Origin of the sequence: Roseovarius sp. 217, assembly GCF_000152845.1 — a bacterium.
Lineage (GTDB): Bacteria > Pseudomonadota > Alphaproteobacteria > Rhodobacterales > Rhodobacteraceae > Roseovarius.
Genome location: NZ_CH902584.1, coordinates 2,737,073 through 2,852,415, shown reverse-complemented (window position 1 = coordinate 2,852,415; position 115,343 = coordinate 2,737,073). Strand labels below are relative to the sequence as shown.

Here is a 115,343-nt window from a genome sequence, read left to right as displayed (position 1 = left end):
CACCTCTGCCGCCTGTGGACCTCCAGCCACCGGCGGCAGAGGCAAAACCGGCCAAGCCCCTTACGCGTCCTCCAGCCGCGTTTCCACCTGCGACGACCGCTCCAGCGTCCGATGCACCGGGCATCTATCCGCGATCTCCAGCAATTTCGCACGCTGATCCTCGCTGAGATCCCCCTCCAGCCGAATGACCCGCGTGAACTTGTCCACCTTGGCATCGGCACGGGCATCGGCATCCTGCGCATGCACCTTGTCGTGACACACATCGACACTCACATGATCCAGAATCCAGCCTTTGCGCCGCGCATACATCCGGATCGTCATCGAGGTGCAGGCCCCCAACCCCGCCGCCAGAAACCCATACGGCGACATGCCGCGATCCGTGCCCCCATAGGCAATCGGCTCATCGGCATAGGCATGATGCGTCGGGCCGGAATTGATGTCCTGCAAAAACCCGTCGCTCTCTGCCTCGCTGACCCGCACCACGCCTTCCGGTGCGCCGGGCGGCGGCGCGGGCACGCGCATATCCAGATACCGCAAGGCCCAGGCGGCAATGACCCCCGCTGCATAGTCGGCATCCTCTGCACGGGTGATCAGATGATCCGCCTCATCCAACGTGACGAAACTCTTGGGATGTTTCGCCGCCTTGAATATCTCGGCGGCATTCTCGATCCCAACGGTCTCGTCGCGCGGCGCATGCAGTACCAATAGCGCCTTGTGCAACGCCGCGATCTTGGGGCCAAGCACCTCGGCCCGCACATCCTCGACAAAACCGCGCCCGATCCGGATATCCCGACCCCCAAGCCGGACGTCGGCCACGCCCTCCGCCTCGATCCGCTCCAGCGCTGCGCCGAAATTTTGCGTCACATGTCCGGGGTCAAACGGCGCGCCGATGGTCACCACCGCCCGCGCACTCCTGATCTTCCCAGCCGCCGCTAGGACGGCGGCCCCGCCCAGACTATGCCCGATCAGCACCCCCGGCGCCATGCCGCGTGCCGCGAGCGCCGCCGCCGCGCGCTCCAGATCCTCGACATTCGACCTGAACGAGGTGTTCTCGAACTCGCCCCCCGAATGCCCGAGCCCGGTGAAATCGAACCGCAGCACCGCGATCCCCGCCCCCGCCAGCCGCGCCGCGATCCGCCGCGCGGCGGGAATATCCTTGGAACAGGTGAAACAATGCGCAAAGAGCGCCGTCGCCAGATGCGGCCCCTCCGGCAGATCGAGCCGCGCCACTAGATCATGGCCGCCATGGCCAGCGAATGTCAGGCGTTCGGTGGGCATGTCGCCTCCTTTCTTCTGTCACCCTCAACCCTAGGCAGATGCGGCAGGCATCGCCACCCTGACCGGTCCGCTGTCACGCGAAGGTGAGCTATTCACGCATTTGCCTAAAACCCTGCCTATTCTCTGGGCTTTACCCCAGCCAAAACCCACCACTCCTTAACCGCTCCGCGCGATCCTGAGACAGGGATTACGGGAGAGTGGCAGATGAATTGGCAGATTGAAACTCTGGGCGACGTGCGGCGCTTCGTGGCGCTGATCTGCCTGACGGTACTGGCGGGCGGCGCGCTCTTGCGCGGCCTTGTCCTGCCGCCCGATCTCGCGGCACGCACGCTCATGCCCGGCGCGCTCATGGCGCTCATGCTCGCGGCCCCGCTTGCCTATGCGATCGGCCAACGCCTGCAGGCCGCCCACCACCGCGCCACGCAGCTGGAACATGCGCTGCACCATGACCCGCTCACCGGCGTGCGCAGCCGCAGCAGCCTCTTTGCCACCGCGCCCGCCTGTCCCGACCGCCCCAGCGCCGTGATCCTCGCCGATATCGACCATTTCAAGGGCTTCAATGACCGCCACGGCCATGCCGCGGGCGATCTCGCTCTGCGCCAATTCGCGGCGATCCTCACCGGCAATTGCCGCGCCATCGACCTTGTCGCGCGCCTCGGCGGCGAAGAATTCGTGATCGTGATGCAGAACACGAGCCTTGCCGATGGTCACGCCGCCGCCCGCCGCCTCGCCCACCGCACCCGGCAAAGCCCGGTGTTTCTGGGCACACGGAGCCTGACCCTTACCGCCAGCTTTGGCGTGGCGCTTCTGCCCCCCGGCGGCACACTCGACACCGCATTGCAACAGGCCGACCGCGCCCTCTATCGCGCCAAGCACGACGGGCGCAATCGCGCCTATCTTTACGATCCGACCCTCGATGCCCTGCCAGCAGGTCTGAGCATCGCGCTGGCCCAAACCCATCAAGAAACGTCATGAATAACCCATCATAAATTCGTTTTATGAATTGTTATGCTCCGCCTATCTTGGGTCCAGTCATCCCGGACAGAAAGGATCGGATCATGTCCCAAGACCTTTGCCCCACCTACGCGCCTGCGCGCAGCCCCAAGGCCCCGTCAGCCGCCCCCATCGCCGTCATCCTGCTTGCGGCCTTGGTCATTGCGGCACTGGCCCCCGCACCACAGGCGCCAACGGCCCATACCCAGCCCCCGGTATCCGAGGACTGGCACGGCAATGTCATGCGCTCTCATTGGGCAGGCGGGGAACAGCCCCGCTAAGCGGCCCCCATCAACGCCGCATCGAGCGGATAGCGCGTCAGGTTCTCATAGCCATCCTCGGTGATGAGAACCTGATCCTCCAGCTTGATCGAGAAATCATTGCCGACCTCACTCACCAGCGCCTCGACACAGAGCACCATACCCGGCTCCAGCGCATAGTCGAACGCGCCCGCCACGGCCTTGTCCGCATAGGCCACCAGCGGCCACTCATCACACAGCCCCACGCCATGCATCATGCAGCCGTATTTCTGCGCCTGATATTTCTCCTCCAGCCGGTGACAGCCCGCGATCAACTCAGGGATCGTCACACCGGGGCGCAGCATCGCCATATTCGCCTGAATATGCTCCTGAGCATGCTGCATCGCGGCGACCATATCGGGGCGCGGGCGCGCGTCACCAATCCACCAGGTGCGGCTGATATCGACGCAAATCCCATAGCTGCCGATCAAATCGGTATCAAAGGCCACGATCTCGTTATTTTGCACGATCCGCGGTCCGCATTCCTGAAACCACGGGTTCGTGCGTGGCCCGCTGCTCAGCAACCGGGTTTCGATCCATTCACCACCGCGCCGGATATTCTCGGCATGCAGCACCGCCCAGATGTCATCCTCGCTGACCCCGCCACCGGGCACAGCAGTCCGCGCAAACCGTTCCATCTCCGCCACCGCCGCCTCGCAGGCATGGCTGGCACAGCGCATGGCGCGGATCTCATCCGGTCCTTTGATGGCGCGGGTCTTTTCCGTGACCTCCTCGCCCTCCATGATCTCCAGCCCCTGCGCCTCCAGCGCGCGCAGCCCGTGCAGCATCACCTTGTCCACCGCCAGCCGCCGATTGCCGGGGCTATGCTCCGCCAAGAGCGCCGCCACGTCGCGAGCAAAGACATCGGCGGCCACATCCACTTTGTCGCCCCGGTCGAAATAGAACAGATCCGCCCCCGACCGCGCCTCGCGCACCAGCGGATTGAACCGCGACAGAAACGGCGAGTTCTTGTAGTCCCAGATCACCATATAGCCGTCGGCACAGAGCAGCACGGCCCGAAACGGGTTATGCGTGTTCCACAGCTGCATATTGGTGCTGTCGGTCGCATAGCGGATATTGAGCGGATCAAACATCAAGAGCCCGCCATAATCCCGCGCCACAATCGCTGCCGTTAGCCGCTCCCAGCGAAACTGCCGCATCGTCGGCAGGTCCGGCAATTCCAACCCCGCCGCCGCCCATTCCCCATAGGCCAGGTGCGTGGGCCCGATTTCCACCCGGTCGGCATCATTGGGCGTGCCATCGCCCAGCATCATGCCCCGGCTCGGGTCGATCTTGCGGGTGTCGCGGTAATGTCTGTTCATCGGCAAGTCCTCCGATGCCCAGACTGTGACCGGCCCTCCGGCTTGGCGCGCTCAGCCGCGACATCGCCTTCGGTCGCTTTTGGCGCTTGGACGTGTGACGGCGTTCAATCCCCCTCGCATGGCTCGATCCTTTCAGCCTGACATGCGCCCAGACTGCCCGCCAAAGGTTAAGATCAGGTTGCCGCGCGGTACGAATGCGGCGCGGCCCGTCGCGTCGCCATCTTGCGTACAAAACCCGCGTACAAAACGTACATCCTGTACCCTCAGCTCCCCCGAACCGTGTCGATCATCACCTGCACATTGTCCGGGTCCGCATCGGGCGTGATCCCGTGACCAAGGTTGAAAATATGCGGCCCCTTGCGGAACGCATCGACAATCGCGCGGGTCTCGCGCACCAGCGCATCGCCACCCGTAACCATATGGGAAGACTTGAGATTCCCTTGAACGCAGCCATCCTTTTGCACGTTCTCCGCCGCCCAGGCGGCACTGACGGAATCATCCACCGCCACACAATCCGCTCCGGTTTTTGCGTGAAATCCCATGTAGTTATCCCCCGCTTCTCGGGGAAAGGCGATGATCGGAATGCCCGGATGCCGCGCCTTCAACTCGGAAATGATACGCTTGGCCGGGGCGACCGCGTAGTTTTCGAAATCGTCACCTTTCAGCGATCCGGCCCAGCTGTCAAAGAGCTTGATCACCTCCGCCCCGGCCTCGATCTGCGCCGAGAGATACTCGATCGTTCCCGCCGTCAGCCGGTCGATGATCCCTTCGAAAACCTCTTTGTTTTCAGCCTTGAGCGCATGCGCCGGCCCCTGATCCGGGGTGCCGCGCCCGGCGATCATATAGGTCGCCACCGTCCAGGGCGCACCCGCGAATCCAATCAGCGTTGTGTCCTTGGGCAAGGCCCCAGCAAGGTTGCGCACGGTCTGATATACGGGATTTAAGACCTCGTGAATTTCATCCACGGGTTTCAGTTTTTCCAGCCCCGCCCGGTCCGTAATTGTCGAGAGCCGCGGCCCTTCCCCCGTCACAAACCACAAATCCGCCCCAAGCGCCTGCGGCAAAAGCAGAATATCGGCAAAGAGAATCGCCGCGTCAAACCCGTATCTGCGGATCGGTTGCAATGTAACTTCGGTCGCCAAGTCACTGTTATAACACAAAGAAAGGAAATCCCCTGCCTGCTCTCGTGTCGCCCGATACTCCGGCAAATAGCGCCCCGCCTGCCGCATCATCCAGATCGGCGGTGTGGGCAGGGTTTCCCCAGCAAGGGCTCTCAGAATAGTCTTTTGCGCGGGCATCATGTCCTCCGTTTTGACTGTGGTCGCCTTGACACCCCAAGATGTCAAGCGTCAGGCGCTTGCCACGTCGCTTTGTCACGTCTAAACCTGCGGTATGACACGCAATTTACCCACCCCGTCCCACCCGCTCAAGATCGGCACCCGCGGATCACCCTTGGCACTGGCCCAGGCCTTTGAGACGCGCGCACGTCTGGGCGCGGCCTTTGACTTGCCCGAAGAAGTCTTTGAAATCGTTGTCATAAAGACAACCGGCGATCAGATCATTGACCGTCCGCTCAAGGAAATCGGTGGCAAGGGTCTGTTTACCCGAGAGATCGAACAGGCGCTCCTGACCGGCGAAATCGACATTGCCGTCCACTCGATGAAGGACATGCCCGTCCTGCAACCCGAGGGTCTGCTCCTCGACACCTACCTGCCACGCGAAGACGTGCGTGACGCCTTCGTCTCGCCCTTGGTCGGGTCACTCGCCGACCTGCCCGCCGGGGCCCTTGTCGGCACCTCCTCCTTGCGGCGCAAGGCGCAAGTGCTGGTCGCGTACCCGCATCTCCAAGTGGTCGAATTTCGCGGTAACGTCCAGACAAGATTAAAGAAATTGGCTGACGGAGTGGCAACCTGCACCTTCCTCGCGATGGCCGGGCTCAACCGTCTTGGCCGATCCGAGGTGGCCACCGGCGCCATTGACCCCGAGGTGATGCTGCCCGCCGTGGCCCAGGGTGCCATCGGCATCGAACGCCGCGCCGATGACACCCGTGCCGCCGAAATGCTGGCCGCAATTCACCATAAGGAAACTGGACAACGCCTTGTTTCTGAACGCGCTTTTCTCGCCGCCCTCGATGGCTCCTGCGAGACGCCGATTGCCGGTCTGGCCGAACTCAACGGCAATACGCTGCGTCTGCGTGGCGAAATTCTGCGCCCAGACGGTAGCGAGAGCCTGACGGACGATCAATCCGCTCCGATCGAAGACGGCGCCGACCTTGGTCGCGCCATGGCCGCCAAACTGCTCGCACAGGCAGGTCCGGGATTCTTTGATTGGCGCAGCTAACCTATTGACCCGGGATTAGTTTTCCAGGGTTCATGATCCCATTCGGGTCCAAAGCCGCCTTGATCGCGCGCATCATTGCGAGGGCGGCTGCGTCCTTGTGCGCCGCCATTGCGGGCAGTTTCGACAAGCCGATGCCATGTTCCGCCGAAAAACTGCCGCCAAGCGCGATCACTTCGCGCTCCACCGCCTCTTGCACCGCCCGACAGAGCACCGGATCATCCCGCGAGGGCCAGCCGACATAGTGCAGATTGCCATCCCCGAGATGCGCGACGCCGGTGTTTTCTATTTCTGGATCAATCGCTTGGCTCACGCTTTGAATGCGCGCGATCAGCTCTTCCATCTGGTCTGTCGCCACCGCGATGTCATTCTCAACCACCGGCTTGCGCACCCGCAGGATCTGCGCCGAGGCCTCGCGCCGCGCCCAAATCTCAGCCCGCTGCGCCTCGCTCCGGGCGACAGTCGCATCGAGAATCAGCCCCTCCTCGTATAACCCCGCCAGAACCGCCTCCAGATGAGCACAGAGCGGCACCTCGCCCGCCTCATCCGGCGTCACATCGCGCGGCGCCCGCGCTCCGAGCTCGACCAAGATATTGACATCATGGGATTTTTCAAACGGGGGGCGCATCTCGGGAAACCGCTGCAACAACGCCGCCATGAATGTGCGCGGCATGTATTCAAAGGCCTCCACTGCGCCACCTGTCTCATCCTGCAATCGGTTCAGCAGGCTTAGGGCCGCCCCAACCGACGGCACAGCCACCATCGCCGTGGCATAGACCCTTGGTCGCGGAAAAAGCTTGAGCGCCGCCGCCGTGATGATCCCGAGCGTGCCTTCGGCCCCGATCATCAGATGGCGAAGATCATAACCGGAGTTGTTCTTGTGCAGTGCACTCATCAAATTCATCACGTCTCCGGTCGGCGTCACAACCTCCAGCCCCAGACACAGATCGCGCGTGTTGCCATAGCGCAGGACATTCGAGCCCCCCGCGTTGGTCGAGAGCACGCCCCCCACCATAGCCGAACCGCGCGCCCCGAAACTGAGCGGAAAGATCAGGTCCTGAACCGCCGCCGCCTCGTGCAGACGGGACAGGATCACCCCCGCCTCAACGATTGCCACCCGCGCTTCGGCCCGAATTTCGCGGATGGCAGACATCCGGTCGAGCGACAGCATCAGCGCCCCTTCCGCCATGGTTCCCTTGACCAGATTGGTGTTTCCCGAAACCGGTATGATTGGCAATCGCCGCACATTGGCCAGTCGAACAATCGCAGCCACTTCGCTCGTTGTTGCAGGCCGCACAACGGCCAAAGGCTGCCAGCGGATCAACCCTGACCAATCCTGCGACCATGGCGCGGCATCCCCTCCGGTCACGACATAGTCGGACCCGATGATCCGGCCAATCTCATCAAGAATTGCGTTGTCAGGGCCCATCATGCCCCGGATCATGGGACAAAGCACGCGGCACCACAAGACCAGTCATAACTGGCATTTTCGCCCTTGACGCACGCCACTTGCTGTCATACCTACCGCCACGGTCTGGCGGAGTAGCTCAGTTGGTTAGAGCAGCGGAATCATAATCCGCGTGTCGGGGGTTCGAGTCCCTCCTCCGCTACCATTACACCCCAAATCGCGTTGACACATTGCCAGAGGTCCTTAGGGTCAAGCACGTGGTTCAGTCTTCCCGAAATCTCGACCCGAGCGCCGGCCTTGAGGAGAAAGTCCCGCGAGACTGTCACAGCATCGCCCCGGATCGCGCACGGCTTTGGCCGCCTCGGTGTCGCCCGCACGAATGCCGTCACCCAGGCGACCAAAGAATTCTGCATTTAACCTGAGGCATATCCAGTACCTGTGATGACCCAAGGCGCGATCAGCAAGCCATTCACGAAATCGGCTTGTTCGATTTGCGGGTTCGCAAGGTCGATGGTGTAGGCAGACATGGTATCGCCCTCGCCATCGACAGACCATCCAGATTTGATGACCGTTTGGCCTCATTTTGCATGAAAGCCCGCCACGTCGGTCGCGCCCGCCCTGTGCTATGTGAGATTGAATGACCGGCGACCCAGTCCCCTCCAATCATAGAGCGCCAATAGAACACGCATCAGACTCGAAGACCGGCAGAGGTGTCATCCCGCCTGCCGGTCCAAAGGTCACATTCAGTCAGACGTTGACCGACCCTTTTTTCAAGAACACATAGAGCATCCCACCTAGGACCGCGCCAATGATCCAGTTGTAACCGGACAGAAACCCGAACCAGGGAACCCAAACCGTTGACACCGAAAACACAGCGGCCAGACCAAAGGCCGTGACTGCCGTGCGGTTCCAGCCATTCTGGTAATGATAGCGCCCGCCCTGCATGTCGTAGAGGTCGTCAAGGTCGAGATGGCCTTTGCGGTGGACATAGTAATCCACGATCATGATGCCAAAAATCGGGGCCAGCGTGGCGCCAAGCGTGTTGACGAAACCGCTGATCCCAAATTCGCTGATGAAACTGGTCCAGAGTCCGCCGATGATGAGGGCGAAAAACGAAGTAATCAGCCCAGCCTGACGAAAGCTGATCTTGCCGGGCGCAAGGTTGGCGATGCCGTTCACCGCCGGGATGAAATTGGCGACAAGGTTGATGCCAACAGTCGCAGCAAAGAAGGTGATTGCGGCGATGATGCCCAACAGTACCGAGTCGGTACGCTCGACAATCTCACTCGGGTTGGTGATTTCCTCGCCAAAGACCACCGCCGCCCCCGCCGTGGTCAAAAGCGCCAAGGCCGAGAAAAGGATCATGTTGAAAGGCAAGCCGGTGAGGTTGCCCAAAAGCATGGTCGGCTTGTCCTTGGCATAGCGGGAAAAGTCGCTGAAGTTGATCATCACGGCGGCGAAATAGGCCACCATGGTGCCGACGATGGCGACAAAGCCGTTGAATTCGCTGGCAAAGGTCGCGTCGGGATTGGCAAAGATCGTGCCTGCGGCGGACAAAAGCTGTCCGTCAGAGCGTTGCCAGAGCACGATAACAAGACCGATCATCACGAGATAGACAAACGGTCCGGCGATGTTGAGAAAGGTCTCGACCCAGTTCATGCCGCGCCAGAAGATCACGATATGAAAGGCCCAGACGATGAAGAACGACAGCCAGTCGATGCCGGTGAGGCCCAAGATTTCCGCGCCGCCGCTGGCGCCGGTGATCGAACGGATCAGAAGGGCCACCGCTGTCGAGGCGAAATAGACCTGCACGCCGTACCAGAACACCGCCACGGTCGCACGCAGGATCGCGGGCAGTTTGGCACCGCTGGTGCCAAGGCTGGCGCGGGCCAGCACCGGGTAGGGGATGCCGTATCTCTCGCCAGCGGCCCCAGAGAGATTGACCATCCACATGGTAAAGAGCCCCGCCGCGATGAGGGCGGCAAAGGCGGTCCAGCCACTGACCCCGTAAGAGATGAAGAGCGAGGCCACGAGCGAATAGCCAAAGAGCGACTGCACGTCATTGGCCCAAACGTTAAAGATGGCGAACCATCCCCATGTTTTCTCATTCGCGCCGACTGGATTGAGGGTGTTGCCCTCCGGGTCCATCGTATTGCCTGTGGGCACATGCCCTTGTTCGATTGTTGTCATTTTTTCCTCCCTGACCGATCGAGTTCTGGATTTTCTCTGATGTTTCATCTGGCCCGAAATACTTCGGGGGTCCGGGGGCAGCGCCCCCGCATCACAACGCCATATGCCGGTTCACATCCTTGTAGAGGAGATAGCGGAACGGTCCCGGACCGCCCGCATAACAGGCCTGCGGGCAGAAGGCGCGCAGCCACATGAAATCGCCGGCCTCGACTTCAACCCAATCCTGATTGAGCCGGTAGACCGCCTTGCCCTCCAGAACATACAGCCCGTGTTCCATCACATGCGTCTCGGCAAAGGGAATCACCGCGCCGGGCTGAAAGGTCACGACAGTGACATGCATATCGTGGCGCAGGTCGGCCGGGTCCATGAACCGTGTCGTGGCCCATCCCCCATCGGTGTCGGGCATCGGCACCGGGGCGATGTCGTTTTCGTTCACGACCATCACCGGGGGATGATCGAGACCGGAAACCGCTTGATAAGCCTTGCGAATCCAGTGGAATTTGACGGGCCTGTCGGAGGTATTGCGCAGCGTCCAGGCGATGCCCGGCGGGATATAGGCAAAGCCGCCCTCGGTCATCTCATACGCCTGCCCGTCCAATGTCAGCCGCAGCGCGCCTTCGACAATGAAAAGTGTGGCTTCGACACCCGCTTCGGTCTCGGGGTAATCCGAGCCGCCGCCCGGCTGCACCTCGGCGATATATTGCGAGAAGGTTTCGGCAAAGCCGGAAAGCGGTCGCGCCAGCACCCAGAACCGCGCCTTGTCCCAGAAGGGCAGATAGCTGGTCACGATATCGCTCATGGTGCCACGCGGGATCACGGCATAGGCCTCGGTAAAGACGGCGCGGCCAGTCAAAAGCTGGGTCTGCGGCGGCAGGCCGCCCTCGGGGGCATAATAGCGGCGCTTGGTCATGGGCGCGGTCCTTCTATGGTCAGAGGCTGGTCGAAGCGGACTTCTTCAAGATTGTCGCCGGGCCCGATCCGGTCGATCACGGCATAGCGCCCCGCACACCCGATGGGGGCCAGAACGCCGTGCCAGACGCTGCGCAGAAGGTTGATCCCCTGCCCCGGCTGGCTGAGAAAAGCACGCACTTCGCTAGGTCGCCCACCGTCATCCGCCGCCACGCAGATCAGCATCGGCACACCGTCGAGCGGGATAAACGCCTGAGAGCCCAACGGGTGCCGCTCCATCAGGTCGAGCGCATAGGGCAGATGCCGGGCCTCGGCATCGAAAAGACTGATCCCGGCGCGGCCGTCGACAAATTCAAGCCGCGCACGGTCGTGAAACCGCCCGCATAGCCCCGCGTTGATCATCCGGTCAGGCGTGCCCGCCACCTCGAGCACATCGCCGTAAGGGGCAAAGGCGGCGGCGGTCAGCGGTTGGGCCATGAGGCACGCGGCGGTCATGGCAAAAGTGCCTGCAACCGGGGCAGGGTTTGCGCCTCAAACGCGGCGCAGGTCAGCTCGCCGCGCTCTGCCGGCGTCGCCTGTCGCAACACCCGGACAAAGGCGCTCAGCAGCCCCACTGCGCTGTCATGTGCCGGGCCAAACTCTATCTGCCATGCACGATCCGCGATCCATGGCGCGGGCAGCAGCGGGCCGAACAGCTCGACAAATCGCCCGCGCTCCATCTGGCTGGGTCGTTCCCGGCGGGTATGCGGATGGGTGGCCGCCCAATGCTCGGCAATGTCGATCCGGCGCGGGCACCAGACGCCCGCGTGGCGCTGCACATGGTCGACAAATCGGCGCAGGCCCGCGATCTTGCCAGGTCGGCCGATGAGGCGGCAATGCAAGCCCACGGTCATCATCTTGGGCGCGCCCGCCTGCCCTTCAGCATAGAGCGTGTCGAAGGTATTGGTGAGGTAGGTCTCAAAATCTGTGCCCGTCACCCAACCCGGCGAGGCGGCAAAACGCATGTCGTTACATTCGAGCGTGTACGGGATCATCAACTGATCACGCGAGCCGAATTCCCGCCAATGCGGCAGGTCATCGTCGTAGCAGTCGGAAATGTAATCAAAGCCGCCTTCTTCGGCGACAAGGCGCACGGTATTGGCGCTGCACCGCCCCGTATACCAGCCGCGCGGGCGGGTGCCCGTGACCTCGGTATGCAGGCGCACCGCCTCGGCGATGGCGGCGCGTTCCTCGAACTCGGGCATGTCCTTGTGCTCGACCCATTTCAGGCCATGGCTGGCGATTTCCCAGCCTGCCTCTTGCATGGCGGCCACCTGTTCGGGGCTGCGCGCGAGGGCTGAGGCGACGCCGTAAATCGTCAGCGGTATCGCCATCCCGGTGAACAGACGGTGCAGCCGCCAAAACCCGGCGCGCGCCCCGTAGTCATAGACCGACTCCATGTTCCAATGACGTTGTCCAGGCCAAGGCGTGGCCCCCGGAATATCCGACAGAAACGCCTCTGACGCGGCATCGCCGTGCAAGAGACAGTTCTCGCCGCCCTCCTCATAGTTGAGCACGAATTGCACCGCGATGCGCGCCCCGCCGGGCCATTTCGGATCGGGCGTTTGGGGGCCGTAGCCGCGCAAATCTCGGGGATAGCGGATCATGTCATCAACTCCGGAGATCGTGGTTTGGAAAGAAACGCAAGGACAGGGGGCGATTGGCCCCCTGCCCCTGTCTGAAGCGCCTCAGCGGTCGAGAAACCGGCGCGCGGCGGGCAGGTGCCGCATCAGCAGGTAATAGGTGACACCCGCCGGGATCAGGCTGGCATACCAAGAGACGCCCGAGAAGGTCAGCGCCGCGACCACACCCACCGCCATGGCGATGAGGGCGGCGGGGTTGTAGCCCGCATAATCACCGCTCTCATCATAGAGTTTCTCAAGATCAAGCGTCTGGCGGCGCAGGACATAGTAATCCACCACGAGGATCGCAAAGATCGGCCCCAAGAAGGCGCTGTAGGTCTGGATGAAGAGATTGAGACCGGCGGCGGATTCATTCTTGACCAATTCCCAAGGAAAGGTGCCAAAAGCCAGCAGCCCAACCACAACGGCAGAGGTCTTGTAGCTGAGTTTGAACACATCCATCAGCGCATAGGCGGGCGGCACGACGTTGTTGAGAATATTGGTCGTGACCTGCGCAAAGGCGATGAAAAGCAGCGTGACGACGAGCAGCAGCTTGTTGTCGACCGCGTTCGAAAAGACGCGGATGGGGTCAACCTCGCCTGTTGCACTCGAAACCATGAGGCCGATCAACCCCATGAAGAGTGTCGCGGGCAGGATCGAGTTGGCATAGATCACCACTTGGCGCACCCGCCCGACATCCTGCCGCAATTCTCGGCTGTAGTCCGAGACGTTGAGCATCATCGTGGCGTAAATGCCGAGAAAGAGCATGGTCGCCCCCCAGAACGGCGCGCCCCATGTGCCTTCGACATTGATCAGATTGGTGCTGATTTCATCGCCATATTTGCCGATGACAGAGGTGAACATGTAAATCAGTGCGCCGATTATGAAGACGGAGCCGATATTCTCGAGCCATTTGATGCCGTGAAAGCCCAGAACCGAGAGCATGATTTGCAGCGCCTGAAACCCGACAAAGAACACAACGATATTGGAATAGCCAAACAGCGTCTCGCTCACCAGATTGAGCGCGCCCGCACCGATCCAGCTCTGAAACCCGAACCAGACGAGCGCCGGGACCGAGCGCACCAGTGCCGGGATGCGTGAGCCGGAAAAGCCGAAGGCGGATCGCACCTGCACCATCATCGGGATGCCATATTTATGCCCCGGCGCCCCGTTGATCATCAGCGCAAGGCCGATCACGGTGCAGCCGATGGCGATGGCCAGAAACACCTGCACCAGATTGAGCGTGCCCACGAGGCCAGAGCCGATGGTAAAGGTGCCGATGGAAACGCAGCCGCCAAGCCAGGCAAAGAGATAGGACCAAGGGTCCATGATCCGCGTTTTCTGCGGGGCCAGCGATTCCTCGCCAATGCCTTTATGTTCGATCACCTCGGGCATGTGCCCGTCATGCTGCAAAACACCCCGGTTTGTATCTGAAATTGTCATGTCTCTCCTCCCTGAGATGCATTATTTCGGGTTTGGTGGCGCGTAGGCGCCGATCTTGCTGGTCTTGATGCCGGCCCCTACCAAGGCCTCGGCGAATTTTGTGGCGACGGTGACACCGTCGATCACGGGGATTCCAGTTTCTTCTGTCAGCCATGCGGCAAGGTCCGCCATGCCGGCACAACCAAGAACCACGGCCTCGCAACGATCCTCCTCGATCGCCTTGAGGATTTCGGCGCGCACCAGTTGGCGCGCGTTCGATCCGGGTTCTTCCAGGGCCAGCACCGGGATCGCCGCCGACCGCACGCGGCGGCATTGGTGATCCAAACCGTAGCGTCGCACCAGGTCTTCGATGATCGGGATCGAGCGCGGCAGGGTCGTGACCACGCTGAAGGAGGTGGCGACCATGCTCGCGGCCTTGACCGCCGCCTCGCAGATGCCAATCACGGGCCCGCTGGCAATTTCGCGGCAGGCCCCGATGCCAGGGTCGTCGAAACAGGCCACGACAATCGCGTCGGCATGCTGCGCCTCGGCTTGACGGACCTGATCGAGCAGGCGCGGCACGGCCATCGCCTCGTCGTAATGGCCTTCGATGCTGGCAGGGGCGCCTACGCCCGAGCGCGCCTCGATCACGACACCGGCAGCTGTGACGGCCCGCGCGGAGGCCGCAATCTTGTCCGTCATGCTCGTGGTCGAATTCGGGTTGATGACAAAAATTTTCATAGGCTCCTCCACTTGAATTAAAACTTGATTAACATAAATTGTTAACAATTAAAACAAACAATTTTTCCGGTCGATTTTGTTGTCTGAAAATGTAAGTTTTCCCGTAATCAAGGAATGGAGCGCCGTATGTCAGACACCCCGGAAAATGTGCTGGTCGAACATGTGCTGGATGCCATCTCGGATCAGCGGCTTCGGGCTGGAACGAAACTGGGAGAACAGGCGCTGAGCGACCTTTTTTCCTGTAATCGCGCACATGTACGCCGGGCACTTGCAATTCTTGCGGCCTATCACGTAGTCGATCTGATCCCCAACCGAGGGGCGTTTGTATCCACCCCTTCTGAGGACGAGGCACGCGACCTGTTTCAGGCGCGGCGCGCTATCGAGGTCACGATCATCCGCAATGTGGTGCGCCGCGCCGACGAGGCCGATATTGCCAATCTGCGCGCGCATCTCGCGACTGAGGATGAGATCCGGCAGCAGAATGACCGCTCGAAGGCGATTCGCGCCTCACGCGACTTTCACATGTTGCTGGCCCGGATCGGGCGAAATTCCGTCTTGGAACATTACCTAGCGGAACTGACCATGCGCACGTCGCTCATCATCGGGCTTTATGGCTCTAAATCCGCAAGTCTCTGCTCGGACGATGAACATGTAAGGATCGTCCAGAGCGTCGCCGACCGTGACGCGGTCACAGCACAAGAGATGGTCGATTACCACCTGCGCCATATCGAAGGCGAAATCGAATTCGGCGACGAAGCCCCAAAGGTCGGGCCACTCTCGATGATCTTTCCATCCTCCCGTACCGGGCGCTGAGGCAAAGGCCTGACGTCTGGCCAAGCGATGGACCTTTGGGCAAGGAGAAGCGCATGCACCGACTAGTGTCACCGGCAGAGCCCCCCTCCGCCTGCTGCAATCAAGAACGAATTACAGCGTCCGCTACCTTCCTCGGGACAAGCACAGCCAAGGTCAGTGATCTCCCGCTTACCGTCTTCCAAAAGAGCCGGCCATTGCCTCAGAGCTTGCCGTGCGATCCATCACACAGAGGTGCTGTGTCACTGTGCTTGCACCCACAGAAGAACACACGTTTACTCGTGGTAGCCACATATTTGACAGGCGCGATGCCTGTGTCCTTGTGGCTACCGTCACAGAACGGCTGCTTGCTGCTCTGGCCACATGCACACCAGAAATAGGTTTTCCCATCTTCAACCTCTACGGGATACGGAGCCTTTTGCGCGATGATCGGTTTGGTCATGAAATGCCTGTCCTCCTGAGATCCTTCAGCAGAGATAAACCGAAACGGTCCCGAGTGAAGACATGATCGCTCATCCCGCATGTGCCGCTTGGCTCATGTCTCCCGCAAGAGGCCTGTTCGAGCGGTTCAAACACCCGCTCTACTGGTCCGATATGTATCTCAAGCGCTCACTCCTTGCGCGACACATCTTGGAAAGAGAACCTCGGATAACTCACGGCGATCGTAATCCGCACTGAAACCGCGCGATTCCAATGACATCCTCAATTACCCGTCACGCGATCTCAGATGTCCAAAGCAAAGCTGAACCAAAGCCTATTGCCGTCATTGACCTTGACAGGATCAAGTGACCGCACAGCTCTGATGTACCGCCTCAACACACCAGTTGAAGCCATGTAAGCAATTACATTCAATACATTAGCAAGATCAAGAGGTTGGGATGGTGGGTGATGAGAGACTCGAACTCCCGACATCTTCGGTGTAAACGAAGCGCTCTACCAACTGAGCTAATCACCCGTGTTGCGCGTCATACCCAAGCGGTTCCGCGCGCGCAAGAGGGTTTGATCGCAGCTCTGTAAATCAGCCTTGGCTCTGTGTGGGAACCTGCTAGCCTGCGCATCAAACTGACAGGAAAGGCCCACCCATGTCCCCCACCCTCCACATGATCCCTGCGCGTCGCGGCAAGGCCACGCGTCTGAATGCGGGAGAGGCCATTCGCATCGTCAACACCCATGGTGCGCAGGTGGTGGATACCTGGGCCTTCAGCGCCGATGATATGGGCGAATTCATGTCGATGGAGCATATCCGCCCCACCTTGGGCCGCATCTTTCCCACGGCCGGCGATGCGCTTGTGACCAACCGCCGCCGCCCGATCCTGATGTTCGAAGAGGACAGCTCACCGGGCCGGCACGATACGTTGATTGCCGCCTGCGATGACTATCGCTACGGCCTTCTGGGCTGCACCGACTATCACGACAACTGCACCGACAACCTGCACGCCGCCCTGCGCCAACTGGGACTTTGCAGCCCCGAGACCCCCAGCCCGCTGAACCTCTGGATGAATATTCCCGTCGACCCCGAGGGGCACACCTCTTGGGGCACACCGCTCAGCAAACCGGGCGATCATGTCGTGCTGCGCGCGGTGATGGACTGTGTGGTGGCGATGTCGGCCTGCCCGCAGGACATCCTGCCAATCAACGGTGCCGCCTGCATGCCGACCGAGGCGCATTTCGAGATCTTGGGACGCTGAGGCGGGCATCCCCGAGGGCGGTCTTGACCTTGCGTGGCGCTTTGCCGACTCAAAGCCAAAACAGCCTAGCGCAGCAACACAACCGGAACCTTGCACGAGCGCACCATCTCGGTCGTTGTGGAGCCGATGATCAGGCTGCGAATGCGGCTGTGCCCATAGGCACCCATCACCACCATGTCGAAACCGGCGGCCTCCACCAACTTGCCAAGCGCGGTCTCGGGCTGTCCTGCGATCACCTCGGTCTCCGCCACAATCCCCGCCGCCGCAAGCAAAGCGCACGCATCCTCGAGCCCCTTCTTCACCTCGGGCGTGGCCGTGCCCACCGTGACCACATGCAACTTGAGCCCGGCAAAGAGCGGGCTGCGCGCGATGTGATCCACCTCCTTCATCGCAGAGGTGCCGCCATCATAGGCCAATAAGACCCTATCAATCGGCCGAAACGCGCGGGCCGCCACGACCACCGGCTTGTGACAGGCGCGCACGATCCGCTCAAGATTCGATCCCAGATGCCCCTTGGCAAAATCCGCCGCCTCGCCGCGCTTGCCGATCAGGATCACGCGCGCCTCATGTTCGACCTCGGCGACCGTCTCGACGATATCTCCATGGCGCAGCCGCGTCGTGATCTCACGCACCCCCGCTGCCTCCAGCAGGGCGCGCGCATCCTCCAGAATGGCGCGACCCCGATGCGCCACCAGCTTGGCGCGCTGTGCATCCAAGGCTGCCAGTTCTTCCAATAGCGCCGTGCGCGCACCCAGCCGGATCGAGCCTGAGAGATCAGAGGTCTCTACCCCTTCGCGCCGCCCCAACACATGCAACAACTCCACCGGCGCGCCGGTGCGCTGCGCAATCCACGCTGCGTGTTCGCAGACCGAGGCCGAATATATCGAGCCATCCACCAAGGCGATGATCTTGTCTGTCATGTCTCTCTCCTCCCTCAATGCGCCATCAACTTGTCGATGGCCCCCGGCTTGTTATGCTCGGCCAGCCTGTCCACGAGTGTCTCAGAGGCCGCATTCATGCCCCGGATTTCCACCTCTGCCCCATCCCGACGGAATTTCAGCACCGCCATATCGAGCGCCTGAACCGACGAAATATCCCAGATATGCGCCGCACTCACGTCGATTACGACCCGCTCCAATGCCTCTCGGAAATCAAAGGCCCTCATGAAATCCTCCACCGAGCCATAGAACAGCTGCCCCTCGACCCGGTAAATGCGTTCGCGCCCATCCTTGGAAGTTTCAGAGGTGACCCGGAAAAGCTGCGCGATCTTGGCGGCAAAGAAGATGCCCGACAAAAGCACGCCCACCAGCACCCCGATGGCGAGATTATGGGTATAGACCACCGTGACCACCGTCGCGATCATCACGACCGAGGACGAGCGCGGATGCTCGCGCAGGTTCTTGATCGACGACCAGGAAAACGTGCCCACCGACACCATGATCATGATCGCCACCAAGGCGGGCATCGGTATGAGACTAACCAGATCGCCAAGCCCCACCACGAGGACGAGCAGAAAGAGCCCCGCCACAAAGCTCGAAAGCCGCCCGCGCCCGCCGGATTTGACGTTGATGATCGACTGACCGATCATCGCACAGCCCGCCATCCCGCCGATAAAGCCAGTGGCGCTATTGGCCAACCCTTGCCCAATCATTTCCTGAGAGCGATTGGATTTGGTATCGGTCAGATCGTCGACGATGTTCTGTGTCATCAGGCTTTCCAGCAGGCCCACGACCGCCACCGCCACCGAATAGGGCAGGATGATCATCAAGGTCTCAAAGGTCAGCGGAATGTCCGGGATCAAAAACACCGGCAGCGTATCGGGCAGCGCGCCCATATCCCCCACCGTGCGCACATCGAGGCCAAGCGTCAGAGTGACAGCGCTCAGCACAAGAATCGTCACCAGGGGCGAGGGCACCGCCTTGGTCACAAGCGGGAAAAGGTAGATGATCGCCAGCCCCGCCGCGACCAGAACATAGGTGATCCACGTCACCGAACGCGGATCAAGCTCCGGCAATTGCGCCATGAAAATCAGAATGGCGAGCGCATTGACGAACCCGGTCATCACCGATTTCGACACATAGCGCATCACAAACCCCAGCCGCAGCACCCCCATCCCGATCTGAAGGAGCCCCGCCAGCACCGTCGCCGCCAGCAGGTATTCCAGCCCGTGATCGCGCACCAGCGTCACCATCAGCACCGCCGTCGCCGCCGTGGCGGCGGAAATCATACCGGGCCGCCCGCCGGTGATCGCGGTGATCACGGCAATCGAAAAGGACGCATAGAGCCCCACCTTGGGGTCCACGCCTGCAATGATCGAAAAGGCAATCGCCTCGGGGATCAGCGCCAGCGCCACCACCAGACCCGACAGCAAATCACCCCGGATATTGCCAAACCATTGTGCCCGATAGGCATCTATTGAAATCATGTGAAATCCGTCCCTGATTCGGCCACCCGAAACCCGGCCCGATTGTGCATTTTGATAGGTTTCAATGATCCGGCGGATAGGCGGCCGGAAGAGCCACCCGGGGCTTGCACCCGGGGTCCATGCGATTACAAGCGGCGTTTAACGACCTTGCTCCCGGATGCCAAGCCATTTTCGCCGCAATGCAACAGAACCCGGCCTGCCATCCTCTTAGTCTTGTGTGGCGATCAACTCTGGAATGATGAAGGACTCGGTCTTCACACCACGCGCCTTGGCACTTTGACGCACTGCCTCCTGCAAGCCCGCACTGCGCTTGAGCAACCGTCGGAAACGCGCCTCGTCCAGCACCAACAGGGTTGACGAGGAAATCGCCGTTGCCCCGGTGCGGCGCGGTTTCTGCATCAGAATCGCCATCTGTCCAAACATCTCGCCGCGACCCAAGCGCCATGTCTGACCGGCAACCGCCAATTCCACCGCGCCCGACGCAATGAAAAACACGCTGCGCGCGGGCGAATCCTTGCGTAGGATCACATCCCCCTCATTGACATACCGCGTGCGCAAGGCGCGCGTCAGCTGTCGCAGGCTGCGCTCGTCCAGATCCGCAAAGAGCGGAAATTGCCGGACAAGTTCCGCTTTCTGCACTGCCACGTCCAGCTTGGGCCGTTGTTCTTCACTCAATCTGCGCGCCGCGATGTCCTGCATCAGCGCCACATGCAATTCCGCGCCGATCAACCCGTCTTCGCGCAGCATTCCGTATTCCCGCTCCTCCAGACGTAGCGCAGTGCGTCGGATGAACCGCCGCTCCAATTCCTCAGCATAACCGGGATACTGGAGCCGCAACCCCTCCAGCGCAGTTTCCACAGCCTCTTGCCGTCGCCCGAGCAACTCGTGCAAGAGGTCCGCCACCCGCTTGCCGTGAATGCGCCGAATACGCCCGTCGATGAACCCGCTCAGATCGCGCAGGATCAGGCGTTGAGACAAGAGCACCTCGAACCGATCCGCGGTCATCAGCGCCAAAGGCCTTGAAATCCGCAACCGGTTGTTCAGGATCACCGCCGCCCGAAAGCTTCGGCCATAGCGCAGGCTGCGCCGGGCGGCCCGCTGATAGCCAGTCCGCCCACCAGACCGTGCCGCCTCGATCAACCGATCGGCTTCGGTCAGGATCTGTTCCGATAGGCGGGCCGAAATCGCCTGTTCTCGGAACCGCGCAAGAATTGTGTCTCGCTCTGCCCCTGCCAGCGCGATCAACCCCAGTGTGATCCGGTCGCGGTCCTGAATTGCACGGTCCGCCTCAGCGGTTTGTACGGCACCGTCCAGTCGCGCAGCAAAACGCTTGGCCTCGGACCGCACCGTCTCACGCGTCAACTCGTAATTCTCGGCCGTCCGCGCCACGTCTTCCCGCACAGTTTGCAAGGCCACCGCGATCACCTGATTGCTGAGCGCCTGATCGAGCGGCGACAGCCGATCCAGCCCGAGCCGTCCAATCACCCAGCGCAACGTCGTCCCCTGCACAAGCAGCGTAAAGAGAGTGAAGCCGGTTGCGAGAATACCCACGAGCCGCTTGACTTCGGGGGGCACCCGGAAACTCTCGGTGACTGCCAGCGCGAGTGCCAGCGTAACCGCCCCCCGCAGCCCGCCCCAAAGAATGGCGACGCGATACGGTCGCTCGACCACCGGCGACAGCTTGAACTTGCTCAGGATCGGCATCAGCCCAAAGAGTATCACCGCGCGCGCAGCCACCGCCGCCGCAATCACCACGGCGATCAGAATGAAATCTCCCGCCCGCACCTCTTCGAGCAGCCGGGGGATCAGCAGCGCCGCGAGAATAAAGATGAGCGCCCCGGCCCAATGCGCCAAGAGGTCCCATACCTCGCGCAGGTTGCCCCAGACCGCAGGCGGCAGGCGCGCCGGACCCGTCAGATTGAGCGTCAGCCCCGCTGCCACGACCGCGATAACCCCCGAGGCCCCGATGCTCTGTTCCGCGCCGATATAGGCCAGATAGGGCAGCGCCACAGAGACCGAAATCACCGCCAACTCATACCGCGCCATCAGTGCCATGATCCGCACCGCAATGCGTGCAGCCACCCAGCCTGCCAGCGCGCCGCCAGCAATCAGCACCGGAAATTGCGAGAGGGCATCCTGAAAGCTGGGGTCCGGCACGCCCAGCATGACAAACCCCATAAAAAGACCAAACAGCGCAATCGCGGCCGCATCGTTCAACAGGCTCTCGCCCTCGATGATGCGCGCCAATCGTCGCGGTGCCGAAATCGAGCGGAATATACCCACCACAGCCGAAGGGTCCGTCGTGCTGACAATCGCGCCGATCAGCAAACAGACTACCAGCGGCAGCGCACTCGCCCATGCCAGCGCATAGCCGACCGCCAGCGTCGCCACCACAACCGCGACGACCGCCAGCACCAGAATAGGCACCCAATCATCCATCATCCGCCTCGGATTGACCCCCAGCGTCACCTGAAACAGCAGCGTCGGCAGGAACACATAGAGAAAAACATTTGAGCGGATCGGCAGGCCCAGAATCGCTTCGGCCACCGGATTGAGCGCATCGGTCAACTCGGTGCGCAGGAAAAAGATCGACGCAACGCCGATCATCATGCCCAGACAGGCCAAAATCACGGTATAGGGCAGCCGGAGACGCGCGGCTAAAGGATCAGCAGCGGCAATCACCAAAAACAGCGACGCAATGATTGTGGTGACAAGAACGATATCCATATCTCTGAAATAGCTTGAATATCTGACATTGGAAATCAGAGGTTCGGGGATCGGCGACGACTTTTAACACGGTCCCAGCAAACTGCCGCCTAAAGCATCTCGCCGCCGTCGATCACAAGCGCCAGTCCGGTCACAAAGCTTGACCGGGCCGAGGCCAGATAAACGATCCCATGCGCGATTTCTTCGACATTCGCCCATCGCCCCATCGGAATTGAACCTGCCACATAGGATTCGAGCGCCTCGCGCCCCCCCATCTGTGTCTCAAACCCGGCGTTGAAAGGCGTGTCGACAAAGCCGGGGCAAAGCGCGTTGAAGCGGATATTTTCAGCCGCGTAATCCACCGCCATCTGTTTGACCATCGCCACGGCGGCATGTTTGGTCGTGGCATAGGACACCATGCCCCGATCATACTGGCAGCCCGAGTTTGACGCAGTCACGATCACCGATCCGCCGCCCTGCGCGCGCATCGGCGCAATGACCGCCCGCGCCAACACGAAATGCGCCCGCACATTCAGCTTCCAGGCGGCGTCCATCTGTGCGGGTGTCACATCTTCGGCCCGTCCGGGAATCTGGATGCCCGCATGACTGTGCAGGATGTCGATCCGCCCCCAATCCGCCACCACCTGCGCGACCATCGCGGTGCAGTCCGCATCCTCTGCCACATCAAGCGCAAAGGCTGCCCCCCGACCACCTGCCGCCTCGATCTGCGCCAAGGTCTCCTGCGCCAATTCGCCATCCAGATCGGTGACAATGACCACCGCCCCTTCGCGGGCCATCGCAATAGCCCCGGCCCGGCCAATTCCCGACCCTGCCGCCGTCACCAGCGCGATACGATCCTTGAGCATGCCTGTCTCCTGCATCCGATCAGCGCCCGGCCCGCACGGCACCGGGCCGCAACAGCACCTGCGCGATAATCAGCATGGTCAGCGATGCGACCATCACCATCGTGCCAATTGCGTTGATTTCAGGCGTCACGCCTCGGCGGATCGACGAAAAGATATAGATCGGCAGGGTCGTCTCGGACCCCGCGACAAAGAAGGCCATGATGAAATCGTCAAAGCTGAAGGTGAAGGCCAGCAGAAACCCCGCCAGAATCGCCGGTGCGATCTGCGGCAGCGTTACCTGCACAAAGGTCGCCACCGGACCGGCCCCCAAATCGCCAGAGGCCTCGATTTGCGCGCGATCGAAACTCTCAAGCCGCCCGCGCACCAGCAAGACCACCAGCGACATGGTGAACATGCCATGCAACCCGATGAGCGACCCCATGCCCAACGACAGCCTGCGGCCCATCACAGTCTCAAGCCACGGATTTATCAGATCAAACACCGTCACCAGCGCGATAAGCGTGGCAATCCCGATAACGATGCCGGGGATCATCACCGCAACCTGCACCAGCGTGTCGAAGAACACCCGCAACCGCCCCCGCATACCTGTGAGCGCCAGCGCCGCCATGGTCCCCGCAACCGTCGCCAGAACGGCCGACAGAAACGCCACCTTGATCGAGGTCCAGAGCGCCTCCATCACAAAGGGATTGCTGAGCGCGCGGCCATACCATTCGGTCGAAAACCCCTGCATCGAACTCGCCGACCGCCCGGCGGAAAACGAAAACAGCGCAATGATCCCGATGGGCAGGTACAGAAACACAAAGACGGCGATGGCATAGGCTCTCATGGCACCCTCACATCAGCCCGACATCGTCGCGGCCTGCCCCGAAACGGCGGACCGCCCGGCTATAGAGCGCGACAACGATCAACATGATCACGATCAGCGCCACAGCTACTGCCGATCCAAACGCCCAGTTGCGCGACTGCAAAAAGAGATCGACCAGCGCATTGCCGACAAAGAACACCTTGCCGCCGCCCAGAATGGCGGGGATCAAGAATTCGCCGGTGAGCAGGATGAACACCAGCATCGAGCCTGTCAGAACCCCCGGCATCGACAAAGGCAGCGTGATTTGCAGGAAACTGCGCCAGGGCGGCGTGCCCAGATCCGCCGCCGCCTCCAACAGGCTGCGATCCAGCTTTTCCAATGCGACGTAAATTGGAAAGACCATCAGCGGCAGATAGCCATAGACAATCCCCACCAGCACCGCAAAGGGCGTATTTATCAGGCGAATATCGCCCAGCCCCACCGCCTCCAGCAGCGCCGGAATACCATTGCCCCCGAGCAGGTAAATCCACGCATAGGACCGGATCAGGATCGAGGTCCAAAATGGAACGATCACCAGAATGAGCAGCGTCGTCTTCCAGCGCGCCGACACCTTCAACGCCAGATAATAGGCCAGCGGATAGGCAATGATCAGCGCCGCCAGCGTGCCCAGCGGCGCCAATGTCAGCGTGTTGCGAAAGGCGGCAAACCGCGCGGGCAGGTTGGCATATTGCTCCAACGTAAAGCCCGGCGCATAGCCACCAATCGGGTTCCTCTCGCCAAACGAAAAGACGAGGACGACGGCCAAGGGAAACAGCAGCAGCACGCCATACCAGATACCCGCCGGCATCAACAGCAGCGCGCGCGCCCTCTCCCGTGTCATGGCCATCGCCCCCTAATTCCTCTCAGGCCGATTTGAAACGGGCCATCAATTCGGCGCGGTTGGGATCGGTCAGCGTCACCGCCGCACCGAATTCCAGTGCATTGAGCGCCTCCGCCGCCGGATAGAGGATCGGATCGTTCAGCAAATCCTCAGGCAAGAGCGCATTGGTGCGCGCATCCGCCACCGGATAGCCGTGCGCCAGCGCCTCACGCGCGTTGACCTCAGGGTCGAGCAGATAGTTGATCAGCGCATAGGCCGCCTCGCGGTGTGGCGCGCCGACCGGAATGGCATAGTAATCCGACCAGATTTCGCCGCCCTCTTTGCCAAGGGCAAAGGCGATTTCGGGCAGGTCGGTATTGAGCTGCTTGCCATCCCCCGTCCAGCACATCGTGAGCCAGGCATCACCATTGCGCATCGCGGGCTGATAATCCGACGAAATCGCAAAGAGATGCGGCTTGACCTCGATCAGCAGCTTTTCGGCCTCGGCCAGTTCCGCCGGATCGACAGAATTAAAGCTATAGCCGAAATAGGCCAGCGCATTGCCGATGGTGGTCAGCTGATAGTCATGCACCATGACACGCCCGTCGAACTGATCCTTTGCCCCGTCGAAAAAGGTCTTCCAGCTATCGACCACACCGCCGGTCTTTGCTGTATTGGACGCAATCCCCGTGGTGCCCCAGTTTTTCGGCACGGCATAGACCTTGCCATCAATCGTGCCCGCATCGGCAAAGCGGGCATCAAACGCGGCGGCGTCAAAATTGGGCAGTTTCGTGAGATCCAAAGGCTCGATCAGACCGGCCTCGACATAGGTCGAAATCGCATAGTTGGTTGGAACGAACACGTCCCAGCCCGAACCACCCGCCTGAATCTTGGCCAGCATTTCCTCGTTCGAGCCAAACACATTGACCTGAGAGAAAACGCCGGTCTCGGTGGCGAAGAGGTCAAAGTTTGCCGCGTCATGGTAATTGGGCCAGGTCGCCAGAACCACCCGGTCACCCAGATCCTGCGCGATGGCACGCCCCGGCATGAGACCCGGCAACGCGCCCCCCAGAACCGCCATCGCGGTGCCAAGGCCAGTGGTGCCCAGAAACTGACGTCGGCTGATCGAACCCTTTTCGTAGCGGCGCAGTTCCTCAATGAATTTCTTACGCGAAATCGGTGTGTTATCCTGAGTCATCGTCTCGTTTCCCTTGTTGAACTTGGTGCAGTTGTTATCCGTCACTCTTCGGCAGCCAGAACCAGACCCGTGCCTGCCGTCCAGAGGATATGGACCTCATCGCCCACCCCCTGCCCGCCCATGGCTCTTTCGGCCTGTCGCGGAACATTGACCTGAAGCGCGCCGATGCCATCGGCCTGCAGCAGGTATTCGGTATGATCCCCCAAAAAGGTGCGATGGGTGATCCGCGCCCGCAGCATCGCATCCTCGCCCGGCACGGCAAGGCGCAACGCCTCTGGGCGCACCGCGATATCGACATGACGGCGCGTATCCGCCTCCGCTTCGGGCACCAGCACCTCTGTGCCCTCCGCCAGTGCGATCCGCGCCAGACCTGCCTGCCGCGACAGAACCTCGCCATTCAGGATATTCGCCTTGCCCACGAAATCCGCGACATAGCGATTGCGCGGCCGATCATAGAGATCCTGCGGCGTGCCCACCTGCACGATCCGCCCTGCCCCCATGATGCAGATGCGATCCGACATCGACAGCGCCTCTTCCTGATCATGGGTGACCAGCACAAAGGTGATGCCGAGGCTGCGCTGCAGATCGAGCAATTCGCGCTGCATTTCGCCGCGCAGCTTGGCATCGAGCGCCGCCATCGGCTCGTCCAGCAACAAGAGCTTGGGCTCGTTGATGATCGCCCGCGCCAAGGCCACCCGCTGCTGTTGGCCGCCCGACAGTTCCCATGTGCGCCGCGCGCCAAACGCGTCCAACCGCACCTTGGCCAAGGCAGCCTCCACCCGCGCGGCAATCTCGGATTTCGCCAGCTTGGGCCGTACCTGTCGCAACCCATAGCCGATGTTCTGCGCCACGGTCATATGTGGAAAGAGCGCATAGTGCTGAAACACCATGTTCACCGGGCGTGCATAAGCGGGCACGCGGCTGACATCCTGCCCGTCGATCCGCACCATGCCGTCGCTCGGCGCTTCGAACCCGGCGAGCATCCGCAGCGCCGTGGTCTTGCCACAGCCAGAGGGGCCAAGGAACGACAGGAATTCGCCGCGCCGGATACGCAGGTTGATCCGGTCCGCCGCCAAAATCGCGCCAAATCTCTTGGTGGCCCCGACGAACTCGGCGACGCAATCCTCGTCCGAGGGATGGCCCTGTATGCTTTGCGTCCCCTGTTCCCGGCTCACGCCCATCCTGATCTCCGTCTCGGCATTCGCATCCAGCATGCCGGTCCTCTCGTGTTGCGGCACACCCACACCTATGCCATACATTCTCAAAACGGTAAGAAAATCGCAGCCGGTTGTATATATCATAAAGAGCATAGATGACGACGAAAATGCAGATGTCAGATTGGTTCGAAACCAGCGCGCGGGCGGTCTCGGCGCTCGGTACGTCCGGCTTTGCCTCGGCCCTCACCACCGCTCTGCGCAGCATTGTACCCTATGAGTTCACGGTAATCTTTGCCTATTACCGCGACCACAAACCCATTGATCTGCATGATGATTTTCCCGCTGCCAAGCGCAAGGTCATGGTGGATGACTACCAAGAAGGGCCTTATCTGCTCGATCCCTTCTACCTCAATGCCACCGCCCCCACGACGCCCCGCCTCGCACGGCTGCGCGATTTGGCGCCAGATCGGTTCTATCAGGCAGAATATTTTCGCAATTATTACATCCAGACCGGACTTGCCGAAGAAATAGGCTTTATCGTCGATCTCGGCGACGGGGTGAGCGTGGTGATTTCCGCCATGCGCGAACACAAGGCCTTCTCCGCCCGCGAATTCCGCGATCTCGAAGCCGCCTTTCCCTTCGTCGCAGCCATCGCCCAGAAACAGTGGAGCGGCCTGATCACCCAATTCTCGGCGCGGCCCCAAACCGACGGTCCTCGCCTGCCGCAACTGATCGAGGATGCCTTTCAAAGTTTGGGCCGCAACCTCCTCACCCCGCGCGAGGCGGAGGTCGTGGAATATGTGCTCAAGGGTCATTCCGCCGATGCCACAGGCCGCGCCTTGGGCATTTCACCGGGCACCGTGCGCATCCATCGCCGCAACATCTACGCCAAACTGCGGGTGAGTTCACAAGGAGAACTGTTCTCCAGCTTTATCGCCGCGTTGTCAGAACTCGCCTGAGACGATCAGGATGGATCGACCCGTGTGGCATTTGGTGTCTGAACTCAGCCCCATGGGACCGTGGCGAGATTTCTGGATCATCTTGGTCTGACTTTGGAGATAGCGACGAAAGGGTCGCAGAGGGCTGGCTCTATTGCCATGTTTCTTCGTCATGTTTCGCGGTTAGAGAGAGATACGCGATTGAAGTTGCTCACGCGACACCTGATATCCGTCACAGGATTCTGAAAGGCGCATCATGCCAGGACGTCAAGGCAAGCGAAAACGACCATCCTTGTCCCTACCGATCTTGCGAAACTCGCGTGCGCAGCACCGCGCGGGGACATTGACCTTGGGCACGTTGCTGACCGCCCTTGGTGAGACCTCTTTTGGATGGGCTATTGTGGTGTTTTCGCTGGTGACCCTTTTGCCCCTGCCGCCCGGAACCACCCTTCTGACCGCCTTGCCTCTTTTGGTCACCACGGGCCAGATGGTCCTCGGCTATCCGCATGTGAAACTCCCCGGTCCGCTCGGGCGTCTCAGGCTTGATCACCCCATGCTGCGACGTGCTGTTCTGCGCCTCAGACCCGTGACCCGCAGGCTCGAACGCATCCTGAAACCACGGTACACGCGGCTTTTTTCACGCCAGAACGAGCGCCCCCTTGGCGCGCTCCTCTTCATCATCGCCTTTGCGCTCTTTCTGCCGGTCCCGCTCAGCGGATGGTTTCCGGCGGTGTCGCTCTTCATCGTGGGGGTCGGCATCGTCGAGCGCGACGGGCTGGTCACCTGCGCCGGACTCTTTCTTGGCGGCCTCTCGGTCCTGCTGACTGCGACAATTCTCGTCTCCTTGGCAGCCGGAGCAGATGCCCTGATCCATTGAGATGTGACATAATCTGCTGTGCCCGGTGCCGCGCACACCAATAACCCCGCGACGCCAAAGATGCTCCTGACGCCCGAGGCCCGCGCCTATGGGAAACCCCGGCATCCGGGGATGTCCTCGCAACAAAGCGCAAGGCGCCCCCCTGATCACAGAGAGCCGCCTTGGAATGTTAGTTTCTACGGGTCTTGTTCAAAAGGTCTTGGCGAGTGTCAGCTTGAAATTGCGCCCCGGCGAGGGTCGTGTCGCAAGATTTGGCGTGAATTGCGCGTCAAACAGGTTCTCGATCCCAACCCGGAATTCGGTGCCATCCCAGACCCCCCGCTTGGGGGCGATCGTGGCCCGCAGGTTATGCACCGTATAGCCGTCATCGCGCACCCCGTTGACGGTGATGGACTCGGCACTCACAACTTCCCAACTCAGGTCATAGGTGTCATCAAACACCTTACCCACAGAGGCGCGCAGGTTGTTGGCCGCAAGGTTGCGCCAATCGCGCACGCCGCCCAGGACATCCACTTCTTCGCCCTCCGCGACGGTGGCGTTGAGATCGACGTAAAACCCGTTCTCCATCGCATAGGACGCCTCGAACTCGAGACCTTGGGTCTGAATCTCATCCAGCGGGTTCTGCGCCGGGGTGGTGTCGACAAAAGAATTCACATCCCAAAGCTCACTGTCGAAATAGGTGACCTTGAGGGCAAGCGCGTCATTCTCACGCAAGAGCCCGCGACGGTCATAGGAAAACCCGACCTCATAGGTGCGCGACTTCTCGCTTTGGGTCATGCGGCTTGGAAATTCCAGATCGTCGATGATCGGCAAAACCTCGGTATAGGCGGCGCTGCCAAAGACCGCCAAACCGTTGTTGAACGCATAACGCACCGACAGCCCCCCCATCAGTGCATCCTCGGAAAAGCGACCATCATTGGGGGCTGTATCGCCCTCGACCTTCGATGTCTCATACCGAATGGCGGGCGTCAGGGTCCAGGCGCGACCAATGTCGATCTCGTCCACCGCAAAGAGTGCCCAGCGATTGTCCTCACCACCCGGTGCCGCAAAGGCATCGACGCGCGTGCGGTTGATATGCTCGATCCCCGCCGTCAGATCATGGCGCAGCGCGCCCGTATCAAACAGTGACGTGTTCTTGAGAGTAAGCGTGGTGGTCTCGTAATCGTGGTCCGCATTCAGCAGCGCCGAGCAGATGGTGATCGGGGCGGGCGGGCTACCCGGACAAGAGACCGCATCCTGAAGGATCGCCTCATCGACATGCGAATATTGCAGTGTCAGATCGACCAGATCATTGAGCGGGTTGAAATTGTATTTGAGGATACTGGTCTGACTCTCGACTTCCCGGTCAACATTGCCAAAGAACGTGAGATTGCCAAAACTGTCATACGGCACGTCGAATTGCGAGCTTTGGGTATCCTGATAGCTGGCCTCGATGGAATGGGCCTTGTCCTCGCCAAAGCGGTACTTTGCCTTAACCAACCACGACGGGTCGTCGATCCGTTCCCGCAGCGGATTGATGACAGCGCCATTGCCATCCTCGGGAAAGCCAAGCCTGCGGCTGACGTAATTGAACAGCACCCCAAAGTCCTCGGTGGGCTGCCAGGCCCCGATGCTCGAGGAGGTCACACCATTGCCATTGGTCTGGAATTCCAGCGTCTGACGCAGGCCAAATCCGGTCTCGCCCCCGGTCACATCCTCAGGGTCGATGGTTTCAAGCCGCACCACACCGCCAACCACGCCGGACCCATATTGGAACGACCCGACTGTGCCCCGGATCACCTCGACCTCCTTGAAGAGAAAAGGATCGGTAAAGAGCTGGGTTCCAATGCGGTAAAGTTCCTCGGAACCGCGCGTGGCACCATCGACCTGGATCAACACCTTCTGGTCCGTGCCGAACGTTGCATTGGAGCCAAAGCCACGGATGGAGATGCCTGATCCCTGCGCGGTATCGCCGTTGAGCAGAGCCACGGACGGCACCGTCACCAGCAATTCGGCGACCGACCCGGCCTGACGGTCACGAATTTCGTCTTCGTCGATCACAGTCGACGGAGTCGCGGTTTCGGTTTGCACCGTCCGTTTGCTCTCTCCCAGCGTGAGTGTCCCAAGAAATCCCTCTTGAGCAGGTGTCTCTTGCGCCAGACTGGCAGAGCCATGGCCAAGCCCCATGCACAGGCAGGTTGTCGTCATTAAAATGCAGCGCGTGTGCGATGTCATCACGTGTCCCCTTCGTTTCATTGACAATGGCTGTCACACCGTTGTGCTTGCGAAAGGCTGGCACGGTTTTTTCATTTGGTTTCAATGGTTGAGCGATCTATTCCGGATCGGTCTTGCGTTCCTTATTCTTTTATGAGTAAAAGAGTCAAGATTGTGATTCAGATTTCTTGGATCGCAAATGAGAGCCACGTCCGCGCCGCATGCGCGATGCAGCCAGCCCATTTCAACACCACACGAGGCAGGCATGACAGACTCCGCTCCCCTTTCCCCCGACGCAATTCGTGCCTTTCAGGCCGAAAACCCCAAACTGCGCAGCCGCGATCAGGCGGACCGCCTTGGCATCAGCGAGGCGCAGTTGAACGCCGCCCATATCGGGCGTGGCGCGACGGCTATCGCCGCCCATCCCGATCAGGTCATGGCCGCCGCGCAACAGCTGGGCGAGGTGATGGCCCTCACCCGCAATGAGAGCTGTGTGCATGAAAAAGTGGGGCGTTATGACAATTACCACAGCGGTCAACATGCGGCGATGGTGCTGGCCGAGGATATCGACCTGCGGATGTTCCCAAGCCATTGGTGCCATGCCTTCATGGTCGCGACCGAGACCGACGCAGGCACCCGCCGCAGCCTGCAAGTGTTCGATGCCGCGGGCGACGCGGTGCACAAGATTTTTCTGCGCGACGGCTCATCTCTGGCCGCGTGGGAGGCGCAGCGCTTGGCACTGGCCCTTCCGGACCAGTCCGAGACCTTGACCGTCGATCCGCGCAAGCCCCCCGAGGCCGCAAAATCCAATCCCGACAAGATCGAGGTGCTGCGAGAGGAATGGCGGCGGATGACCGACACCCACCAATTCCTGCGCCTGACGTCCAAGCTGCGGATGAACCGGCTTGGGGCCTACCGCATCGCGGGCGCGCCGTTTGTGCGCGCGCTTGCCACCGAGGCGGTGAATACCCTGCTGACCCAACTCGCAGAGACGGGCACCGAGGTGATGATCTTTGTCGGCAATCGCGGCTGCATCCAGATTCATTCCGGCCCCATTGTGGCCCTCAAACCCATGGGTCCGTGGCAGAACGTGATGGATGCGCGGTTCAACCTGCATCTGCGGCTGGATCATGTGGCCGAAGTCTGGGCCGTGGACAAACCCACGCAACGCGGCGCAGCGATTTCGGTCGAAGCCTTCGACGCGCAGGGGTCGCTAATCTTTCAGATCTTCGGGCTTGGCAAAGAGGGGCGCGACAGCCGCGCCGCCTTTGCCCGGATGGTCGAGGCCCTGCCGGGGCTGCAAGAGGCAAACGCGGAGGCGTTGACATGATCAAATTCACCCTGACACGCCGCGTGCTCATAGCACAGGTGGCGCTCTTTGCCCTGGCCTCTGCGAGCATGGCGCAGGAGACCGACCGAGTGCTGTCGATTGGTGGATCAGTGACCGAAATCGTGCATGCCTTGGGGCAAGAGCATCGGCTGGTTGCGCGCGATACCACCTCGACCTTTCCGCCCAAGGTGACGGAATTGCCCGATGTGGGCTATGCTCGCGCGCTCAGCCCCGAGGGTGTGCTCTCGGTCGCACCCTCGCTCATCCTCGCCATCGAGGGGGCTGGCCCGCCCGAGACCATCGAGGTTCTCAGACAGTCCGGTGTGACATTTGTCAGCATCACCGAGGCGCAAAACGCGGCAGGGATCCTTGCCAAGATCTCCGCCGTTGGCGCGGCATTGGGCGTGCCCGAGCGCGCCGAGGCTTTGGCGACAGAGACGCGCGCCGCACTCGACACGGCGACGGCGCGGACAGCACAGACGCCCGAGGCCGCGCGCAAGCGCGTGCTCTTCATCCTCAGCCTGCAAGGCGGCCGCATCCTTGCCTCAGGGCGCGACACACAGGCCGCAGCCATCATCGAAATGGCCGGCGGCATCAACGCGGTCACAGGCTTCGACGGCTATAAGCAGATGACGGATGAGGCCGTGGCAGAGGCCGCGCCGGACGTGATCCTGATGATGGACCGGACCGGGGATCATGCCATCCTCGACGAACAGCTCTTTGCCCTGCCCGCGATCCGAACCACCCCTGCTGGCACCGCCGAGTCAGTGCTGCGGATGAACGGGCTCTACCTGCTGGGATTCGGACCGCGCACGGCCAAGGCTGCGCTGGACCTGAACACGGCCCTCTACGGCCACACGGAGACCGCGAACGATGACCGTGACCCAAGCTGACACTCTGCCCCACAGCAATCGCTGCGACCGCCGAACACTGGCGCGGCGCGCCCATCTCTGGCTGGGTCTCGGTCTGCTTCTGACCTGCGCCATAAGCCTTGAGACAGGCGCGTCAGGCGTTTCTCTTTTGTCGGTATTCGGTGCCGGGCTGGCGGATAGCCCCGTCCAGAGCATAATCCTCTGGGAGGTCCGCCTGCCCCGCGTGCTCTTGGGCGTGCTGGTGGGCGCAGCACTTGCGGTTTCGGGCGCGGTGATGCAGGGGCTCTTTCGCAATCCGCTGGCCGATCCAGGCATCGTAGGGGTTAGCGCCGGTGCCGGTCTTGGGGCTGTCACGGCAATTGTTCTTGGCGGCCTGCTGCCCATCGCTTTGCGCGACAGTCTGGGACTGTTCCTTGTACCGATCGCGGCGTTCTTCGGCGGCTGGGCCTCGGTCCTTCTGCTCTACGGCGTCGCCACGCGCGGCGGCCGCACGTCGGTGGCAACCATGCTGCTGGCCGGGATCGCACTCGGGGCCTTGTCGGGCGCGGTATCGGGCCTTCTGGTCTATGCCGCTGACGATCAGCAATTGCGCGACCTTACATTCTGGGGGCTTGGCTCGCTAGCCGGGGCGACATGGGCCAAGGTGGCCACTGCCACCCCGATCATTCTTGCGGCCCTCATGGGGGCACTCCTTCTGGGGCGCGGCCTCAATGGTCTGGCCTTCGGAGAGGCGACGGCGCTGCATCTGGGCATCCCCGTGCAACGGGTCAAGACGCTGGCCATCCTCGCTGTCGCGGCGGCAACCGGCGGTGCGGTGGCCGTCTCGGGCGGGATTGGCTTTATCGGTATCGTGGTGCCGCATCTGCTGCGGCTGGCGACCGGGCCCGACCATGGCCCGCTCCTGATCAACGCGGCCCTTCTGGGGGCAAGCCTGTTGCTCGGCGCGGACATCATCAGCCGCGTGATCATTGCCCCCGCGGAATTACCCATCGGGATCGTCACCGCTATTCTGGGTGCGCCGGTTTTTCTATGGATTTTGCTGCGTCGGCGCGGGCTGGTAGATCTATGATACTGCGGGCTCAAACCCTATCGGTGACGCTCGGGCAGAGATCCATCCTTCGGGATATCAACCTCTCCGCCTCTCCCGGTGTGCTGACTGCCATCGTTGGCCCCAACGGCTCCGGCAAAACCACGCTTTTGCGCGCCCTCATTGGCGAAATCGAGACCCAAGGCGTTCTCACGCTCGGCGATCTTGAGATCAGTCCGCGCAATGCCGCTGCCTTGGCTGTGCGCCGGGGGGTCTTGCCGCAGGCGTCCCACCTCGCCTTTCCCTTCACCGTGCGCGAGGTGGTAGACGTCGGCCACCGCGCCGGACCTTGGGCAACCCGCAAAGACCTGCCCCACCGCGCCCTGGACCGGGTCGGCCTGTCCCATATGGCAGAGCGGTTCTATCAGGACCTCTCAGGCGGCGAACAACAGCGCGTGCAATTGGCGCGGGTTCTGGCCCAGATCTGGGAACCGACCGGACAAGACGGGCCGAACTGGCTCTTTCTCGATGAACCGGTCTCTAGCCTCGACATCGGGCATCAGCTGTCCGTCATGCGTCTCGCCCGAGAGTTTGCGGATCAGGGCGGGGGCGTGGTCACGGTCATGCATGACCTGAACCTGACAGCAATGTTCGCGGATGAGGTGGTGATGATGCAGAACGGACGGATCGTGGCACAGGGATCTCCGTATGAGGTCATCACCAGCACCACCCTCTCGCGAGTCTACGACTGCGACCTCGCGGTCAGCGTGCCCCCTCCCGATATGCCCTATGTCTTGCCACAGTCGGCGACGATCTGACAGACATCAGGGACAGGTCTGACCTGCTCCCCTTTGAGTCCGCTAATTTAGGTTAGCTCTGTTCAGGTTTGGTCCTGTTTTGACCGATTAGCATATTACACTGGCGTCAGACCAGCGAGACTGGTGTGTGGGCGGTGGTGGTTGACGGCGCGGCCTCGTTCATTCCAGAGATATCCCCCGATCTTCGCGGGTGACCTAGCCCAGTTCCATCGTCCCCACGGCATGCAGCGTGGCGCCGATGTCAGGCCCAACGCCACGATACATGCGGGCGGTCGCGAACCCTTCAACAAATCCGGTTTGCCGCAACAACGCGCCAAAGGCTGCACATCTGTCCGGGACGTCGATGATGGCCAGCGGCTCTGCCAGAGTGGCGGCGGCCTGATGCGCGAGATGCAGAGCGGCGGCGGCATCGGGGGCCACAATCGGGCCGATCTTGACGCCCTCCCGGCACAGCCGCGCCGTGGCAAAGCCAGTCACATCCGCGCCCTCGCGCAGCAGGACGGTCTTGCGCGTGGGTCCATTGCGCAGCCATTCCCCCAGGAACCGCTCCCGCGACACGCCAGTCGCAGCCTTGTCGAGCCGGGCAAGGGTGGCAAAATCCTCTTGCGTGGCCAATGGCAACGACGGAGCGTCGATCGCAATGACACCGGTCAGACGGCGTGTCCGATCCGCCAGCACAAAGCCAGACTTGGCGTAATTGGCCTCTTGCGCAGAAACACCATCTAGGCCCACGGTCCGTCCACCCGCATGCGTAATGGCATGCTGCCAGAGCGCAAAACCGATCCCCTGCTCGCGAAAGTCCGGGCGGCACAGGTAAAGCCCCAGAAAGGCGTAACTTTCCGAATGGTTCACAACAGAGATGGCGGCGACCGGCTGCCGCTCCACCTCGGCGACAAAGAACCCTTGGGGATCGGCGGCGTAAAACGCCGCTGCGTCGTCGCGCCCCGGATTCCAACCTTCATCCGCCGCCCAGTCCAGCATCCGTTCGACTTCAGGCAAGGTTGCGGTGCGGCACAGCAAACGTGTCATCGCTGCAACGCCTCGCGCAAACAAGTAGGCGGTTGGGTGACAGTGCGCAGGTCCAGCGAGGCCACGAGATCAAGCAAGTGGCTCTTCATCAGTTGCTCGGCCAAGCCAGCGTCGCGGTTGGCAAAGGCATCAAGGAGCGCGTGATGCGCCTGTGTTTCGCAGAGCGCAGCGCGGCGGCGCCAATAGAGCGCGATGATCAGCGAGGACCGCGAGATCAACTGCGAAATTAGGGCCTCTATCGTGCTCTGATCCGCAATGCGCGCGATTTCGACGTGAAACTGACCGGACAAGAGCAGAGCGCGACCGTTCTCGCCCGCGTCCAGAGCGGCGTGCTCGTCGCGGATATTGGACCGCAAGAGCGTCAGGTCCGTATCAGTCATGCGCAGGGCCGCGGAATGTGCCGTGCGGGGTTCGAGCAGGGATCGTGCCTCGAACACCTCGCGCGCCTCTCGCACCGACGGTTGCGCGACAAAGGCACCGCGATTGCGCTTCAACTCGACCAGATGACGGTGAGACAGGGCCAACAGGGCCGCACGCACGATGGTGCGGCTGATGCCATAGGCGTCGCTCAATTCGTCCTCTCCCAGCTTAGTGCCGGGGGGCAAACGATGTTCATGGATGGCGCGCTCAAGGTCTGCAACGACCGTGTCGCTGGTCCAGGCTCTGGTTTCAATCTTGTTCATGGTTTCCGCGCCACCCGTTCGCCTCGCACTATCACTTTTTCCGATTCGCATGGAAAGGGACAAGTGTGACCGAGCAGTCTGCGCTTGCCGACATCATTGTATACAACATTGTTCTGTTTTCTGCGCAGCGCCTGCCTGCGTCGGCCAATAAAACAGGCGACTCCTGTTTTCGCCCCCCGGCGCATGCAAAAACGCTGCCCCTTCGCGGATTGGCCAGCACAGGGTGATCCCGACGGATGGCACGGGGGCCCTGATGCGCACGGGATACGATCTTGAACTGGTTCACCTGACCAAGCGCTACGGCGACACGGTGGCCGTGCGCGATCTGAATCATGTCTTTGTCAAAGGCAGCTATGTCTGCCTCTTGGGGCCGTCCGGTTGCGGCAAATCATCGACCCTGCGGATGATCGCAGGCCATGAGGATGTCAGCGAGGGCGCAATCCTGCTGGATGGACAAGACGTAGCGCAATTGCCGCCCGCGCGGCGCGGAACGGCTATGATGTTTCAGAACTACGCGCTCTTCCCGCATCTTTCGGTGCGCGACAACGTGGCCTTTTCCCTGCGCATGAAGGGCGTGGACAAGGGGACGCGCCACGCCCGCGCCAATGACTTGCTGGAACTGGTCGACATGACACATCTGGCCGACCGCCTGCCTGCGCAGCTTTCGGGGGGCCAACAGCAGCGTGTGGCGCTGGCGCGCGCGCTGATCACGGAACCCAAGGTGCTCTTGCTGGATGAACCGCTGTCCGCACTCGACCCATTCCTGCGCATCCGTATGCGCACCGAGTTGAAAAAACTTCAGCGTGAACTGGGTATCACCTTTATCCACGTCACCCATGGTCAGGATGAGGCGCTGGCGCTGGCTGACGAGATCGTCGTCATGCATGATGCGGTGATCGCCCAAGCAGGCCCCCCGCGCGAGGTATGGGCGCAGCCGCGCACCGAGTTCGTGGCGCGGTTCATCGGCGGGCACAATGTGCTCGCCCTGCCCGGCGGCAAGGTCACGATACGCGCCGACGCAGTATCGCTTGGGGCTGACGGCATGCCCGCAACGGTGATCGCTGTCGAATACCAAGGGGCCTCGGTCTCTGTCACCGCAGCCACAGAGAGCGGCGACGAGGTGCTGGCCCTCTTGCCGGAAGCGCAATTCTTTCAATCCCCGAAATCACCCGGCGAAGCGGTCAAGCTCAGCTGGGACGAAGGGCGGTTGCACCGCCTCGAAGCCTGACAGGTCGAACCACAACCACATCAATCCACTGGACAGAGAGGACAAGAACAATGGCAAAACCCAAGGTCGGATATACCCGCCGCGCACTGCTCAGGACCGGGGGCGCGGCACTCGCCGCCTCCGCCCTGCCCGCCCCGATGCTCTGGGCGCAAGATACCAAAGACATCGTGCTGCGTCAGTTCGGCACCGGCGTGTCGAACCTCAATGACGTCGCCAACAAGGTAAAGGAAGACCTGGGCTTCACGCTTGAGATGACCGCACTGGACAGCGACAGCGTAACCCAACGCGCCGCCACCCAGCCCGACAGCTTTGACATTGCCGATATCGAATACTGGATCTGCAAGAAGGTTTGGCCAACCGGCAACCTGCAGGCCATGGATACAGCACGGATCGCCAATTACGACAAGATCGTCGGCATCTTCCGCTCGGGCAAGCTGACGCCCGACTCGACCATCGCCCAAGGCACAGCCCCACATACGGTGGGCTTTGTGGACGGGCCCGGCAGCACCAGCTTTGCCAGCGCGGAAACCGGCTGGATGACCCTGATCCCGACCATCTACAATGCCGACACCCTGGGCATCCGCCCCGACCTGATCGGCCGCCCGATCGAAAGCTGGACAGAGCTTCTGAACCCGGAATTCAAGGGCAAGGCCTCGATCCTCGATATCTCGTCCATCGGCATCATGGACATGGCCATGGTCTGCGAGGCGATGGGAGAGGTCCAGTATGGCGACAAAGGCAACATGACCCGCGAAGAGATCGACAAGACCATGGCGATCTTTACCGAAGCCAAGAAGAACGGCCAATTCCGCGCCTTCTGGAAGAGCTTTGACGAGAGCGTGAACCTGATGGCGAGCGGCGAGGTGGTGATCCAGTCGATGTGGTCGCCCGCCATCACGGCGGTCAAGTCACGCGGTATCCCGTGCGTCTACCAACCGCTCAAGGAAGGCTATCGCAGTTGGGGCGGCGGTATCGGCCTGTCCTCGTCGCTGTCGGGCATGGAGCTGGACGCGGCCTATGACTACATCAACTGGTATCTCTCGGGCTGGGTCGGCGGCTATCTGATGCGCCAAGGCTACTATTCAGCCGTGCCCGAGACCTCCAAGACCTTCATGTCCGAGAATGAATGGGGCTATTGGTTCGAGGGCAAGCCCGCCACCGACGTCATCACCTCGCCCACCGGCGATACGCTGGCGCAGGCGGGCGACTTGCGCGACGGCGGGTCGTTCAATGACCGCATGGGGGCAGTCGCCTGCTGGAACGCCGTCATGGACGAGAACCAGTATATGGTCCGCAAGTGGAACGAGTTCATCGCCGCATGACGCCTTTCCGCCGCGCGGAGATGGGACACCCGTCTGGGGGCAAACACCCCCCAGACTGCGCATCCCCATGGTCAACCCCCAGCAAAACGAGCAGGCCTCATGACGACCAATCGCCATCTTTTGGGCTGGCTTCAGGCAGCGCCCCTGATTGCGGTGCTTTTGGCGTTCCTGATCGCCCCCATCGTGATGATCGTCATCGTCAGCTTTTGGGGGGCGACCGAGTTCTCGATCTACCCGGCCTTTCAGTTCGACAATTATGAATTCCTGTTTGGCTCGGCCGTGACCTATCAGGTGTTCGGCGCGACGCTGAAATACGCCCTCATCACTTGGGCGCTGACGCTCACCATCGGGTTTACTGTGGCCTATTTTCTGGCCTTTCATGTGCGCAGCATGACGATGCAAATCGCGCTCTTCCTGATCTGCACGATCCCCTTCTGGACCTCGAATATCATCCGCATGATTTCATGGATTCCGTTTCTTGGCCGCAACGGGATTGCCAATCAGACGCTCCTGTCCTGGGGCGTGATCGACGCGCCGCTGGAGTGGCTTTTGTACTCCGATTTTTCGGTGATCCTGGCCTTTGTGCATCTCTACACGCTCTTCATGGTGGTTCCGATCTTCAACACCATGATGCGCATCGACAAATCCCTGCTCGAGGCGGCGCGTGACAACGGCGCAAGCGGTGTGCAGACACTGGTGCATGTGATCCTGCCCCTGACCAAGCCCGGCATCATGATCGGCACGATCTTTGTCGTCACGCTGGTCATGGGCGATTTCATCACGGTGCGCTTCATGTCGGGTAGCCAGCGGGCCAATGTGGGGCGGCTGATTTCCAACGATATCGCCCTGTTGCAATACCCGTCCGCCGCCGCAACCGCCGTTGTGTTGCTGTGCACCGTGCTGATCGTGATCGCGATCCTGCTGCGCTTTGTCAACATTCGCAAGGAGCTCTGAGATGGGCCGTCGACCGCGCTCTTTCTACGTGCTGGCCGCCTTTTTCGGCCTCTTCGTGCTGTTTCTCTACGGCCCGATCCTGACCATCGGCATCCTCAGCTTCCAAGGCCCACAGGGCGGTCTGACCTTTCCGATGAACGGTCTGTCGCTGCACTGGTTCCGTGACCTGTTTCAGGAACAGGCCGTGGGCGATATCTGGGGCGCGTTCCGCCGCAGTTTCGCTCTAGGACTGATGGTGATGATCACCACGGTGGTGGTGTCGATCATGGCGGGGCTGGCCTTTCGCAAGCGGTTTGCCGGATCGGGCCTGCTCTTCTACGCCGCCATCACGGCGCTGGTGATCCCCTCGATCCTGATCTCGCTCGGCGTGGGGTTGATCTTTAGCCAGTTGGGCTTGCGGATTCACTGGGCAACCTCTGGGTTCGGCGCGCAACTGACGTGGACCTTGCCCTTTGGCTTGCTCATCATGTTCGCCGTCTTCAACCGGTTCGACAAAAGCTATGAAGAGGCCGCGCGCGATCAGGGGGCCACCGCGTGGCAAACCCTTCGCTACGTGGTATTGCCGATCATCGGGCCCTCTTTGATCGGGGTGGCGCTCTTTGGCTTTACCCTGAGCTATGACGAATTCGCCCGCACCCTGCTCACCGCAGGCAGCTACAATACCCTGCCGCTGGAAATCTTCGGGATGACAACCAACGTGACCACCCCGGTGATCTACGCGCTTGGCACACTCACCACGCTGTTCTCCTTTGCGATTATCGCGGTCTTCCTGCTCGGCGCATGGATCATGGACAAGCGGCGCACGCGGCTTGGCTCGGATGCGGGGAGAGGCATATGAAACTGGCCTATATCAATCCCAACGCAACCGTCGGCATGACGACGGGCATCGTCGCCGCCGCACGCAAGGCGCTGCCAGAGGCCGAGATCTTTGGCCTGACAAACACAAGCGGCCCGGCGGCCATTCAGGGCCGCGCAGACGGCGACGCCGCTCTGCCCGGTCTCTTGGCCCTCTTGCCCGTCGCTCGGGCGCAGGGGGCCGACGCCATCGTGATCGCCTGTTTCGACGACACGGGCCTGACCGAAGCGCGCGCGATCGCCGGATGCCCGGTCTTGGGCATCGGTCAATCCAGCTATGTGATGGCACAGTTGCATGGGCTGAGGTTCTCGGTCGTCACCTCGCTGGCGGTCTCGATCCCGGTGATTGAGGACAACATCCGCCAGCAGGGGTTTGCAGCGTCCTGCGCTTCGGTGCGGGCAAGCGGCCTGCCGGTGTTGACTATCGACGCGGGCGCGCCGGACACCATCGACCGCATCGCCGCCGAAATAGAACGAGCCCGCCACGAAGATGCCGCCACCTGCGCCGTGCTCGGCTGCGCGGGGATGGCGCCTCTCAAGGATGCTCTCTCGGCACGGACGCAGTTGCCCCTGATCGACGGCGTCGCCGCGTCTGCCCTTCTTGCCAAGGCGGTCGTGACTGGCCTCGCCCGATCAAGCTAAGACCCGTTTCGCGCGCCGCCCTTGGCAAGCCACCGAGCCCCTGCGCAAGGTCGTCAACGAGTCCTTCACGCGAGCAGGTCTGCCCACCTACGGCCCCCATGCCTTCCGGCACATACTGGCGCGCCACGCGGCGAAGACGGCAATTTCAGTCGCCGAAATCGTCACCAGTTCGCAAAACCTTGGCCACACCGATGGTATGACACCACTGCGCAGCTACCGCCAAATCAGCCGCGAACGTCGGCGGGAACGGATCACAGGACGAAAACCCGATGACTGACGCGAGTCATGCCATGCCCCGGCGAGGGACCCGATTGCGCCAGCCGTCAACCGTGGGAACACATGTGGGGGCGACTGTTTTTGGAGGGTGTTTTTCAAAGGACACCAATACCTTAAGCGGAATTAGTGGCGGAGCCGATGGGATTCGAACCCACGAGACCCTTCCGGGCCTACTCCCTTAGCAGGGGAGCGCCTTCGACCACTCGGCCACAGCTCCGCCGACGCGTATAGCCGCCCATGTGGGAGAGTTACAAGGCTAAATTTCGACTGTTTCGAGGATCAGTTTCATCCGCCCCCAAAACCCTCATCCCAGGCAACCGTGACCGGTTTGACAGGTGCAACCCTGCGCGGCCACACCTGTCAAAACCCACCTGCGCCCGGCGCGCATCGGTCTGGGCGTCAGTTCGCCATCAACGCCGGCACAATCGTGACAATCGTCGGAAAGAACCACAGAAGGCCAAGCGCCCCGACTTGGATCAGCACGAAGGGGACCACACCGCGATAGATATGCCCCGTCGTGACCTCCTTCGGTGCCACCCCGCGCAGATAAAACAGCGCAAAACCAAAGGGCGGCGTCAGAAAGGAGGTCTGCAAATTGACCGCAATCATGATCGTCACCCATTTCGGATCAAAGGTGCCGCCATAGATCACCGGCCCCACGATGGGGATCACGATATAGATGATCTCGAGAAAATCGAGCACGAAGCCAAGGATGAAGAGCACCAGCATCACGATCAGAAAGACCTTAAGCTCATTGTCAAAGCTCTTGAGGAATTCCTGAATGTAATGCTCGCCCCCAAATGAGATCACCACGAGGTTCAAGAGTTGCGAACCGATCAGGATGGTAAAGACCATGCTCGTGACCTTGGCCGTCTCGCGCACCACCGGGCTCAGCACTCCACCGGTATAAAGCACCCAGCACGCGAACAAGAGCCCGAACACCGCATAGAGATAGGCGGCATAGGCAAAGAAGAACGCCACCCAGGATTCAAAGCTGACCCCGCCCTGATTGATCCGGAGGTCAAAGTTGATGCCGATCAGGATCGACAGCACCACCGCCAGCGTGGCCAGAATGATGATCTTGGGCGACCGGTCCTGATCACGCAGCTTGCGATAGGCCGCGAGCATGATGGCCCCCCCTGCCCCCAGCGCCGCCGCCGGGGTCGGGTTGGTGATCCCGCCCAGGATCGACCCCAGCACCGCCACGATCAGCACCAGCGGCGGAAAGACCACACGGATGAGCTCGTTCTTGGCCATCCGCACCGCACCATGGGCACAGCCATAACAGGCCATCGCCAGCGGGATGAGCAACAAAAGCACCGTCACCCCAGCTGAGGTCGACGGTCGGATGAGGGTGATATCCACCAAAAGTCCGAGCAGGATTCCGAACGCCCCGATCAAGAGCGGTGCCGGATTGGCCGACGGCGCCACGCCCCGGCCCACCGCCAAGGTGAGGGCGAACATCACCATCAATGTCGCCACGCCCGTGCCGATAGGGGCGGCATCCGCCTCTTTCTGGACGCGCAGCGCGGCGATTTCCTCGGGCGTCAGGCGCACGCTCGCGGTCACGCCACCGGCGGCGTCAATCCCCTGTTGCTCTGCCACCGCCGCATCCCATTTCGATTGACCGTGCAATTCGATCATCGCCGCCTGACAGTCGGGGCTCACATTGGTGCGCAAGGACGCGGACTCGCCCTGATCGCTGAAACTGTCGACAATCAAGCCCTGACTGCCAACCACACCCAGCGTCGAGAGCAGCATCACCCCGGCAATCACGGCCACCGGCACACCGAGGAACCATGTGAACCCCTCACCACGGGTGATCACCTCGCCGCGCGTGCCACCGGCGACCTGAACGGCCGGTGCCTTGGATGGGTTCACCAGCGCATAGCCAAAGGCATAGAGCCCATAGAGCACCGCCAGCAATATCCCCGGCAAGAGCGCCGCCTGAAAGAGCGTGCCCACCGACACCACCGCAGGCTCACCCAGATAGGTCAGCGCATCGGTGCATCCCACCGACAGCGCCCGGTTCTCCTGTGCCACCGAATAGAGATCGCCTGCCAGCGTGCCCAAGAGCACGATGACAATCGAGGGCGGAATGATCTGCCCCAAGGTGCCCGACGCCGCGATGACCCCCGTCGCCAATTGCGGGCTATAGCCCGCGCGCAGCATCGTGGGCAGGCTCAACAGGCCCATCGTCACCACGGTCGCCCCCACGATCCCGGTCGAGGCCGCAAGAAAGGTGCCCACCACCACGACCGACACCGCAAGACCGCCCGGCAGCGGGCCAAAGACCCGCGCCATGGTGGTCAAGAGATCATTCGCGATCTTGGAGCGTTCCAGCGTGATCCCCATCATCACGAACATCAGAACCGCCAACAATGTCTCGATGGACGCCCCCGCCAGAACGCGCTCGTTGATCCGGTTCACAAGGAAAGACACGTTGCGATCCAGCGCCACTTCCCAGCCCAGCGGAAACACCGGCTGCGCCGCGCGCGGCAAATCCGGATATCGGAAAACTGACACCGCATCGGGCCGCACACCACTGGCCACGATGGCATTATACGCCTCGCTCGACGTGTCGATGGCCTGATGGATAAGCAGCCCCGCGCTGTCGAGCCCGGCAATGATGCCAAACGCCAAAATCCCCGCCCCGCCAATGGCAAAGGCCACAGGAAAGCCCGATAGAATACCTCCAAAGAGGCACAGAAATACGATGATCAGCCCGATCTCGACCCCGTCCAGTCCGAATAACATTGGTCCCTGCCCCTTTAATGTGTGCCTTCAAAGGCTTCTTCACCCTCGCCCAGCGTGTCGCGGTCGAGGTATTTGCCCAGACTGTCGGGGCCTTCCTTGAATTCCAGATATGATCGCCAGAAAAACGCCATCGCATGCAGGAACACCATGCCCGCAAAGAGCACCAACAACACCTTGAACAGGAAATAACCGTTGAACCCGTTGGGGCTGAACCCGATGGTTTCCACATTCCAGCGCAGGGCACGGGATTTCATCAACAGCCGGTCCAGCGGCTCACTGGCCGAAGGGTTCGGCACGATCAGATGCCGCCACATGAAGAACCAGCCATACATCCAGGTCAGCACCGCCATCGGCATCATGAAAATGAGACTGCCCGCCATGTCGATCACCTTCTTGGCGGAATGGCTGACGGGCGCATAGATCAGGTCCACCCGCACATGGCCGCCCTGAACAAACGTATAGGTGGCACAGAGCGTGACAATCAGCGCGTTATAGAGCTTGAGCTCTTCGGAATACCAACTGACGTCGAATTGCAGCGGGATACCGAAGCCGATCACCAGATCGGGACGGGCAAAGATACGCTGGATGAACACAATGATGATCTGCTGGAACACCATGATAAGCCCCGCCCAGGCGGCAAAGCGTCCGACCGTATTGGCCAACCCCTCCAGCCCGCGCACACAGCCCCACATAAAGCCGTTTTTCCACAGGCCCACCCCGGTGAGCACCAGAAAGGTCACGAACACAACAAAGAAGAACTCGACCGAACCGCCATAATAGACGACCCGCATGATCGCTTCCTTGTTGGACCAATCCAGCCAGCTTGCGGGATGGCTGATGGCATAGGCCAGATTGTAAAAGGCCATGCCGATATTCTGGAAAATCCAGAGAACTGCGTCCAGCATCTTGTCCCCCTCATGCGCGGATACGCGGGTCCGCGCGGCCCATCATGCGATGCGGACAGGCCCCGAGCACCGGGGCCTGTCGCTGTCAGTGTCGCGTGGATCAGCCCAGAACGCGGTCGCGCTGTGCGGTATAGGCACCGTCCGACTTGTTGATCCAGGCCGATGACGATTTCATCGACGCCATGTAGCTGTCATAGACGCGCTTGTAGATCTCGTCGCTCATGTTCTCCTGATGCACGGCATCCGAGGCCTGACCAAAGGCATCCCAGACGCTGTCAGGGAATTCGAGCGTTTTGACACCGTTGGATTGCAAACGCTGCAACGCGGACGAGTTGTTGGACAGGAACTGCGCCAGATTCCACTGATGCGTCTCGGCACAGCCGATCTCGACGATCTTTTGCTGCGCGGGCGTCAGGCTCTCGAACACTTCGCGGTTCATGCCGATCGACAGGCCCGCACCCGGCTCGTGGAAACCGGCGGTGTAGTAGAACTTGGTGATTTCCTGGAACCCGGCCTTTTCGTCCGCCCAGGGGCCAATCCACTCGGTGCCGTCAATCGCACCCGAGGCCAACGCCTGGTAGACTTCGGCGCCGGGAATGTTCTGGACCGATGCGCCCAACTTGCCAAGCGCCTTGCCACCAAGACCGGGCATGCGGAACTTGAGACCGTTGAAATCCTCCGGCCCTGCGATCTCCTTGGAGAACCAGCCACCCGCCTGCGCGCCCGTGTTGCCCGCAAGAAAGGATTTGAGACCAAAGATCTGGCCAAGCTCGTCATGGAACCCAGCGCCACCGTCATGGTAATACCAATTCACCAGCTCTTGCGCGGTCATGCCGAAAGGCACCGAGGTAAAGAACGCATAGGCCGGGTGCTGACCGACAAAGTAATAATCGGCCCCGTGATACATGTCAGCCTGACCGGCGGTCACCGCGTCGAACACCTCGAACGCACCCACCAATTCACCGGCACCCTTGACGTCGATCACAATGCTGCCGTCGGCCATGCCGTTGATATTGTCGGCGGCGCGCTGTGCGGCGTCAAACACCCCCGCCAGACCCCGACCCCATGTGGTGACCATGGTCAGATTGCGCACACCCTGCGCATAGAGCGGTGCAGCCAGCGCCGAGGCCGCAACAGCAGCCCCGCCACCCAGTGCGGTATTCTTCAGAAAAGAGCGACGATCCATTTGGTTTTCCTCCCCATTATTATGACAGTGCCGCCACCTCTCTGGCGACACCCGGATCTCTGTAGTGGGCCGACCTTAGCGACGGGTTGTGCATCTGCAAATACCGACTACTGCGTAGAAGCCGGGGGGTATTTCAAACTTTTCGTGATGATTTGCCCCCTCGCCGGGGGTCATTGCATGCAATTGTGCACGCAGTCCGCGCTTTGTGCTTGAAACAGGATCGGTGCGGGTGTTGAGATTCGCGCATGAAACCCAAAATTTTCTCCACTCTGTCGGGCTACACCGCCGCGCTGTTTCGCGCCGATCTTATTGCCGGGATCAGCGTGGCGATGGTGGCGCTTCCGCTCAGCATCGCCATTGCGATTGCCTCGGGTGCGGACCCCGCCTCGGGACTGACCACCGCCATCATCGGCGGCTTTCTGATCTCGGCCTTGGGCGGCAGCAGGGTGCAGATCGGCGGACCCACCGGCGCCTTTATCGTCGTGGTCTACAGCGTCATCGCCGAGCACGGGCAGGACGGGCTCATCCTTGCAACGCTGATGGCCGGTGTAATCCTTGTGATCGCGGGTCGATTGCGCGCAGGCAGCCTCGTGCGCCATATCCCCGAGGCGGTGATCAACGGCTTTACCATCGGCATCGCCATCATCATCGCCACCAGTCAGGTCAAGGACTTTCTCGGCCTCACCACCGAAAACCTGCCAGCCGAATTTCTCGAAAAGATCGAGGTGCTCTGGCATGCCCGCGACACCTTTAACCCCCATGCGCTCGTGATCGGGCTGGCGACCATGGTGCTGATCGTCGGTCTGCGCCGCGCGGCCCCGCGTTATCCAGGGCTGATCGTGGCGGTGGGGCTGACCTCAGCCGCCGTGGCACTCTGGCAAATGCCGGTCGACACACTCCTGTCCCGCTTTGGCCCCCTGCCCAATACGCCCAACATGCCCAGCCTGCCCACACTCGACCTTGATCGGATGATCGACCTGCTGCCCTCTGCCCTCATCATCGCCTTTCTCGCGGGGGTGGAATCGCTCTTGTCGGCAGCGGTGGCCGACCGGATGATCGGTGATAAATCGCAACCCAACGCCGAAGTCATCGGCAATGGCGTCGCCAATATCGGCTCCGCGCTCTTTGGCGGGCTACCGGCCACCGGCGCAATCGCCCGTACCGCCACAAATGTCCGTGCAGGCGCTCAGACCCCGGTCGCGGGCCTCCTTCATGCCGTGGTGATCCTGCTCGTGATGCTGCTCGCGGCCCCCTTGGCGGGCTATTTCGCCATGCCCGCCCTTGCGGGCCTGCTGATCCTGATTGCATGGAACATGTCCGAACCGCACAAATGGCGCAGCTATATGGCGGACCGTCCTTCGGACCGGATGCTTTTGCTGCTCACGCTGGTGCTGACCGTGCTGGCCGACCTCACCGTCGCCATCGGGGTTGGCGTGGCCTTGGGCCTCGCGCTGCGCCTGCGCCGCCGCCATGTGCCGCCCGCCGACTGGCACACGCCCGAGCATTGACGCGCGAAAGACTGGATATGACGCGCATTTCGCCCTATCGCTGATCCATGAACCGCCTCTTCGCCCACATTCGGCTCAATTATGGCCAAAAGCTATTTCTGATCGCCACCCTGCCGCTGATCCTCACGGCACTGGCGATATCGGTCGTGGTCACGCTGCAATCGCGCCAACTTGCGGAACGCGAGATCGAAACGCTCGAGGCGCAGCTGATCGAGGCCAAGCGCGCGGAACTCAAGAATTACCTCTCCATCGCCCGCACCGCCTTTGTGAACATCTACGGGCGCGCGGCGCCCAACGACGAACGCGCCATGGAACAGGTCAGCCAGATCCTCGCAGGCATGCTCTATGGGCAGGACGGCTATTTCTTTGTGTTCGACTATGACGGCAACAACCTTGTCAGCCCAAGACATACCGAACTCATCGGTCGCAACTGGACCGGGCTGGAGGATGAGGGCGGCCAACCCATCACCGATGAATTGATCCGCCTCGCCCGCACGGGCGGCGGCTATCACAGCTACGAATGGCCCAAACCCTCGACCGGCGAGCGCGCGCAGATGGTCACCTATGTGATTGGGCTGCAAGACTGGCGATGGGCGGTGGGCACCGGCGTGTTCATCGACGATGTGGTGGCCACCGTCACCGCCTCGCGCGAAAAGGTCGAGGCGCGGGTGGAGCGCACCTTCTTTTACATCGGCGCGGCAATGCTGGCAGCGCTGCTGTTGGTTTTCGTCTCGGGCCTCTTCATCAACATCCGCGAACGCCGCCTCGCCGATGCCAAGCTCAAGAAACTCACCCAGCGCGTGTTTGACGCACAGGAAGAGGAGCGCGGCCGCGTCGCACGCGAATTGCACGACGGCATCAGCCAGATCCTCGTCGGCGTGCGCTACGCCCTCGACACCGCCAAACGGCGGCTGGCGGCGGGCGACACCCGCGCCGCCGACACGCTGGAACGCGGCATCACCCACCTCTCGGGGGCCATTCAAGAGGTCCGCCGCATCAGCCGCGACCTGCGCCCCGCCGTGCTGGACGACCTCGGCCTCGGTCCCGCGCTCAAGACGCTGGCCGAGGATTTCGGCAAGCGCACCGGCATCGCAACCGAGTTCAGCACCGTGGTGTTTCGCAACCGACTGGATGACGAGGCCAAGATCGCTCTCTACCGCGTGGCGCAAGAGGCCTTTACCAACATTGAACGCCATTCCGGCGCGACCCGCGTCACCATTGATGTGCGCGGCCATGCCCGCGGCGCCACCCTGAGGATCGCCGACAATGGTTGCGGCATTGATCAAGCCAAGCCCTCTGGCACGCCCGGCGGCGGGCTGGGCCTGCGCAACATGCAGGAACGAGTCGAACAACTGGACGGCACTTTAGCGGTGATCTCAACCAAGACCGGCACCGCCATTGAGGCAACCGTCCCCCTCACCCACCTTTTGCCGCCCCAAGAACGCCCCACCCCAAAGGAAAAGGCCCGCGCATGAGCCCCAAACCCATCCGGATCGTGATCGTGGACGACCACCCGATGGTCGCCGAAGGCATCCAGTCCATCCTCGAGAGCTATGATGACATCGAAATCCTCGCCAGCCTGTGCAACGGACAGGCGATCATTGACCGGGTCGAGGCGCTCGATCCCGATGTGATCCTGCTTGACCTCAACATGCCTGGGCTGGGCGGGCTGACCACAGCCGAGATCATCCTCGAAAAGCGCCCCGACACCCGCATCCTGATCCTCACCATGCATGACAGCCCCGAATACATCTCCTCGGCGCTCAGCCACGGTGCTGCGGGCTATGTGCTCAAGGATGTGCCCACCGACGAGATCAAGCGCGCCATCGACGCGGTGATGACCGGCCAGCGCTATCTCTGCACCGGTGCCAAAGGCTCGCTCGAACCCTACGAGAACCCCGAGCGCGAACAACTCACCAACCGCGAACAGACGATCCTCTTGCAACTGGCCCAAGGCAAATCCAACAAGGACGTGGCGCAGGCGCTCGATATCTCGGTGCGCACCGTCGAGACACATCGCAAGAACATCAAACGCAAACTCGGCATCGCCTCGACCGCCGGGCTCACCCGCTATGCGCTGGAACATGGGGTTTTGCAGGGCACAGGCGTCCGGCTCTGATCCGTGCTGGCAGATCGGCGGCCAACCCCCAAACCCCGAGCTATGTGGAACCAGATGAATTCCATGACCCCACGCCAGGACGCCCACGCCGATTCCCACACAAATCACCCCGCCAACACCGGTCATTTCCGCGATTCAAACGTCGAGACCAAGTTTCGCGCAACAAATGCAAAGATTTCATCCCGGTTTGCGACATTTTATCCACCAAATCGGCTTGACGCTCTCTGCACCCGGACCTAAGGTCGCCGCCACGCAGCATAGGAGTCGCCCGCGTGACCACACTAGGAAACATCGTAGGTAAATGGCGCATGGGCCGGTAACGGAAACCTCATCGGTCCCCCATGCGCCCCCGTTTCCCACCGGGGGCTTTTTTATGCGACTTGAATTGACGTCAGATACGGAGCACGAAAACATGACACGTCAGATGACCGGAGCGAGAATGGTGGTCCAGGCCCTCAAGGATCAGGGCGTGGATGTCGTATTCGGGTATCCCGGCGGTGCCGTGCTACCGATCTATGACGAGATCTTTCAGCAGAATGATATTCGCCACATCCTCGTGCGCCACGAACAGGCCGCCGTGCATGCCGCCGAAGGCTATGCGCGCTCGACCGGCAAACCGGGCGTGGTGCTCGTCACCTCCGGCCCCGGTGCCACCAACGCGGTCACGGGCCTCACCGATGCGCTGATGGATTCCATTCCGCTTGTGGTTCTGACCGGACAGGTGCCGACCTTCATGATCGGCAATGACGCCTTTCAAGAGGCCGACACCGTCGGCATCACCCGCCCCTGCACCAAGCACAACTGGCTGGTGAGCGACACCGCGCGCCTTGCCGACACGCTGCATCAGGCGTTTCATGTCGCGACCACTGGCCGCCCCGGCCCGGTTCTGGTCGACATCCCCAAGGATGTGCAATTCGCCTCGGCCACCTACACCCCGCCAAAACAGGCGCGGGTCTCGCATTACCAACCGCAGGTCAAAGGCGATATCGAAGGCATCACCGATCTGGTGGCCGCCCTCGAAAAGGCCAAGCGTCCGGTCTTCTACACCGGCGGCGGCGTCATCAACTCGGGCCCAGAGGCCACACGCCTCCTGCGCGAACTGGTTGAGGCCACCGGCATTCCCACCACATCGACCCTGATGGGGCTGGGCGCCTATCCGGCCAATGGTCCGCATTGGCTCGGCATGCTCGGCATGCACGGTCTCTACGAGGCCAATATGGCGATGCATGGCTGTGACCTGATGATCAACATCGGCGCGCGCTTTGACGACCGAATCACCGGGCGGCTCGATGCCTTCAGCCCGGACAGCATCAAGGCGCATATCGACATCGACCCCTCGTCGATCAACAAGGTGATCCGCGCCGATATCCCGATCGTCGGCGATATCGCCAATGTTCTGGCAGACGTGCTCGATGTGTGGAAGGCGCGCGGTGGCAAGCTCAACCGCGAGGCCATCGCCAAATGGTGGGACCGCATCACCGAATGGCAAAAGGTCGACTGCCTCAAATTCATCCAAAAAGGCAAGGTGATCAAACCGCAATACGCCCTCGCCCGGCTCGAGGCGCTGACCAAGGATCACGACCGCTATATCTGCACCGAAGTGGGCCAGCATCAGATGTGGGCGGCACAATACTTGGGCTTCAACGATCCCAACCGCTGGATGACCTCCGGTGGGCTTGGCACCATGGGCTACGGTTTTCCAGCCTCCGTCGGCGTCCAGATCGCCCACCCCGAGGCGCTCGTGATCAATGTCGCAGGCGAGGCGTCATGGCTGATGAACATGCAGGAAATGGGCACGGCGATGCAATATCACCTGCCCGTCAAACAGTTTATCCTCAACAACGAACGCCTCGGCATGGTGCGCCAATGGCAGCAATTGCTGCACGGCGAGCGCTATTCGTCAAGCTGGTCGGAATCCCTGCCTGATTTCGTGAAACTGGCAGAGGCCTTCGGGGCCAAGGGCATCCGCTGCCATGAGCCCGCCGATCTCGATGACGCGATTATGGAAATGCTCAACCACGACGGGCCGGTGATCTTTGACTGCCTCGTCGAAAAGCACGAAAACTGCTTCCCGATGATCCCGTCGGGCGAGCCGCATAACAAGATGCTCTTGGGCGAGGCCAGCACGAAGGACGCCATCAAAGAGGGCGGCGCGGTGCTGGTGTGACGCGGGGTCTGCCCCACCACCGACCACGCCCGATCAACAAGGAAACCGCATAATGTCCGCTCTGCAAATCAAAAAAGGCTCGTCCAAACATTCCGCCTATAACCTGCGTCCGACGTTTTCGGATCAGCAGGAAACCCATACGCTCGCGGTGCTGGTCGATAACGAACCCGGCGTTCTGGCCCGCGTGATCGGCCTGTTCTCGGGCCGTGGGTATAATATCGACAGCCTGACGGTGGCCGAGGTGGATCACACCGGCCACACCTCGCGCATTACAATCGTCACCACCGGCACGCCGCAGGTGATCGAACAGATCAAGGCGCAGCTTGGCCGCATCGTGCCCGTCCACAAGGTCAATGACCTGACCGTCGAAGGCCCCAGCGTCGCGCGCGAATTGGCCCTGCTCAAGGTCGAGGGCAGCGGCGACAAACGCGTCGAGGCACTGCGCTTGGCCGACATCTTCCGCGCCAATGCGGTCGACAGCACGCTCACCAGCTTTGTCTTCGAAATCACCGGCGCGCCCGAAAAGATCGACGCTTTCGCCGAACTGATGCGCCCTCTGGGCCTTGTCGAAATGGCGCGCACCGGTGTAGCCGCCCTACCGCGCGGCCTCTGATAGAGGTCGCAGCGGGCGGCTTGTCGCGGGATTGACGCGCCGCGTCGCAGACAGGCGCGTAAGGGCGCGGGGCTCTGGCAGACTATGCGCCAGCCCCAACCCCGGAGACGCCAAATGCCCGCTCTGACTGATCTGTCGAATGTCCGCAGGCCCGTAGAGCAGGCCAACGGCCTGCCCAACGCCCATTACATCGACCCCGCTGTGTTTGCAGAGGAAAAGCACGCACTCCTTTTCAGCCAATGGGCAGGACTTGCCGTGGGTGCCGACGTCCCGGAACCCGGCGACGCCAAGCCGCTGGAATTTCTCGGCATGCCGCTCCTCTTGATCCGCGACAAGGACGGCGAGGTCCGCGTTTTCCAGAACATCTGCCGCCACCGTGGCATGATCCTCGTCGAGGAACCGCGCAAGATCGAGGGCGCCATTCGCTGCCCCTATCACTCGTGGTGCTACTCGACCAAGGGCGCGCTGGTTTCCACCCCGCATGTCGGCGGGCCGGGCCATAACACCCACGAAAGCATCAAACGCGACGCGTTGGGCCTGACCGAGATTCGCAGCCATATCTGGCGCGATGTGGTCTGGATCAATGTCTCGGGCGACGCCCCGGCGTTCGAGGTGGCCATGGCCGATCTCATCGCCCGCTGGCGCGAATTCGACCTGCCGGTCTATCACGGCGGCCCCGACAGCCGCTTTACGCTCGAGGTGCAAACCAACTGGAAACTCGCAGTCGAGAATTACTGCGAGAGCTATCACCTGCCTTGGGTCCACCCCGGCCTCAACAGCTATTCTCGGCTCGAAGATCACTACCACATCGAGAAACCGGGCGAATATTCCGGTCAGGGCACCATGGTCTATCGCCAGATCACCAATGAGAACGGCGAGACCTTCCCCGATTTCGCCGACGTGGGCGCGAAATGGAATGAACAGGCCGAATATATCGCGGCCTATCCCAATGTCCTCTTGGGCGTGCACCGCGACCATGCCTTTGCCATCATTCTCGAACCCAAAGGCACCGAGCGCACGGTCGAACATATCCACCTCTATTACGCGGTCCCCAACGCCGATGACGGTCTGCGCATGCGCAACACCCAGCTTTGGAAAACCGTGTTCGAAGAGGATATCTTTGTCGTACAGGGCATGCAGCGCGGTCGCCACGCCACCTATTTCGACGGCGGGCGCTTCTCACCGGTGATGGACAGCCCCACGCATTGCTTCCACGCTTGGGTGGCGGGCCGCGTCGAGGCGCATCGCGCGCAGGCACTTGCGGCGGAATGAGCGATCTCGACAGCGCCATGATCCGCGCACATGCGACGGGCGATCAAGCAGCGCTGATCGCCCTCTATGCGCAGGCGGCCGACACGGCGAACGACCTCAACGCCGCCTGCTTTTTCCTCACCCATGCCTATGTCTTCGCGCTTGAGGCAGGCGCGGCCGAGGCGGCATCCCTGCACGCCCGCCTTGTCGCCCATGGCCGCGAGGCATAACGCACCGCGCTTTTCTTGGCTCAAATACTCGCGGGGGTCCGGGGGGCAGCGCCCCCCGCCTCGCACATCAGCTTGTACAGATGCCACGTCGCATGCCCCAAGAGCGGCAGCACGAAAAACAGCCCCAGAAACGCAGGCAACATCGCCAGAAACGTCAGCCCCGCCACCAGCGCCCCCCAGGCCAGCATCGGCAGCAGATTCTCCGTCACAACAGTGAGGCTCGTCAGCATCGCGGTGACAAAATCCACCTCGCGGTCCAAAAGCAGCGGCAGCGACACGACCGTCAGACTATAGAGCAAAAGGGCAAACACGGCCCCCACCGCTGTTCCCACCGCCAGCATGCTCATCCCCTCGGGCGTGAAATAAACCTCGAAAGACGAAGACACATTGGTCATCGTCGACAGCCCCATAAAGAGCGCGAATATCATATGCGCAAGGAAGAACCAGAACAGGAACACCATGATGATGATGGCGCAGATCGACGGCAATTGCCGCCGCCTCTGATGCGCGATCACCCCGAAAATCTCGGAGGCCACCAGCGCCCGCCCCTCGCTCAGCCGATGGCTTACCTCATAGAGCCCCACAGCGGCGAACGGCCCCACCAACGGAAAGCCCACAGCGGCAAAGATCAACCAATAGCTCTTGCCGGTGACCAGCGTGATCCAGGCCAGCCCCCAGCCGATCAGCACATAGACACCGGCGAAAATCACCGCATAGCCCGGCGCGCGACGCATATCCGCCCACCCCCGGCGCAGCGCCTCACCCAACATGTCAAACCCGACAGCGCCCATCTCCGGCACCCCGAGCGGCTTGATCTCGTTCTGCGGCATCCCTGTGGTCCTCCCCTTGATGCACGAGCCTAGCCAAGCAAGCGCCCTGCGCAAATATCTAACTTGAACTCATCTATATCGCCATCGCTGAGGCAGGGACCATTTGCCTGTTGCCGACATTGGTCCCAAGCGCCAAAGCGCGGACTCAAGGTGCCGCAGGCACCGCCGCGCAGCGCCCGTCCGCCCCACCGGGCGGGCGCTTTTGCGAGGTCTTAACTCACTGAAAACACGGAAAGACTTGGCGGGCATAAAGTGCCAGCCGACTTTGGAGCAGCGCCCACCCGGCGGACGGGCACCGCGCGGTCTATCGTTTGGGGCCAAGGTCAGCCCCCCAAAATGCAACAGGCGCGCCCGACCCCTGTCAGACGCGCCTGCCCACTCTTGCAACGGCCAATTCCCCTCAGATGTGGATCACCCGATCATAGGCATCGAGCACGCTCTCATGCATCATCTCGCTCAGCGTCGGATGCGGGAAGACCGTGTTCATCAGATCCTCTTCCGTGGTCTCCAACTGACGACCCACGACATAGCCTTGAATCAATTCCGTGACCTCGGCGCCGATCATATGCGCACCGAGCAGCTCGCCGGTCTTGGCATCAAACACCGTCTTGACCATGCCCTCGGCTTCGCCCAGCGCAATCGCCTTGCCATTGCCGATGAACGGGAACCGGCCCACCTTGACGCTATAGCCCGCGTCCTTGGCCTTGGCCTCGGTCAGCCCCACGCTCGCCACCTGCGGATGACAATAGGTGCAGCCCGCGATGCTCTCGGGCTTGACCGGATGCGGATGCCCACCCGCGATCAGCTCGGCCACCATCACGCCCTCATGGCTCGCCTTATGCGCCAGCCACGGCGCGCCCGCGATATCACCAATCGCATAGAGCCCCTCAACGCCGGTGCGGCAATACTCATCCGTCACCACATGCGTCCGGTCGATCTTGACGCCCAGCGCCTCCAGCCCCAGACCCTCGACATTGCCGACAATCCCCACGGCGGAAATCACCGTGTCGAACTCGTGTTTCTCGACCTTGCCACCGACCTCGATATGCGCGGTGACTTTGCCCTTGCCCCGGTCCAATTGCTTGACCATGGCCTTTTCCATGATCTTCATCTTCTGCTTGGTAAACGCCTTCTTGGCAAAGGCGGAAATCTCGGCATCTTCCACCGGCAGGATGCGGTCCATCACCTCGACCACCGTGGTCTCGCTCCCGAGCGTATTGTAGAAACTGGCAAATTCGATCCCGATGGCACCTGACCCGATCACCAACAGCTTCTTGGGCATACGCGGCGGCACCAGAGCGTGCTTATAGGTCCACACAAGATCGCCATCCGCCTCCAGCCCCGGCAATTCCCGCGCCCGCGCGCCGGTGGCCAGAATGATATGCTTGGCCGTCAGCTCTTCAGTGCCCTTGTCGGTCTTGACGCTGACCTTCCCCTTGGCAGGCAAGGTCGCAGCCCCCATCACAACGGTCACCTTGTTCTTCTTCATCAGATGCGCGACGCCGCCGCTCAGCTGCTTGGCCACCCCGCGCGAGCGTTTGACCACCGCATCGAGATCATAGCCGATCCCCTCGGCACTCAGGCCAAATTCCTTGGCCCGGTGCATCAGATGGAACACCTCAGAGGAGCGCAGCATCGCCTTGGTCGGGATACAGCCCCAGTTGAGACAAATACCCCCCATATGCTCGCGCTCGACAATAGCCACCTTGAGGCCCAGTTGCGCGCCCCGGATCGCAGCCACATAGCCGCCCGGACCCGCCCCGATTACGATCATGTCATAGGTCGTCGATGCCATGCGGCCCTCCCTTTCAAAATTTAGTTTGCCATTAAACTATTTTCCACCACATCGCAACGCGACATGATTGAGCGATTGAACAAACAATCGTCATCCGCGTCTTTCGAGCAATTGAAAGCGCAGAGAGGGGCGCGGATCAGGCGGCCTGCTTGATCCGGCGCAGCGTGTCGCCATAGCCGCCCTCGGCCTCGAAGGCACGCTCCAGCGCGGTCGACGGACGTTGCAGCGCCGCATTGCGATAGGGGAATCGCCCGAACTGCCGGATCACCTCGCGATGCGCCCGTGCATGTGTCAGGTTCTCAGCCCCGTGCTGCGGCATCCGCTCGCACATCAACCGCACGCAACGCTCCTGATCACACAGGTTCTCGGAATGCATCAAGGGCAGATAAAAGAATTGCCGCGCCGGTTCATCAATCCGCAGGTCCCACCCGCGATTGATCGCGACCTTGCCCGCCGCCAGTGACTGCGCATCGGTGACAAAGGCCTTCGCCTCGCCCCGGAACATATTGCGCGGAAACTGATCGGTCAGGATCACATAGGCCAACATTCCGGTCGGATAGGTCAGCCACAGACCATAGGCCCCGTCACGTGCATTCTCCCAAGCGGCCTCAAACCGCTCCTTCACCGTGGCGTCCAGCGCCTCAGATGTTTTGTACCAGCCCCCCGGCCCGATCTCATCCAGCCAGAACCGCAACACGTCGTCGGGTGTAACCATAGGGGGACTCCTCATTGTCCTATGATGGTTTCATGACGTTAACGGGTATTTAGCCCGCTTTCACAGTAACATATTACTACAGAAGGGACATATTTACTTAATTTCAATCCTGTTTCGCCTCTTGCGCAGTTTCAATGGCATATTCTTGCGCAAACTCCACCGCCATTGGCGAAGAAGAGGGCGAAACCGGCATATACCGGTCGGTTTCGCGCACTGCCGGGGCCTTGCGCTGCGTCATCCGATAAATCGCATAGGCCACCATCGCGAACATCAGCACCGCGATATAGAGGAAATAGCCGCCCGGCCCCATGACTCCCATCATCCAGCCCACCATCAACGGCCCTGCAATCGCGCCCAGCCCGTTGATGAACACCATGCCGCCCGCCGCCGCCGCCATGTCATCATGCTCGAGAAAATCATTCGTATAGGCAATCAGAAGCGAATAGAGCGGGTTCGACGTGCCCCCCACGATGAACCCGGCCAACAACAGGAACCAGTAATTATCGCCCAGCATCATGCCGACCACGGCCCCGATGCCCGTTCCCAGCGACACGCCCGCAATCAGCTTACGCCGGTCCATCCGGTCTGACAGCCAGCCCAGCGGATATTGCGCCACCACGGCAGCCACGTAAAACGACGCGACAAAGGCCGAAATCTGCCCCACGCTCAGCCCCGCCTCGGCGCCATAGACCGCCGCCATGCCGAATTGCGCAGCAAAGACCCCCCCCGTCAGCAGCATCCCGACACAGCCCAGCGGCGAGATTTTCATGATCTGCCGCAGCGACAATGGCTTGGTCGTGCCAAAGGCGGGCGTTGGGCTGACCGACAGCAGAATCGGCGCAAAGGCCAGCGACACCAGAACCGACGGGATGACGAACAGCACATAGCCGGACGGGTCCGCCAGCACCATCAACCCCTGCGCCGAGACGATGCCGATCATCTGCACGATCATATAGAGCGACAGCGCCTTGCCGCGCGTCGCATTGGTCGCGGAATTGTTCAGCCAGCTTTCAGCGGTCACATAGACCCCCGAGAAACAGAATCCGATCAGCACCCGGCCAATCGACCAGGCCCAGGGCTCTGCAATCGTCGGATAGAGGATCAGCACCGCCGAAATCATCGACCCCAGCGCGGCAAACACCCGCACATGCCCGACCCGACGGATCATCTCAGGCGCCATCCGAGAGCCAAACAGGAACCCCACGAAATAGGACGACATAACCACCGACATCTCGTAGGTCGAAAACCCTTCGAGCGCGCCACGCACCCCGAGAAGCGTGCCTTGCATGCCATTTCCGACCTGCAACAGCATCATGCCCAACAAAAGGGCCCATGCCCCCGACAGCACCTGAAACATTACGCCTCTCCTTCGTCTTCTCTCGCCAACCTAGCAGATGCCCGCATCAGCGGCACTTCAAAGGCGACTTACTCTGTCGCCTGTGCGCCCCGCCTGTCAGGCTTTGCCGCCGGGATCAACAGCGACGCGTCCCCATACGAGAAAAAGCGATAGCCCCTCGCCACCGCATGTGCATAAATTCGGTCGATCACGCCCTGACCCATCAGCGCCGACACCAACATCATCAACGTCGATTTCGGCAGATGGAAATTGGTCATCAGCGCATCGGTGACGCGGAATTCGAAACCGGGGTAGATGAAGATATCCGTATCCCCCGACCAGGCTGCAATCTCGCCCGTGGCCCGCGCCGCCGTCTCGATCAAGCGCAGCGCGGTGGTGCCCACCGGAATGATCCGCCCCCCCGCCGCGCGCGTGGCGGCAATCTCTGCGGCGGCCTCTTCGCTCACCTCGCCCCATTCGGCATGCATCTTATGCGAGGTCACATCCTCGACCTTGACCGGCAGAAACGTCCCCGCGCCCACATGCAGCGTGACATGGGTGAACCCCACCCCCATCGCCGCCAGTTCCGCCAAGAGCGCCTCATCAAAATGCAACGAGGCCGTCGGCGCCGCCACGGCCCCCGGCGCCCGCGCCCAAACGGTCTGATAATCCACCTTGTCCTGATCATCCGCCGGACGGCGCGCGGCGATATAGGGCGGCAGCGGCATCGCCCCCGCCTCAGCCAGCGCCGCGTCGAAATCCTCAGCACGCAGGTTGAACCGCAGCCGCCCCTGTCCCTCTTCCTTGGCCTCAAGCACCGCCGACAACCGCTCCGAGAACACGATTTCCTCGCCCACGCTCACCTTCTTGAGCGGCTTGATCAGCGCGCCCCAGGTGCCCTCCGCCCCCGGCTCCAACAGCGTGACCTCGATCTTTGCCGCCGTGTCCCCCTGCGCCCCAGAGCGATGGCGCAGCCCCGACAGCCGCGCCGGGATCACCCGCGTGTCATTCAGCACCAACCGATCACCGGGCCGTAACCACCGTCCCAGATCAGCTACGCCCGCATCGGTGATCGCCGCACCCTCCGCCACCAACAAACGTGCGGCGCGCCGGGGCCTCGCGGGGCGCGTCGCAATCAACGCCTCGGGCAAGTCAAAATCGAAATCTGAAAGTTTCATCTGTCCTGTCTTTGGTGAATGTCCTGCGCCTCACGCTCGGCTTCGCCCTTGATCTGCCCCGAGGTCGCAGCCCGTCCGGTGCCCACCGTGGGCGCAGGTCGGCGGAACAACTCGCGCAGAAACCCCGGTGCCAGCGCCGAAAGCGGATTGACCGACACCACCGGGTCAGTCGAGGCGCCCTTGAGCGTGTAGTTCACCCCGATAAGCCCCTCACCGGGCCGGGTAAAGGCCTCACCGATCCCATTGAGCAAATAGACCGGCGACACCACACCCTGCATGTCCATCTGCTTGTTCGCCATCGTGTAATAGCCATCCATCGAAATCCCGACCGAGGCACCGACCGCACTGCCTTTCAGCAGGATCAACCGGTTCGGCGTCAGGCGGAACTTCGCATCGACCCGCCCGAAATGCAGACCCTTGCCGGAAAACTGCTCCAACAGCCCCACGACGCTGATCGTATTCAAGAGCGCCGCCAGCGCCGGGGCGTCCTTGATCCTGATCTGATCTATCCCCAGCACCCCGTCATAGCTTCCCGGCTCCGGCGCAGGCGTCAATACCATCTCCAAGACCCCCTCGCGCGCCTGCCGCAGCAGGCCCGCCGCGGCCAACACCTCGCCTGCATCGTTGGATCTGATCCGGAACGCGCTGCGCCCCGACATGGGCACGACCTGCCCAGTGACCGGGGCCAACCCGTTCAAAAGCCCGGTGAATGTGCCATTGGTTCCGCCTGAGGTGTCCAGATCCGCACGAAACCCGGTCAGAGCAATGCCTTCGGAAATCTGCAACCGCTCCAGCCGCAATGTAACCGGACCGCCACCGCGCGCCCCCTCGCCCGCTCCGCCGTCCGGCCCCCCCAAAGAGGTTTGTCGCAAATCGACCGTGCCGCCCGTCACCTCGACGCGCGGCGTCACCCCCGCGCCACGCCCAACCAAACTCACCGGCGCATCCAGCCAGTTGCCCAAGGTGACCCGGCTGAACTCGGCCCGCTCCAGACCGCCGCCCGCGTCCAGACTTACACGTCCCTGCGCCTCAAGCCCGGCACCGCTCAGGCTCAGCGCCGTGACCTCCGGCACCGCGCCCAGTCGGCCCACCACATCAAGCCGCCCTTGCTGTCCTTGGCCCAAGGCCCAGTCCAGTTGCGGCAGCCGCAGCGCGAGCCCCGCCAAATCGGATGTCAGCGCAAACTCCGGGGGCTGCCCTTTGGCAAAGCCGATCTCTATCTCGCCTTGCCCCGCGCCCGACAGGCTGCCGGGTGGCAGCCCGATGCCGAATTCATCCAGAAACCGCTGTGACAACTCGATCTGTCCCCGCACCCGGCTCTCGCCTTGCGGGTTGCCCCCGATGGCCATGTCCCAACTGCCGCGCACCGGCACGGCCCCCACCTGCGCCGCGCCACCAATCTCGAGATGTCGGTTGCTCGCCTCGACCGCCAAACGCTCAGCCGCCAGAACGCGCCCCTTGACCAGCGTCTCGCTGCGCACGTCGCTGAGGGTTCCGGTCACGTCAAACGCCACCTCCTCCGTGGTCAATTTCTTCTTGAGCAGGAACATCAGCTCCCCGTCCAACTCCGCCTGCCCCTCGGCCACCGTCACCGGCTGCCCCGCCTTTTGCAGGAATCGGAACGGCGGCGCATCGAGCAGCGACAAAGCCGCCGTGATCGTGCTGCGGGTCTGCATCACGGCCTGCGCCGGGCCGTCCTTGATCCGCACATCTGGGATGATGAAACTGGTGCCCGCCACGTTGATCCGACCCCCCTCTTGCGCCACCACATGCCCCCGCTCGGCCTGAACGACAAAGCGGTTGTCATGCAGCGACGCCCGCCCCGAGGCATCCGTAATCGGCGGCACATCGCGCACATAGACCGTCTCAAGATCCGCAAAATCGAACCCAAGGCTGAAATCCGGTAACATGTCCGGGCGCATCCGCAGGGCAAACTGAATATCGCTCAGATCGGCGCGGCGCACATTCTTCTCGATCCACTCGCGCGTGTTGGTCTTGGTCGCCCGCGGCCAGAGCGCCATCAACCGCTCGGGATTCAGCCCGTCCATCCCCCCTTCAAGCGAGATGTCCCATCCCTCGTCACTGCCGCGTGCCTCGCCGCGCGCCTGCAGGTAATGCCCCTGATCGCTCAGGCTCAACTCTCCCAAGGTCAGGACAAACGGGTCCAGCCGCAACCGCAGCGCCATCCGCGCCTCTTCGAACCGGATCGGCTCTGGGTAGAGGTCGGCCGGGTCCGCGACCACATCGCTCACCCGGATCTGCGCCTGCAATTCGCGTGGCCAACCGGCCTCCATCCCCACCAGCCGCGCGGTGCCCTCGGCCCGCGCCTGACCCCAGGCGCTGTCCACCGACAACTCGGTGAACCGGATTTCCTGGACCATCGGATCATAGGTGAAATAACTGCGCGCCGAGCGGAATTTGATCGGCACCGTGGCGGGCGTCGGCTGCAACACCCCCGCCCCGATCTGCAAGGTGGCGTTGAGCGGCCCAAGCCGTCCCTCGGCATCGACCCCGGCGCGCACCGCCCCCGAAATCGGTGCCTCCAGCGCCCCAAGCCAGGCCAACGCTGGCGACTGCCCGGCAATATCGCTCGCGGGCATATCCTCAAAGGTCGCGCCGAACTCCGCGACCTTGCTGCCGATCCGGCCCTCGTAATTGACCGCCAATGTCGTGGCGTAGTCGCGTGCGCCAAGCAGCGCCACATCCCCGCGCAACGAAATCCCGTTGCCCGCGCGCGTCAACTCCACCCGGCCGCCGTCCGCGCTCCACGCGCGGCCCGCCCGCGCATCCTCGTACCGCAAGCTCAGGTTATCCGCCGTGACCAACCGCAGTGCGTCCAATTGAGGCCGCGCAAAGAGCGCATCAAGCTGCTCGTGGAACGTGCCGCCCTGCCCCGTCGCGCCCAACACAATCGACAACTCGCCGGTCGCGAGCCGCCGCAGCCCCAATTGCGCGCCGGACAGGCGGACCGTCCTCGGCTGCACCTCTCCCCGCAACAGCGGCTCCGGCGCAACCGTCACATCAAGAGATCCCAGCGTCACCAGCGGCACGCCGTCAAGATTGGCCAGCGCCACATCCCGCAACGCCACACGCGGCACAAGATCCTCACCCACCACCAACGACATCTCGCCGAACCGCAACTGATAGCCCGGCACGCTAGCATCAATCCGCTCTGCGATACGCTCTTGCAGCCAAACGGGCGCCCGCAGGTTCACCCCGATGTTCACGGCGACAATCAAGCCCAGAACCACCAGCAGGACCGCACAGGAAAAACAGAACTGCACGAGATGCCGCAGCGCACGACGACGCTTGCGGGGCCGCACAGGCGTCCCGTTCGTTGGCGGCGGCATCTCTGCCGCGCCCTGCTCTTGTGTCGGCTCCGTGCTCATCCTATCCGTTCGGACGCGTCTCGCGCATCTCTTCTGCCTCGTGGCTTTATTCTCGCCTTTTGCGACCTAATATGGAATTCACATTTTTGCATCTCAGAGGAAACCCCATGCCAGATATGTCCGATACCGCTCCCGATTTCACGCTGCCGCGCGATGGGGGTGAAACTGTAACGCTCTCGGGCCTGCGCCCCGGCGCTGTTGTGCTGTTTTTCTACCCCCGTGATGACACCTCCGGTTGCACCAAAGAGGCGGTGGCCTTCTCCGCCCTCAAGGATCAATTCGACGCCGCCGGGGCCACCGTGCTCGGCATTTCCAAGGACAGCCTCGCCAGTCACGAGAAATTCCGGGACAAACACGCGCTTTCGGTCCCGCTTTTGTCAGATGAGGAGGCCGAGACCTGTGAAGCATATGGGGTCTGGGCGGAAAAAAGCATGTATGGCAAGAAATTCTTTGGCATCGAGCGCTCGACCTTCCTCATCGACGGTGAGGGCCGCATCGCCCGCGTCTGGCGCAAGGTCAAAGTGCCCGGCCATGCCGAAGAGGTGCTGGACGCGGTCAAGGCGCTGTGAGCGACCCCACCCTGACAGAAATGGCCGTCGAGGTGCTCTCGACCCACGACGGCCGCGCCAAGACAGCACTCTCGCGCGCCCATGCCGCGACGTGGTTTGCTGCGCGCGCGGCGGGGCACGACATTCCCTTGGGCCGTGCCACGCCACCGATGCGCCCGGCCCGCCCCGAACACCCCGAACTGCTCGACCCGCGCGACGTGCCGCGCCGCCGTCCCGGCTCGGACAAGGGGCGCATCGCCCTCCTGCATGCCGTGGCCCATATCGAACTCAACGCCGTGGACCTGCATTGGGACATCATCGCGCGCTTTGCCGACACCCCAATGCCCATCGGATTCTATGATGACTGGGTCAAGGCGGCCGACGAGGAATCCAAACATTTCAACCTGATATGCGACTGTCTTGAAGCATTGAACAGCCATTACGGCGCCCTGCCTGCCCACGCAGGCATGTGGCGCGCCGCCGAGGATACGGCGCAGGATTTCATGGGCCGCCTCGCAGTCGTGCCCATGGTGCTCGAGGCGCGCGGCCTCGACGTGACCCCCGGCATGATCGAGATCTTCCAGCGCGCCGGCGAGACCGGCGCGGTCGAGGCCATGCAGGTGATCTATGCCGAAGAGGTGCATCATGTTGCCTATGGGTCCAAATGGTTTCATTTTCTCTGCGGTCGCCACGATCTCGACCCCAAGATCGCCTTCCACGACCTCGTGCGCCGCTACTTCCACGGCTCATTGAAACCCCCGTTCAACGAAGAGAAACGCGCCGAAGCTGGTTTGCCACCGGATTTCTACTGGCCGCTGAGCGACGGGCACTCCACCCGAGATTGAAATATTCTTCCGCCAATCGGCGATTTTCCGCCAATCAAGCGGGAAACAGCCAAGCTATGGAACCCGATTGGTCAAAAATCTTGCCCAAAGCCCGACCACTGGCTAAGCACACTCAACACGGCGGCTGGGATAATCGCAGCCAAGCGCCGGAGGATGACCGAGGCAACAAGGGCAGAAGACGCGTGAGAACAAGACTTGCGATAAAAGTTCATTCCATTCTGGAACGGTATTTCCCCGAGCGTCGGGTTTTTTTGCGGTCCGATACCGACACACGTTTCATCCGCCTGCGCCCCTCTACCCAACTTTTCGCCTTTGCCGGGGCTGCGTCCATCGTCGCATGGTCGATCATCGCCACATCCATTCTGCTGATGGACAGCATCGGGTCCGGCAACTTCCGAGAACAGGCCAAGCGCGACCAGCGCACCTATGAAAACCGGCTCAATGCGCTCTCCACCGAACGCGACAAACGCGCCGAAGAGGCGATTGCCGCACAGGAACGCTTCAGCTTCGCGCTGGAACAGATTTCGCTGATGCAATCCGAATTGCTGGCCTCTGAGACCCGCCGCCGCGAATTGGAAACCGGGATCGAGGTGATCCAAACCACCCTGCGCCGCACCATGTCCGAGCGAGAAACAGCCCGCCAGGAGGCCGAGCAACTGGCCCTCTCCTTGGAGACCGACGGCGCAACCGGCGCCGGCACAGGCACCGAAACGGGCACGGACGCAACGGTCGATTTCCTGACCGCCGCCCTCTCGGACGCAGCCGAAGAGCGCGACACGACGATTGCCAATGCGCAGGACGCGCTCTTGCACGCCGATGAAATGACAACGCAACTGCGCCTGCTCAAGGATCAGAACGACCAGATCTTCAGCCAGCTTGAGGATGCGATGGCGATCTCTGTCGAACCCCTCGACAAGATGTTTAGCGCGGCAGGTCTCAACACCGACACGCTGCTCGATGCGGTGCGCCGGGGCTATTCCGGTCAGGGCGGCCCGCTGATGCCCCTGTCCTTCTCCACCCGCGGCGAAGAACCCTCGGTCGATGCCGAGCGCGCCAACCGCATCCTCAACCGCATGGACGAACTCAACCTCTACCGCATCGCGGCGCAAAAGGCTCCCTTCGCCATGCCCGTCAAGAGCGCCTTTCGCTTCACATCCGGCTATGGCATGCGCTGGGGCCGGATGCATCAGGGCACCGATTTCGCCGCCCCTCAGGGCACGCCGATCTATTCCACTGCCGATGGCGTCGTCACCCATGCGGGCTGGCTCTCGGGCTATGGCCGCCTGATCAAGATCAAGCACGCCTTCGGCATCGAAACCCGCTATGCCCACCTCTCGCAAATCCGCGTCAACGTCGGGCAAAGGGTCTCGCGCGGCGACAGGATTGGTGATATGGGCAACTCTGGACGTTCTACGGGCACACATCTACACTACGAGGTCCGCGTCGGCGACCAGTCCGTCAACCCCATGATATACATCAAGGCTGCAAACAATGTTTTCTAAGAGCAAAATCAACGAACCCGCGCAAAAGCCTGCAGAGGCCAAACCGGCTGCCTCCGAGAACCGGCTCGATTCGGCGCGCCCCGACGCGCTGAACAGTGAATTCAAGGCATCGGCCCCCAAGGCCAAGCCGCCCGCCTCGGTGCTGTCCTCGGACCTGCACGTGACCGGCAATCTCAAGACCACCGGCGACATTCAGGTCGAAGGCTCGATCGAGGGCGACATCCGCGCGCATCTGCTGACCGTCGGCGAAGGCGCCACCATCAAGGGCGAAGTGATCGCCGATGACGTGGTGATCAACGGCCGCATCGTCGGCCGCGTGCGTGGCCTCAAGGTGCGCCTGACCTCGACCGCCCGCGTCGAAGGTGACATCATCCACAAGACCATCGCAATCGAGAGCGGCGCGCATTTCGAAGGCTCGGTGCAGCGTCAGGACGATCCTCTGACCGGCAACAAATCTGCCCCCAAGCCCGCAATCCCCGCCGCAGCGGCCGCCGCACCGAAACCCGCCGAGGGCTGATCCAAGCAGGACATCACAAAAGGCGGCGTGGTCCCGGCCATCGCCGCCATTTTCATGCCCGCCGCGCCTTGCCTCTTACGGCTCGCGCAGCGCTTGCTGGCTCTTGTAGAGCGGTTTCAGCAGATATTGCAGCACCGTCTTTTCGCCTGTGTGCAATTCCACCTCCGCCTGCATACCGGGCCTGATCTCGATCCCCGCCTGCCGGGGCGTCAGCGCCCCCATATCGACGCGCAACGTCACCTTGTAATGCGGGTCGCCATCGGGATCACGCGCCCGCTCGTCCTTGAACGTATCGGCGGAAATAAAATCCACCCGCCCCTTCAAGGTGCCGTAGATCGTGTAATCATAGGCCGTCAGCTTGATCGTCGCCTCCTGCCCGCGCCGGATATTGGCGATATTGCGCGGCTCGACCCGCGCCTCGACGAACATCTCCTCATCCAGCGGGATGATCTCCAGAATTTCCTCACCGGGGCGCACGACGCCGCCAATCGTCGTCACACTCAGATTGTTCACCACGCCGCGCAACGGGCTCAGCAACACCGTCCGGTTGAGCTGATCCTGACTGGCACGCAGGGTCTGGCGCAGCGTCGCCAATTCCTTGAGCGTTTCGGAATAGGCCTCTGCCCGCTCAAGCTCGGCTTGCGTCACGATTTCATCATAGCGCTTTTCGGCATCCGCATGCGCCTTGCGCGCGCGCGTGACCTCAATCAAGGCCACGATCTTCTTCGCCAATAGCCCCTCCAACAGTCGCTTTTCCTCGGCGGATTGCTGCATCACCCGTTTGGCCCCCTCGCTGCTCTTGACGAAATCCTCTTGCCGCGCCTTCAGCAGCGCCCGTTCCGAGGCCACCATTTCTCCCGCCCGTGTCACAACCGCCTCAGGCACGGCGAAATCGAACTGCCCGGCCAATTCCGCCTCCAACCGCAATTGCCGCACCTCAAGACCCGCGATCTGATCCTGCAAATCCGCCACTTCGGAATTGAACCGCGTATCATGCAGCCGCGCCAGAACATCACCACGCGCCACAACATCGCCCTCCTGCACCAGCAATTCCGCCAGAATCCCGCCCTCGAGGTTCTGGATGATCTGCGGCCGCGAGGTGGAAATGAACGCGCCCGGCGCGCGCACGATCTCGTCGATCCAGGCAAACGCCGCCCAGAGGATAAAGATCCAGACACTCGCCGCACAGAGCCACACCATCAGGCTCGGACCCCGCAGCCGGCCGTTCAACTCTGCCAATATGCTCGCGGTGCTGCGTGCGCCCACATCGCTCATCTCATGCCCCTCCCGGCCCGGTGCCCGCCGCCTGCGCCAGATGCGCCAGCACCTGATCGCGCGGCCCGTCCACCGCCATTCGACCCGCTTGCAGGATGAGCGTCCGGCTCGTCAGGCTCAGGATCGGCATCCGGTGCGTCGCAATCACCGCCGTGCGCCCCTTGAGCCAGATGTCCAACCGGCTGACCAGCGTGCGCTCCAGCGTCTGATCCAGCGCCGCCGTCGGCTCATCCAGCAGACACACCGCCGGGTCCTGCAACCACAGCCGCGCCCAGCCGATCGACTGCCGCTGTCCTTGGCTCAGCCCTTGCCCCCCGTCGAGGATCTCCAGGTCCAGCCCCTTGGGATGACCGCGCACAAACGGCCCCAGCCCGGCAAATTCCAACGCCTGCATCAGCCGCGCGTCATCACGCTCCAGCAAGGTCAGGTTCAGGTTCTCGCGCAGACTGCCCGTGAAGAGCCGCACATCCTGCCCCAGATACCCGATCATCCGCCGCAGGTCGCGCGGCGCGATCTGCCCCATATCGGTGCCATCCAGCATCAACCGCCCGCGGCTCGGGGCATAAAGCCCCGACAGGAGCTTGAGAAAGGTCGATTTTCCCGACCCGTTGGTGCCCAGCACCGCCACCACTTGCCCCGGCTGAATGATCAACCCCGGAATATCCAGCACCGGCGCACCGCCCGCGTCATAGGCAAATTGCACCTCGCGCAGCTCATAGGCCCCGCTCAGGGACGTCCGCCGCAAATAGCTGCGCCCCTCGGCGGCGTCCTGCCCCGCCAGCGCAATCGCATCCAGCCCCGCCAGCGCCGATTTCACATTGCCCCACCGCGCCAGCGTTCCACTGAGTTGCGTCAGCGGCCCCAGCGTGCGGCTGGTCAAGATCCCCACGGCGATGATCGACCCCACGGTGAATTCGCCCGCGAACACCAGATAGGAGCCAAGGATCACCGCCGCGATATAGGTCGCCTGCTGCACCGCCTGCGCCCAGAACGTCAGCACCGATCCCAACCGCCGCTGCTCGCTCGACTTGATCGCCTGCAAGGCCGTCAACTCGCCCCAAATCCGACGAAACCGGTCCTCGGCCCGCTGCGTCTTGAGCGTATCCAGCTCGAATATCGCCTCATGCAACAGCCGCGCCCCCCGCGCGCCCGCGCCCTGCATCTCTTGCGTCAGCCGCATCATCCGGCGTTGCAGCAGAAAGCCGGGGATCACCATGATCACCCCACCGAGGATCAACACCCAAACCACATTGCCCGCAATCGACGCCACCAGCGCCAGAAACACCACGATGAACGGCAAATCGGTGAGCGTGCCAATCGTGGACGCGGTGAAAAACTCCCGCACAGATCCAAACTCGCGCATCGCCGAGAAGATCTGCGACGGTCCCTTGCCGGCAATCTCGGACCGCATCCCCAGAATACGGTCCATCAACAACCGCTGCACATTGAGTTCGATCTGCCGCCCGGCCCCGTCCATCAGCTGCGCCCGCGCGATTTTCAGCGCAGCTTCCATCACCAGCGCAAGACCAGCCCCCGCCGCCAAGACCCAGAGCGTCGCCTCCGATTGATGCGGGATCACCCGGTCATAAACCTGCAAAGCAAAGAGCGCGACCGCGACGGCCAGAATATTGGCCACGAAAGACCCAAGCGCCACCTCCGCGATATGCCGCCGGAACCCGCCAAACTGGCCCCAGAACCAATGCGGTGCGGCCTCGGGCGCGTCATGCGCGCGGCTCAGGCTTTGCACCGGGGCCTCGGCCCGCACCACAAGGCCGGTAAAGAACGGCTCGAACTCCGCCAGCGGCACCTCGGCGCGCTGATCGGCGCAGGTCGTGTCATGGATCGTCAGGACACTGCCCGCCTGTGACAGCACCAGCACGAATTGCCCGCTCGTCATCTGCGCCAGCGCGGGCCAGTGATCGGGATGCGGATGCGCCACCGGCTCGACCCGCGCCATCAGCCCCGCCGCCTCCAGCCCATCGGCCAGCGCGCGCGGCTGTGGCTGATCGGCTGGCCCACCGCCCGCCTTGCTCGCGATCATCGCCTCTAGAATATCGCGCTCGACTGCCTCAACCCCCAAGAGCGCGCCATAGGCTACGCCCAGTTTCGCCCGCGCCACGGCCCGCTCGCCAAACCGCGGGGGCGGCGGCCCCTTGGCCTCGGCCCCGCACGCGCCAGTGGTGATCGACAGGGCAACGGGGGCCTTGGTCAAATCCGGCTCCCCTCCGCCAGCACACCCATATGCCGCGCAAGCTCAAGCCGCACCGATGCCAGCTCATATTTCAACGCCAGCGCCCGCGCCTGCCGCTCGGCAAGGGTCTCATAGACGCCCACGACATCCATCACATCGCGCTGTCCGGCATCATATTGCGCCTGAAAGAGATCAAGGTTCGCCTGCGCCGTATCCCGCAACACACTGGCCTCACCCACCTGCCGAGAAAGGGCACTCAACCGCCCCTCCAGCCGCTGCACCACACGGTTGCTGTCTTCATCGGCCTGCGCGCGACGACGACTCGCCGCCTCTTTCTCCGCCTCCGCCGCCCGCAACTGCGCCCCGGTCCCCAGGCCCAGCAATTGCTCGGACCGCAGGTTGAGGCCGAAACTCGTATCGCCAGAGCCAACCGTGCCCCCCGCCGTCAATCCCGGCAAGAGCCCGGCGCGCGCCATCACAGCCTCGGCGGTGTCACGCTCGGCCTCGGCCACAGCGCGCAAGACATCGAGCGCCCGCACAGTGCCCGCATCAACCGACACCTCGGACAGGCCCGTGACCGCCCCAAGGGGCCGCTCCGCCATGGCATTCAACTCCGCCAAGGCGGTGGCCTCGGCCTCAATCTGCCCCGCCATCACCTCGCGGATTTCCGCCAGACGCGAGCGCAGGATATTGAGGTCAGACATATCCGACACCCCGCCCTTGACCCGCTCCGACATGATCCACTCGAACTGGCTTATATCCTCCAGCGTGCGCCGCTCCAGCGCCAGCCGTTCGCGCGCCTGTGACGCCGCCAGATAGAGCATCAGCGCCTCGAACACGCGCCCGTTCACATCCTCGGCCAGCGTCACGGCGGCCACCTCGACATCGGCCTTGGCAAAGGCGCGCTCGGCTTTCTTGCGGCCATTGTCATAGAGCACCTGCTCGACAATCAACTGGGTGACAATATCGCTCAGACTGGTCAGGCTGATATTCGGGCCGATGCGTGGCAACCAGTTCTTTGACGCGGCCTCGGCCCGCAGCCGCGCGCTCAGCAAATCCGCCTCGGCGCTGCGGCTATAGGCGGCCAGAACCGACCCCGCCACCTGATCAAAACTGCTGCCCGGCACCAGAACCGACCGCCGCGCCTGCAACGCGCTGATGATTTCCGATTGCGCGGCCTCTTTGGCCCGTGCCTCTTGATCGGGCCGCATATCCGGACCCGCCGCCGCCCGCGATACCTCGGCATCGTCGCTGCCGCCATCGCGCAGACATCCCGCCAGCACCAGACAGGCACCCGCCAGCAACAGCCCCCTCGTTACAGTCCCCATACATAGTCCTCCGACCGTTTCGGCCTTGTCGTTGGAAACGCGCGCCAGCATGGACGCGCGCCTCTATCCGGCATCAGGTGACGATCTGGATATCGTCATCCACCACCACCGTGGCATCATTGCCCAGCGTGTAGATGTCAAAGCTCTGACCGTCGATCACCGTACTGCCCGCAGCCTCGGCCCCGGTCAGCGTGACGCGATCATCCGCGCCCCCCTGCACCAGAACCGTATCGCCATTGCCCGAAAGCGCCAGAACCTGCGCTTCGCTCAGGCTCAACTGCGCCTGATCCCCGAACCGCAGATCAATCGTCTCGATGTCAAAGACGCTGAGGTTGGGATTGGCGATATTGACGACCGAGGTGCTGGTCTCATCCAGCACCACATAGGTGCTGGCGGTATTGCCCCCCGCGTCGGTGCTTGTCACCACCAGTTGCGAGCCATCCGACACCGGTGACAGCCGCCCCGCCCCGTCGAGAAAGAAGTAATCCGTCTCGCCGGTAAACTGGTTGACCTGCTCACCCAGCGCCAATTCGCGGACATTGCCGCTCGTATCGACCTGATGAATGCTCACATCATCGGTGCTGGTTTCCACCGTCGCATTGCGATAGCCGTCGCCCTGCCGGAAATAGCCCACGATCCCCGGCGTCTCGGGCGCCACCATGTCCAGCGTCAGACTGCTGGTGATCTCACGGGTATTGCCCGCCCAATCGGTCGCAGACACCACCATCGCGGCCTGCCCGTCCTGCCGCGGGATATCCACGTTGGGCAGGGTCACCGACCAGTTGCCATTGGCATCCACCGCCGCCTGATAGGTCTTGCCAAAGATCCGCACATCCGCGCTCGATCCCGCTTCGACCTGCCCGGTCAGGGTCACGCCTCCCGCCGCCTCAGAGATGTTGACGATATTGTCGGGCGTCACCGGCCCATCTTGGCTCAGCGCATTGACCAGCGTATCGACCCGCACCGTGTCGGTCAGAAAGGCGCTATTGCCTGCGGCATCGGTCACATCAACCCGCAAGGCCGCGTCCCGCTCACCGGATGCAATCTCGTTGGGGCCGAAATTGGCCACCCAGGTGCCATTGCCCGCCACCTGCGCCTCGTGCTGCACCCCGTCGATGGTGACAAACACCCGGCTGCCCGGCTCGATCGTGCCGGTGACGTTGAACCCGCCCGTGGCAATGTCATTGTTGATGACATCGCGCCCGTCGGCCCCAATCGCAAGGTTGAGATCGCCGAGGCTGAGGTTGTCCACCTGCGTGTCCACCCGCACCGTCGCATCCACCTCGGTCGGATTGCCCGCCGCATCCACCGTGCGCGCGCTCACCTCGGGCACATGGGTGCCGCGCGTGATCTCGGCGCTTTCATAGCGGCTCTGCCACTGGCCCGCGCCATCCGCCTGCACCGTATGCTCAACCCCGTCGAGGCTGACACTCACCGTGGCCCCGGCATCGGCCGTGCCCGTAACCAGCACCCCGGCATCCGCCTCGGCCCCGTTGATCATCCCATCACCGGCAATCGCCCCGGCGTTCAGCGTCAAGAGACCGGCCTCGGTATCCACGCTCACCGCTTGGCGCAACTCGCTGACGTTGCCCGCCGCATCCGTGGCCACCGCCACAACATCGCCGGTATAGGTGCCGCCCGCAATCTGCGCGCCGGTAAATGTCGCGGTCCAGCGCCCATCCGCCGCCACAACCGCATCCACCACTGCATCGCCAAACGTGAGCTTCACCGACGACCCCGGCTCCACCGTGCCGCTCATGGCAAACCCGTCACCCTGCTCAGCCGCGTTGATCACACCGTCCGCACCACCCGGCGTGCCGCTCATCCCGAAATCACGCACCTCGGTATCAACCCGCACCGTGCCGCTCACATCGGCGCGGTTGCCCGCCGCATCGACCGACACCGCCGTCACCGGCGCATCATACTGCCCCGCCGCCAGCGCGCTGCCCGCGACATTGGCCACCCAAACGCCCGAAGCATTGGCGACCACATCCTGCGTCACCCCGGCGAATGTAACCGTCACCGTGGCCCCCGCCGTGGCAGTGCCGGTGATGGCCACCTGCCCGCCCGTTTCCACCAGATTGACCGTGCCATCGCCGCCAACCGACGCAGCATCAAGGCTCAGATCATTGGCCTCGGTATCCACGCTCACCGCTTGGCGCAATTCGCTGACGTTGCCCGCCGCATCCGTGGCCACCGCCACAACATCGCCGGTATAGGTGCCGCCCGCAATCTGCGCGCCGGTAAAGTTGGCGGTCCAGCGCCCGTCCGCCGCCACAACCGCATCCACCACTGCATCGCCAAACGTCAGCTTCACCGTCGAGCCCGGCTCCACCGTGCCGCTCATGGTGAACCCATCACCCTGCTCAGCGGCGTTGATCACACCATCCGCGCCACCCGGCGTGCCGGTCATGCCGAAATCGCGCACCTCGGTATCGACGCGGAATGTTCCACTGGTGCTGCTGGCATTGCCCGCTGCATCGACCGTGGTCGCCGTTACCTCTGTTTCATATTGCCCAGCCGGCAGCGTGCCCGGATCAAATTCGGCTGTCCAGGTGCCATCCGCGCCAACGACCACGTCGCGGGACACGCCCTCGACCGTGACCGTCACCGTGGCCCCAGCCGTCGACGTGCCGGTGATCGCCACGCCTGCCGCCTCTTCCACCAGATTGACGACACCATCGCCGCCAACCGCTCCGGAATTGATCGCAATCGGATGCGGCACCGTATCAATCGCCACCACATCCGTGACCACGGTGGAATTGCCAAACCCATCCGTCGCGGTGATCACCACCGCCACCTCGCGCTCGCCGCCGGGAATATCGGCGGGGTCGAACACCACCTGCCACTGACCATCCTCACCGATCACCGTGGTCTCGGTCACACCTCGATCACAACGGCAATCTCCGCGCCCGGCTCACCGTGTCCGGTGATCTCGATCCCGTCCGCGTAATCCTCGGCATTGACGATATCGTCGGTCGAGACCACACCGTCTTCGATCACAACGTCAGGCGGCGTGGTGTCAATCACGACAACCGGCCCCTCCAGCGTGGTCTCGGTGCCATCGGGCTCCGTCACCACGACGACCACATCATGCTCGCCATCCTCGGGGAAGGTCTCGTCCTCAAAGACGACCTCCCACTTGCCATCCCCATCCGCCTCGGTGGTGACCGTCTGGTCGCCAATCGTCACCTCAACCTCGGACCCCGGCTCGGCATCGCCGGTAATCGTGATCGAAGGATCGCTTGCGTCCCCACCAATGCTGATCGTGCCATCTTCATTGACTTTAGGCTCGATGCGCGGGCGTGCACCGCCGCCGCCGCCTTCACCGCCACCGCCGACCACAGCCGCCGCAGCAAGCCCCGCAGCCCCGACGCCGCCCATCCCCAAGAGACCACCGCCCCCCAAGAGCGCAGCCCCCAGCATCGACACCTCATCCTCCTCTGCCGGTGCGATAATCTCGTTACCCCCGAGAAAGATCAGCTCCTCATCCGGGCTCCACTTGGCCCATTGCTCGGTCGGCCCGTATTGCGCATAGACCAGCCCATCGCCACCCTCGCTCAGCGTCACCTCATTGAGATAGCCATCGGCACTGATAAAGAGCCGGCTCGCGGGCGCGCCCGCTGCGGAATAATACCCCTCCAGCAGCACAACCCGGCCATCCGCCAGAGTGATCACAAGGTTCGACCCGTCACGGGAAAACCCCTGAATATCCATCTGCCTCAGATTTAAGGAAATCTCTTGTCCGTGACCCGCCGGGATGACCGTAACGCCACCTTGATCCGAAAGAGATCCACGCTGCGCTTCACCCACACCTGTCCGGGCGATAAAATCAATCGCTTTCATAACACCACCACTCTAACCTCAGGACTCGACACTTTGGTGTGTCGATTTGTTTTATTGCTTCACGATTATCTTTTTTCCCCCACTATCGCTAGATGTTTTTAGGGCGTGACCCTCAAAATAAGCCTATTTTCAATAGATATAGACCAATCGAGTCAATTTCGCCACGCAGCACCACACGGCGCGGTCGTTTCCGCAACACGCCGCACACGTTAAACGCATGTTCAAGACGTCTTTCAGCCGGACAGGGGGTTGACGGGCCGGTCTCACACCAACACAGTCACACAGTTTCAAACCCCGCCCCATCACAGGATCATAACCCGTGACGACCCAACTTTCCGATACCGTGGGCCTCCTGCGCGACTTGATCGCCTTTCCCACGATCTCCGAACTCAGCAATCTCGACATGATCGCCTATCTCGGACACCGCTTGGAATCCGCCGGGGCGCGGGTGGACATCTTTCACGACGACATCGGCCACAAGGCCAATCTCTTCGCCACCATCGGCCCCGAGGTCGATGGCGGCATCGTGCTCTCTGGCCATTCCGATGTGGTGCCCGTCGCCGAACAGGACTGGGCCTCTGACCCCTTTGAGCTGACCGAACATGACGGACATCTCTACGGGCGCGGCACCTGCGACATGAAAGGCTTCATCGCCGCCGCCGTCACCATGGCCCCCTATTTCGCCGAACGGGTGCGCGACCGTCCCATTCACTTCGCCTTCACCTATGACGAGGAAGTGGGCTGTTTCGGCGCACAGGCGCTGGTGGACAGCCTGCGCGCGCGCGGTATCCGCCCCGGCGTCGCCATCATCGGCGAGCCCACCTCGATGCGCGTGATCGAGGGTCACAAGGGCTGCTACGAATACACCACCCAGTTCTGCGGACTTGCTGGCCACGGCTCCGCCCCGGAGCGGGGCGTCAATGCGGTCGAATACGCCGTGCGCTACGTCAATCGCCTTTTGGAACTCAAAGAGGCCCTGCGCGCCCGCGCGCCCAAGGACAGCCGCTTTGATCCGCCCTGGACCACGATCAACACCGGCTCGCTCAAGGGCGGTGTGGCCCATAACGTCATTGCGTCCAACGCCATTATCGAATGGGAAATGCGCCCCGTTCAGGCCGCCGACGCTCTCTTTGTCAAAGAAGACCTGCGCCGCTACTGCGAGGAAATGCTCCTCCCCCGCATGCGCGAGATTTGCCCCGAGGCCACGGTGACCACCCAAATCATCGGCGAGGTTGACGGGCTGGAACCCACCGAGGTGAACGAGGCACGCGACATCATGATGGAACTCACCGGCGCCAATGGTGCCGACCTCGTGCCCTTCGGCACCGAAGCAGGGCTGTTCCAGAGCTATGGCATGTCCGCCGTGGTCTGCGGCCCCGGCTCGATTGATCAGGCGCACAAACCCGACGAATATCTGGCGCTCGACCAACTCCAGCAGTGCCTCGACATGCTGGGGCGGTTGGGGGACAGGCTGGTCACCCCTTAGGATCACAGTCGGGTCGCAGAACGCAGCCCGACACCACACCGCCGACAAGCGGTCAGCGGTCTCGACCGGCAGAATCACTAGGCCAGCCGCCTGTCTTGAGGTATCCTGAGGGGGATTTCGTCGCGCCTCATAGGTGTTTATTTTAAACAATCGCAGCCACACCTCTGGGCCGGTCAGTCAGGAGAGGTGTAATCATGACCCTGAAAATCATCGGATCGGGTTTCGGGCGCACTGGAACCATGTCAACCAAACTTGCCCTCGAACAGTTGGGCTTTGGCCCCTGTCACCACATGCTCGAGGTCATGCAGAACCCCGCACAACTCGCCCATTGGAGCGCCATCGCCGCCCACAGACCCGTGGATTGGGAGTCCGTGTTCGCGGGCTACACCTCACAGGTCGATTGGCCCGGTGCCGCCGTTTGGCAACAAACAACCAAGGCCTTTCCCGACGCCAAGGTGATCCATACGGAACGGCCCGAGCGTGACTGGTGGTTCAGCTTCAACAGCACCATCAGCAAGTTTTTTACCCACCAGCACAGCATGGACCTGCCGCCGCATATCCGCGACACATTCCAGCTCATGTCAGGATGGTTTCTCAAGGAGACCTTCGAGGATCACACCGACCGCGATTGCGCGATTGCCGCCTACCGGGCGAACAACCAGGCGGTCCGCGATCTGATCCCCGCCGACCGGCTGTTGATCTTTCATGTCGCCGATGGCTGGGAACCGCTCTGCGATTTCCTCGACGTGCCGGTGCCGGACACGTCCTATCCCCGCTCCAACCCGCGCGACGAGTTCTGGGCGCATTTCGGCAGAGAACCGTCCTAGGGAGCAAGGCATCGTGCGGTCGTACGGTTTCACCGCACAATCGTACAGGTCCGGGTTTCACCCGCCTCAGAGCTTGCGAAAGGTCAGGTAATGCGGCACGCGGCCCTCGCGCAGTGCCTTTTGCTCGTAACGTGTTGAAATCCAATCATTCCATGGTTCGCGCCAATCGGCGGGCCGTTCTGCCAGCCACTCGAACCCCGCGCGCGGCACCTCTTCCAGAGTTTGCCGCACATAATCCGGAATATCCGTCGCAACTCTAAAAATAGCGCCTTTTTTCAATACCTTGCAGAGTGGCGCTAAATGCTCCTGCGTGACGAACCGCCTGCGGTGATGGCGCTTTTTGGGCCATGGGTCAGGATACAAGAGAAACGCCCGAGACACCGACTCCGCGGGCAAAACATCGAACATATTGCGGACATCCCCCGGATAAACCGCAACATTTTGTGTCTCCGCCACCCGGATCTTACCCAAGAGCATCGCCACACCGTTGATGAACGGCTCGCACCCGATGATCCCGGCCTGCGGATTCTGAACGGCCTGATGCACCATATGCTCACCGCCGCCAAACCCGATCTCTAGCCAGACCTCTCGATCTCCGAAAAGTCGTTTTAAACCAATCTCTTGCCGCTCTGGGTTCACGTCCCAATCGACGGCCCCCGGTGACAATTTCGCGAGATCTTCATCCAGATAGGTCTCTTGGCTCGGCCGCAGGGTCTTACCCTTGAACCGGCCATAGAAATTGCGCCACGGCGCGCCTGTCGGATGTCTGTGTTGGCTCATTCTCTGTTAAACTGGCACATGAGGATCATGCGCCAGCCCTTTGATCACACAGCTTTTTTCAGGGCGCCAACCAAGTTGGTCCGCTCCCAGCTAAAGCCGCCATCAGCCTCCGGTGCGCGCCCGAAATGGCCATAGGCTGCGGTGCGGGCATAGATTGGCCGGGTCAATTCCAGATGCTCGCGGATGCCGCGCGGGGTCAGGTCCATACATTGCGCCACTGCATTTTCTATAGCAGTTTCATGCACTTGCCCGGTGCCGTGGGTATCAACATAGATCGACAACGGCTTGGCCACACCAATCGCATAGCTCAGTTGCAGGGTGCATTTCTGCGCCAAACCCGCCGCCACGACGTTCTTCGCCAGATAGCGCGCCGCATAAGCCGCTGATCTGTCTACCTTTGTCGGATCTTTGCCGGAAAACGCGCCGCCGCCATGCGGGGCCGCCCCGCCATAGGTATCCACGATGATCTTGCGCCCTGTCAGGCCCGCATCGCCATCCGGTCCACCAATCACAAAGGTGCCCGTCGGGTTCACATGCCATTCGGTCTCATCGCTCAACCAGCCCGCAGGCAGCACCTCGCGGATGTAAGGCTCTACAATTGCACGAATATCGTCGCTGGTCTGGCTTTCATCCGCATGCTGCGTCGACAGCACAAGCTGCGTCACCGCCACCGGACGACCACCCTCATAGCGCAGGGTCAATTGCGATTTGGCATCCGGCCCCAGCGTCGGCTCCGCCCCGGATTTGCGCACTTCGGCCAACCGCTTGAGGATCGCATGCGAGTAAAGGATCGGGGCTGGCATGAATTCCGGTGTTTCATCAACGGCATAGCCGAACATGATACCCTGATCCCCGGCCCCGTCACGATCCACGCCCTGCGCGATATGCGCAGATTGCGCATGCAACATATTGTGCAATTTCAAGGTGTTCCAATGGAACGCGTCTTGTTCATAGCCGATATCACGCACGCAGTCGCGCACGATTCCGTCGATCCGCCCCATGAAATCCGCCAGCCGGGATTTGTCCGTCAGACCGACCTCTCCGCCCACAACAACGCAATTGGTGGTGGCAAAGGTCTCGCAGGCAACCCGCGCATTGGCCTCCTCGGTCAGAAACGCATCGAGGATCGCGTCGGAAATCCGGTCACAAACCTTATCCGGATGCCCCTCCGAAACGGATTCGGAGGTGAAAAGATAGTTATGTCTTGCCATGAAGATGCTCCATTGAATGTCACCGCCACGCCAGGAAGCCGTTGTGGGGGATTAGAGCGTGGTTACGCCCGCATATTGCCAGCGTCAATGCCTATCTGACCGGTCTCGCACGCCTGTGGCCAACCCGTGACAACCCCAGCAAAACAAGGAAAACCGCCAGCATCGGCGCATCCCCCAGCCGCGCGTAAACCGTCGGCGGAAAAGCAGGTGGCAGCGCCGCATCCCGCCATCCCGCCTCCCCAAGGGGCAGCGCCTCGGTGATCCGACCCGTGGCGTCGATCGTGGCCGACACACCCGTATTGGCAACCCGGATCATCGGCAGGCCAAATTCCGCGCTGCGCAGCCGCGCCTGCGCAAGATGCTGATAAGGCCCGGAAAACTTGCCAAACCAGGCGTCATTGGTGATCAGCAGGATAAAATCCGCCCGCTCTGGTGCCGATCGCAGATCCTGCGCGAAAACCCCCTCATAGCAGATCAGGGGCAAGGCCCGGCCAAGCGTCCCCATGTCGATCACCTGCGCCCCCGGACCGGGCGAAAACCCCTGACCATCCTTGGAGGCCATGCCGTGAATGCCCCAGTCCGCCAGGAGGTCGCCGTAAGGCATGTATTCGCCAAAGGGCACCAGATGATGCTTGTCATAGACGGCCGCCACACGGCCCCCCGCCTCGACCAACGCCAGCGTATTAAAGAGCCGCTGTGCATCGTAGCGTTGCAAGCCCACCACCACCGGCACAGCACCCGCCGCCTCTGAAATCACCTCAAGCGTCCGTGCGGCATTTTCAAGCATCACCGGAACCGCCGTTTCCGGCCAAACGATCAGGTCGGGACGTGTCTCACCCGCCGCCGAAAACATCACCTGTCGGTCAAAGAATTCGCGCATTTTTTCGGGACGCCATTTCTCATTCTGCGGCGCATTGGGCTGGATCAGCCGCACGATGGCCGCGTCCGGTCTCGCTGCGGCCTCGGGCGTTAAACCCGCACCAATCGGCCACAAAACCGCGAGCCCCGCGACCCCGAGCAAGCCAAGACGCGTGCCTCTCAGCCCATGCCAGAGCGCCACCGCCGCCAGAAGCACCAGCGCCATCAGCCCGGCAGAGCCAAGATATGAGGCCCAATGCAAGAGCGGCGTGTCGATCAGAACATGCCCCGGCTGCGCCCAGGGAAACCCCGTCAAAACATAGCCGCGCGCCAGTTCCAGCACACCCAGACCACCGATGAACCCAAGGGCCCCACCGCCCATGATCCGGCCAAGCGCAAAACCCGCCGCCCAAAAGAGCGCGAGTCCCCCCGCCAATCCCAAGAGCGCAAAGGGCGCCATCCAGCCGTGCCGCGCCACGTCCACCAGAAACGGCTCTATAATCCAATTGAGCGAGACCAGAAAATACCCGGTGCCAAGCGCCCAACCCAGCCCGGCCGCTTGCCGCCAGCTCCCGCTCCGCAAGAACAGCCCGAAACTCAGCGCCAGCGCCGCGATGGTCAGAGGCCAGGCACCGACCGGCGCCTGCCCAAGAGCTGCCACAGCCCCAATCCCACCCTCCGCCAGAATGCGCCAGCGGCGTGGCAAGACCGCAATCCGACAGGCAAGCACCGCAGCGCGGCCTGTTTCAGCCATTCTTCGCCTCTGGCAGGCGCACGCGCACCCGCTTGATCCGGCGCGGATCGGCCTCCATCACCTCGATCACCGGGCCCGCAGGATGCTCGATCACCTCACCGCGCACCGGCACACGCCCCAACAGCATAAAGACCAACCCGCCAAGCGTGTCGATCTCTTCCTCGTCGATCTCATCCGACTCGGTCAGCGATTGACCGATCTCGGCTTCAAAGTCCTCCAGCGGCGTTTTCGCCAAGGCCACGTAACAGCCGGGTCTTTCCAGCGTCCAGTATTGGCCCTCGTCGATGTCGTGCTCATCCTCGATCTCGCCCACGACTTGCTCAATCAGGTCCTCAATGGTCACCAGACCGTCGACACCGCCGTATTCGTCGATCACCAGCGCCATATGCCGCCGTTCCGCCTGCATCTTTTGCAAAAGCACCCCAATCGGCATCGAGGGCGGCACAAAGAGCAAGGGCCGCAGCATGTCATTGAGAACAAACGCCTCACTGCCACCGTTGAACCCGTGTTTGAGCGCAAAATCCTTGAGGTGAATCATGCCGGTTGGGGTATCCAGCGTGCCGTCATAAACCGGCAGGCGTGACATGCCGCTGTCGCGGAACACATGCACCAGATCCTCTTTCGTGATCGTATCAGGGACCGAGACAATGTCAGCCTTGGGGATGGCCACATCCTCGACTGCCATATGCCGCAGGTTCCCCATGCCTGGCACCCCGTTTGCCGGAGCGGCATGCTGATCTTCGGCCTCTGCCGCTTCATCAGTTGTCGAAAAAACCCCAAGTATCCGGCGGAAAAATCCACCCGAGTCTTCGGTATCCTTCTCGTCTTCAGACGGCGCGCTCTGCGCTGCCGTAGACGATCCGTCTATACTCTCGCCCATCCATCTCTTTCCAGGTGACAGGGCACAAGGCCCCAGCACGGCTAATATGGGTCAGAGACCCCCAGTTTGCCAAGTATCTCCACCTCTGTTGTCTCCATCAGAGTGGCATCTTGGTCACGCAGGTGATCATAGCCCAGCAAATGTAACACCGCATGCACAATCAGGTGCGTCACATGGTCTGCAAGCGATTTATCGCCCTCTGCTGCTTCACGCAGGCAGGTTTCCCAAGCAATTGCGATATCCCCGAGTTCGGGATCAGGACCGGAAACCGGCAGACCGGGCCGTACGCCTGCCGCCTCCGCCCCGCGTTCCTCACTTGGCCAACTCAACACATTCGTAGGCTGCGGCTTGTCGCGGAAATCCTCATTGAGCGCCGCGATCCGCGCATCGTCACATCCGAGGACGCTGATTTCCCACGCCTCAGGATCAAGGCTCAGATGCTCCAGCGTCGCGCGCGCCGCGCGTTCGGCCAAATGCTCCAGTCCCGCCGCCTGCCAGCGGTCGTCCTCGATCACCACATCGCAGAGCATGCCGGATCAGCCTTCCGCCTCATAGGCCTCGATGATCGCGGCAACCAGCGGATGCCGCACGACATCCTTGGAGGTGAAATAGTTGAAACTGATCTGCGGGATGCGCGTCAACAACCGCTCAGCATCCGCCAACCCCGACGGCACACCGCGCGGAAGGTCGATCTGCGTGCGGTCGCCGGTGATCACCATCCGACTGCCCTCGCCCAGACGCGTCAAAAACATCTTCATCTGCATCGAGGTCGCATTTTGCGCCTCATCCAGCACAACAAAGGCATTCGACAGCGTCCGCCCGCGCATGAACGCCAGCGGCGCAATCTCGATCTTCTTTTCCTCGATCAGCTTTTGCACCTGTTTTCCGGGCAGGAAATCATTCAGCGCATCATAGAGCGGCTGCATATAGGGATCGACCTTGTCCTTCATGTCGCCGGGCAAATAACCCAGCTTTTCGCCCGCCTCGACCGCCGGACGGCTCAGGATGATCCGGTCCACATGCCCTTCGATGAACATATTGACCCCAACGGCCACGGCCAGATAGGTCTTGCCAGTGCCCGCAGGCCCGATACCAAAGGCCAACTCATGCTGAAACAGCGACCGCACATAGGATTTCTGCGCCTCTGTGCGGGGCTCCACGTATTTCTTGCGGGTCTTGATCTCGACCGGGCCGCTCTTGAACATCTCAAGCTGATCGCCGGTCAGTGCGCCGGTCTCCACCTCAGATCCGCCCATCCGCAATTCACGGTCCACGTCGCCGCTCTCAACAGCGCGCCCACTTTCGAGCCGGGAATAAAGCGCCTGCAAAACGCCCGCCGCCTCCTTCACAGGGCCATCATCTCCCAACACTGACAGGTGGTTGCCGCGCCGGACGATCTGAACACCCAGCTTGCGCTCAATCTCGGCAAGGTTTCGGTCATATTCGCCGCAGAGGTCGATCAGCAGCATGTTATCGGGGAAGTCGATTACGGCCTCATGCATCGAGGCCATATCGGCGGCGGGGGGCGGTGCGCTATTTCCCAAGCAAATCTCCCACAGACTCAAAGGTTCCCTTACACAGTGCCAAGATGCGTGACCATGCGCAAGCAGCCAGCCTCAAATGACCCGAAACCGGCGGAAAAAAATACGGGCCTCACCGGGCCCGTATGATTTCTTGGCAGTGGCACAGATCCGGATCAGATCGGATCGCCAATGAGATTGGTGGAACCCTGTTTGAAATTACCGGTCGCAACGGTCGGCGGGGCGATGCCGGAACAAACCGGCTTGCCGAACTTGTCCAGACGCTGCGACAGGTAGCCTTCCACACCGTCGTCGATGATCCAGTGATCACAGCCGTTCGGATCGACCCAGATCCCAGCCTGCATCTGGCTCAGGTGGCCCTTGTCAAAAAAGTTGCGATCCAGTGTTTTGTCCGGACCCGCGTCACAGGCCGCCAAAAGTCCGACCATGGGCAGGGCGAGCGCGATTTTATAGGTTTTCATAGCTCAGCCCCCTCAGCGCCAGCACAGGATTTCGACACGGCGGTTCTGCGCCATGCCTTCGGCAGTGTTGTTAGACGCCTTCGGCATCCGTTCCCCGTAACCGCGCACATCCGCGATGCTGGCCCCGATTCCGCGGGCCACTGCCGCAACGGAATTGGCGCGGCGCAGCGACAGACCCATGTTGTATTCGTCCGAGGCGCGGCTGTCGGTATGGCCAACGATCGTGTAGGACACGGCATTCGCTTGCTGAAAAAACTCACGCAACCGTTGCTGCCCCGATGCGCCGATGCGCGAACTATCCGTGGCAAAGAGCTGATCGGTATTCACCACGCCGCAGAGGTTCGCCTCACGACAAACAGGAATACCTTGCCGCGTGACATGCGGGCTCATATAGCCTTCGGCCCCGTCGTCCATGACCCAATGCTCACATCCATCCGGGTCCACCCAGATGGTGGGAATGTAGCGTTCCCCAACGACCGTCCGTTGCTGTTGCGCAGACACGCCACTCGCCATCACCGCGATGCCAAGAGCAATGGCACTTGCCCCCCGCACCAGTTCGCGCAGCGCTCTCGAAATGATTTTCGTCACGACCCCAGTCCTTTTATTGCCCCGCGGCGAGGATACCCAAACCAAAGCTCCCAACCCTATAATAGGGAAGAATAGTATCAACAATTGCCCTAAAGTGAAGCAAATTCCACCAGATATTGTGGCTAATGGGGAAACAATGCCACGCTTACGCCACATTTCGTCACGAAAGCGCGGAAATCATTGAAATTTCAATGCGAAAGCAGACGCCCGGCCAGCGAGTTCGGCCCACTCTCGATGATTTCAACTTGGCGCAGATCCCCGACCGCCACATCGCCGGTCACATGCACGGCATGCAGATAATCGGACTTGCCCACCATCTGACCGGGCATCCGGCCCGGCTTCTCAAACAGCACGCCGACCGTGCGTCCGACCATCGAATTCTGCGCCGCGCGCTGCTGACGGGCGATCAAGTCTTGCAGACGGTGCAGCCGCTCGGTCTTGACCGCCTCAGCCACTTGCGCCCGCTCCGCGGCGGGCGTGCCCGGACGCGTGGAATATTTGAACGAGAACGCATAGCCATAGGTCACCGCCTCGATCAGATCCAGCGTCGCCTGAAAATCTTCTTCGGTCTCCTCGGGAAAGCCCACGATGAAATCCCCCGAAATAAGGATATCGGGCCGCGCCGCCCTAATCCGCTCGATCAGCCGCAAATAGCTCTCGGCAGTATGGCTGCGGTTCATCCGTTTCAGAATTTTGTCGCTGCCCGACTGCACGGGCAAATGCAGATAGGGCATCAGCTTGGCACAGTCGCCATGCGCTGCGATCAGATCGTCATCCATGTCATTCGGATGGCTCGTGGTAAAGCGGATACGCTCCAGCCCGTCAATGTCATTGAGCGCCCAGATGAGCCGTGCAAGACCCCAGTCTCCGCCCTCACCGGCCCCGTGATAGGCATTGACGTTCTGACCCAGGAGCGTGATCTCACGCACGCCGCGCTCCACCAGATCACGCGCCTCTTCCAGCACCCGCGCCACAGGGCGGCTGACCTCAGAGCCGCGCGTATAGGGCACAACACAAAAAGCGCAGAACTTGTCGCACCCCTCCTGCACGGTCAAAAACGCCGTCGGACCACGCGCCGCCTTGGGCCGGTGGCGCAGCTTGTCAAACTTGTCCTCCAGCGGAAAATCCGTATCAAGCGCCTTGCCGCCCGCGCGCACCTGCGCCTCCATCTCGGGCAGCCGGTGATAGCTTTGCGGACCCACCACAAGATCGACCAATGGCTGACGACGCATGATTTCTTCGCCCTCGGCCTGCGCCACGCAGCCCGTCACGCCAATCTTGAGATCGGGCTTGTCATCTTTGAATTGCCGCATCCGCCCCAGTTCGGAATAGACCTTCTCGGCGGCCTTCTCGCGGATATGACAGGTGTTGAGCAGGATCATATCGGCCTCTGCCGGATCTTGCGTCTCGACATAGCCCGCGCCGCCCATAGCCTCGGCCATACGCTCGCTGTCATAGACATTCATCTGACAGCCATAGGTCTTGATATAGAGCTTTTTCACATCCGCCATGCGCCCGGCCTCCGCCATTGGGTTCAGGTCGCCTGACTACATCACAGCAGTGGGCACTTGCAATGCCTGAGCGTTTGGCGGAGTCTGCCATCAAAAGACGAGCATGGATCAGAGGCAGACCAAAACATGAGCGCACCCGATCTCAAGACCTTTCTCGCCGCCCCCGGCAAGGCGCTCGCCAAGGGTCCGATTGCCATGGTGTTCGCCGAGGACGAAACCGAGCTGAATTCCACCCTGCGCCATCACCTCGACACCGGCTTTGCCGCTGTCCTGCTGTTTGCGCCGGATACGTTTTCTCTGGCGCGAGACGTGACCGAGGCCCCCGGCCTGCACCGCATCCGTCACGATCTGGCCTCTGGCGACAGCCTCACCGACGCGGTCAACGCCCTGATCGCCGCCGCCCCCGGTCTCTGGCTGTATTACTGCTATAACGCCGAGTATCTGTTCTACCCATTCTGCGAGACACGCACCGTCGGCGAAATGCTAGCCTTTCACACCGAAGAACGGCGCGACGCGATGCTGACCTATGTGATCGACCTCTACGCCGACGATCTGGAAACCTACCCAAACGCCGTCTGTCTCGAGGCGGCCCATATGGACAAGTCCGGCTATTATGCGCTCGCCCGTCCCGATGTTGACAAGCACAACCATCCCAAGGAACGCCAGCTTGATTTCTACGGTGGCCTACGCTGGCGGTACGAGGAACATATCCCTGCCAAACGCCGCAAGATCGACCGCATCGCCCTCTTTCGTGCGAAACCAGAATTGCGGCTGCGCGATGATCACACCTTTTCGGACGAGGAATACAACACCTACGCCTGCCCTTGGCATCACAACCTGACCAGCGCCATCGTGTCCTTTCGCACCGCCAAGGCGCTCAAACGCAATCCCGGCTCAACCTTCGACATCCACAGCTTCAAATGGCACAATTCCATTCCCTTCGAATGGCACTCACGGCAATTGCTGGATTTGGGTCTGATGGAACCGGGACAGTGGTTCTGAACAACGCTTAATTCTGCGCCCGCAGCAGCAGCGCAGTCACCGGATCAAGCCCTGCGTCCTTTGCCAGATCGACGCCCCCATCCAACCGGGTCAGCATGGCGCGGACCGTCTCATTGCCGTCGATCACACCTTGGGCCAGTGTGACCAGACCCTGCAAACCATCATGCACCTCAGGGGCAAGCGCAGGCTCTTGCCATATCGCAATCACCCCGCAAACCAGCAGCGAAAAGCCAGTCAGCCATGCCCATCGCTGCGCCCGCCGGGCACGGGCCGCCGCTTTGGTCTCGGCAGAGTCAGAAAAAGGGCGCGCATGGGTCATTCGCGAAACCTCACAATTTCGCGTGGCAAGATTATGGCAAAAGTAAGCTCCACCCCGGAATAAACCTCGCGCCCACGCGTTCTCCTGACATCCCAGGTCACTGCGACTTGGGACAGCGAATGCAATCGCGCCCATCTCCGGCGCATGAACAAAGGGACCACGACAATGGCACAACTCACAGGAACCGACAGCGCAGACCGCCTGATCGGCTCCGCCTTTGCGGATCAGATCGTCGGACTTGATGGCAATGACACAATCTTGGGCGGGAGTGGCAATGACGCCATCAACGGCAATGACGATGGCGACCAACTCAGGGGCGGCGCAGGGAATGACACCATCGAGGGCGGCAAGGGCGAAGATGCGCTCTACGGCGGCCTCGGCAATGACAGCCTCAGCGACGAGAGCGGCGATGACAGCCTCTTTGGTGGCGACGGTAACGACACGGTCGGCGCTGGCGAGGGCAACGATCTGCTCACCGGCGGAACCGGCAATGACCAGATGTTCGGTGGCGAGGGCAACGACACGATGTCGGGCGGCACCGGCAGTGACGTGATGAACGGTGGCTCCGGCAACGATGTGATGAATGCCGGCGTCGGTGCGGACCTCCTCTCTGGCGGCGAAGGCGATGACGTCATGCGCGGCGGCGGCGGGCGCGATACGCTCTCGGGCGGCGAGGGCAATGACCTCATCGACGGGGGCCATGGCAATGACGTGATGACCGGCGGCGTGGGGGCCGATACCTTTGTGTTCAAGTTCGGGCGCGACGTGATCACCGATTTTGAGCCCGGCGACGATCAGATCGACCTGACCGGCATCAACGGCGTCAATGACTTCGATGATGTGCTCAGTGCCGCGCGCGTCTCTGGCACCAATATCGTGCTCGACTTTGGCGCATATGAACTCACCCTGCGCGATTTCACCCTGTCGCAACTCGACTCGGATGATTTCATCCTGTGAGGATTGCCACGCCCCTGCCACTGGTGGGGGCGTGCGCCCGGATCAAAGGTTCTCGGCCTGCGGCATGCCCAGCACGTGATAGCCACCATCGACATGGATGATCTCACCACTGGTGCAGGCCCCGGCATCCGACGCCAGATAGACCGCCGTGCCGCCGATGGCCTCCAGCGTCGCATTGGCCCGCATCGGTGCATTGATCTCGGTGTGGCGAAACGTCTTGCGCGCGCCGCCGATCGCGGCCCCGGCCAGCGTTTTCATCGGTCCGGGGCTGATCGCATTGACGCGGATCCCATCCGGCCCCAGATCATTCGCCAGATAGCGCGTCGCCGATTCCAGCGCCGCCTTGGCCACACCCATCACATTGTAATTCGGCACAACCTTGTTCGACCCCTGATAGGTAAGGGTGATCAAAGAGCCGCCCTGCTCCTGCATCATCGGATAGGCACGCCGCGCCACCTCGATAAAGGAATAGGCCGAAATTTCCATCGAATGCTTGAAATTGGCGCGGCTGGTGTTCAAAAACCGACCCGTCAATTCCGACTTGTCGGAATAGGCAATCGCATGCACCACGAAATCAATCGTCGGCCACCGCCCCGCCATTGCCTCGAACGCCGCATCAAGCGAGGCATCGTCGGTCACATCGACATCCAGCAAAAAATCAGACCCAACGCTCGCCGCGAGCGGCTCCACCCGCTTGGCAAAATTCTCACCCTGATAGGAAAAGGCCAACTCCGCCCCCGCCGCATGCATGGCTCGAGCGATCCCCCAAGCGATGGAGCGGTCATTCGCCACCCCCATGATCAGGCCGCGCTTGCCTTGCATTGCATTCGTCATCTGCGTCTCATCCGTGATATTTGCTCAACAGCATCGAGCCATTCGTGCCACCAAAGCCAAAGGAATTGGTCATCACCGTATCCAGCCCGGCCTTGTCCACCCGCACCGTCGCAATCTCCTTCGGATCAAGCGCAGGATCAAGCGTTTGCACGTTGATCGACGGGGCAATGAAATCATTCTCCAGCATTAAGAGGCAATAAATCGCCTCCTGCGCGCCCGTGGCCCCTTGGGAATGGCCCGTCATCGACTTGGTGGAACTGATCGGCGGCGTGCTGCCCTGACCAAACACCCGCCGCACGGCCTCGACCTCGCCCACATCGCCCACGGGTGTCGAGGTGCCATGCGCGTTGATATAGCTCACGCGCCGCCCTTCGGGCAGCGTCGCCACCGCAAGCCGCATCGCCCGTTCGCCGCCCTCGCCCGAGGGCGCCACCATATCTGCGCCGTCCGACGTGGCGCCATAGCCCGTCACCTCGGCATAGATCTTGGCCCCGCGCGCCTTGGCACGCTCCAATTCCTCGAGCACGACAATGCCGCCCCCCGCTGAGATCACGAACCCGTCGCGCCCCACGTCAAAGGCGCGGCTCGCGGTCGCGGGCGTGTCGTTATACTTGGACGACATCGCCCCCATCGCATCAAAGAGACACGACAGCGACCAATCCAATTCCTCACCACCGCCCGCAAACATCACATCCTGCTTGCCGAACATGATCTGCTCCGCGGCATGGCCAATGCAATGCAGGCTCGTGGAACAGGCCGAGGTGATCGAATAGTTGAGACCCTTGATCTTGTAGGACGTGGCCAGATTGGCCGAAATCGTCGAACACATGGTCTTGGGCACGGCAAACGGCCCGATCCGCTTGGTCGATCCGGTTTCCAGAGCCACCTGATGCGCCGTCAGCATGGCGCTTGTGGACGGCCCGCCCGATCCCGCGACAACCCCGGTACGCGGATTGATCACGTCCTTTTCCTCTAGCCCCGCATCGGCGATGGCCTGACCCATGGCGATATAGGCATAGGCCGCCCCGCCCCCCATGAACCGTAATGCGCGCTTTTCCACATGCTCGGTCACATCGAGCTTGATCGCCCCGGCCACCCGGCTGCGAAAGCCATGTTCGGCCATGGCCTCATTTGCGGTGATGCCCGACCGGCCCTCGCGGAGCGCGGCCAGAACCTCAGAAGCGTTGTTGCCAATGCTGGAGACAATCCCCAGACCGGTTACGACGACACGACGCATGGGTGCCTCCCTCTGCTTTGTTACAGCCTCTGTAAGACAGCGTGAGTTGAGGGGCAAGCGGTTAGCGGGGATCACGGCGCAGGCAACGCACGCTCAGGTAACGAATTTCGCAACTCTCCCCCAGAGATCAGCCGACCGCAGCCCCAATCGTAAACAGCCCGAACGCGCCCAAACCCAACCAATCCGTGAACGGGCCGCCCGTTGGACAGGCCAGGATCACCACGCAAAGCCCTGCGTACAAAACCCGCGTACACATGGCACAGGCTGTACACAGCCAAACCTCGATGGATGATCCGATCGGGCCGTCATTCAGCGGAAAATTGCATCGCCCTGCTCGTCGATGACCTGCTTGGCCTTACGCACACAAAATGCCTTGGCCTCGTCCAGACTGGCAATGGTATCGGCCCGCAAAAGCTGATGCACCTTCACCTCGCCTGCGATGTCCTTCTCGATCCGCGCCGCGACCCGATAGCCGCCTTCCGCGGCCTGCGGTGCGGGGAAGATACGGAAATCCTTGTATATTTCCGCCTGCACCTCTGGTTCTGCCTTGGGCTTACCCCCAAACAACCGCGACAAGATCGACATTTGGCCTCCGATCTGGTTCAGACACAACCCATATCACATCACCCCGTAGGGTGCGCATTCATGGCGCACCACGCAAAAATCCGACCGCCGCGACAGGTGCGCAATGAATGCGCACCCTACGCCTTTCAACAGGTAGAGTGGGAGAAACCTACCATCTCCATCGCCTGCTATTTGCCCAGGCGGGCCAACTCCCACTATACCCATGTGCTACTCATCCAAGCGTGGGTGGCAACCAACCAAATAAAACCGCAAGCTGAAGCACCCCAGACACTGCCGCCAAAACGGAAAATATCTGCCAACACGTTCGAAATACTAATAGAAGAACGTCACCCAAGGAAGGCTTCACCGTTCGTGGTTTCAGAATTCGATCTCTTTGAGAAACTCCCGGTAGTTTCTTGTAATTTTGCTCGTATTCGCTGTCTGAACTCTTGTCAGCCGACGACGAGGAAACAACAGCAGTGAACATAAGAGCTATGAAAATAGCCCATATCGGAACGCTCACCAGAATCTCATAAAGGTCATTCAACATAAAGTCTCTTGGCCCTTAAGCAGAAACCTCTGACGCGATGCTCATACAAAATTTTCCTCCAAACGCTTCTACTGATCCAGGAAACTCCGCAGCTTGCGGCTCCGGCTGGGATGCTTCAGCTTGCGCAGCGCCTTGGCCTCGATCTGACGGATACGTTCGCGGGTCACAGAGAACTGTTGCCCCACCTCTTCCAGCGTGTGATCGGTGTTCATGCCAATGCCGAACCGCATCCGCAACACCCGCTCTTCGCGCGGGGTGAGGGATGACAGAACCCGCGTCGTGGTTTCCTTGAGATTGTCCTGAATCGCGCTATCCAACGGAAGAATAACGTTTTTATCCTCGATGAAATCGCCAAGCTGGCTGTCTTCCTCGTCGCCGATCGGCGTTTCCAGCGAAATCGGCTCCTTGGCGATCTTCATCACCTTGCGGACCTTTTCCAGCGGCATCTGCAGCTTTTCGGCCAGTTCTTCCGGCGTCGGTTCGCGGCCAATCTCGTGCAGCATCTGACGGCCCGTGCGCACCAGCTTGTTGATCGTCTCGATCATATGCACCGGAATCCGGATGGTGCGCGCCTGATCCGCGATGCTCCGCGTGATCGCCTGACGGATCCACCAGGTCGCATAGGTGCTGAATTTATAGCCCCGGCGATACTCGAACTTGTCCACCGCTTTCATCAGGCCGATATTGCCTTCCTGAATGAGATCAAGGAATTGCAGGCCACGGTTGGTGTATTTCTTGGCGATTGAGATCACCAGCCGCAGGTTGGCTTCGACCATTTCCTTCTTGGCTTGGCGTGCCTCTTTCTCGCCCTTCTGCACCTGCTGCACGATCCGGCGGAATTCCGAGATATCAAGACCGACATATTGGCCGACCTGCGCCATATCGGCCCGCAGTTCCGACACTTTCTCGGGGCTGCGCTCGATGAACATCTGCCAGCCGCGCCCGGCCTTGCGCGCCATATCGTCCAGCCAGTTGGGGTCCAACTCGCGCCCGCGATACTCGTCGATGAACTCAGAGCGGTTGATACGCGCCTGATCGGCCAGTTTGACCATGGCACTGTCGATTTGCATGATCCGGCGGTTGATGCCGTAGAGCTGATCAATCAGCGCCTCGATGCGGTTGTTATGAAGATGCAGCTCATTGACCAGTTCGACAATTTCGCTGCGCAGGGTCTGATAGGTCTGCTCCTGTTCGCGGCTGAACGAGCCATCCTCGTTCAGCGTCGCGGAAATCCGGCTGTCCTGCATCTCGCTGAGCTTGGCGTAGTCATCCGCGATGCGGTCCAATGTCTCAAGCACACGGGGCTTGAGAGCAGCCTCCATCGCGGCAAGGCTCATATTGGCCTGCTCGTCTTCTTCATCGTCGTCATCGGAGTGAATCGGATTGCCATCGGCATCAAGATCGGGCTCGTTGTCGTCTCGACCCAGATTGCCGGGGGCGCTGGTGACATTGGCGGCGCCGACCACCGGCTCTGCATCCTCATCGCCCAATTGCGTGCCAAAGGTCGCCTCAAGGTCGATCACATCGCGCAACAGAATGTCTTCGCCCAAAAGTTCGTCGCGCCAGATTGTAATCGCCTGAAAGGTCAGCGGGCTTTCGCAGAGACCCGCGATCATCGTATTGCGCCCGGCCTCGATCCGCTTGGCGATGGCAATCTCGCCCTCGCGGCTCAAAAGTTCGACCGATCCCATCTCGCGCAAATACATGCGCACGGGATCGTCGGTCCGGTCGAGCTTCTCTTCCTTGCCAGAGCCAAGAGTGATCTCACCCCGACGCCCGATCTCTGCAACAGCGGTCGAGCGGCCCTCTTCCTCTTCTGCATCCTCGGCCTCGATGATATTGATGCCCATCTCCGAGAGCATCGACATCACATCCTCGATCTGCTCCGACGACACCTGATCCGGCGGCAGAACTTCGTTCAACTGGTCGTAGGTGATGAACCCCTTTTCACGCGCCTCAGCGATCATCCGCTTGACCGCCGCTTGGCTCATATCAAGCGAAACCTCGGTATCCGACTCGTCGGGCTTTTGATCGTCGGTATCTTTGGCGGCCATGAATGACTCCTCAGCTATGGGCGGGACAGGTGATTCGGTTGACCCGAATCAATAGCGCGATATGTTGATTCGCACACCCGTCTACTCCGATTTCTTCAGCACTTCCTTACGAAAAACAGTCATCGTCCCGGTTTAGAAAAGGTTATCTTGCCGAGCAAGGCGTTGAACTGTTCTTTCTCATCACGTTTGATCCGCGCACCGTTCTCGCCCAGATCGTATTCTGCCCTGTCCTCTTGCTGGCTGCGTGTTGCACGATTACGCGCCTCTGCCGCCTGTCCCAACCGCCATGTCAGCGCCTCGTCTGCCAGGCCGTCGATATCCTGGCTGGCCTCGGATACTTCTGCCAGCCACCCACGCTGCGCCTTGAGCTTGGCCAACTCCTCGCTCAGGGTCATGGTTGCCAGATCCTCATCACCGGGATGCCGGACTGGGGGGATCAGAGCGACATGGGGCAAACTCATCAGCTTTTCAAGGGGCCCGAGACCAATCTCGACTTCGATCTGCTCGCGCAGAGCCTCCACATCGCCACTTTCATACCGCAGGATGATCTCGCGCAGTCGTGCATGATCCGGATCGCGACATTCCAGCTGTTCGATCCCTGTCTCGAACCGCGCCATGACCGATGGGCAGCAGATCAGCGTTGCCAGAATGACCGCCTCCCGAAGGTGGATCTCTCCGCCCGCGCCCGAAGCCACCAGCATCGAGGATTTCGTCACCGCCCGCGCCGGTTCCGGCGGCGGCCATTTGCCGCCACGGGCGCGCGGCGTGAAAGTACTGGCGCTGCGACGCGGATTGAAAAGTTGCCAACGCAGGTCCTTGATCGCCTGCCCGTAGTGACTGCGGATCGAGGGATCGCGAATCATCATGATCTTCTCGCGCAGCACCTTGTCGAGCGCCGCCTTGCGCTCCGGGCTGTCGAAATCGCGCCCCTCCGTCTCGCGCTGCCACAAGAGCTGCACCATCGGCCATGCGCCCTCGATATGCGCCTGCACCGCGCTTGCCCCCTCCGAGCGCAGCACATCGTCCGGATCCTTGCCCTCGGGCATCAGCGCAAAGCGCAGCGATTTCCCAGCTTCCAAGAGCGGCAGCGCCAGATCAATCACCCGGTAGGCTGCGCGCAGCCCAGCGGTATCGCCATCCAATGCAATCACCGGCTCAGAGCTGATCCGCCACATGAGTTGCAATTGATGCTCGGTCACAGCCGTACCCAGAGGGGCCACCGCCGCCCCGAATCCTGCCGCAACCAGCGCGATCACATCCATATAGCCCTCGGCCACGATCAGCGTCTGGCCCTTGCCCGACGCCTCGCGTGCAGGCCCGTGATTATAGAGCGTGTGGGATTTGTCGAAGAGGTCGGTTTCCGGCGAATTCAGATACTTGGCATTGTCATTCGGGTCCATTGCCCGCCCGCCAAAGGCAATGCAGCGCCCGCGCGCATCGCGGATCGGAAACATGATCCGGTTGCGGAATGTGTCATAGGGTTTGCCACCCTTGGTGCTGTCCTTGGCCAGCCCGCAGGCTAGGATCATCTCGGGCGGCACGCCCTTGCCGGTCAGATGCTCCCACAGACCTTGCCAGCCGTCGGGGGCAAAACCCATATCGAACTGTGCCTGCGTCGCCTCAGTCAGATTGCGTCCCTTGAGATAGTCGCGCGCCGCAGCCCCGGCCCCGCTGCGCAATTGCAGGCCGAAATATTTGACCGCCTGCTCCATCACCTCGATCAACTGCCCGCGCCGATCCGCCTTGGCCTGCGCCTGTGGATCACGCTCGGGCATCGGCATGCCCGCCTCAGCGGCAAGGATTTTCACCGCCTCCATGAAATCGACATTCTCGGTCTCACGGACAAACGCAATCGCGTCCCCCTTGGCGTGACAGCCAAAGCAATAGTAAAATCCCTTGCGGTCATCCACATGAAAAGACGCGGTTTTTTCCTGATGAAAGGGGCAAGGCGCCCACATGTCGCCTTTGCCTTGATTGGACTTGCGATTGTCCCACGTCACCTTGCGCCCGACCACTTGGGAGAGCGAGAGGCGGCTTTGCAATTCGTCGAGAAATCCGGGGGGCAGGCTCATGCCCCTATATTGGACGCGCGCGGCTCAGAGTCCAGAGGGCTTACTGCGCCTCGCACTGGGCTACATAGCTTCCTGCCACATCCTCGGCCATCTCCGCTTCGGTCAGCGAATAGACCCAATCGACCAAGGGCTGAACAGCAGGCTCATAGGCAGCCAGATCGCCCACCATATCCGCACTGATCGCCGTGATCGTCTCTGGCGCGTCCTCACCGGATTTGCGCGCCTCCACGGCACGACCCACTATTTCGCCAGTGGGCGCACAGATGGGATTCTCAGCAACGGCCGTTACCGGCAACAGGGTCAGGGCAGCAATCAGGATCAGACGCATCGCGCACCTCATATCTATCAGTCGCGACGTGCTTAGGATATTCTGAGCGCTTTGTCAGTGCCTCACGTTCGGGAAATGTGCCGCGCAGCGACCCGTCGCATGGCGGTTTCCATGTCATGGACCAAGGGTGCCGCCATCGAGCGGAATACCATGACCTGCCAGAGATCCGTCGCTATCCGGCTGACAGATCCCGCCATATGCGCCAGTTGCGTGCGTGCGGTATGTCCCGGCTCAAACACCGAAGCCCGCAGATCGAGCGGACATAGCCGCGCCAGAACCTCGCCCGCCTGCCGTCCCTCAAGGTGCAACACCGCCCAAGCGTCCGATTGATCACTCAGTGCCGCGTGCTCCGCCAAACCGCTCACTGGATCAGGACCGATCAACAACGCCATTTCGCGCCCGAACCAGATAGCCCGTGCCTCCGCGCCCCCCGTCATGCGTCCCGGCTCTGGCCATGCCAAACCATGCGCCGCTTGCATCACGTCGGACAAGGCCGCCTCGCATCCCCGATAAGGCGCCAGCGACGTGATCCGCCCCGCAGCGACTTCGCTCAGTTTCAAGCCCCCCACCATCACCGGCAAAAGGCCCGCACAGGGGGTCAATGCCCTCAAATCACCCACGCAACCGCCCTCCTTCCGGATCGACCTGCACCAGTTTGATCACCTCGCAAATCGTCTCGGACTTGCGCAGATGATCGACAACGCGCACCCGCTCACCAATCCGCACCGGTCCGCGCTTCAAAAACCCCATGCCGATGACATGGCCCAGGCTGGGCGAATAACAGGCACTCGTGACATAGCCCTGATTCGTGTCACGCACCGCCTCGGCTGCCTCGTCAAAGATATGTGCGCCCGCCAGCAATTCCTTGACCGCGCCCACCGGTTTCAAACCCACCAATTGCTCGCGGCCCGCCTCGGTCAACCCGCCCCGCGATGCCGCCGCTTTGCCGATGAAATCCTTCTTGGGGCTCATCATTGCCTGCATCCCAATGTCAAAGGCGGTCACGCGACCATGTATTTCGGCATGGGTGATAAAGCCTTTCTCGATCCGCAGCACATTGAGCGCCTCCAGCCCGTAAGCCCCGCCGCCCATCCCCTCGGCGCGTTTGACCAACGCGGCAAAAAGAGCCGCCCCATAGCGCGCGGGCACCGCAATTTCATAGGCATGCTCGCCCGAGAACGAAATCCGAAAGAGCCGCGCCGCGACCCCGCCGATACGGACCGCGCCGCAGGCCATATAGGGAAATCCGGCGTCGTCAATCTCTGCCTCGAGCACCCCATTCAGCAACTCCCGCGCTTGCGGTCCGGCAACGGCGAATTGCGCCCATTGCTCGGTGACCGAGATGATCCGCACGTCCCAGTCCGGCCGCAACACCTGAGAGACAAACTCCAGATGCCGCATCACCTGCCCCGCAGCCGCCGTAGTGGTGGTCATCACGAAATGGGTCTCGCCCATGCGCGCGCAGGTGCCATCATCCATGACATGCCCATCCTCACGCAGCATGAGACCATACCGCACGCGGCCCACCTTCAGCGTCGAGAACATGTTGGTATAGACGAAATCGAGAAACCGTGCCGCATCCGGGCCTTGCACGTCGATCTTGCCGAGGGTGGACACATCGCAGATGCCAACCGATCCGCGCACCATCGTCACCTCGCGGTCGCAGGATTGCCGCCAATGGCTCTCGCCTTTCTGCGGGAAATAGCTGGGCCGATACCATAGCCCCGCCTCGATCATCGGCGCGCCACGCGCGACACTCTCAACATGCGAGGTGGTGCGCCGTTCGGGGGCAAAACCTTTGCCCTTGGCCCCGGCCCCCAAGGCCGCAATCGGCACCGGCACATAGGGCGGACGAAAGGTGGTGGTGCCGGTCTCGGCAATACCCTGCCCGGTCGCGTCTGCCAGCACCGCCAAGGCGGCGACGTTGGAATTCTTGCCCTGATCCGGTGCCATACCCTGCGTCGTGTAGCGCTTCATATGCTCGACCGAGCGAAAGTTCTCGGCTGCGGCCTGCACCACATCCTTGACCGTCACATCATTCTGGAAATCGAGCCAGGCTCGGCCCTTACCCGGCACCTGCCACAGTGGGAAAATGTCATAGGCGGCATCGCCCGCCATCGGCGCAGCCAGATCGGGCGCATGAAACCCAAGCTCCACCGCCGCGCGCGCACCCTCGGCCAGTCCGCTCTCCAGACAGGTGCGTGTGGAAAACGCGCCACTCGCCGCCCCTGCCACACGCATCCCCGGCACCGCCCCCTCGGGTGGCAAGAATGCCTGCCGCGCCGCATCCCACACGGGCCGCGCGCCCATATGGCAGGCCAGATGCACCGAAGGATTCCATCCGCCCGAAATCGCGAGGCAATCGGCGGCAATTCTGTCCTCACCCTTGGGCATGGCAATCTGCACGGCCTCCAACGCCCGCCGTCCTGAGGTTCCGCAAATCTGCGCACCGGGATAGAAGGGCACGTCGAGGTCGCACCGCGCGTAGGACCGCGCGTCGATCAGCGCCGCAACATGCACCCCCGCCGCCTGCAAATCGGACACCGTGCGATGCGCGCTGTCATTGTTGCCAAACACCACCGTGCTCTGCCCCGGCGCCACGCCCCAGCGGTTGACATAGGCCCGCACCGCCCCCGCCATCATCACGCCGGGCCGGTCATTATTTGGAAAGGCAATGGCCCGCTCCAACGCGCCCGCCGCCAGCACCGCGCGCCGCGCCACAATCCGCCAGAAACACCCCTTGGGTGCATGCGGTCTCTCTACCACGTCCGGGGCCAGCCGCTCCAGCGCGCCATAGGTGCCCCCATCATAGGCCCCCGTGACTGCCGTCCGCGTCATGATCCGCACATTCGGCATCGCTGCCAGCTCCGCCGCGACCTCCTCCACCCAATCGACGCAGGCCAGACCATCGACCTCTTCCGTCTCCGCAAGCAAGCGCCCGCCAAGCCGCGTGTCCTCTTCGGCCAGGATCACATCAGCGCCCGCCTCCGCTGCGGCGCGTGCGGCCATCAGACCGGCAGGTCCCGCGCCGATGACCAGCACATCGCAATGCGCAAAGGCCCGTTCATAGCGATCCTCTGCGGCCTCACCCGACAACGCGCCCAGTCCCGCAGCGCGACGGATCATCGGCTCGTAAATCCCCTCCCAAAAGCGCTTCGGCCACATGAAAGTCTTGTAATAGAACCCTGCGCCCAGGAACGGTGCAAAGAGATCATTGACGGCCAGCACATCCAAGCCCAGCGTCGGCCAGCGGTTCTGACTGCGCGCCCAGAGCCCCTCTTGCACCTCGACCGTCGTGGCCCTCAGGTTCGGCTCTTGTGCCGCGCCCCGCCCCACCGTCACCAGCGCATTCGGCTCCTCGCTGCCTGCTGTCATAATCCCACGCGGGCGGTGATACTTGAAGGACCGCGCCACCAGCCGCACGCCATTGGCCAAGAGCGCCGAGGCCAGAGTGTCGCCTGCGAACCCCTCATAGCGACGCCCGTCGAAATGAAAACTCACCGGGCGCCTGCGGTCGATCAGCCCCTTATCCTCGATCCTCATGCGCCGACCTCCGCTGCAAGTGCGACGTCCAAAACCTCATGCGTGACCGTGTTGCGTGTCACGATCAGCCACGCGCCACAGCCCTGTTCATGCTGCCACAGATCACGGGTCACGCCCGCCGGGTTCTCGCGGTTGTGGATGTAATCATCCCACTCCGGTGCCCAAGCCTCACCTTCGGGCCGCGTCAACGCCGCCCCCTGATAATAGAACTCGCGACGATCCCGTTCGCCACAGATCGGACAGCCAAGTCTCATCTCACCCGTGCTTTCATCGTTCCAGAAATACTCAATATCTTGCCCTTTCCGCGCCGCTCAATGCAGGTTGTGCTGCGCGCCGGTGCCTTCTTCGTCCATCAGCCCCCGGCCCGTCCGGAACCGGTCCAGCCGGAATCCCGTGGCCGCCGGATGCGGCCTGTCCGTCGCAATAAGATGCGCCATAGCATCGCCCGAACCGGGCACAGCCTTGAACCCACCATAGCACCAGCCGCAATTGAGATAGAGCCCCTCGATCCCCGCGTGGTCGATGATGGGCGAGCCATCCGGCGACATATCCATGATCCCGCCCCAACTGCGCAACACGCGGGCATTGCCGATCATCGGCATCAGCGTCATGCCCGCCTCCATCACATGCTCGACAATCGGCAGATTGCCGCGCGCCGCATAGGAGGAATACATGTCCAGATCACCGCCAAACACCAGCCCACCCTTGTCGGATTGGCTGATATAGAAATGCCCCATACCAAAGCTGATGACATGGTTGATGCACGGCTTGAGCCCTTCGGTCACAAAGGCCTGAAGCACATGGCTTTCGATCGGCAGGCGCATCCCCGCCATGGCCGCCACCTGAGAGGACCGCCCCGCCACCACAATCGCCAGCTTTTTGGCCCGGATGGTGCCGCGCGAGGTCTGCACGCCGCGCACGCGGCCGCCCTCAACATTGATCCCCGTCACTTCGCAATTCTGGATCAGGTCCACGCCCCGGTCGCTTGCGCCCCGCGCATAGCCCCAGGCGACCGCGTCATGCCGGGCCGTGCCCGCGCGGCGCTGCAACAGCCCGCCATGAATCGGAAACCGCGCCTGATCATAGTCCAGATAGGGCACCATACGCTTGAGCTGCGCCACGCTCAGCAGTTCGGCATCATCGCCCTGATTGATCATCGCGTTGCCGCGCCGCGCAATCGCATCGCGCTGCCCGTCCGAGTGAAACAGCACGATCTGCCCGCGTTGGCTGTGCATAACGTTGTAATTCAGGTCTTCCTCCAGCCCCTCCCAGAGCTTCAGGGAATGGCTGTAAAATTCCGAATTGCCCGGCAGGAAATAATTGGCCCGCACGATTGTCGTGTTGCGCCCCACATTGCCACCGCCCAGATAGCCCTTTTCGAGCACCGCGACATTGGTGATCCCGTGGCGTTTTGCCAGATAATAGGCCGTCGCGAGCCCATGCCCGCCGCCGCCGATGATGACAACATCATAGTCGGGTTTGGGCGCGGCATCGCGCCAATGCGCCTGCCAACCCTTGTTGCCGGTCAGCCCTTCTTTGAGAACCCTCAGCCCCGAAAACCGCATCCGCCACCCCTTTATCCTACTGTGCCGCGACTGAACCAACTTCGCCCATCAATAGCAATGGCAGAGCCGAAGCTCTGCCATCTTTCCCGCCATTTTCAGGCCCATGCGCGACGTGGGTCTCAGAGCCCCATGGCGCGATAGCTCGCCGCGACCTTGGCGATGGACACGAGATAGGCCGCTGTGCGCAGGTCCGTCACGTCCTGACGGCCGTGCCAGACCTCGCGCATCGACTGATAGGCGGTGCGCATCGTGTCATCGAGACCCGAGCGAACAAGCTCCAGCTCCCCCGCGCCCTTGAGGTATTTCTGCTTGAAATCCGGCGACATTTCCCAAGCATCCCCAAGCCCCCGGTTGAGCCGCTGCAATTCCGTCACCAAGAGTTGATGCCGCGCCTCTTCCTGTCGCCGCCCGATCCGGCCAAACCGGATATGGCTCAGGTTCTTGACCCACTCGAAATAGGACACGGTCACACCGCCCGCATTGGCAAACATGTCCGGAATGATCACCGTGCCCTTCTGGCGCAGGATATCATCGGCCCCTGCGGTCACCGGGCCATTCGCGGCCTCGATGATCAACGGTGCCTTGATCTGCGCGGCATTGCTTAGGTTGATCACCCCCTCCATCGCCGCCGGAACGAGGATGTCACAGGCATTTTCCAGGACCTTGCTGCCATCCTTGACGTACTTGCCCTCCGGATAGCCGTCGACGCCGCCATGCCGTGCGATCCAGTTGCGCACCGCCTCGACGTTCAGCCCCTTGTCATCCGTCAGCGCGCCGTCCCGCTCGATAATACCGGTGATGAGGCATCCGTCTTCTTCGCTCAGGAACTTGGCCGCGTGATAGCCCACATTGCCAAGCCCCTGCACGATGACCCGCTTACCCTCGAGTGTGCCCGACAGGGTCGCCGCCGCAATATCCTCCGGATGGCGAAAGAACTCCTGAAGCGCATATTGCACGCCCCGCCCCGTCGCCTCGACCCGGCCCTGAATACCACCCGCATTGATCGGCTTGCCGGTCACGCAGGCGCGATAGTTGATGTCGGTTGTGTTCATGCGTTTATATTGGTCGGCGATCCACGCCATCTCGCGCTCGCCGGTGCCCATATCGGGGGCGGGCACGTTCTGGGCAGGATTGATGAGGTCGCGTTTGATCAACTCATAGGCAAACCGCCGGGTGATCAGCTCCAGCTCGTGCTCTTCCCACTCGCGCGGATCAATCCGCAAGCCGCCCTTGGAGCCGCCAAACGGTGCCTCGACCAGCGCGCATTTATAGGTCATCAGCGCCGCAAGCGCCTCGACCTCGTCCTGATTGACGCCCATGGCGTAGCGGATACCGCCCTTGACCGGCTCCATGTGCTCGGAATGAACGCTGCGATAGCCTGTGAACGTATGGATCTGACCGCGCAGTCGCACACCGAACCTAACCGTGTAGGTGGCATTGCAAACGCGGATTTTCTCTTCCAGACCGGGCGGCAGATCCATCAGCGCGACCGCGCGGTTGAACATCAGATCCACGCTCTCGCGAAAACTCGGTTCCTTGCTGACGTGCATGTGTCCTCTCCCTGTTGCGACCCGGACCGCTTGTTCCATGCGGGGACAAATGATCCAAACGTCAAAGCCATGGTTAAGGGTTATGGCCATTTTGTCCACCCGCCTGAATCACCAAGGGCTTGAAAGCCATCCGGATGACGGCGCCCCCGCCTTTGTCGCCAGTAATCCAACAATCGCAGAGCAACCTTTATATTGTTGATTTGAGGGGGTTAAACTCTGCGATTCCGTCTGAAACCCGCCTTAATTCGGCCATAGAAGAGCGGAATAAATGCTGTTGGGGAATTGCGTGGCTTATTGCTAGCGGCGTCACAATGAGGTGTTCAAATGCGTATTGAAGGCAGCACTATTAAAGGAATGACGCCGCGTGTTGAAAACGCGACGACCGGGCTGGTCGAACGCACCGAGATGTTCATTCAAGAAGAAGACGGTACTGTAACGGTACTATCATTTTTCATCTTCGTGATGTTTTTGATGATGGGCGGTATCGGCCTTGATACCATGCGTCAGGAAATGGCGCGCGCCAGTCTACAGGCCACGCTGGACCGGGCGGTGCTTGCCGGGGCGACGGCGAGCACAGAAGCTGGGGCTCGTACAATAGTAGAAGATTATTTCGCCAAATCTGGTCAGAGCGATTATCTTCTCGCTCAGAAAGATGGTGATATATCAACTACCCTAAACGCCGCAAAGGTAACGGCCGGTGCTGAGTTGTCGCTCGACACGTATTTGATGAAACTCGCAGGTGTGCCGACTTTGAGCGCGTCTGGCACGGCAACTGCTGAAGTGCGTATTCCAAAACTGGAAGCAATCTTGGTCCTGGATGTCTCAGGGTCAATGGCTAGCAATTCAAAAATTCAGAATTTGCAGACTGCAGCAAAGGATTTTGTCACGACCGTGATGAATTCGTCAAAGCCGGGTGACACGGTTATGTCGATCGTGCCCTTCAGTTTCTCAGTGACTCCACCGCAATCAGTTTTTGATGCGCTCGCTGTAGAGGAAACGCACAATTACTCGACATGTCTAGAATTTAAAGAGAACGACTATCAGCACGCTACGCTCTCAAGCGGCAGTTCGTCGTTAAGCAGTGGTATACCCGTCAATCAAATGGTCTACACTTCTGTATACGGGGATTTCGATAATCTCGATAGTGGATGGAGATCATGCTACACTGATGAATACATTCGTATTTTACCATACTCCACCAGCATCACTGACCTTCACGCGAAGATCGACGCGCTCCAGCCAGCGGGCAACACCTCTGGCAACGAGGGGATGAATTGGGGCGCTGCGCTTCTCGATCCCACATTCCGTGAAGTGACGGCTTCAATGATTGCTGCCGGTCATCTGAGTGAAACATTGGCAAACGTACCTTCTGATTATGATGAGCCAGAAACGCTAAAGGCCATCATTTTCATGGGTGATGGTGCCAATACGACATCCTACTTCTTTGATCGCAGTTCTCCAAAGTATCGAGGCAAATTCTCGGATCTTTACGAAGTGCGTTTTCAAGAGCGCGTGTTCAAATATGCCTATAACATCTACAATGTTGATTGGAAAAAATACGGCGACGATGGCAAATCCAGATGCTCTCAAAATCGGTGGGAGTGCGTGTATGACGTTGCTGAGAATTCACCGGAATATTCTGTTTACTATCTTCGCAACCCTGATACCGGCAAATTTTGGAGTGTCGCTGAAGAAAAATGGATCGAAGCAAACACGTTCAATAACTTTGAGAGCACGATGGATGGCTTCATCTCCAGAACCCAACTGGATTGGGAGATGGCATGGGGACTGATGTCACCAGAGTATTACGGACAGACCACCGGAAACTGGGGTCCTTGGAACGATTACATTGGGAGTGAATTCGTATCCGGATCTATGAAGAATGGTCTAATGCAGAACGTTTGCAAGGCGACTAAGACCGAAGGCGTTGTCGTCTACTCAATTGGCTTTGAGGTGCCTGTCAATGGCACGGCAGAAAACCAACTCAGTGCCTGTGCATCGTCACCTGCTCATTATTTTCGTGCCTCGGGAACGGACATTAAAAGTGCCTTCAGCGCCATCGCGGCCAATGTGAAACAGTTGAGGTTGACCCAATGACCCGTGCGTTCAAAAATTTCCTCCGCCGGTTCCGGCGCGACGAACGTGGAACCGCGTCACTTGAGTTCGTGCTGGTGGCTCCCTTCTTCCTTGGGATCATGATCTTTTCGATCGAGTTGGGATTTGTCACGATGCGCGCGACCTTCCTTGAGCGGGGCCTGGATATGGCCGTGCGCGAGGTACGTCTCGGCACCGGAACGGCCCCTCAGCACGACGATATCAAACAGATCATTTGCGACAACACGATCATCATCAACGATTGCGCAAGCAACCTTCAGCTGGAAATGCGCCCTGCGGATATCCGCAACTTCACCGCCCTCGATCAGACCGCCGATTGCACGGATCAGGCCGAACCGGCCAAACCTGTGCGTGAATTCGTACCCGGCCAGCAGAACGAACTCATGCTTTTGCGCGCCTGCCTCAAATACAACCCATTGTTCCCGGCGAGTGTTTTGGGCAGCCAGTTGATCAACAACGACAGCAGCGGTCAAGCCGCACTCATCGCGACGACCGCGTTTGTTCAGGAGCCAATCTGATGGGTATGCGTCCTGCCCTTAATTTCCTGCGCCGCTTCTGGCAGCGTGAATGCGGCACGGTGGCCATGGAAACGGTCGTCATGTTCCCGTTCCTCTTCATGGGCCTCACGTTCAGCTATGAATATTACGACATGTTCCGCTATCAGAGCGTGCGCGAAAAGGCGACCTACACCGTTGCCGATATGCTGTCCCGTGAAACGGCAGTTGTCAACGTGACCTACATGGACAACGTCAAGGTGCTATTCGACTTGATGACCAATGACACGGGCGCAAATCAGGTGCGCGTGACGGTGGTCCGCTACCACTTTGACGCAGACAACAGTATCGACGAGTTCGAGCTCAGATGGTCCGAAGTCCGCGGCACAGGGTCTCTCAGCCCGTTGAGCGCCGACGATGTTCGCAACGCGCATGCTACTCTTCCCAGCATGATCGACGGGCAAGAAATCATTCTCGTCGAGACCCTGTCAGAATACGATCCCGTCGTCACAACCGGTCTATCCGCAGGGACAGAGATCAAGACGCGCATGTTCGTGCCACTCCGCTTTGCGGCTCAGCTCTGCTATGAGGGCGTTTGCACCGCCTCATAAGGCCCAGTCTGACATAGCTGCGCGGCACTTTGGGCGCGATGCTGCGTCAGGACTGCGCCCGTTTGGTCAGAAGCTCATGGATCTGCTCGGCCATGAACTTCGCTGGCGTGCCCGAGGTGACACCTCCCACGCCAACACTCCGCCCAGTGCGCCACCAAAGCCCCGGCTGCCAAGCCGCCGGGGCTTTCTGCGTGAGCTTGATCGTGAATCCATTTGACGGTTTGAATGCGAAAACCCCGCGCTCAACCGAACGAATATGCTCGATCGGTGCAATCATGCGTCCTGTATTGTCGCGCAAACCGTCGCGCGTCAGCACAAGCCATTGCGCCGTCGCGCGCCACATCCGCTCTGCCAGGAAAACGCAAGTTCCGCCAAACCCGACCATAAAGACCTGCCAACCAAGGCTGGGCGACTGCGCCAGTGCCAGATAAAGCAGGGTCAGCCCCAGACCCGCGACCGAGCCGACGCCCAACATCCGCCGACCCGCAGAGGCCCCAAGCGCCGCCAATACCTCGTCATCCTGCATACAATCTCTCCCTTTGCGCTCGCCTTTACCCCGGATCGCTCCCCGTGGCGAGAGGGGCGCACGCAAATTGCACAGGCGCGGTTCGCAGGTGAACAGATCGGACCGTTCCACCGGCGTGATCCGCTCCTATATGCTATCCCAAAGGAGACCTATCATGTCCATCAGACCCGTTTTGGAACAGCGCCAAGCAACCCCGACTCTAGAAGGGGCGGGCGTGCATCTGCACCGCGCCTTCGGCTTTCATGACCCCAGCGAACTCGATCCGTTCCTCTTGTTCGACGATTTCCGCAACGATGATCCTGCCCACTATGCAGCGGGTTTCCCGTGGCACCCGCATCGCGGCATCGAAACCATTACCTATGTGCTCCAAGGCGAGGTCACGCATGGTGACAGCTTGGGCAATCAGGGCAGCTTGGGCGCTGGCGATGTGCAATGGATGACCGCCGGATCGGGCATCCTGCATCAGGAAATGCCACGCGGCAATGCGCAGGGGCAAATGCACGGCTTCCAACTCTGGGCCAACTTGCCCGCCGCGCAAAAAATGACCGCCCCCCGGTATCAGGACGTGAAATCCGGGGATATCCCCGAGATTACGGAGGATGACGGCACCCGTGTGCGGGTGATCGTGGGGGATTTCTGGGGGCAGCGCGGCCCGGTCGACGGCATCGCCGCCGATCCGCAATACCTCGATATCTCGGTGCCTGCCGGGGTCAGAAAGACCTTTCCGGTTGATACCTACCGGCGCAGCTTTGCCTATGTCTTCGAGGGTGCTGGTGCCTTTGCCGATGCCTCGAAACCGACCGGCGTCCTTCTGGAAAAGGAGGTGGCGGGGCAAGAGATCCACATCCGCGACCACTCCGGCGACCGCACGCTGATCCGCTTTGGCACCGGCGACAGGGTCACGGTGCAGGCGGGAGAAGAGGGCGTGCGGTTCTTGCTGATCTCCGGCGCACCGATCCAAGAGCCGGTGGCCTGGCACGGCCCCATCGTGATGAACACGCAGGACGAATTGCGTCAGGCGATGCGCGAGCTGCGCGAGGGGTCTTTCATCAAGTGAGGCGCGGGCGGAGGCGAAGGGGGGGCATTTACGCCAATCAACACGCCGCGCGGATCGCTGGGCCGGGGAATAGCGAAGCAACGACTGTGGCTGCCACTTTATGCCTGCAAAGTCCGTGTGATCTTTCAGCGATACACTCCCTCTCAGCATCGCTAGGCCGCGGGACGGCCCAGCGATCCGCGCGGCGGCGCGTGCCGCGCCTTGTTCCGCGCGGGGGGGTGGATAAAGAGCGTTTCGAGCGCCCCTTGGGGCACCAAGCGCCCCCCCTCACCCCAGCACCGACCGCCGCACCATGTCCCAATACACCGCCTCGACCTCCGCGAGCGACAACCGTCCTTGTTCGCGATACCAGGTATTGACCCCCGTCAGCATGGCAATCAGCGCCATGCTGGCGATCCGTGGCTCGGCCACCACCATCTCGCCCGCCTCGGTCCCCCGCCGTAACACCGCCTCAAGCCGGGTCTCATAGTCCCGCCGCAGCCCCTCGATCACTTCGAAATTCGCCGGGTCCAGATTGCGTAATTCCATGTACGAGACAAAGACCGCATCGGCCCGGCTGGTGTTGAAGCGGATATGAAACCGCGTGAACGTCTCCAGAGCCGCCATTGCATCGCCGACAGGCACGGCCGCATCCCAGGCGACCAGCAGGTCCTCCATATGCCCCCGCATCAGATCAAACAGCAGCGTTTGCTTATCCGGTGTGTAATTATAGAGCGCGCCCGCCTGCACCCCCACCGCTGCCGCAATCTGCCGCATCGAGACCGCGGCATAGCCATGCCGCGCAAAGAGATGCAAAGCCGCCTCGCGCACACGCGGTCCCGTGATGTCAGAATGAGAGCCTTGGGTTCGTGCCATAGCATGGCTTTAACTGAACATCTGTTCAGATCAAAGCCCCGCTTGCCCTTTACCCCCAAAGAATGGCAAGACAGCGACACCCGTCGGCACAAGGACCCCGGCCCGCATGCGCATACGCCCCGCTCTCGTCACGCTGCCCTTGATCGCCAGCCTTATCGCCGGATGTAGCGATCTGTTGCCTCTTGATGCCGCCCTGCGCAACGGCACACGGGGGGCCGCGTATCCCGATCTGATCCCCGCCGAACAGATCACAGACCGGGGCACTACGAACCGGATCACGCCCGAAACCGCCCCGGATCTGGATCAACGCAGCGCCGGGTTGCGGGCACGGGCGCAACGGCTCAAGGGTGGCGTGGTCGACCCCACGACACAAAGCCGCATGCAATCCGGCGTCACCAACTGAAAAACCACGCCCCCACCGCCGCAAGCCGCGTTGCAAGGGACCGCCGAACCCGTTACATCGCGGCTCAATCCTTGCACAGCGACGATCGGAGAGCCCCATGAACACACCCCTGCGCCTTGGCATCGCCGGATTGGGCACGGTCGGCACCGGCGTCGTGCGGATCATCCGGCAAAAGGCTGATCTTCTGGCCGCCCGCGCCGGTCGCCCCGTGGTCATCACCGCTGTCTCGGCCCGCACCCGTGACAAGGATCGCGGCGTCACCCTCAGCGATTACGCCTGGGAAGACGACCCCGTAACCCTTGCCAAACGCGACGATGTGGATGTGTTTCTGGAACTGATGGGCGGCTCTGACGGCCCGGCCAAGGCCGCGACCGAGGCCGCGATTGCCGCAGGCAAAGACGTGGTCACTGCCAACAAGGCGATGCTCGCGCATCACGGTCAGGCGCTGGCGCTGGCCGCCGAAAATGCAGGCTGCGTGATCCGGTTCGAGGCCGCCGTCGCGGGCGGCATCCCCGTCATCAAGGCGCTGACCGAAGGTCTGGCGGGTAATGACATCACCCGCGTCATGGGCGTCATGAACGGCACCTGCAACTATATCCTGACCCGCATGCAATCGGCAGGTCTGCCCTACGCAGAGGTCTTCGACGAGGCCGCCAAACTGGGCTATCTCGAGGCCGATCCGACGCTCGACGTGGGCGGCATCGACGCCGGTCACAAACTGGCGCTGCTCGCGTCCATCGCCTTTGGCTGCCAGGTGAATTTCGAAGGTGTCACGCTGGAGGGGATCGAGAAAATCACCATCGAGGATATCCGCCACGCCGCCGACATGGGCTATCGCATCAAGCTCTTAGGTGTGGCGCAGATGACCGGGCGCGGCCTGGAACAGCGCATGTCGCCCTGCCTCGTGCCCGATACGAGCCCCCTTGGCCAACTGGAGGGCGGCACCAATATGGTCGTGCTCGAGGGTGACAATGTTGACCAGATCGTGCTGCGCGGCCCCGGCGCGGGTATGGGCCCTACGGCGAGCGCGGTGATGGGCGATGTGATGGATATCGCGCGTGGCTTTCGTCTGCCGACCTTCGGTCAACCCGCGTCCAGTCTCGCCCGCTGTCAGACGGCCGCAAGCGCCACCCCCGCGCCCTACTACATGCGCATGTCGCTGATCGACAAACCCGGCGCTCTGGCCAAAGTCGCAACCTGTCTGGGCGAGGCGGGCATTTCCATCGACCGGATGCGCCAATATCGCCATGACGCAACCACGGCGCCTGTGCTGATCGTCACTCACAAGACGACGCGCGACGCACTTGAGACAGCCCTGAGCGCCATCAGCCGCCTTGACGTTCTGTCGGGCGACCCGGTGGCGCTGCGCATCGAAACCGTCTGACGCGGCCCGCCCGCCAGACTTGTGCGCCAGACAGACCGGCGCTAATGCTGATTTGACCCGATTGACAAGGACCGTTCCATGACCTCTGATACCGCCTTCAACGACCGCATGCTTTCACTCGGCCTCGCGCGTGTGGCCGAACAGGCTGCACTCGCCTGTGCGGACCTCATCGGGCGCGGCGATGAAAAGGCCGCCGATCAGGCCGCCGTCAATGCCATGCGCGAACAGCTCAACATCCTGGCCATCAAGGGGGTTGTGGTGATCGGTGAAGGCGAGCGGGACGAGGCCCCGATGCTCTTCATCGGCGAGGAAGTAGGCACCGGCGACGGCCCCGGCGTCGATATCGCCCTCGACCCGCTCGAAGGCACCACCCTGACCGCCAAGGCCATGCCCAATGCCCTGACCGTCATCGCCATGGCCCCGCGCGGCACGCTGCTGCATGCCCCGGACACCTATATGGACAAGCTGGCCATCGGGCCGGGCTACCCCGACAATATCGTCTCCCTCGCCATGAGCCCCCGCGAACGGGTCGAGGCGCTGGCCGCCGCGCGCGGCTGCCGCCCGTCCGAGATCACCGTCTGCGTGCTGGAACGACCCCGCCATCAGGAAATGATCGACGAATTGCGCAGCACCGGCGCGGCCGTGTTCCTGATCCCCGATGGCGATGTGGCGGGCGTGATCCATTGCGCCGAGGCTGACCGCACCGGCATCGACATGTATATGGGCACCGGCGGCGCACCCGAGGGTGTGCTGGCAGCCTCCGCGCTGAAATGCATGGGCGGGCAGATGTGGGGCCGCCTCGTGTTCCGCAACGAAGATGAACGCGGCCGCGCCGCCAAGGCCGGGATCACCGATTTCGACCGTATCTATTGCCGCGACGAGATGGTGACATCCGATGTGATCTTTGCCGCAACTGGCGTCACTGACGGCTCGATCCTCTCGGGTGTCAAACGCCGCCCCGGCTATGTCGAAACCGAGACCCTGCTGATGCGCTCGCGCACCGGATCGGTACGGCGCATGATCTATCGCAGCAAGCGGGACTGAACCGATACGCGGCGGGGGCGCTGCCCCCGTCCCGGACCAAGTCCGGGACTCCCCCGGAGTACTTGACGCCAGATGAATGAGAGGAGGCGCGCATGGGACCGGCCTTTCTCGGAGTGGAACAGTCGCTGACCGGGCGCCGCTGGATTGGTCCGGGCGTGGAAACCGACCGTCTTGCCGAGGCGATGGCACAGACGACCACCCTGCCCCGCCCGCTCTGCCAGACCTTGGCGCGGCTGGGCGTGGCAGAGGAAGATGCCGAAGCCTATCTCAGCCCAGCCCTCCGCGATCTCTTGCCCGATCCGCGGTCCCTGCGCGATATGGAGCGCGCCGCCGCGCGCTTTCTGAAGGCCGTCAAGACTGGCGAGCGGATTGCGGTCTTTGCCGATTACGATGTCGATGGCGGCACCTCTGCGGCGCTGCTGATCGACTGGCTGCGCCAGATGCAGGCCCCCACTCCCACGCTCTATATTCCCGACCGGATTGACGAGGGCTATGGCCCGAACGTGCCTGCCATGACCGATCTGGCGGCGCGCCATGATCTGATCCTCTGCGTTGATTGCGGCACCCTGAGCCATGAGGCCATTGCCGCCGCAAAGGGCGCTGATGTGGTCGTGCTCGATCACCATCTGGGCGGCGAGACCCTGCCCCCGGCCCTCGCCGTGGTCAATCCCAATCGACAGGACGAGAGCGGAGATCTGGCGCATCTCTGCGCCGCCGGTGTGGTCTTTCTGATGCTGGTCGAGGCTGGACGTCAGCTGCGCGCCGGCGGCACACAGGGACCAGACCTGATGGCGCTGCTCGATCTGGTGGCGCTGGCCACGGTGGCCGATGTGGCCCCGCTCATCGGCGTCAACCGCGCCTTTGTACGCCAAGGCCTGCGTATCATGGCGCGCCGTGATCGTCCTGGCCTTGTCGCGCTGGCAGATGTCGCCCGGATGGACACCGCGCCCAATGCCTATCACTTGGGTTTTCTGCTGGGGCCGCGTGTCAATGCCGGGGGGCGAATCGGCAAGGCAGACCTTGGCGCACGCCTCCTCGCCTGTGACAATGCCTCAGAGGCCCGCGCACTGGCCGAACGTCTGGATCACCTCAACACCGAGCGACGCGACGTCGAAGCACTGGTGCGCGCCGCGGCACTTGCACAGGCCGAGGAACGCGGGCTGGATGCCCCCCTCGTCTGGGCCGCAGGCGAAGGCTGGCATCCGGGCGTTGTCGGCATCGTTGCAAGCCGTCTCAAGGAAGTCTCAAACCGCCCCGCCATCGTGATCGGGCTGGACGGCGACGAAGGCAAAGGCTCTGGCCGCTCGGTCTCGGGCGTGGATCTCGGAGTCGCCATTCAACGGCTGGCCAGCGAAGGGCTCTTGATCAAGGGCGGTGGGCACAAGATGGCGGCGGGTCTCACAGTGGCACGCGAGCGGCTAGAGGCGGCCATGGCGCGGCTCTCCGAGTTGCTTGCCAAACAGGGCGCGGGCCAAAACGGCCCCGCCGATCTGCGGCTCGACGGTCTCCTGATGCCCGGTGCCGCGACTGTCGATCTCGTCGCGCAGATAGACTCCGCCGGTCCCTTTGGCGCAGGCGCACCCGGACCGCGCTATGTCTTTCCCGATTGCCAGATCACCTTTGCCAAGGCCCTGAGCGGTGCCCATCTCAAACTGCGCTTTGGTGACGGCATGGGTGCCAGCCTTGACGCCATCTGCTTTGGCGCACTCGATGGGCCGCTGGGGCCTGCCCTGCTGGCCCATGGCGGCGCGCGCTTTCATCTTGCTGGCCGGTTGGACATCAACAGCTGGGGCGGGCGCCAAACCGTGCAACTTCGCCTCGAAGACGCCGCGCCAGCCTGAGACACGCCAATCAACCGGATGTGCCGCAAGGCTCAGGAAATTTTCTGAAAGCCGCACCAAGTTTTTGCAGAATCCCTCTTGCACCCCCCGCCGCTTTTGCCTAGTTACGCGACACGCCAAGGCATGGCCCGTTCGTCTATCGGTTAGGACGTCAGGTTTTCAACCTGAAAAGAGGGGTTCGACTCCCCTACGGGCTGCCAATTTATTGATTTTATTGAATAAAATCAATAACTTAAGCCCCACTCGAAGAAATGGCCCCCAACTCAGCCCCCAACCTTAGTTTCGCGCATTTGCGTTCGATTCCTGTTTGCGGGGCCAGCACAACGGACAGGCAGGCGCGTTGCTTTGTGGTGATGTTGCCGCTTTGTGGCGTTAAGGGCGAAGCCCTCTATTGGATGCCCTTGGAGCGCGGGTCTCCAAATACCTGAGCGCCAAGTGTACGTGTCGTGTTGTTGGTCTTGTCTGGCAGGTTCCAAGCGTCGCGGAGACGTATAAGGTTGTTGATTGTCACTGAGAACTGACCCGGCAACAGCAGAAATTGTCATTGAGAATTGACCCATGTGCAACCTTGCCCCGGCTTGAATCAGCTGGGGGCGCATGGAGTGATAGACATGGGATTTTTGAAAGTTATTCGGCGATGGGCGCTGCGAGAGAAGATGCCCATTCGCGAGATCGCGCGGCGGACTGGCGTGTCTCGCAACACGATCAAGAAGTATTTGCGGGAGGGGATTGTTGAACCTGCGTTTCAGGTGCCAGATCGCCCCAGCAAGTTGGACCCTTTTGCCAAGCATCTGACAGCATGGCTGACGACTGATCAGCGCAAATCACGCAAGGAACGCCGAACGGCGAAGCTGATGCACGCCGATCTTGTGAAGCTTGGATATGACGGTTCTTACGAGCGTGTTGCGGCCTTCGTGCGGGACTGGAAGGGTGAACGGCAGCGTGCGCATCACACGACGGATCGCGGGACTTTCGTGCCACTGGTGTTCGCGCCGGGTGAGGCTTTCCAGTTCGATTGGAGCGAGGACTGGGCCTATATCGGCGGTGAGCGCATCAAGCTGCAGGTTGCCCACATCAAGCTGTCACATAGCCGCGCGTTTCTGGTGCGGGCCTATCTGCTGCAAACACATGAGATGCTGTTTGATGCCCACTGGCATGCATTCCGCGTCTTCGAAGGCGTCCCTGGGCGCGGCATCTATGATAACATGAAGACAGCCGTCGACCGGGTTGGCGTCGGCAAACAGCGCGATGTGAATGCGCGGTTCCTGGCCATGACCAGCCACTACGTCTTCGATCCCGAGTTCTGCAATCCGGCGGCTGGTTGGGAGAAGGGTCAGGTTGAGAAGAGCGTGCGTGATGCCCGACATCGCCTCTGGCAGGTCGCTCCTGTCT

General features: G+C 61.6%; 98 protein-coding genes, 4 tRNA genes, 1 pseudogene, 1 riboswitch and 1 other annotated feature. Of the genes and pseudogenes, 42 read left to right on the top strand and 61 right to left on the bottom strand.

Annotation, left to right across the window (positions count from 1 at the left end; translation table 11 throughout):
• Window positions 1–60 precede the first annotated feature (60 nt).
• A complete protein-coding gene (locus ROS217_RS13540; RefSeq protein WP_009818334.1) occupies window positions 61–1,278 on the bottom strand; it encodes a bifunctional alpha/beta hydrolase/OsmC family protein in 1,218 nt (405 codons plus the stop codon).
• Between the two features lie 204 nt (window positions 1,279–1,482).
• On the opposite strand from ROS217_RS13540, the gene ROS217_RS13535 reads away from it, so the two are divergent.
• Both ROS217_RS13535 and ROS217_RS13530 read left to right on the top strand, forming a co-directional pair.
• Window positions 1,483–2,253: a GGDEF domain-containing protein gene (locus ROS217_RS13535; RefSeq protein ID WP_009818333.1), complete on the top strand. Its 771-nt coding sequence runs from the start codon at window positions 1,483–1,485 to the stop codon at window positions 2,251–2,253.
• 83 nt (window positions 2,254–2,336) lie between these two features.
• Window positions 2,337–2,552: a hypothetical protein gene (locus ROS217_RS13530; protein WP_157046601.1), complete on the top strand. Its 216-nt coding sequence runs from the start codon at window positions 2,337–2,339 to the stop codon at window positions 2,550–2,552.
• Here the strand turns inward: ROS217_RS13530 and dddP are convergent.
• Both dddP and hemE read right to left on the bottom strand, forming a co-directional pair.
• The gene (dddP, locus tag ROS217_RS13525; protein WP_009818332.1) at window positions 2,549–3,892 is read right to left on the bottom strand and encodes a dimethylsulfonioproprionate lyase DddP; all 1,344 of its coding nucleotides are present in this window, start codon (window positions 3,890–3,892) and stop codon (window positions 2,549–2,551) included. The genes ROS217_RS13530 and dddP overlap by 4 nt on opposite strands.
• A gap of 263 nt (window positions 3,893–4,155) precedes the next feature.
• The gene (gene hemE, locus ROS217_RS13520) at window positions 4,156–5,190 is read right to left on the bottom strand and encodes a uroporphyrinogen decarboxylase (RefSeq protein WP_040651487.1); all 1,035 of its coding nucleotides are present in this window, start codon (window positions 5,188–5,190) and stop codon (window positions 4,156–4,158) included.
• Between the two features lie 94 nt (window positions 5,191–5,284).
• Here hemE and hemC point away from each other — a divergent pair, with 94 nt between their 5' ends.
• Window positions 5,285–6,232 (top strand): hydroxymethylbilane synthase, encoded by a 948-nt coding sequence (gene hemC, locus ROS217_RS13515; protein WP_009818330.1) that lies wholly within the window; start codon window positions 5,285–5,287, stop codon window positions 6,230–6,232.
• 1 nt (window position 6,233) lies between these two features.
• Here hemC and ROS217_RS13510 read toward each other — a convergent pair whose 3' ends face one another.
• On the bottom strand, window positions 6,234–7,661 hold the full coding sequence (locus ROS217_RS13510; RefSeq protein WP_050766442.1) for an FAD-binding oxidoreductase: 1,428 nt from the start codon (window positions 7,659–7,661) through the stop codon (window positions 6,234–6,236).
• A gap of 104 nt (window positions 7,662–7,765) precedes the next feature.
• On the opposite strand from ROS217_RS13510, the gene ROS217_RS13505 reads away from it, so the two are divergent.
• A tRNA-Met gene (locus tag ROS217_RS13505) sits at window positions 7,766–7,842 on the top strand.
• 542 nt (window positions 7,843–8,384) lie between these two features.
• On the opposite strand, the gene ROS217_RS13500 is transcribed toward ROS217_RS13505, so the two are convergent.
• From ROS217_RS13500 to ROS217_RS13475, 6 genes and pseudogenes are all read right to left on the bottom strand, one after another.
• Window positions 8,385–9,827, bottom strand: a complete 1,443-nt coding sequence (locus tag ROS217_RS13500) for an NCS1 family nucleobase:cation symporter-1 (protein ID WP_009818326.1) — start codon at window positions 9,825–9,827, stop codon at window positions 8,385–8,387.
• A gap of 91 nt (window positions 9,828–9,918) precedes the next feature.
• Window positions 9,919–10,737 (bottom strand): bifunctional allantoicase/(S)-ureidoglycine aminohydrolase, encoded by an 819-nt coding sequence (locus ROS217_RS13495; protein ID WP_009818325.1) that lies wholly within the window; start codon window positions 10,735–10,737, stop codon window positions 9,919–9,921.
• Window positions 10,734–11,231 carry an ureidoglycolate lyase gene (locus tag ROS217_RS13490; RefSeq protein ID WP_009818324.1) on the bottom strand — a complete coding sequence of 166 codons (498 nt, stop codon included), beginning with the start codon at window positions 11,229–11,231 and terminating at the stop codon, window positions 10,734–10,736. The genes ROS217_RS13495 and ROS217_RS13490 overlap by 4 nt, the downstream gene beginning before the upstream one ends.
• A 62-nt stretch (window positions 11,232–11,293) precedes the next feature.
• A pseudogene (puuE, locus tag ROS217_RS13485) lies at window positions 11,294–12,382 on the bottom strand (allantoinase PuuE); the annotation flags it as partial.
• 81 nt (window positions 12,383–12,463) lie between these two features.
• Window positions 12,464–13,840 (bottom strand): NCS1 family transporter, encoded by a 1,377-nt coding sequence (locus ROS217_RS13480; protein WP_254656422.1) that lies wholly within the window; start codon window positions 13,838–13,840, stop codon window positions 12,464–12,466.
• Window positions 13,841–13,861: 21 nt separating this feature from the next.
• Entirely contained in the window at window positions 13,862–14,560 is a 699-nt protein-coding gene (locus tag ROS217_RS13475) for an aspartate/glutamate racemase family protein (protein WP_009818321.1), read from the bottom strand.
• A gap of 126 nt (window positions 14,561–14,686) precedes the next feature.
• Between ROS217_RS13475 and ROS217_RS13470 the strand changes: the two genes are divergently transcribed.
• Complete coding sequence (locus ROS217_RS13470; protein WP_009818320.1) at window positions 14,687–15,373, top strand: GntR family transcriptional regulator; 687 nt, start codon at window positions 14,687–14,689, stop codon at window positions 15,371–15,373.
• A gap of 199 nt (window positions 15,374–15,572) precedes the next feature.
• Here the strand turns inward: ROS217_RS13470 and ROS217_RS23570 are convergent, their stop codons facing one another.
• Together ROS217_RS23570 and ROS217_RS13465 are read right to left on the bottom strand one after the other, a co-directional pair.
• Window positions 15,573–15,812 carry a CDGSH iron-sulfur domain-containing protein gene (locus ROS217_RS23570; RefSeq protein ID WP_009818319.1) on the bottom strand — a complete coding sequence of 80 codons (240 nt, stop codon included), beginning with the start codon at window positions 15,810–15,812 and terminating at the stop codon, window positions 15,573–15,575.
• 437 nt (window positions 15,813–16,249) lie between these two features.
• Window positions 16,250–16,325: transfer RNA gene (locus tag ROS217_RS13465), tRNA-Val, on the bottom strand.
• A 127-nt stretch (window positions 16,326–16,452) separates the two neighbouring features.
• Between ROS217_RS13465 and ROS217_RS13460 the strand changes: the two genes are divergently transcribed.
• Window positions 16,453–17,058, top strand: coding sequence for a DUF1989 domain-containing protein (locus ROS217_RS13460; protein ID WP_040650586.1), 606 nt, complete (start codon window positions 16,453–16,455; stop codon window positions 17,056–17,058).
• A 65-nt stretch (window positions 17,059–17,123) separates the two neighbouring features.
• Here the strand turns inward: ROS217_RS13460 and ROS217_RS13455 are convergent, their stop codons facing one another.
• The 8 genes from ROS217_RS13455 to ROS217_RS13420 form a co-directional block, all read right to left on the bottom strand.
• Window positions 17,124–17,978: a universal stress protein gene (locus ROS217_RS13455; RefSeq protein ID WP_009818317.1), complete on the bottom strand. Its 855-nt coding sequence runs from the start codon at window positions 17,976–17,978 to the stop codon at window positions 17,124–17,126.
• 14 nt (window positions 17,979–17,992) lie between these two features.
• The gene (locus ROS217_RS13450; protein ID WP_009818316.1) at window positions 17,993–19,483 is read right to left on the bottom strand and encodes a SulP family inorganic anion transporter; all 1,491 of its coding nucleotides are present in this window, start codon (window positions 19,481–19,483) and stop codon (window positions 17,993–17,995) included.
• A 63-nt stretch (window positions 19,484–19,546) separates the two neighbouring features.
• Window positions 19,547–19,605: a sequence feature (sul1 is cis-regulatory element that is thought to sense ions involved in sulfur or methionine metabolism; They are found in Alphaproteobacteria), on the bottom strand.
• Window positions 19,606–19,690: 85 nt separating this feature from the next.
• On the bottom strand, window positions 19,691–22,210 hold the full coding sequence (locus ROS217_RS13445) for a cation:proton antiporter (RefSeq protein ID WP_009818315.1): 2,520 nt from the start codon (window positions 22,208–22,210) through the stop codon (window positions 19,691–19,693).
• An 89-nt stretch (window positions 22,211–22,299) separates the two neighbouring features.
• On the bottom strand, window positions 22,300–23,070 hold the full coding sequence (locus tag ROS217_RS13440) for an SDR family NAD(P)-dependent oxidoreductase (RefSeq protein ID WP_009818314.1): 771 nt from the start codon (window positions 23,068–23,070) through the stop codon (window positions 22,300–22,302).
• A 4-nt stretch (window positions 23,071–23,074) separates the two neighbouring features.
• On the bottom strand, window positions 23,075–23,881 hold the full coding sequence (locus ROS217_RS13435; protein WP_009818313.1) for an ABC transporter permease: 807 nt from the start codon (window positions 23,879–23,881) through the stop codon (window positions 23,075–23,077).
• A 7-nt stretch (window positions 23,882–23,888) separates the two neighbouring features.
• A complete protein-coding gene (locus tag ROS217_RS13430; RefSeq protein ID WP_009818312.1) occupies window positions 23,889–24,746 on the bottom strand; it encodes an ABC transporter permease in 858 nt (285 codons plus the stop codon).
• A gap of 16 nt (window positions 24,747–24,762) precedes the next feature.
• Window positions 24,763–25,917, bottom strand: a complete 1,155-nt coding sequence (locus ROS217_RS13425; protein ID WP_050766441.1) for an ABC transporter substrate-binding protein — start codon at window positions 25,915–25,917, stop codon at window positions 24,763–24,765.
• Window positions 25,918–25,958: 41 nt separating this feature from the next.
• Complete coding sequence (locus tag ROS217_RS13420; RefSeq protein ID WP_050766439.1) at window positions 25,959–27,131, bottom strand: ABC transporter ATP-binding protein; 1,173 nt, start codon at window positions 27,129–27,131, stop codon at window positions 25,959–25,961.
• A 98-nt stretch (window positions 27,132–27,229) separates the two neighbouring features.
• Between ROS217_RS13420 and ROS217_RS13415 the strand changes: the two genes are divergently transcribed.
• Together ROS217_RS13415 and ROS217_RS13410 are read left to right on the top strand one after the other, a co-directional pair.
• Window positions 27,230–28,033: a helix-turn-helix transcriptional regulator gene (locus ROS217_RS13415; protein WP_009818309.1), complete on the top strand. Its 804-nt coding sequence runs from the start codon at window positions 27,230–27,232 to the stop codon at window positions 28,031–28,033.
• A gap of 271 nt (window positions 28,034–28,304) precedes the next feature.
• Window positions 28,305–28,889: an exopolysaccharide biosynthesis protein gene (locus tag ROS217_RS13410; protein ID WP_254656421.1), complete on the top strand. Its 585-nt coding sequence runs from the start codon at window positions 28,305–28,307 to the stop codon at window positions 28,887–28,889.
• A 189-nt stretch (window positions 28,890–29,078) separates the two neighbouring features.
• Here ROS217_RS13410 and ROS217_RS13405 read toward each other — a convergent pair whose 3' ends face one another.
• A complete protein-coding gene (locus ROS217_RS13405) occupies window positions 29,079–31,055 on the bottom strand; it encodes a TonB-dependent receptor domain-containing protein (RefSeq protein WP_009818307.1) in 1,977 nt (658 codons plus the stop codon).
• Between the two features lie 292 nt (window positions 31,056–31,347).
• Between ROS217_RS13405 and ROS217_RS13395 the strand changes: the two genes are divergently transcribed.
• From ROS217_RS13395 to ROS217_RS13380, 4 genes are read left to right on the top strand one after another with little or no spacing between them, the layout of a single operon-like run.
• Window positions 31,348–32,412 (top strand): hemin-degrading factor, encoded by a 1,065-nt coding sequence (locus ROS217_RS13395; protein ID WP_009818305.1) that lies wholly within the window; start codon window positions 31,348–31,350, stop codon window positions 32,410–32,412.
• Window positions 32,409–33,305 (top strand): heme/hemin ABC transporter substrate-binding protein, encoded by an 897-nt coding sequence (locus ROS217_RS13390; protein ID WP_009818304.1) that lies wholly within the window; start codon window positions 32,409–32,411, stop codon window positions 33,303–33,305. Before ROS217_RS13395 ends, ROS217_RS13390 begins: the two co-directional genes overlap by 4 nt.
• Window positions 33,286–34,353 (top strand): FecCD family ABC transporter permease, encoded by a 1,068-nt coding sequence (locus tag ROS217_RS13385; protein WP_009818303.1) that lies wholly within the window; start codon window positions 33,286–33,288, stop codon window positions 34,351–34,353. The genes ROS217_RS13390 and ROS217_RS13385 overlap by 20 nt, the downstream gene beginning before the upstream one ends.
• Entirely contained in the window at window positions 34,350–35,129 is a 780-nt protein-coding gene (locus ROS217_RS13380) for a heme ABC transporter ATP-binding protein (protein WP_009818302.1), read from the top strand. The genes ROS217_RS13385 and ROS217_RS13380 overlap by 4 nt, the downstream gene beginning before the upstream one ends.
• Window positions 35,130–35,324: 195 nt before the next feature.
• Here ROS217_RS13380 and ROS217_RS13375 read toward each other — a convergent pair whose 3' ends face one another.
• Window positions 35,325–36,158, bottom strand: coding sequence for a GNAT family N-acetyltransferase (locus ROS217_RS13375; protein ID WP_009818301.1), 834 nt, complete (start codon window positions 36,156–36,158; stop codon window positions 35,325–35,327).
• Complete coding sequence (locus tag ROS217_RS13370) at window positions 36,155–36,841, bottom strand: GntR family transcriptional regulator (protein WP_009818300.1); 687 nt, start codon at window positions 36,839–36,841, stop codon at window positions 36,155–36,157. The genes ROS217_RS13375 and ROS217_RS13370 overlap by 4 nt, the downstream gene beginning before the upstream one ends.
• Window positions 36,842–37,094: 253 nt before the next feature.
• Between ROS217_RS13370 and ROS217_RS13365 the strand changes: the two genes are divergently transcribed.
• The 5 genes from ROS217_RS13365 to ROS217_RS13345 all read left to right on the top strand — a co-directional run bounded on the left by ROS217_RS13365 (window position 37,095) and on the right by ROS217_RS13345 (window position 41,842).
• Window positions 37,095–38,069, top strand: a complete 975-nt coding sequence (locus tag ROS217_RS13365; RefSeq protein WP_040651474.1) for an ABC transporter ATP-binding protein — start codon at window positions 37,095–37,097, stop codon at window positions 38,067–38,069.
• A 50-nt stretch (window positions 38,070–38,119) separates the two neighbouring features.
• Complete coding sequence (locus ROS217_RS13360) at window positions 38,120–39,391, top strand: ABC transporter substrate-binding protein (RefSeq protein WP_009818297.1); 1,272 nt, start codon at window positions 38,120–38,122, stop codon at window positions 39,389–39,391.
• Between the two features lie 99 nt (window positions 39,392–39,490).
• Entirely contained in the window at window positions 39,491–40,345 is an 855-nt protein-coding gene (locus tag ROS217_RS13355) for an ABC transporter permease (RefSeq protein ID WP_009818296.1), read from the top strand.
• 1 nt (window position 40,346) lies between these two features.
• On the top strand, window positions 40,347–41,183 hold the full coding sequence (locus ROS217_RS13350) for an ABC transporter permease (RefSeq protein ID WP_009818295.1): 837 nt from the start codon (window positions 40,347–40,349) through the stop codon (window positions 41,181–41,183).
• On the top strand, window positions 41,180–41,842 hold the full coding sequence (locus ROS217_RS13345) for an aspartate/glutamate racemase family protein (protein ID WP_009818294.1): 663 nt from the start codon (window positions 41,180–41,182) through the stop codon (window positions 41,840–41,842). The genes ROS217_RS13350 and ROS217_RS13345 overlap by 4 nt, the downstream gene beginning before the upstream one ends.
• 403 nt (window positions 41,843–42,245) lie before the next feature.
• Here ROS217_RS13345 and ROS217_RS13340 read toward each other — a convergent pair.
• The 4 genes from ROS217_RS13340 to ROS217_RS13325 form a co-directional block, all read right to left on the bottom strand.
• Window positions 42,246–42,335: transfer RNA gene (locus ROS217_RS13340), tRNA-Ser, on the bottom strand.
• 182 nt (window positions 42,336–42,517) lie between these two features.
• Window positions 42,518–44,875 (bottom strand): TRAP transporter large permease, encoded by a 2,358-nt coding sequence (locus ROS217_RS13335; RefSeq protein WP_009818293.1) that lies wholly within the window; start codon window positions 44,873–44,875, stop codon window positions 42,518–42,520.
• A 14-nt stretch (window positions 44,876–44,889) separates the two neighbouring features.
• A complete protein-coding gene (locus ROS217_RS13330; RefSeq protein WP_009818292.1) occupies window positions 44,890–45,780 on the bottom strand; it encodes a TRAP transporter small permease subunit in 891 nt (296 codons plus the stop codon).
• Between the two features lie 100 nt (window positions 45,781–45,880).
• Window positions 45,881–46,966 carry a TRAP transporter substrate-binding protein gene (locus ROS217_RS13325; RefSeq protein ID WP_009818291.1) on the bottom strand — a complete coding sequence of 362 codons (1,086 nt, stop codon included), beginning with the start codon at window positions 46,964–46,966 and terminating at the stop codon, window positions 45,881–45,883.
• Between the two features lie 245 nt (window positions 46,967–47,211).
• Here ROS217_RS13325 and ROS217_RS13320 point away from each other — a divergent pair, with 245 nt between their 5' ends.
• The 7 genes from ROS217_RS13320 to ROS217_RS13290 all read left to right on the top strand — a co-directional run bounded on the left by ROS217_RS13320 (window position 47,212) and on the right by ROS217_RS13290 (window position 54,854).
• A complete protein-coding gene (locus ROS217_RS13320; protein WP_009818290.1) occupies window positions 47,212–48,474 on the top strand; it encodes a SulP family inorganic anion transporter in 1,263 nt (420 codons plus the stop codon).
• 47 nt (window positions 48,475–48,521) lie between these two features.
• The gene (locus ROS217_RS13315; protein ID WP_009818289.1) at window positions 48,522–49,949 is read left to right on the top strand and encodes a cache domain-containing protein; all 1,428 of its coding nucleotides are present in this window, start codon (window positions 48,522–48,524) and stop codon (window positions 49,947–49,949) included.
• Entirely contained in the window at window positions 49,946–50,593 is a 648-nt protein-coding gene (locus ROS217_RS13310) for a response regulator transcription factor (RefSeq protein ID WP_009818288.1), read from the top strand. Before ROS217_RS13315 ends, ROS217_RS13310 begins: the two co-directional genes overlap by 4 nt.
• A 412-nt stretch (window positions 50,594–51,005) precedes the next feature.
• Entirely contained in the window at window positions 51,006–52,760 is a 1,755-nt protein-coding gene (locus tag ROS217_RS13305; protein ID WP_009818287.1) for an acetolactate synthase 3 large subunit, read from the top strand.
• A 52-nt stretch (window positions 52,761–52,812) separates the two neighbouring features.
• Window positions 52,813–53,373 (top strand): acetolactate synthase small subunit, encoded by a 561-nt coding sequence (ilvN, locus tag ROS217_RS13300; protein WP_009818286.1) that lies wholly within the window; start codon window positions 52,813–52,815, stop codon window positions 53,371–53,373.
• A 114-nt stretch (window positions 53,374–53,487) separates the two neighbouring features.
• On the top strand, window positions 53,488–54,645 hold the full coding sequence (locus tag ROS217_RS13295; RefSeq protein WP_009818285.1) for an aromatic ring-hydroxylating oxygenase subunit alpha: 1,158 nt from the start codon (window positions 53,488–53,490) through the stop codon (window positions 54,643–54,645).
• On the top strand, window positions 54,642–54,854 hold the full coding sequence (locus tag ROS217_RS13290) for a hypothetical protein (RefSeq protein ID WP_009818284.1): 213 nt from the start codon (window positions 54,642–54,644) through the stop codon (window positions 54,852–54,854). Before ROS217_RS13295 ends, ROS217_RS13290 begins: the two co-directional genes overlap by 4 nt.
• A gap of 20 nt (window positions 54,855–54,874) precedes the next feature.
• Here the strand turns inward: ROS217_RS13290 and ROS217_RS13285 are convergent, their stop codons facing one another.
• The 6 genes from ROS217_RS13285 to ROS217_RS13260 form a co-directional block, all read right to left on the bottom strand.
• Entirely contained in the window at window positions 54,875–55,684 is an 810-nt protein-coding gene (locus tag ROS217_RS13285; protein ID WP_009818283.1) for a DUF2189 domain-containing protein, read from the bottom strand.
• Between the two features lie 400 nt (window positions 55,685–56,084).
• A complete protein-coding gene (gene lpdA / locus ROS217_RS13280) occupies window positions 56,085–57,479 on the bottom strand; it encodes a dihydrolipoyl dehydrogenase (protein ID WP_009818282.1) in 1,395 nt (464 codons plus the stop codon).
• Between the two features lie 136 nt (window positions 57,480–57,615).
• Window positions 57,616–58,194, bottom strand: a complete 579-nt coding sequence (locus ROS217_RS13275; RefSeq protein WP_009818281.1) for a DUF924 family protein — start codon at window positions 58,192–58,194, stop codon at window positions 57,616–57,618.
• Window positions 58,195–58,297: 103 nt separating this feature from the next.
• Window positions 58,298–59,551, bottom strand: a complete 1,254-nt coding sequence (locus tag ROS217_RS13270) for an MFS transporter (RefSeq protein ID WP_009818280.1) — start codon at window positions 59,549–59,551, stop codon at window positions 58,298–58,300.
• A gap of 68 nt (window positions 59,552–59,619) precedes the next feature.
• Window positions 59,620–60,708, bottom strand: coding sequence for a tRNA preQ1(34) S-adenosylmethionine ribosyltransferase-isomerase QueA (queA, locus tag ROS217_RS13265; protein ID WP_009818279.1), 1,089 nt, complete (start codon window positions 60,706–60,708; stop codon window positions 59,620–59,622).
• Complete coding sequence (locus tag ROS217_RS13260; RefSeq protein ID WP_009818278.1) at window positions 60,705–64,097, bottom strand: YhdP family protein; 3,393 nt, start codon at window positions 64,095–64,097, stop codon at window positions 60,705–60,707. The genes queA and ROS217_RS13260 overlap by 4 nt, the downstream gene beginning before the upstream one ends.
• A gap of 107 nt (window positions 64,098–64,204) precedes the next feature.
• Here ROS217_RS13260 and ROS217_RS13255 point away from each other — a divergent pair, with 107 nt between their 5' ends.
• The 4 genes from ROS217_RS13255 to ROS217_RS13240 all read left to right on the top strand — a co-directional run bounded on the left by ROS217_RS13255 (window position 64,205) and on the right by ROS217_RS13240 (window position 67,509).
• On the top strand, window positions 64,205–64,666 hold the full coding sequence (locus ROS217_RS13255; protein WP_040651472.1) for a peroxiredoxin: 462 nt from the start codon (window positions 64,205–64,207) through the stop codon (window positions 64,664–64,666).
• 20 nt (window positions 64,667–64,686) lie between these two features.
• Entirely contained in the window at window positions 64,687–65,490 is an 804-nt protein-coding gene (locus ROS217_RS13250; RefSeq protein ID WP_040651470.1) for a ferritin-like domain-containing protein, read from the top strand.
• 182 nt (window positions 65,491–65,672) lie between these two features.
• Window positions 65,673–66,992: a M23 family metallopeptidase gene (locus tag ROS217_RS13245; RefSeq protein ID WP_198134891.1), complete on the top strand. Its 1,320-nt coding sequence runs from the start codon at window positions 65,673–65,675 to the stop codon at window positions 66,990–66,992.
• Window positions 66,982–67,509, top strand: coding sequence for a bactofilin family protein (locus tag ROS217_RS13240; protein WP_009818274.1), 528 nt, complete (start codon window positions 66,982–66,984; stop codon window positions 67,507–67,509). The genes ROS217_RS13245 and ROS217_RS13240 overlap by 11 nt, the downstream gene beginning before the upstream one ends.
• 75 nt (window positions 67,510–67,584) lie before the next feature.
• Here ROS217_RS13240 and ROS217_RS13235 read toward each other — a convergent pair whose 3' ends face one another.
• From ROS217_RS13235 to ROS217_RS23205, 5 genes are read right to left on the bottom strand one after another with little or no spacing between them, the layout of a single operon-like run.
• Entirely contained in the window at window positions 67,585–68,784 is a 1,200-nt protein-coding gene (locus tag ROS217_RS13235; RefSeq protein ID WP_009818273.1) for an HlyD family type I secretion periplasmic adaptor subunit, read from the bottom strand.
• Between the two features lies 1 nt (window position 68,785).
• Window positions 68,786–70,996: an ATP-binding cassette domain-containing protein gene (locus ROS217_RS13230; protein ID WP_009818272.1), complete on the bottom strand. Its 2,211-nt coding sequence runs from the start codon at window positions 70,994–70,996 to the stop codon at window positions 68,786–68,788.
• Window positions 70,993–72,354 carry a TolC family protein gene (locus ROS217_RS13225; RefSeq protein ID WP_009818271.1) on the bottom strand — a complete coding sequence of 454 codons (1,362 nt, stop codon included), beginning with the start codon at window positions 72,352–72,354 and terminating at the stop codon, window positions 70,993–70,995. Before ROS217_RS13225 ends, ROS217_RS13230 begins: the two co-directional genes overlap by 4 nt.
• A gap of 22 nt (window positions 72,355–72,376) precedes the next feature.
• On the bottom strand, window positions 72,377–75,187 hold the full coding sequence (locus ROS217_RS13220) for a beta strand repeat-containing protein (RefSeq protein ID WP_009818270.1): 2,811 nt from the start codon (window positions 75,185–75,187) through the stop codon (window positions 72,377–72,379).
• Window positions 75,184–76,149 (bottom strand): BapA/Bap/LapF family prefix-like domain-containing protein, encoded by a 966-nt coding sequence (locus ROS217_RS23205; RefSeq protein WP_157046600.1) that lies wholly within the window; start codon window positions 76,147–76,149, stop codon window positions 75,184–75,186. The genes ROS217_RS13220 and ROS217_RS23205 overlap by 4 nt, the downstream gene beginning before the upstream one ends.
• Window positions 76,150–76,468: 319 nt before the next feature.
• Between ROS217_RS23205 and argE the strand changes: the two genes are divergently transcribed.
• Window positions 76,469–77,635, top strand: a complete 1,167-nt coding sequence (argE, locus tag ROS217_RS13215) for an acetylornithine deacetylase (protein ID WP_009818268.1) — start codon at window positions 76,469–76,471, stop codon at window positions 77,633–77,635.
• Window positions 77,636–77,829: 194 nt separating this feature from the next.
• Window positions 77,830–78,462 carry a sulfotransferase family protein gene (locus ROS217_RS13210; protein WP_009818267.1) on the top strand — a complete coding sequence of 211 codons (633 nt, stop codon included), beginning with the start codon at window positions 77,830–77,832 and terminating at the stop codon, window positions 78,460–78,462.
• Between the two features lie 66 nt (window positions 78,463–78,528).
• On the opposite strand, the gene trmB is transcribed toward ROS217_RS13210, so the two are convergent.
• The 9 genes from trmB to miaB form a co-directional block, all read right to left on the bottom strand.
• Complete coding sequence (gene trmB, locus ROS217_RS13205; protein ID WP_009818266.1) at window positions 78,529–79,242, bottom strand: tRNA (guanine(46)-N(7))-methyltransferase TrmB; 714 nt, start codon at window positions 79,240–79,242, stop codon at window positions 78,529–78,531.
• A 44-nt stretch (window positions 79,243–79,286) separates the two neighbouring features.
• Window positions 79,287–80,453: a methionine adenosyltransferase gene (gene metK / locus ROS217_RS13200; protein WP_009818265.1), complete on the bottom strand. Its 1,167-nt coding sequence runs from the start codon at window positions 80,451–80,453 to the stop codon at window positions 79,287–79,289.
• Window positions 80,454–80,458: 5 nt separating this feature from the next.
• Window positions 80,459–80,506: riboswitch (SAM-SAH riboswitch) on the bottom strand.
• A gap of 38 nt (window positions 80,507–80,544) precedes the next feature.
• Entirely contained in the window at window positions 80,545–82,065 is a 1,521-nt protein-coding gene (gene lnt / locus ROS217_RS13195; RefSeq protein ID WP_009818264.1) for an apolipoprotein N-acyltransferase, read from the bottom strand.
• Entirely contained in the window at window positions 82,058–82,945 is an 888-nt protein-coding gene (locus ROS217_RS13190; RefSeq protein ID WP_009818263.1) for a CBS domain-containing protein, read from the bottom strand. The genes lnt and ROS217_RS13190 overlap by 8 nt, the downstream gene beginning before the upstream one ends.
• Window positions 82,946–82,986: 41 nt before the next feature.
• Window positions 82,987–83,475, bottom strand: coding sequence for an rRNA maturation RNase YbeY (gene ybeY / locus ROS217_RS13185; protein ID WP_009818262.1), 489 nt, complete (start codon window positions 83,473–83,475; stop codon window positions 82,987–82,989).
• A gap of 6 nt (window positions 83,476–83,481) precedes the next feature.
• Window positions 83,482–84,456, bottom strand: a complete 975-nt coding sequence (locus ROS217_RS13180) for a PhoH family protein (RefSeq protein WP_009818261.1) — start codon at window positions 84,454–84,456, stop codon at window positions 83,482–83,484.
• A gap of 185 nt (window positions 84,457–84,641) precedes the next feature.
• Window positions 84,642–84,947 (bottom strand): hypothetical protein, encoded by a 306-nt coding sequence (locus tag ROS217_RS13175; RefSeq protein WP_009818260.1) that lies wholly within the window; start codon window positions 84,945–84,947, stop codon window positions 84,642–84,644.
• A 12-nt stretch (window positions 84,948–84,959) separates the two neighbouring features.
• On the bottom strand, window positions 84,960–85,535 hold the full coding sequence (locus ROS217_RS13170) for an OmpA family protein (RefSeq protein WP_009818259.1): 576 nt from the start codon (window positions 85,533–85,535) through the stop codon (window positions 84,960–84,962).
• A gap of 188 nt (window positions 85,536–85,723) precedes the next feature.
• Window positions 85,724–87,046, bottom strand: coding sequence for a tRNA (N6-isopentenyl adenosine(37)-C2)-methylthiotransferase MiaB (miaB, locus tag ROS217_RS13165; protein WP_040651465.1), 1,323 nt, complete (start codon window positions 87,044–87,046; stop codon window positions 85,724–85,726).
• A 126-nt stretch (window positions 87,047–87,172) separates the two neighbouring features.
• On the opposite strand from miaB, the gene ROS217_RS13160 reads away from it, so the two are divergent.
• Window positions 87,173–88,048: a glycosyltransferase family 2 protein gene (locus ROS217_RS13160; protein WP_009818257.1), complete on the top strand. Its 876-nt coding sequence runs from the start codon at window positions 87,173–87,175 to the stop codon at window positions 88,046–88,048.
• Window positions 88,049–88,055: 7 nt separating this feature from the next.
• On the opposite strand, the gene ROS217_RS13155 is transcribed toward ROS217_RS13160, so the two are convergent.
• The gene (locus tag ROS217_RS13155; RefSeq protein WP_009818256.1) at window positions 88,056–88,367 is read right to left on the bottom strand and encodes a hypothetical protein; all 312 of its coding nucleotides are present in this window, start codon (window positions 88,365–88,367) and stop codon (window positions 88,056–88,058) included.
• A gap of 165 nt (window positions 88,368–88,532) precedes the next feature.
• On the opposite strand from ROS217_RS13155, the gene ROS217_RS13150 reads away from it, so the two are divergent.
• The gene (locus ROS217_RS13150; RefSeq protein WP_040651463.1) at window positions 88,533–89,324 is read left to right on the top strand and encodes a calcium-binding protein; all 792 of its coding nucleotides are present in this window, start codon (window positions 88,533–88,535) and stop codon (window positions 89,322–89,324) included.
• Between the two features lie 42 nt (window positions 89,325–89,366).
• Here ROS217_RS13150 and ROS217_RS13145 read toward each other — a convergent pair whose 3' ends face one another.
• The 11 genes from ROS217_RS13145 to ROS217_RS13095 all read right to left on the bottom strand — a co-directional run bounded on the left by ROS217_RS13145 (window position 89,367) and on the right by ROS217_RS13095 (window position 103,621).
• Complete coding sequence (locus ROS217_RS13145) at window positions 89,367–90,158, bottom strand: enoyl-ACP reductase FabI (RefSeq protein ID WP_009818254.1); 792 nt, start codon at window positions 90,156–90,158, stop codon at window positions 89,367–89,369.
• A gap of 7 nt (window positions 90,159–90,165) precedes the next feature.
• The gene (gene fabB, locus ROS217_RS13140) at window positions 90,166–91,395 is read right to left on the bottom strand and encodes a beta-ketoacyl-ACP synthase I (protein ID WP_009818253.1); all 1,230 of its coding nucleotides are present in this window, start codon (window positions 91,393–91,395) and stop codon (window positions 90,166–90,168) included.
• 309 nt (window positions 91,396–91,704) lie between these two features.
• Window positions 91,705–91,980 carry an HlyU family transcriptional regulator gene (locus tag ROS217_RS13135; RefSeq protein ID WP_009818252.1) on the bottom strand — a complete coding sequence of 92 codons (276 nt, stop codon included), beginning with the start codon at window positions 91,978–91,980 and terminating at the stop codon, window positions 91,705–91,707.
• Between the two features lie 597 nt (window positions 91,981–92,577).
• The gene (rpoD, locus tag ROS217_RS13130) at window positions 92,578–94,563 is read right to left on the bottom strand and encodes an RNA polymerase sigma factor RpoD (protein WP_009818251.1); all 1,986 of its coding nucleotides are present in this window, start codon (window positions 94,561–94,563) and stop codon (window positions 92,578–92,580) included.
• 119 nt (window positions 94,564–94,682) lie between these two features.
• Complete coding sequence (dnaG, locus tag ROS217_RS13125) at window positions 94,683–96,635, bottom strand: DNA primase (RefSeq protein ID WP_009818250.1); 1,953 nt, start codon at window positions 96,633–96,635, stop codon at window positions 94,683–94,685.
• A gap of 40 nt (window positions 96,636–96,675) precedes the next feature.
• A complete protein-coding gene (locus ROS217_RS13120) occupies window positions 96,676–96,963 on the bottom strand; it encodes a hypothetical protein (RefSeq protein WP_009818249.1) in 288 nt (95 codons plus the stop codon).
• 62 nt (window positions 96,964–97,025) lie between these two features.
• Window positions 97,026–97,535, bottom strand: a complete 510-nt coding sequence (locus tag ROS217_RS13115; RefSeq protein WP_009818248.1) for a sarcosine oxidase subunit gamma — start codon at window positions 97,533–97,535, stop codon at window positions 97,026–97,028.
• Window positions 97,536–97,575: 40 nt separating this feature from the next.
• Window positions 97,576–100,506: a sarcosine oxidase subunit alpha family protein gene (locus ROS217_RS13110; protein ID WP_009818247.1), complete on the bottom strand. Its 2,931-nt coding sequence runs from the start codon at window positions 100,504–100,506 to the stop codon at window positions 97,576–97,578.
• Window positions 100,503–100,760 (bottom strand): sarcosine oxidase subunit delta, encoded by a 258-nt coding sequence (locus ROS217_RS13105; RefSeq protein ID WP_009818246.1) that lies wholly within the window; start codon window positions 100,758–100,760, stop codon window positions 100,503–100,505. The genes ROS217_RS13110 and ROS217_RS13105 overlap by 4 nt, the downstream gene beginning before the upstream one ends.
• Before the next feature lie 57 nt (window positions 100,761–100,817).
• Window positions 100,818–102,071: a sarcosine oxidase subunit beta family protein gene (locus ROS217_RS13100; protein WP_009818245.1), complete on the bottom strand. Its 1,254-nt coding sequence runs from the start codon at window positions 102,069–102,071 to the stop codon at window positions 100,818–100,820.
• A 119-nt stretch (window positions 102,072–102,190) separates the two neighbouring features.
• A complete protein-coding gene (locus tag ROS217_RS13095; protein ID WP_009818244.1) occupies window positions 102,191–103,621 on the bottom strand; it encodes a Glu/Leu/Phe/Val family dehydrogenase in 1,431 nt (476 codons plus the stop codon).
• 324 nt (window positions 103,622–103,945) lie between these two features.
• Here ROS217_RS13095 and ROS217_RS13090 point away from each other — a divergent pair, with 324 nt between their 5' ends.
• From ROS217_RS13090 to ROS217_RS13080, 3 genes are read left to right on the top strand one after another with little or no spacing between them, the layout of a single operon-like run.
• Window positions 103,946–105,718: a TadE/TadG family type IV pilus assembly protein gene (locus tag ROS217_RS13090; protein ID WP_254656420.1), complete on the top strand. Its 1,773-nt coding sequence runs from the start codon at window positions 103,946–103,948 to the stop codon at window positions 105,716–105,718.
• On the top strand, window positions 105,715–106,254 hold the full coding sequence (locus tag ROS217_RS13085; RefSeq protein WP_009818242.1) for a TadE/TadG family type IV pilus assembly protein: 540 nt from the start codon (window positions 105,715–105,717) through the stop codon (window positions 106,252–106,254). The genes ROS217_RS13090 and ROS217_RS13085 overlap by 4 nt, the downstream gene beginning before the upstream one ends.
• Window positions 106,254–106,841, top strand: a complete 588-nt coding sequence (locus ROS217_RS13080; protein WP_009818241.1) for a TadE/TadG family type IV pilus assembly protein — start codon at window positions 106,254–106,256, stop codon at window positions 106,839–106,841. Before ROS217_RS13085 ends, ROS217_RS13080 begins: the two co-directional genes overlap by 1 nt.
• Window positions 106,842–106,887: 46 nt before the next feature.
• On the opposite strand, the gene ROS217_RS13075 is transcribed toward ROS217_RS13080, so the two are convergent.
• Window positions 106,888–107,367, bottom strand: a complete 480-nt coding sequence (locus ROS217_RS13075; RefSeq protein WP_009818240.1) for a hypothetical protein — start codon at window positions 107,365–107,367, stop codon at window positions 106,888–106,890.
• A gap of 154 nt (window positions 107,368–107,521) precedes the next feature.
• Between ROS217_RS13075 and ROS217_RS13070 the strand changes: the two genes are divergently transcribed.
• Window positions 107,522–108,424 carry a pirin family protein gene (locus ROS217_RS13070; RefSeq protein WP_040650583.1) on the top strand — a complete coding sequence of 301 codons (903 nt, stop codon included), beginning with the start codon at window positions 107,522–107,524 and terminating at the stop codon, window positions 108,422–108,424.
• A gap of 267 nt (window positions 108,425–108,691) precedes the next feature.
• Here the strand turns inward: ROS217_RS13070 and ROS217_RS13065 are convergent, their stop codons facing one another.
• Window positions 108,692–109,279 carry a TetR family transcriptional regulator gene (locus tag ROS217_RS13065; protein WP_009818238.1) on the bottom strand — a complete coding sequence of 196 codons (588 nt, stop codon included), beginning with the start codon at window positions 109,277–109,279 and terminating at the stop codon, window positions 108,692–108,694.
• A gap of 106 nt (window positions 109,280–109,385) precedes the next feature.
• Between ROS217_RS13065 and ROS217_RS13060 the strand changes: the two genes are divergently transcribed.
• The 6 genes from ROS217_RS13060 to istA all read left to right on the top strand — a co-directional run.
• Window positions 109,386–109,682: a hypothetical protein gene (locus ROS217_RS13060; protein ID WP_009818237.1), complete on the top strand. Its 297-nt coding sequence runs from the start codon at window positions 109,386–109,388 to the stop codon at window positions 109,680–109,682.
• A 97-nt stretch (window positions 109,683–109,779) separates the two neighbouring features.
• Window positions 109,780–111,066, top strand: a complete 1,287-nt coding sequence (locus ROS217_RS13055; RefSeq protein WP_009818236.1) for a homoserine dehydrogenase — start codon at window positions 109,780–109,782, stop codon at window positions 111,064–111,066.
• Window positions 111,067–111,144: 78 nt separating this feature from the next.
• Window positions 111,145–112,110: a class II fructose-bisphosphatase gene (glpX, locus tag ROS217_RS13050; protein ID WP_009818235.1), complete on the top strand. Its 966-nt coding sequence runs from the start codon at window positions 111,145–111,147 to the stop codon at window positions 112,108–112,110.
• A 92-nt stretch (window positions 112,111–112,202) separates the two neighbouring features.
• Window positions 112,203–113,951: a single-stranded-DNA-specific exonuclease RecJ gene (recJ, locus tag ROS217_RS13045; RefSeq protein ID WP_009818234.1), complete on the top strand. Its 1,749-nt coding sequence runs from the start codon at window positions 112,203–112,205 to the stop codon at window positions 113,949–113,951.
• A gap of 125 nt (window positions 113,952–114,076) precedes the next feature.
• Window positions 114,077–114,151 (top strand) — tRNA-Glu (locus ROS217_RS13040).
• Window positions 114,152–114,562: 411 nt separating this feature from the next.
• The coding region (gene istA, locus ROS217_RS13035; protein ID WP_157046695.1) for an IS21 family transposase at window positions 114,563–115,343 on the top strand (781 nt) is incomplete at its 3' end.

Excerpts from the sequence above, each read along its gene's own strand:
- ROS217_RS13540 (WP_009818334.1), bottom strand. The coding sequence starts at position 1,278 with ATGCCCACCGAACGCCTGACATTCGCTGGCCATGGCGGCCATGATCTA.
- ROS217_RS13535 (WP_009818333.1), top strand. The coding sequence starts at position 1,483 with ATGAATTGGCAGATTGAAACTCTGGGCGACGTGCGGCGCTTCGTGGCG.
- ROS217_RS13530 (WP_157046601.1), top strand. The coding sequence starts at position 2,337 with ATGTCCCAAGACCTTTGCCCCACCTACGCGCCTGCGCGCAGCCCCAAG.
- dddP (WP_009818332.1), bottom strand. The coding sequence starts at position 3,892 with ATGAACAGACATTACCGCGACACCCGCAAGATCGACCCGAGCCGGGGC.
- hemE (WP_040651487.1), bottom strand. The coding sequence starts at position 5,190 with ATGCCCGCGCAAAAGACTATTCTGAGAGCCCTTGCTGGGGAAACCCTG.
- hemC (WP_009818330.1), top strand. The coding sequence starts at position 5,285 with ATGACACGCAATTTACCCACCCCGTCCCACCCGCTCAAGATCGGCACC.
- ROS217_RS13510 (WP_050766442.1), bottom strand. The coding sequence starts at position 7,661 with ATGATGGGCCCTGACAACGCAATTCTTGATGAGATTGGCCGGATCATC.
- ROS217_RS13500 (WP_009818326.1), bottom strand. The coding sequence starts at position 9,827 with ATGACAACAATCGAACAAGGGCATGTGCCCACAGGCAATACGATGGAC.
- ROS217_RS13495 (WP_009818325.1), bottom strand. The coding sequence starts at position 10,737 with ATGACCAAGCGCCGCTATTATGCCCCCGAGGGCGGCCTGCCGCCGCAG.
- ROS217_RS13490 (WP_009818324.1), bottom strand. The coding sequence starts at position 11,231 with ATGACCGCCGCGTGCCTCATGGCCCAACCGCTGACCGCCGCCGCCTTT.
- ROS217_RS13480 (WP_254656422.1), bottom strand. The coding sequence starts at position 13,840 with ATGACAATTTCAGATACAAACCGGGGTGTTTTGCAGCATGACGGGCAC.
- ROS217_RS13475 (WP_009818321.1), bottom strand. The coding sequence starts at position 14,560 with ATGAAAATTTTTGTCATCAACCCGAATTCGACCACGAGCATGACGGAC.
- ROS217_RS13470 (WP_009818320.1), top strand. The coding sequence starts at position 14,687 with ATGTCAGACACCCCGGAAAATGTGCTGGTCGAACATGTGCTGGATGCC.
- ROS217_RS23570 (WP_009818319.1), bottom strand. The coding sequence starts at position 15,812 with ATGACCAAACCGATCATCGCGCAAAAGGCTCCGTATCCCGTAGAGGTT.
- ROS217_RS13460 (WP_040650586.1), top strand. The coding sequence starts at position 16,453 with ATGTCCCCCACCCTCCACATGATCCCTGCGCGTCGCGGCAAGGCCACG.
- ROS217_RS13455 (WP_009818317.1), bottom strand. The coding sequence starts at position 17,978 with ATGACAGACAAGATCATCGCCTTGGTGGATGGCTCGATATATTCGGCC.
- ROS217_RS13450 (WP_009818316.1), bottom strand. The coding sequence starts at position 19,483 with ATGATTTCAATAGATGCCTATCGGGCACAATGGTTTGGCAATATCCGG.
- ROS217_RS13445 (WP_009818315.1), bottom strand. The coding sequence starts at position 22,210 with ATGGATATCGTTCTTGTCACCACAATCATTGCGTCGCTGTTTTTGGTG.
- ROS217_RS13440 (WP_009818314.1), bottom strand. The coding sequence starts at position 23,070 with ATGCAGGAGACAGGCATGCTCAAGGATCGTATCGCGCTGGTGACGGCG.
- ROS217_RS13435 (WP_009818313.1), bottom strand. The coding sequence starts at position 23,881 with ATGAGAGCCTATGCCATCGCCGTCTTTGTGTTTCTGTACCTGCCCATC.
- ROS217_RS13430 (WP_009818312.1), bottom strand. The coding sequence starts at position 24,746 with ATGGCCATGACACGGGAGAGGGCGCGCGCGCTGCTGTTGATGCCGGCG.
- ROS217_RS13425 (WP_050766441.1), bottom strand. The coding sequence starts at position 25,917 with ATGACTCAGGATAACACACCGATTTCGCGTAAGAAATTCATTGAGGAA.
- ROS217_RS13420 (WP_050766439.1), bottom strand. The coding sequence starts at position 27,131 with ATGCTGGATGCGAATGCCGAGACGGAGATCAGGATGGGCGTGAGCCGG.
- ROS217_RS13415 (WP_009818309.1), top strand. The coding sequence starts at position 27,230 with ATGACGACGAAAATGCAGATGTCAGATTGGTTCGAAACCAGCGCGCGG.
- ROS217_RS13405 (WP_009818307.1), bottom strand. The coding sequence starts at position 31,055 with ATGGGGCTTGGCCATGGCTCTGCCAGTCTGGCGCAAGAGACACCTGCT.
- ROS217_RS13395 (WP_009818305.1), top strand. The coding sequence starts at position 31,348 with ATGACAGACTCCGCTCCCCTTTCCCCCGACGCAATTCGTGCCTTTCAG.
- ROS217_RS13390 (WP_009818304.1), top strand. The coding sequence starts at position 32,409 with ATGATCAAATTCACCCTGACACGCCGCGTGCTCATAGCACAGGTGGCG.
- ROS217_RS13385 (WP_009818303.1), top strand. The coding sequence starts at position 33,286 with ATGACCGTGACCCAAGCTGACACTCTGCCCCACAGCAATCGCTGCGAC.
- ROS217_RS13380 (WP_009818302.1), top strand. The coding sequence starts at position 34,350 with ATGATACTGCGGGCTCAAACCCTATCGGTGACGCTCGGGCAGAGATCC.
- ROS217_RS13375 (WP_009818301.1), bottom strand. The coding sequence starts at position 36,158 with ATGACACGTTTGCTGTGCCGCACCGCAACCTTGCCTGAAGTCGAACGG.
- ROS217_RS13370 (WP_009818300.1), bottom strand. The coding sequence starts at position 36,841 with ATGAACAAGATTGAAACCAGAGCCTGGACCAGCGACACGGTCGTTGCA.
- ROS217_RS13365 (WP_040651474.1), top strand. The coding sequence starts at position 37,095 with ATGCGCACGGGATACGATCTTGAACTGGTTCACCTGACCAAGCGCTAC.
- ROS217_RS13360 (WP_009818297.1), top strand. The coding sequence starts at position 38,120 with ATGGCAAAACCCAAGGTCGGATATACCCGCCGCGCACTGCTCAGGACC.
- ROS217_RS13355 (WP_009818296.1), top strand. The coding sequence starts at position 39,491 with ATGACGACCAATCGCCATCTTTTGGGCTGGCTTCAGGCAGCGCCCCTG.
- ROS217_RS13350 (WP_009818295.1), top strand. The coding sequence starts at position 40,347 with ATGGGCCGTCGACCGCGCTCTTTCTACGTGCTGGCCGCCTTTTTCGGC.
- ROS217_RS13345 (WP_009818294.1), top strand. The coding sequence starts at position 41,180 with ATGAAACTGGCCTATATCAATCCCAACGCAACCGTCGGCATGACGACG.
- ROS217_RS13335 (WP_009818293.1), bottom strand. The coding sequence starts at position 44,875 with ATGTTATTCGGACTGGACGGGGTCGAGATCGGGCTGATCATCGTATTT.
- ROS217_RS13330 (WP_009818292.1), bottom strand. The coding sequence starts at position 45,780 with ATGCTGGACGCAGTTCTCTGGATTTTCCAGAATATCGGCATGGCCTTT.
- ROS217_RS13325 (WP_009818291.1), bottom strand. The coding sequence starts at position 46,966 with ATGGATCGTCGCTCTTTTCTGAAGAATACCGCACTGGGTGGCGGGGCT.
- ROS217_RS13320 (WP_009818290.1), top strand. The coding sequence starts at position 47,212 with ATGAAACCCAAAATTTTCTCCACTCTGTCGGGCTACACCGCCGCGCTG.
- ROS217_RS13315 (WP_009818289.1), top strand. The coding sequence starts at position 48,522 with ATGAACCGCCTCTTCGCCCACATTCGGCTCAATTATGGCCAAAAGCTA.
- ROS217_RS13310 (WP_009818288.1), top strand. The coding sequence starts at position 49,946 with ATGAGCCCCAAACCCATCCGGATCGTGATCGTGGACGACCACCCGATG.
- ROS217_RS13305 (WP_009818287.1), top strand. The coding sequence starts at position 51,006 with ATGACACGTCAGATGACCGGAGCGAGAATGGTGGTCCAGGCCCTCAAG.
- ilvN (WP_009818286.1), top strand. The coding sequence starts at position 52,813 with ATGTCCGCTCTGCAAATCAAAAAAGGCTCGTCCAAACATTCCGCCTAT.
- ROS217_RS13295 (WP_009818285.1), top strand. The coding sequence starts at position 53,488 with ATGCCCGCTCTGACTGATCTGTCGAATGTCCGCAGGCCCGTAGAGCAG.
- ROS217_RS13290 (WP_009818284.1), top strand. The coding sequence starts at position 54,642 with ATGAGCGATCTCGACAGCGCCATGATCCGCGCACATGCGACGGGCGAT.
- ROS217_RS13285 (WP_009818283.1), bottom strand. The coding sequence starts at position 55,684 with ATGCCGCAGAACGAGATCAAGCCGCTCGGGGTGCCGGAGATGGGCGCT.
- lpdA (WP_009818282.1), bottom strand. The coding sequence starts at position 57,479 with ATGGCATCGACGACCTATGACATGATCGTAATCGGGGCGGGTCCGGGC.
- ROS217_RS13275 (WP_009818281.1), bottom strand. The coding sequence starts at position 58,194 with ATGGTTACACCCGACGACGTGTTGCGGTTCTGGCTGGATGAGATCGGG.
- ROS217_RS13270 (WP_009818280.1), bottom strand. The coding sequence starts at position 59,551 with ATGTTTCAGGTGCTGTCGGGGGCATGGGCCCTTTTGTTGGGCATGATG.
- queA (WP_009818279.1), bottom strand. The coding sequence starts at position 60,708 with ATGAAACTTTCAGATTTCGATTTTGACTTGCCCGAGGCGTTGATTGCG.
- ROS217_RS13260 (WP_009818278.1), bottom strand. The coding sequence starts at position 64,097 with ATGAGCACGGAGCCGACACAAGAGCAGGGCGCGGCAGAGATGCCGCCG.
- ROS217_RS13255 (WP_040651472.1), top strand. The coding sequence starts at position 64,205 with ATGCCAGATATGTCCGATACCGCTCCCGATTTCACGCTGCCGCGCGAT.
- ROS217_RS13250 (WP_040651470.1), top strand. The coding sequence starts at position 64,687 with ATGGCCGTCGAGGTGCTCTCGACCCACGACGGCCGCGCCAAGACAGCA.
- ROS217_RS13240 (WP_009818274.1), top strand. The coding sequence starts at position 66,982 with ATGTTTTCTAAGAGCAAAATCAACGAACCCGCGCAAAAGCCTGCAGAG.
- ROS217_RS13235 (WP_009818273.1), bottom strand. The coding sequence starts at position 68,784 with ATGAGCGATGTGGGCGCACGCAGCACCGCGAGCATATTGGCAGAGTTG.
- ROS217_RS13225 (WP_009818271.1), bottom strand. The coding sequence starts at position 72,354 with ATGCTGGCGCGCGTTTCCAACGACAAGGCCGAAACGGTCGGAGGACTA.
- ROS217_RS23205 (WP_157046600.1), bottom strand. The coding sequence starts at position 76,149 with ATGAAAGCGATTGATTTTATCGCCCGGACAGGTGTGGGTGAAGCGCAG.
- ROS217_RS13210 (WP_009818267.1), top strand. The coding sequence starts at position 77,830 with ATGACCCTGAAAATCATCGGATCGGGTTTCGGGCGCACTGGAACCATG.
- trmB (WP_009818266.1), bottom strand. The coding sequence starts at position 79,242 with ATGAGCCAACACAGACATCCGACAGGCGCGCCGTGGCGCAATTTCTAT.
- metK (WP_009818265.1), bottom strand. The coding sequence starts at position 80,453 with ATGGCAAGACATAACTATCTTTTCACCTCCGAATCCGTTTCGGAGGGG.
- lnt (WP_009818264.1), bottom strand. The coding sequence starts at position 82,065 with ATGGCTGAAACAGGCCGCGCTGCGGTGCTTGCCTGTCGGATTGCGGTC.
- ROS217_RS13190 (WP_009818263.1), bottom strand. The coding sequence starts at position 82,945 with ATGGGCGAGAGTATAGACGGATCGTCTACGGCAGCGCAGAGCGCGCCG.
- ybeY (WP_009818262.1), bottom strand. The coding sequence starts at position 83,475 with ATGCTCTGCGATGTGGTGATCGAGGACGACCGCTGGCAGGCGGCGGGA.
- ROS217_RS13180 (WP_009818261.1), bottom strand. The coding sequence starts at position 84,456 with ATGGCCTCGATGCATGAGGCCGTAATCGACTTCCCCGATAACATGCTG.
- ROS217_RS13175 (WP_009818260.1), bottom strand. The coding sequence starts at position 84,947 with ATGAAAACCTATAAAATCGCGCTCGCCCTGCCCATGGTCGGACTTTTG.
- miaB (WP_040651465.1), bottom strand. The coding sequence starts at position 87,046 with ATGGCGGATGTGAAAAAGCTCTATATCAAGACCTATGGCTGTCAGATG.
- ROS217_RS13160 (WP_009818257.1), top strand. The coding sequence starts at position 87,173 with ATGAGCGCACCCGATCTCAAGACCTTTCTCGCCGCCCCCGGCAAGGCG.
- ROS217_RS13155 (WP_009818256.1), bottom strand. The coding sequence starts at position 88,367 with ATGACCCATGCGCGCCCTTTTTCTGACTCTGCCGAGACCAAAGCGGCG.
- ROS217_RS13150 (WP_040651463.1), top strand. The coding sequence starts at position 88,533 with ATGGCACAACTCACAGGAACCGACAGCGCAGACCGCCTGATCGGCTCC.
- ROS217_RS13145 (WP_009818254.1), bottom strand. The coding sequence starts at position 90,158 with ATGACGAATGCAATGCAAGGCAAGCGCGGCCTGATCATGGGGGTGGCG.
- fabB (WP_009818253.1), bottom strand. The coding sequence starts at position 91,395 with ATGCGTCGTGTCGTCGTAACCGGTCTGGGGATTGTCTCCAGCATTGGC.
- ROS217_RS13135 (WP_009818252.1), bottom strand. The coding sequence starts at position 91,980 with ATGTCGATCTTGTCGCGGTTGTTTGGGGGTAAGCCCAAGGCAGAACCA.
- rpoD (WP_009818251.1), bottom strand. The coding sequence starts at position 94,563 with ATGGCCGCCAAAGATACCGACGATCAAAAGCCCGACGAGTCGGATACC.
- dnaG (WP_009818250.1), bottom strand. The coding sequence starts at position 96,635 with ATGAGCCTGCCCCCCGGATTTCTCGACGAATTGCAAAGCCGCCTCTCG.
- ROS217_RS13120 (WP_009818249.1), bottom strand. The coding sequence starts at position 96,963 with ATGCGTCTGATCCTGATTGCTGCCCTGACCCTGTTGCCGGTAACGGCC.
- ROS217_RS13115 (WP_009818248.1), bottom strand. The coding sequence starts at position 97,535 with ATGGTGGGGGGCTTGAAACTGAGCGAAGTCGCTGCGGGGCGGATCACG.
- ROS217_RS13110 (WP_009818247.1), bottom strand. The coding sequence starts at position 100,506 with ATGAGGATCGAGGATAAGGGGCTGATCGACCGCAGGCGCCCGGTGAGT.
- ROS217_RS13105 (WP_009818246.1), bottom strand. The coding sequence starts at position 100,760 with ATGAGACTTGGCTGTCCGATCTGTGGCGAACGGGATCGTCGCGAGTTC.
- ROS217_RS13100 (WP_009818245.1), bottom strand. The coding sequence starts at position 102,071 with ATGCGGTTTTCGGGGCTGAGGGTTCTCAAAGAAGGGCTGACCGGCAAC.
- ROS217_RS13095 (WP_009818244.1), bottom strand. The coding sequence starts at position 103,621 with ATGCACGTCAGCAAGGAACCGAGTTTTCGCGAGAGCGTGGATCTGATG.
- ROS217_RS13090 (WP_254656420.1), top strand. The coding sequence starts at position 103,946 with ATGCGTATTGAAGGCAGCACTATTAAAGGAATGACGCCGCGTGTTGAA.
- ROS217_RS13085 (WP_009818242.1), top strand. The coding sequence starts at position 105,715 with ATGACCCGTGCGTTCAAAAATTTCCTCCGCCGGTTCCGGCGCGACGAA.
- ROS217_RS13080 (WP_009818241.1), top strand. The coding sequence starts at position 106,254 with ATGGGTATGCGTCCTGCCCTTAATTTCCTGCGCCGCTTCTGGCAGCGT.
- ROS217_RS13075 (WP_009818240.1), bottom strand. The coding sequence starts at position 107,367 with ATGCAGGATGACGAGGTATTGGCGGCGCTTGGGGCCTCTGCGGGTCGG.
- ROS217_RS13070 (WP_040650583.1), top strand. The coding sequence starts at position 107,522 with ATGTCCATCAGACCCGTTTTGGAACAGCGCCAAGCAACCCCGACTCTA.
- ROS217_RS13065 (WP_009818238.1), bottom strand. The coding sequence starts at position 109,279 with ATGGCACGAACCCAAGGCTCTCATTCTGACATCACGGGACCGCGTGTG.
- ROS217_RS13060 (WP_009818237.1), top strand. The coding sequence starts at position 109,386 with ATGCGCATACGCCCCGCTCTCGTCACGCTGCCCTTGATCGCCAGCCTT.
- ROS217_RS13055 (WP_009818236.1), top strand. The coding sequence starts at position 109,780 with ATGAACACACCCCTGCGCCTTGGCATCGCCGGATTGGGCACGGTCGGC.
- glpX (WP_009818235.1), top strand. The coding sequence starts at position 111,145 with ATGACCTCTGATACCGCCTTCAACGACCGCATGCTTTCACTCGGCCTC.
- recJ (WP_009818234.1), top strand. The coding sequence starts at position 112,203 with ATGGGACCGGCCTTTCTCGGAGTGGAACAGTCGCTGACCGGGCGCCGC.